Origin of the sequence: Streptomyces sp. NPDC012466, from assembly GCF_042955215.1 — a bacterium.
In the GTDB taxonomy this organism is placed as follows: domain Bacteria; phylum Actinomycetota; class Actinomycetes; order Streptomycetales; family Streptomycetaceae; genus Streptomyces.
In genome coordinates this window covers 682,675-795,507 of record NZ_JBIBEQ010000002.1, presented here as the reverse complement: position 1 = coordinate 795,507, position 112,833 = coordinate 682,675, and the positions used below count along the sequence as shown (strand labels likewise).

106 protein-coding genes and 3 pseudogenes are annotated in these 112,833 nt (G+C 71.6%); 64 read left to right on the top strand and 45 right to left on the bottom strand.

Annotated features, from left to right (window positions below):
• The first annotated feature begins 22 nt into the window (after positions 1–22).
• Positions 23–544 (top strand): hypothetical protein, encoded by a 522-nt coding sequence (locus ACFY9E_RS11120; protein ID WP_390981546.1) that lies wholly within the window; start codon positions 23–25, stop codon positions 542–544.
• A gap of 74 nt (positions 545–618) precedes the next feature.
• Here the strand turns inward: ACFY9E_RS11120 and ACFY9E_RS11115 are convergent, their stop codons facing one another.
• The 4 genes from ACFY9E_RS11115 to ACFY9E_RS11100 are packed head-to-tail and all read right to left on the bottom strand — an operon-like array spanning position 619 to position 6,279.
• Positions 619–1,779, bottom strand: a complete 1,161-nt coding sequence (locus tag ACFY9E_RS11115) for an acyl-CoA dehydrogenase family protein (RefSeq protein ID WP_390981544.1) — start codon at positions 1,777–1,779, stop codon at positions 619–621.
• Between the two features lie 5 nt (positions 1,780–1,784).
• Positions 1,785–2,735: a hydroxymethylglutaryl-CoA lyase gene (locus ACFY9E_RS11110; RefSeq protein WP_390981542.1), complete on the bottom strand. Its 951-nt coding sequence runs from the start codon at positions 2,733–2,735 to the stop codon at positions 1,785–1,787.
• Positions 2,732–4,648, bottom strand: coding sequence for a biotin carboxylase N-terminal domain-containing protein (locus ACFY9E_RS11105; RefSeq protein ID WP_390981540.1), 1,917 nt, complete (start codon positions 4,646–4,648; stop codon positions 2,732–2,734). The genes ACFY9E_RS11110 and ACFY9E_RS11105 overlap by 4 nt, the downstream gene beginning before the upstream one ends.
• 14 nt (positions 4,649–4,662) lie before the next feature.
• Positions 4,663–6,279 carry a carboxyl transferase domain-containing protein gene (locus ACFY9E_RS11100; RefSeq protein ID WP_390981538.1) on the bottom strand — a complete coding sequence of 539 codons (1,617 nt, stop codon included), beginning with the start codon at positions 6,277–6,279 and terminating at the stop codon, positions 4,663–4,665.
• 87 nt (positions 6,280–6,366) lie between these two features.
• Here ACFY9E_RS11100 and ACFY9E_RS11095 point away from each other — a divergent pair, with 87 nt between their 5' ends.
• The 3 genes from ACFY9E_RS11095 (at position 6,367) to ACFY9E_RS11085 (ending at position 9,202) form a co-directional block, all read left to right on the top strand.
• Positions 6,367–6,960, top strand: coding sequence for a TetR family transcriptional regulator (locus tag ACFY9E_RS11095; RefSeq protein WP_390981536.1), 594 nt, complete (start codon positions 6,367–6,369; stop codon positions 6,958–6,960).
• 147 nt (positions 6,961–7,107) lie between these two features.
• Positions 7,108–8,265 carry an acyl-CoA dehydrogenase family protein gene (locus tag ACFY9E_RS11090; RefSeq protein ID WP_390981534.1) on the top strand — a complete coding sequence of 386 codons (1,158 nt, stop codon included), beginning with the start codon at positions 7,108–7,110 and terminating at the stop codon, positions 8,263–8,265.
• Positions 8,266–8,311: 46 nt separating this feature from the next.
• Complete coding sequence (locus tag ACFY9E_RS11085; protein WP_390981532.1) at positions 8,312–9,202, top strand: acyl-CoA thioesterase domain-containing protein; 891 nt, start codon at positions 8,312–8,314, stop codon at positions 9,200–9,202.
• Here ACFY9E_RS11085 and ACFY9E_RS11080 read toward each other — a convergent pair.
• On the bottom strand, positions 9,195–9,983 hold the full coding sequence (locus ACFY9E_RS11080) for a phosphatase (protein WP_390981531.1): 789 nt from the start codon (positions 9,981–9,983) through the stop codon (positions 9,195–9,197). The genes ACFY9E_RS11085 and ACFY9E_RS11080 overlap by 8 nt on opposite strands.
• Before the next feature lie 93 nt (positions 9,984–10,076).
• Positions 10,077–11,657 (bottom strand): helix-turn-helix domain-containing protein, encoded by a 1,581-nt coding sequence (locus ACFY9E_RS11075; protein ID WP_390981529.1) that lies wholly within the window; start codon positions 11,655–11,657, stop codon positions 10,077–10,079.
• A 327-nt stretch (positions 11,658–11,984) separates the two neighbouring features.
• On the opposite strand from ACFY9E_RS11075, the gene speB reads away from it, so the two are divergent.
• Together speB and ACFY9E_RS11065 are read left to right on the top strand one after the other, a co-directional pair.
• A complete protein-coding gene (gene speB, locus ACFY9E_RS11070) occupies positions 11,985–12,965 on the top strand; it encodes an agmatinase (protein WP_030838119.1) in 981 nt (326 codons plus the stop codon).
• Complete coding sequence (locus ACFY9E_RS11065) at positions 12,962–14,647, top strand: thiamine pyrophosphate-dependent enzyme (protein ID WP_390981527.1); 1,686 nt, start codon at positions 12,962–12,964, stop codon at positions 14,645–14,647. The genes speB and ACFY9E_RS11065 overlap by 4 nt, the downstream gene beginning before the upstream one ends.
• A gap of 16 nt (positions 14,648–14,663) precedes the next feature.
• Here ACFY9E_RS11065 and ACFY9E_RS11060 read toward each other — a convergent pair whose 3' ends face one another.
• The 3 genes and pseudogenes from ACFY9E_RS11060 to ACFY9E_RS11050 form a co-directional block, all read right to left on the bottom strand.
• Positions 14,664–15,266, bottom strand: coding sequence for a hypothetical protein (locus tag ACFY9E_RS11060; RefSeq protein WP_390981525.1), 603 nt, complete (start codon positions 15,264–15,266; stop codon positions 14,664–14,666).
• A gap of 179 nt (positions 15,267–15,445) precedes the next feature.
• Positions 15,446–16,033 (bottom strand): hypothetical protein, encoded by a 588-nt coding sequence (locus ACFY9E_RS11055; protein ID WP_390981523.1) that lies wholly within the window; start codon positions 16,031–16,033, stop codon positions 15,446–15,448.
• Between the two features lie 145 nt (positions 16,034–16,178).
• A pseudogene (locus ACFY9E_RS11050) lies at positions 16,179–16,739 on the bottom strand (hypothetical protein); the annotation flags it as partial.
• Positions 16,740–17,029: 290 nt separating this feature from the next.
• Here ACFY9E_RS11050 and ACFY9E_RS11045 point away from each other — a divergent pair.
• The 6 genes from ACFY9E_RS11045 (at position 17,030) to ACFY9E_RS11020 (ending at position 25,228) form a co-directional block, all read left to right on the top strand.
• Positions 17,030–17,881, top strand: a complete 852-nt coding sequence (locus ACFY9E_RS11045) for a serine hydrolase (RefSeq protein ID WP_390981521.1) — start codon at positions 17,030–17,032, stop codon at positions 17,879–17,881.
• A gap of 120 nt (positions 17,882–18,001) precedes the next feature.
• On the top strand, positions 18,002–18,973 hold the full coding sequence (locus ACFY9E_RS11040; RefSeq protein WP_390981519.1) for an esterase-like activity of phytase family protein: 972 nt from the start codon (positions 18,002–18,004) through the stop codon (positions 18,971–18,973).
• A gap of 136 nt (positions 18,974–19,109) precedes the next feature.
• Complete coding sequence (locus ACFY9E_RS11035) at positions 19,110–22,829, top strand: ABC transporter transmembrane domain-containing protein (protein ID WP_390981517.1); 3,720 nt, start codon at positions 19,110–19,112, stop codon at positions 22,827–22,829.
• Positions 22,830–22,942: 113 nt separating this feature from the next.
• The gene (locus ACFY9E_RS11030; RefSeq protein ID WP_390981515.1) at positions 22,943–23,335 is read left to right on the top strand and encodes a hypothetical protein; all 393 of its coding nucleotides are present in this window, start codon (positions 22,943–22,945) and stop codon (positions 23,333–23,335) included.
• Between the two features lie 115 nt (positions 23,336–23,450).
• Entirely contained in the window at positions 23,451–24,887 is a 1,437-nt protein-coding gene (locus tag ACFY9E_RS11025; protein ID WP_390981513.1) for a S28 family serine protease, read from the top strand.
• Between the two features lie 89 nt (positions 24,888–24,976).
• Positions 24,977–25,228 (top strand): hypothetical protein, encoded by a 252-nt coding sequence (locus ACFY9E_RS11020; RefSeq protein ID WP_390981511.1) that lies wholly within the window; start codon positions 24,977–24,979, stop codon positions 25,226–25,228.
• Positions 25,229–25,251: 23 nt separating this feature from the next.
• Here ACFY9E_RS11020 and ACFY9E_RS11015 read toward each other — a convergent pair whose 3' ends face one another.
• The 3 genes from ACFY9E_RS11015 to ACFY9E_RS11005 all read right to left on the bottom strand — a co-directional run bounded on the left by ACFY9E_RS11015 (position 25,252) and on the right by ACFY9E_RS11005 (position 29,115).
• Positions 25,252–25,917 carry a hypothetical protein gene (locus ACFY9E_RS11015; protein WP_390981509.1) on the bottom strand — a complete coding sequence of 222 codons (666 nt, stop codon included), beginning with the start codon at positions 25,915–25,917 and terminating at the stop codon, positions 25,252–25,254.
• Positions 25,918–26,030: 113 nt separating this feature from the next.
• Entirely contained in the window at positions 26,031–27,863 is a 1,833-nt protein-coding gene (locus ACFY9E_RS11010) for a glycoside hydrolase family 3 N-terminal domain-containing protein (RefSeq protein ID WP_390981507.1), read from the bottom strand.
• A gap of 334 nt (positions 27,864–28,197) precedes the next feature.
• Positions 28,198–29,115, bottom strand: coding sequence for a LysR substrate-binding domain-containing protein (locus ACFY9E_RS11005; protein WP_390981505.1), 918 nt, complete (start codon positions 29,113–29,115; stop codon positions 28,198–28,200).
• Between the two features lie 90 nt (positions 29,116–29,205).
• On the opposite strand from ACFY9E_RS11005, the gene ACFY9E_RS11000 reads away from it, so the two are divergent.
• Positions 29,206–30,138 (top strand): EamA family transporter, encoded by a 933-nt coding sequence (locus ACFY9E_RS11000; RefSeq protein ID WP_390981503.1) that lies wholly within the window; start codon positions 29,206–29,208, stop codon positions 30,136–30,138.
• 339 nt (positions 30,139–30,477) lie between these two features.
• Here the strand turns inward: ACFY9E_RS11000 and ACFY9E_RS10995 are convergent, their stop codons facing one another.
• The 3 genes from ACFY9E_RS10995 to ACFY9E_RS10985 are packed head-to-tail and all read right to left on the bottom strand — an operon-like array spanning position 30,478 to position 33,604.
• Positions 30,478–31,275, bottom strand: coding sequence for a TIM barrel protein (locus ACFY9E_RS10995; protein WP_390982067.1), 798 nt, complete (start codon positions 31,273–31,275; stop codon positions 30,478–30,480).
• A gap of 29 nt (positions 31,276–31,304) precedes the next feature.
• The gene (locus ACFY9E_RS10990; protein WP_390981501.1) at positions 31,305–32,456 is read right to left on the bottom strand and encodes a DUF993 family protein; all 1,152 of its coding nucleotides are present in this window, start codon (positions 32,454–32,456) and stop codon (positions 31,305–31,307) included.
• The gene (locus ACFY9E_RS10985) at positions 32,453–33,604 is read right to left on the bottom strand and encodes a Gfo/Idh/MocA family oxidoreductase (protein ID WP_390981499.1); all 1,152 of its coding nucleotides are present in this window, start codon (positions 33,602–33,604) and stop codon (positions 32,453–32,455) included. Before ACFY9E_RS10985 ends, ACFY9E_RS10990 begins: the two co-directional genes overlap by 4 nt.
• Positions 33,605–33,937: 333 nt before the next feature.
• Between ACFY9E_RS10985 and ACFY9E_RS10980 the strand changes: the two genes are divergently transcribed.
• Positions 33,938–34,987, top strand: a complete 1,050-nt coding sequence (locus ACFY9E_RS10980; protein ID WP_390981497.1) for a substrate-binding domain-containing protein — start codon at positions 33,938–33,940, stop codon at positions 34,985–34,987.
• A 169-nt stretch (positions 34,988–35,156) separates the two neighbouring features.
• On the opposite strand, the gene ACFY9E_RS10975 is transcribed toward ACFY9E_RS10980, so the two are convergent.
• Positions 35,157–35,729, bottom strand: coding sequence for a dihydrofolate reductase family protein (locus ACFY9E_RS10975; RefSeq protein WP_390981495.1), 573 nt, complete (start codon positions 35,727–35,729; stop codon positions 35,157–35,159).
• A 228-nt stretch (positions 35,730–35,957) separates the two neighbouring features.
• Here ACFY9E_RS10975 and ACFY9E_RS10970 point away from each other — a divergent pair, with 228 nt between their 5' ends.
• Entirely contained in the window at positions 35,958–36,923 is a 966-nt protein-coding gene (locus ACFY9E_RS10970; RefSeq protein ID WP_390981493.1) for a GNAT family N-acetyltransferase, read from the top strand.
• 11 nt (positions 36,924–36,934) lie between these two features.
• Complete coding sequence (locus ACFY9E_RS10965) at positions 36,935–37,738, top strand: TIM barrel protein (protein ID WP_390981491.1); 804 nt, start codon at positions 36,935–36,937, stop codon at positions 37,736–37,738.
• Positions 37,739–37,742: 4 nt separating this feature from the next.
• On the opposite strand, the gene ACFY9E_RS10960 is transcribed toward ACFY9E_RS10965, so the two are convergent.
• From ACFY9E_RS10960 to ACFY9E_RS10950, 3 genes are all read right to left on the bottom strand, one after another.
• Entirely contained in the window at positions 37,743–38,903 is a 1,161-nt protein-coding gene (locus tag ACFY9E_RS10960) for an MFS transporter (protein WP_390981489.1), read from the bottom strand.
• Positions 38,904–39,148: 245 nt separating this feature from the next.
• Positions 39,149–39,358, bottom strand: coding sequence for a DUF397 domain-containing protein (locus ACFY9E_RS10955; RefSeq protein WP_390981487.1), 210 nt, complete (start codon positions 39,356–39,358; stop codon positions 39,149–39,151).
• The gene (locus ACFY9E_RS10950; protein ID WP_390982065.1) at positions 39,345–40,169 is read right to left on the bottom strand and encodes a Scr1 family TA system antitoxin-like transcriptional regulator; all 825 of its coding nucleotides are present in this window, start codon (positions 40,167–40,169) and stop codon (positions 39,345–39,347) included. The genes ACFY9E_RS10955 and ACFY9E_RS10950 overlap by 14 nt, the downstream gene beginning before the upstream one ends.
• A 329-nt stretch (positions 40,170–40,498) precedes the next feature.
• Between ACFY9E_RS10950 and ACFY9E_RS10945 the strand changes: the two genes are divergently transcribed.
• Entirely contained in the window at positions 40,499–40,807 is a 309-nt protein-coding gene (locus tag ACFY9E_RS10945) for a hypothetical protein (RefSeq protein ID WP_390981485.1), read from the top strand.
• Between the two features lie 11 nt (positions 40,808–40,818).
• Here ACFY9E_RS10945 and ACFY9E_RS10940 read toward each other — a convergent pair whose 3' ends face one another.
• Positions 40,819–41,412: an ABATE domain-containing protein gene (locus ACFY9E_RS10940; protein ID WP_390981484.1), complete on the bottom strand. Its 594-nt coding sequence runs from the start codon at positions 41,410–41,412 to the stop codon at positions 40,819–40,821.
• Between the two features lie 86 nt (positions 41,413–41,498).
• Here ACFY9E_RS10940 and ACFY9E_RS10935 point away from each other — a divergent pair, with 86 nt between their 5' ends.
• A complete protein-coding gene (locus ACFY9E_RS10935; RefSeq protein WP_390981482.1) occupies positions 41,499–42,299 on the top strand; it encodes an MBL fold metallo-hydrolase in 801 nt (266 codons plus the stop codon).
• 7 nt (positions 42,300–42,306) lie between these two features.
• Here the strand turns inward: ACFY9E_RS10935 and ACFY9E_RS10930 are convergent, their stop codons facing one another.
• The gene (locus ACFY9E_RS10930; protein ID WP_390981480.1) at positions 42,307–42,954 is read right to left on the bottom strand and encodes a dihydrofolate reductase family protein; all 648 of its coding nucleotides are present in this window, start codon (positions 42,952–42,954) and stop codon (positions 42,307–42,309) included.
• An 86-nt stretch (positions 42,955–43,040) separates the two neighbouring features.
• On the bottom strand, positions 43,041–43,406 hold the full coding sequence (locus ACFY9E_RS10925; RefSeq protein ID WP_390981478.1) for a hypothetical protein: 366 nt from the start codon (positions 43,404–43,406) through the stop codon (positions 43,041–43,043).
• Between the two features lie 232 nt (positions 43,407–43,638).
• On the opposite strand from ACFY9E_RS10925, the gene ACFY9E_RS10920 reads away from it, so the two are divergent.
• The 5 genes from ACFY9E_RS10920 to rbsD all read left to right on the top strand — a co-directional run bounded on the left by ACFY9E_RS10920 (position 43,639) and on the right by rbsD (position 49,491).
• The gene (locus ACFY9E_RS10920) at positions 43,639–44,658 is read left to right on the top strand and encodes a substrate-binding domain-containing protein (protein ID WP_390981476.1); all 1,020 of its coding nucleotides are present in this window, start codon (positions 43,639–43,641) and stop codon (positions 44,656–44,658) included.
• Positions 44,655–46,187 carry an ATP-binding cassette domain-containing protein gene (locus tag ACFY9E_RS10915; RefSeq protein ID WP_390981474.1) on the top strand — a complete coding sequence of 511 codons (1,533 nt, stop codon included), beginning with the start codon at positions 44,655–44,657 and terminating at the stop codon, positions 46,185–46,187. The genes ACFY9E_RS10920 and ACFY9E_RS10915 overlap by 4 nt, the downstream gene beginning before the upstream one ends.
• Complete coding sequence (locus tag ACFY9E_RS10910) at positions 46,177–48,126, top strand: substrate-binding domain-containing protein (RefSeq protein ID WP_390981472.1); 1,950 nt, start codon at positions 46,177–46,179, stop codon at positions 48,124–48,126. The genes ACFY9E_RS10915 and ACFY9E_RS10910 overlap by 11 nt, the downstream gene beginning before the upstream one ends.
• A gap of 76 nt (positions 48,127–48,202) precedes the next feature.
• Positions 48,203–49,105, top strand: a complete 903-nt coding sequence (locus ACFY9E_RS10905; protein WP_390981470.1) for a PfkB family carbohydrate kinase — start codon at positions 48,203–48,205, stop codon at positions 49,103–49,105.
• Positions 49,102–49,491 carry a D-ribose pyranase gene (gene rbsD / locus ACFY9E_RS10900; protein WP_390981468.1) on the top strand — a complete coding sequence of 130 codons (390 nt, stop codon included), beginning with the start codon at positions 49,102–49,104 and terminating at the stop codon, positions 49,489–49,491. Before ACFY9E_RS10905 ends, rbsD begins: the two co-directional genes overlap by 4 nt.
• A 301-nt stretch (positions 49,492–49,792) precedes the next feature.
• On the opposite strand, the pseudogene ACFY9E_RS10895 reads toward rbsD, so the two are convergent.
• The 4 genes and pseudogenes from ACFY9E_RS10895 to ACFY9E_RS10880 form a co-directional block, all read right to left on the bottom strand.
• A pseudogene (locus ACFY9E_RS10895) lies at positions 49,793–50,323 on the bottom strand (GNAT family N-acetyltransferase).
• Positions 50,324–50,334: 11 nt separating this feature from the next.
• A complete protein-coding gene (locus ACFY9E_RS10890; RefSeq protein ID WP_390981466.1) occupies positions 50,335–51,024 on the bottom strand; it encodes an NAD(P)H-dependent oxidoreductase in 690 nt (229 codons plus the stop codon).
• Positions 51,025–51,061: 37 nt separating this feature from the next.
• Positions 51,062–51,394, bottom strand: coding sequence for a helix-turn-helix domain-containing protein (locus tag ACFY9E_RS10885; protein ID WP_390981464.1), 333 nt, complete (start codon positions 51,392–51,394; stop codon positions 51,062–51,064).
• Positions 51,395–51,476: 82 nt separating this feature from the next.
• Positions 51,477–51,647 (bottom strand): hypothetical protein, encoded by a 171-nt coding sequence (locus ACFY9E_RS10880; RefSeq protein WP_390981462.1) that lies wholly within the window; start codon positions 51,645–51,647, stop codon positions 51,477–51,479.
• A gap of 525 nt (positions 51,648–52,172) precedes the next feature.
• On the opposite strand from ACFY9E_RS10880, the gene ACFY9E_RS10875 reads away from it, so the two are divergent.
• Complete coding sequence (locus tag ACFY9E_RS10875; protein ID WP_390981460.1) at positions 52,173–54,452, top strand: ATP-dependent RecD-like DNA helicase; 2,280 nt, start codon at positions 52,173–52,175, stop codon at positions 54,450–54,452.
• A gap of 179 nt (positions 54,453–54,631) precedes the next feature.
• Positions 54,632–55,921 carry a citrate synthase gene (locus ACFY9E_RS10870; RefSeq protein WP_390981458.1) on the top strand — a complete coding sequence of 430 codons (1,290 nt, stop codon included), beginning with the start codon at positions 54,632–54,634 and terminating at the stop codon, positions 55,919–55,921.
• Between the two features lie 746 nt (positions 55,922–56,667).
• On the opposite strand, the gene ACFY9E_RS10865 is transcribed toward ACFY9E_RS10870, so the two are convergent.
• The 3 genes from ACFY9E_RS10865 to ACFY9E_RS10855 form a co-directional block, all read right to left on the bottom strand.
• Positions 56,668–58,908 carry a heavy metal translocating P-type ATPase gene (locus ACFY9E_RS10865; RefSeq protein ID WP_390981456.1) on the bottom strand — a complete coding sequence of 747 codons (2,241 nt, stop codon included), beginning with the start codon at positions 58,906–58,908 and terminating at the stop codon, positions 56,668–56,670.
• Positions 58,909–59,051: 143 nt separating this feature from the next.
• On the bottom strand, positions 59,052–59,291 hold the full coding sequence (locus tag ACFY9E_RS10860; protein WP_352116250.1) for a heavy-metal-associated domain-containing protein: 240 nt from the start codon (positions 59,289–59,291) through the stop codon (positions 59,052–59,054).
• An 85-nt stretch (positions 59,292–59,376) separates the two neighbouring features.
• Positions 59,377–59,946 (bottom strand): TetR family transcriptional regulator, encoded by a 570-nt coding sequence (locus ACFY9E_RS10855; RefSeq protein WP_390982062.1) that lies wholly within the window; start codon positions 59,944–59,946, stop codon positions 59,377–59,379.
• A gap of 349 nt (positions 59,947–60,295) precedes the next feature.
• Between ACFY9E_RS10855 and ACFY9E_RS10850 the strand changes: the two genes are divergently transcribed.
• Positions 60,296–62,512: an MMPL family transporter gene (locus tag ACFY9E_RS10850; protein ID WP_390981454.1), complete on the top strand. Its 2,217-nt coding sequence runs from the start codon at positions 60,296–60,298 to the stop codon at positions 62,510–62,512.
• 101 nt (positions 62,513–62,613) lie between these two features.
• On the top strand, positions 62,614–63,657 hold the full coding sequence (locus ACFY9E_RS10845; protein ID WP_390981452.1) for a zinc-binding dehydrogenase: 1,044 nt from the start codon (positions 62,614–62,616) through the stop codon (positions 63,655–63,657).
• Between the two features lie 95 nt (positions 63,658–63,752).
• On the opposite strand, the gene ACFY9E_RS10840 is transcribed toward ACFY9E_RS10845, so the two are convergent.
• The gene (locus tag ACFY9E_RS10840) at positions 63,753–63,953 is read right to left on the bottom strand and encodes a MerR family transcriptional regulator (RefSeq protein WP_390981450.1); all 201 of its coding nucleotides are present in this window, start codon (positions 63,951–63,953) and stop codon (positions 63,753–63,755) included.
• Positions 63,954–64,400: 447 nt separating this feature from the next.
• On the opposite strand from ACFY9E_RS10840, the gene iolC reads away from it, so the two are divergent.
• The 10 genes from iolC to ACFY9E_RS10790 all read left to right on the top strand — a co-directional run bounded on the left by iolC (position 64,401) and on the right by ACFY9E_RS10790 (position 79,112).
• On the top strand, positions 64,401–65,351 hold the full coding sequence (gene iolC, locus ACFY9E_RS10835) for a 5-dehydro-2-deoxygluconokinase (protein WP_390981448.1): 951 nt from the start codon (positions 64,401–64,403) through the stop codon (positions 65,349–65,351).
• On the top strand, positions 65,348–66,229 hold the full coding sequence (locus ACFY9E_RS10830; RefSeq protein WP_390981446.1) for a deoxyribose-phosphate aldolase: 882 nt from the start codon (positions 65,348–65,350) through the stop codon (positions 66,227–66,229). The genes iolC and ACFY9E_RS10830 overlap by 4 nt, the downstream gene beginning before the upstream one ends.
• 10 nt (positions 66,230–66,239) lie before the next feature.
• Complete coding sequence (locus tag ACFY9E_RS10825; RefSeq protein WP_390981444.1) at positions 66,240–66,752, top strand: 5-deoxy-glucuronate isomerase; 513 nt, start codon at positions 66,240–66,242, stop codon at positions 66,750–66,752.
• Positions 66,749–68,635: a 3D-(3,5/4)-trihydroxycyclohexane-1,2-dione acylhydrolase (decyclizing) gene (gene iolD / locus ACFY9E_RS10820; protein ID WP_390981442.1), complete on the top strand. Its 1,887-nt coding sequence runs from the start codon at positions 66,749–66,751 to the stop codon at positions 68,633–68,635. Before ACFY9E_RS10825 ends, iolD begins: the two co-directional genes overlap by 4 nt.
• A gap of 14 nt (positions 68,636–68,649) precedes the next feature.
• Positions 68,650–70,152, top strand: a complete 1,503-nt coding sequence (mmsA, locus tag ACFY9E_RS10815) for a CoA-acylating methylmalonate-semialdehyde dehydrogenase (RefSeq protein WP_390981440.1) — start codon at positions 68,650–68,652, stop codon at positions 70,150–70,152.
• A gap of 192 nt (positions 70,153–70,344) precedes the next feature.
• On the top strand, positions 70,345–71,736 hold the full coding sequence (locus ACFY9E_RS10810) for an amino acid permease (protein WP_390981438.1): 1,392 nt from the start codon (positions 70,345–70,347) through the stop codon (positions 71,734–71,736).
• Between the two features lie 188 nt (positions 71,737–71,924).
• Positions 71,925–74,579 (top strand): CocE/NonD family hydrolase, encoded by a 2,655-nt coding sequence (locus ACFY9E_RS10805; RefSeq protein ID WP_390981436.1) that lies wholly within the window; start codon positions 71,925–71,927, stop codon positions 74,577–74,579.
• Positions 74,576–75,442 carry an ABC transporter permease gene (locus tag ACFY9E_RS10800; RefSeq protein WP_390981434.1) on the top strand — a complete coding sequence of 289 codons (867 nt, stop codon included), beginning with the start codon at positions 74,576–74,578 and terminating at the stop codon, positions 75,440–75,442. Before ACFY9E_RS10805 ends, ACFY9E_RS10800 begins: the two co-directional genes overlap by 4 nt.
• Positions 75,443–75,572: 130 nt before the next feature.
• Entirely contained in the window at positions 75,573–77,090 is a 1,518-nt protein-coding gene (locus ACFY9E_RS10795) for a von Willebrand factor type A domain-containing protein (protein ID WP_390981432.1), read from the top strand.
• Positions 77,091–77,186: 96 nt separating this feature from the next.
• The gene (locus ACFY9E_RS10790) at positions 77,187–79,112 is read left to right on the top strand and encodes an AMP-binding protein (RefSeq protein ID WP_390981431.1); all 1,926 of its coding nucleotides are present in this window, start codon (positions 77,187–77,189) and stop codon (positions 79,110–79,112) included.
• A gap of 74 nt (positions 79,113–79,186) precedes the next feature.
• On the opposite strand, the gene ACFY9E_RS10785 is transcribed toward ACFY9E_RS10790, so the two are convergent.
• Entirely contained in the window at positions 79,187–79,582 is a 396-nt protein-coding gene (locus ACFY9E_RS10785; protein ID WP_184910933.1) for a rodlin, read from the bottom strand.
• A gap of 244 nt (positions 79,583–79,826) precedes the next feature.
• Here ACFY9E_RS10785 and ACFY9E_RS10780 point away from each other — a divergent pair, with 244 nt between their 5' ends.
• The 3 genes from ACFY9E_RS10780 to ACFY9E_RS10770 all read left to right on the top strand — a co-directional run bounded on the left by ACFY9E_RS10780 (position 79,827) and on the right by ACFY9E_RS10770 (position 81,539).
• Positions 79,827–80,222, top strand: coding sequence for a rodlin (locus tag ACFY9E_RS10780; RefSeq protein WP_381441187.1), 396 nt, complete (start codon positions 79,827–79,829; stop codon positions 80,220–80,222).
• Positions 80,223–80,410: 188 nt separating this feature from the next.
• Positions 80,411–80,638, top strand: coding sequence for a chaplin family protein (locus ACFY9E_RS10775; RefSeq protein ID WP_390982059.1), 228 nt, complete (start codon positions 80,411–80,413; stop codon positions 80,636–80,638).
• Between the two features lie 106 nt (positions 80,639–80,744).
• Positions 80,745–81,539 carry a chaplin family protein gene (locus ACFY9E_RS10770; protein WP_390981428.1) on the top strand — a complete coding sequence of 265 codons (795 nt, stop codon included), beginning with the start codon at positions 80,745–80,747 and terminating at the stop codon, positions 81,537–81,539.
• A 49-nt stretch (positions 81,540–81,588) separates the two neighbouring features.
• Here the strand turns inward: ACFY9E_RS10770 and ACFY9E_RS10765 are convergent, their stop codons facing one another.
• Together ACFY9E_RS10765 and ACFY9E_RS10760 are read right to left on the bottom strand one after the other, a co-directional pair.
• A complete protein-coding gene (locus tag ACFY9E_RS10765) occupies positions 81,589–81,798 on the bottom strand; it encodes a hypothetical protein (RefSeq protein ID WP_390981426.1) in 210 nt (69 codons plus the stop codon).
• A gap of 40 nt (positions 81,799–81,838) precedes the next feature.
• A pseudogene (locus ACFY9E_RS10760) lies at positions 81,839–83,052 on the bottom strand (ATP-grasp domain-containing protein).
• Between the two features lie 121 nt (positions 83,053–83,173).
• Here ACFY9E_RS10760 and ACFY9E_RS10755 point away from each other — a divergent pair.
• On the top strand, positions 83,174–84,490 hold the full coding sequence (locus tag ACFY9E_RS10755) for a glycosyl hydrolase (protein WP_390981425.1): 1,317 nt from the start codon (positions 83,174–83,176) through the stop codon (positions 84,488–84,490).
• Between the two features lie 38 nt (positions 84,491–84,528).
• Here ACFY9E_RS10755 and ACFY9E_RS10750 read toward each other — a convergent pair whose 3' ends face one another.
• The 8 genes from ACFY9E_RS10750 to ACFY9E_RS10715 all read right to left on the bottom strand — a co-directional run bounded on the left by ACFY9E_RS10750 (position 84,529) and on the right by ACFY9E_RS10715 (position 94,163).
• Positions 84,529–85,629: a GNAT family N-acetyltransferase gene (locus ACFY9E_RS10750; RefSeq protein WP_390981423.1), complete on the bottom strand. Its 1,101-nt coding sequence runs from the start codon at positions 85,627–85,629 to the stop codon at positions 84,529–84,531.
• A complete protein-coding gene (locus ACFY9E_RS10745; RefSeq protein WP_390981421.1) occupies positions 85,626–86,276 on the bottom strand; it encodes a lipopolysaccharide biosynthesis protein in 651 nt (216 codons plus the stop codon). Before ACFY9E_RS10745 ends, ACFY9E_RS10750 begins: the two co-directional genes overlap by 4 nt.
• The gene (locus tag ACFY9E_RS10740) at positions 86,273–87,424 is read right to left on the bottom strand and encodes a glycosyltransferase (protein WP_390981419.1); all 1,152 of its coding nucleotides are present in this window, start codon (positions 87,422–87,424) and stop codon (positions 86,273–86,275) included. Before ACFY9E_RS10740 ends, ACFY9E_RS10745 begins: the two co-directional genes overlap by 4 nt.
• Positions 87,421–88,182, bottom strand: coding sequence for a polysaccharide deacetylase family protein (locus tag ACFY9E_RS10735; protein ID WP_390981417.1), 762 nt, complete (start codon positions 88,180–88,182; stop codon positions 87,421–87,423). The genes ACFY9E_RS10740 and ACFY9E_RS10735 overlap by 4 nt, the downstream gene beginning before the upstream one ends.
• Positions 88,166–89,818, bottom strand: coding sequence for a lipid II flippase MurJ (murJ, locus tag ACFY9E_RS10730; RefSeq protein ID WP_390982056.1), 1,653 nt, complete (start codon positions 89,816–89,818; stop codon positions 88,166–88,168). Before murJ ends, ACFY9E_RS10735 begins: the two co-directional genes overlap by 17 nt.
• Positions 89,819–90,228: 410 nt before the next feature.
• A complete protein-coding gene (locus tag ACFY9E_RS10725; protein ID WP_390981415.1) occupies positions 90,229–91,572 on the bottom strand; it encodes an O-antigen ligase family protein in 1,344 nt (447 codons plus the stop codon).
• Positions 91,573–91,578: 6 nt separating this feature from the next.
• Positions 91,579–93,003 (bottom strand): exopolysaccharide biosynthesis polyprenyl glycosylphosphotransferase, encoded by a 1,425-nt coding sequence (locus ACFY9E_RS10720; RefSeq protein WP_390981413.1) that lies wholly within the window; start codon positions 93,001–93,003, stop codon positions 91,579–91,581.
• Complete coding sequence (locus ACFY9E_RS10715) at positions 93,000–94,163, bottom strand: glycosyltransferase (RefSeq protein ID WP_390981411.1); 1,164 nt, start codon at positions 94,161–94,163, stop codon at positions 93,000–93,002. The genes ACFY9E_RS10720 and ACFY9E_RS10715 overlap by 4 nt, the downstream gene beginning before the upstream one ends.
• A gap of 402 nt (positions 94,164–94,565) precedes the next feature.
• Here ACFY9E_RS10715 and chpG point away from each other — a divergent pair, with 402 nt between their 5' ends.
• The 7 genes from chpG to ACFY9E_RS10680 all read left to right on the top strand — a co-directional run bounded on the left by chpG (position 94,566) and on the right by ACFY9E_RS10680 (position 98,834).
• Complete coding sequence (chpG, locus tag ACFY9E_RS10710; protein ID WP_030838293.1) at positions 94,566–94,805, top strand: chaplin ChpG; 240 nt, start codon at positions 94,566–94,568, stop codon at positions 94,803–94,805.
• Between the two features lie 245 nt (positions 94,806–95,050).
• A complete protein-coding gene (locus ACFY9E_RS10705; protein WP_390981409.1) occupies positions 95,051–95,689 on the top strand; it encodes a hypothetical protein in 639 nt (212 codons plus the stop codon).
• A 170-nt stretch (positions 95,690–95,859) separates the two neighbouring features.
• Entirely contained in the window at positions 95,860–96,144 is a 285-nt protein-coding gene (locus ACFY9E_RS10700) for a hypothetical protein (protein ID WP_390981407.1), read from the top strand.
• Positions 96,141–96,746, top strand: a complete 606-nt coding sequence (locus ACFY9E_RS10695; RefSeq protein ID WP_390981405.1) for a vitamin K epoxide reductase family protein — start codon at positions 96,141–96,143, stop codon at positions 96,744–96,746. Before ACFY9E_RS10700 ends, ACFY9E_RS10695 begins: the two co-directional genes overlap by 4 nt.
• Positions 96,747–96,882: 136 nt before the next feature.
• Complete coding sequence (locus ACFY9E_RS10690; RefSeq protein ID WP_390981403.1) at positions 96,883–97,398, top strand: hypothetical protein; 516 nt, start codon at positions 96,883–96,885, stop codon at positions 97,396–97,398.
• A 106-nt stretch (positions 97,399–97,504) separates the two neighbouring features.
• The gene (locus tag ACFY9E_RS10685; protein WP_390981401.1) at positions 97,505–97,984 is read left to right on the top strand and encodes a tyrosinase family oxidase copper chaperone; all 480 of its coding nucleotides are present in this window, start codon (positions 97,505–97,507) and stop codon (positions 97,982–97,984) included.
• Complete coding sequence (locus ACFY9E_RS10680; RefSeq protein ID WP_390981399.1) at positions 97,968–98,834, top strand: tyrosinase family protein; 867 nt, start codon at positions 97,968–97,970, stop codon at positions 98,832–98,834. Before ACFY9E_RS10685 ends, ACFY9E_RS10680 begins: the two co-directional genes overlap by 17 nt.
• A 76-nt stretch (positions 98,835–98,910) precedes the next feature.
• Here ACFY9E_RS10680 and ACFY9E_RS10675 read toward each other — a convergent pair whose 3' ends face one another.
• Together ACFY9E_RS10675 and ACFY9E_RS10670 are read right to left on the bottom strand one after the other, a co-directional pair.
• A complete protein-coding gene (locus ACFY9E_RS10675) occupies positions 98,911–99,192 on the bottom strand; it encodes a chaplin family protein (protein ID WP_390981397.1) in 282 nt (93 codons plus the stop codon).
• Between the two features lie 180 nt (positions 99,193–99,372).
• Entirely contained in the window at positions 99,373–100,332 is a 960-nt protein-coding gene (locus ACFY9E_RS10670) for an NAD(P)-dependent oxidoreductase (protein WP_390981395.1), read from the bottom strand.
• Positions 100,333–100,801: 469 nt separating this feature from the next.
• On the opposite strand from ACFY9E_RS10670, the gene ACFY9E_RS10665 reads away from it, so the two are divergent.
• The 5 genes from ACFY9E_RS10665 to ACFY9E_RS10645 all read left to right on the top strand — a co-directional run bounded on the left by ACFY9E_RS10665 (position 100,802) and on the right by ACFY9E_RS10645 (position 104,987).
• On the top strand, positions 100,802–101,386 hold the full coding sequence (locus ACFY9E_RS10665; protein WP_390981393.1) for a hypothetical protein: 585 nt from the start codon (positions 100,802–100,804) through the stop codon (positions 101,384–101,386).
• A 386-nt stretch (positions 101,387–101,772) separates the two neighbouring features.
• The gene (locus tag ACFY9E_RS10660; RefSeq protein WP_390981391.1) at positions 101,773–102,438 is read left to right on the top strand and encodes a hypothetical protein; all 666 of its coding nucleotides are present in this window, start codon (positions 101,773–101,775) and stop codon (positions 102,436–102,438) included.
• Positions 102,435–102,917 (top strand): hypothetical protein, encoded by a 483-nt coding sequence (locus tag ACFY9E_RS10655; protein WP_390981389.1) that lies wholly within the window; start codon positions 102,435–102,437, stop codon positions 102,915–102,917. Before ACFY9E_RS10660 ends, ACFY9E_RS10655 begins: the two co-directional genes overlap by 4 nt.
• Positions 102,918–102,919: 2 nt before the next feature.
• Positions 102,920–104,020, top strand: coding sequence for an MBL fold metallo-hydrolase (locus ACFY9E_RS10650; protein ID WP_390981387.1), 1,101 nt, complete (start codon positions 102,920–102,922; stop codon positions 104,018–104,020).
• 406 nt (positions 104,021–104,426) lie between these two features.
• On the top strand, positions 104,427–104,987 hold the full coding sequence (locus ACFY9E_RS10645; RefSeq protein WP_359628120.1) for an HD domain-containing protein: 561 nt from the start codon (positions 104,427–104,429) through the stop codon (positions 104,985–104,987).
• Here ACFY9E_RS10645 and ACFY9E_RS10640 read toward each other — a convergent pair.
• Positions 104,975–105,445: an NUDIX domain-containing protein gene (locus tag ACFY9E_RS10640; RefSeq protein ID WP_390981385.1), complete on the bottom strand. Its 471-nt coding sequence runs from the start codon at positions 105,443–105,445 to the stop codon at positions 104,975–104,977. The two genes, ACFY9E_RS10645 and ACFY9E_RS10640, sit on opposite strands and share 13 nt — an antisense overlap.
• Before the next feature lie 28 nt (positions 105,446–105,473).
• Entirely contained in the window at positions 105,474–106,205 is a 732-nt protein-coding gene (locus tag ACFY9E_RS10635; RefSeq protein WP_390981383.1) for an XRE family transcriptional regulator, read from the bottom strand.
• Between the two features lie 157 nt (positions 106,206–106,362).
• Here ACFY9E_RS10635 and ACFY9E_RS10630 point away from each other — a divergent pair, with 157 nt between their 5' ends.
• The 11 genes from ACFY9E_RS10630 (at position 106,363) to ACFY9E_RS10580 (ending at position 112,807) form a co-directional block, all read left to right on the top strand.
• Complete coding sequence (locus ACFY9E_RS10630; RefSeq protein WP_390981381.1) at positions 106,363–106,725, top strand: hypothetical protein; 363 nt, start codon at positions 106,363–106,365, stop codon at positions 106,723–106,725.
• Positions 106,722–108,077 carry an FtsK/SpoIIIE domain-containing protein gene (locus tag ACFY9E_RS10625; protein ID WP_390981379.1) on the top strand — a complete coding sequence of 452 codons (1,356 nt, stop codon included), beginning with the start codon at positions 106,722–106,724 and terminating at the stop codon, positions 108,075–108,077. Before ACFY9E_RS10630 ends, ACFY9E_RS10625 begins: the two co-directional genes overlap by 4 nt.
• Positions 108,078–108,158: 81 nt before the next feature.
• Positions 108,159–108,833, top strand: a complete 675-nt coding sequence (locus ACFY9E_RS10620) for a DUF2637 domain-containing protein (RefSeq protein WP_390981377.1) — start codon at positions 108,159–108,161, stop codon at positions 108,831–108,833.
• Positions 108,834–108,852: 19 nt separating this feature from the next.
• On the top strand, positions 108,853–109,047 hold the full coding sequence (locus ACFY9E_RS10615) for a hypothetical protein (protein WP_386496798.1): 195 nt from the start codon (positions 108,853–108,855) through the stop codon (positions 109,045–109,047).
• Between the two features lies 1 nt (position 109,048).
• Entirely contained in the window at positions 109,049–109,240 is a 192-nt protein-coding gene (locus tag ACFY9E_RS10610; RefSeq protein WP_161368208.1) for a mobile element transfer protein, read from the top strand.
• Positions 109,241–109,249: 9 nt separating this feature from the next.
• Positions 109,250–109,405, top strand: coding sequence for a hypothetical protein (locus ACFY9E_RS10605; protein WP_193505093.1), 156 nt, complete (start codon positions 109,250–109,252; stop codon positions 109,403–109,405).
• A 24-nt stretch (positions 109,406–109,429) separates the two neighbouring features.
• Entirely contained in the window at positions 109,430–109,753 is a 324-nt protein-coding gene (locus ACFY9E_RS10600) for a SpdD-like protein (protein ID WP_390981376.1), read from the top strand.
• Between the two features lie 88 nt (positions 109,754–109,841).
• Complete coding sequence (locus ACFY9E_RS10595; protein WP_386496804.1) at positions 109,842–110,027, top strand: hypothetical protein; 186 nt, start codon at positions 109,842–109,844, stop codon at positions 110,025–110,027.
• Positions 110,020–111,399: a replication initiator protein RepSA gene (gene repSA / locus ACFY9E_RS10590; protein WP_390981374.1), complete on the top strand. Its 1,380-nt coding sequence runs from the start codon at positions 110,020–110,022 to the stop codon at positions 111,397–111,399. The genes ACFY9E_RS10595 and repSA overlap by 8 nt, the downstream gene beginning before the upstream one ends.
• Positions 111,396–111,584 carry a helix-turn-helix domain-containing protein gene (locus ACFY9E_RS10585; RefSeq protein WP_390981373.1) on the top strand — a complete coding sequence of 63 codons (189 nt, stop codon included), beginning with the start codon at positions 111,396–111,398 and terminating at the stop codon, positions 111,582–111,584. Before repSA ends, ACFY9E_RS10585 begins: the two co-directional genes overlap by 4 nt.
• A complete protein-coding gene (locus ACFY9E_RS10580; RefSeq protein ID WP_390981371.1) occupies positions 111,584–112,807 on the top strand; it encodes a tyrosine-type recombinase/integrase in 1,224 nt (407 codons plus the stop codon). The genes ACFY9E_RS10585 and ACFY9E_RS10580 overlap by 1 nt, the downstream gene beginning before the upstream one ends.
• The last annotated feature ends 26 nt before the right edge of the window (positions 112,808–112,833 follow it).

Below are 112,833 nucleotides of genomic sequence, written 5' to 3'. Positions count from 1 at the left end.
CCATCCCGGAAGGGACACCAGCATGAGAAAGCACCTGTCCACCGCTGTCGCGGGCGGCGCCGCCGCTCTCGCCCTCGTCGCCCTGGCCGCGGCGCCGGCCGCGGCCGGCACGTCGGACTCGCAGTTCGACGTGGTCTTCCCCGGCGACAAGCCGCAGACCACGTACTACGTCGAGAACACCGCGACCCTGTCCGGCAGCCTGACCGGCAAGTCGGTCATGAGCTGGCAGATCATCGACGACCAGGTCGTCGACAACTCCAAGCGCTTCACCAGCTTCAAGATCACGACGCGGATCGAGGAGCGTCTGACCAAGACCGGCGAGGACCACGTCTACACGTCGAAGACGTGCGACCTGACCAAGCTCGTCAACGACAACTACTCGTGGTTCCTGGTGGAGCCCGCGAACACCTGCGTCGCGCCGTCCGCGGTGTACGACGGCGAGCTGTGGTGGTCGACCGACGCGACGATCGTCTACGACATAGAGGGCGACGGCAAGGGCGCCATCACCCAGGAACTGCTCGGTTCGCCCCTCATACACGGCTGACCACCGCACACCGCCGGGCCCTGAGTTCCTGTACTCAGGGCCCGGGCCGGTCTTCGACGGCCCCTCGGCGTGGCTCAGCCCACCAGCCCCAACTCCCGTGCGATCAGCATCCGCTGGACCTCGCTCGTGCCCTCGCCGATCTCCAGGATCTTGGAGTCGCGCCACATGCGGGCGACCGGGTACTCGTTCATGAAGCCGTAGCCGCCGTGGATCTGGGTGGCCTCACGGGCGTTGTCCACCGCCACCGTGGAGGAGTGGAGCTTCGCCAGGGCCGCTTCCTTCTTGAAGGGGGCGCCGGTCACCAGGCGGGCCGCCGCGTCGCGCCAGGCGAGGCGGGACGTGTGGGCCTTCATCTCCATGTCCGCGATCTTGAACTGGATGGCCTGGTTCGCGGCGATCGGCCTGCCGAACGCGTGGCGCTCCTTGGCGTACTTGACCGACTCGTCGACGCAGCCCTGCGCCAGACCCGTCGCCAGGGCCGCGATCGCGATGCGGCCCTCGTCGAGGATGCGCAGGAACTGGGCGTAGCCGCGGCCCTCCTCGCCCAGGAGGTTCGCCGCCGGGACGCGGACGTCCGTGAAGGACAGCTCGCGGGTGTCCGAGGCGTTCCAGCCGACCTTGGAGTAGGGGGCCGCGACGGTGAAGCCGGGGGTGCCCGACGGGACGATGATCGAGGAGATCCGCGGCCTGCCGTCGGGCTTGCGGCCCGTGACCGCCGTGACCGTCACCAGGCCCGTGATGTCCGTGCCCGAGTTGGTGATGAAGCACTTCGTGCCGTTGATGACCCACTCGTTCGTCGACTCGTCCAGGCGGGCCGTCGTGCGGGTCGCTCCCGCGTCGCTGCCGCCGTCCGGCTCCGTCAGGCCGAACGCGCCCAGCATGTCGCCCGAGCACAGGCGGGGGAGCCACTCCTGCTTCTGGGCCTCGGTGCCGTAGAGGTGGATCGGCATCGCGCCCAGCGAGACGCCGGCCTCCAGGGTGATCGCCACCGAGGAGTCCACCCGGGCCAGTTCCTCCAGGGCCACGCCCAGGGCCAGGTAGTCGCCGCCCATGCCGCCGTACTCCTCCGGGAACGGCAGGCCGAACAGGCCCATGCGGCCCATCTCCCGGACGATCTCGTACGGGAACTCGTGCCGCTCGTAGAAGTCGCCGATCTTCGGCGCCACCACCTCGTGCGCGAACTCCTCGACCGTGCGGCGGAGTTCCTCCAGTTCGGGGGAGAGACGGTAGTCCATGGTGATCAGTGCTCCTCGGTGTCCTCGTGGGACAGGGCTCGGACGGTGCGGGACGGGCTGGGTCGGCCCAGGTGGGCGGCCATCCACGCGCTCGTGGCGACGAGGCGGCCGAGGTCGATTCCGGTGTCGATGCCGAGGCCCCGCAGCATCCACACGAGGTCTTCGGTGGCGAGGTTGCCCGTCGCCGACTTCGCGTACGGGCAGCCGCCCAGGCCGCCCGCCGAGGCGTCGACCGTCGTGACGCCCTGCTGGAGCGCCGCGAGGGTGTTGGCCAGGGCCTGGCCGTAGGTGTCGTGGAAGTGGACGCCGAGGGTGGTGGGCGGGACGCCCGCCTCGTCCAGGGCCGCGAGGAGCGCGACGACGTGACCGGGTGTCGCGACGCCGATCGTGTCGCCGAGGCTCAGTTCGTCGCAGCCCATGTCCATCAGGGCCCGGCAGACCTTCACCACCTGGGGGATGGGGACCGGGCCCTCCCACGGGTCGCCGAAGCACATCGAGAGGTAGCCGCGGACGTGGACCGACTCGGTCTTCGCCCGGTTCACCACCGGCTCGAACATCGCCAGGGCCTCGTCCACCGTCCGGTTGAGGTTGGCCTTGGCGAAGGACTCCGTGGCGCTGGCGAAGACCGCCACCCGGCGGGCGCCGAGGGCCAGGGCGCGGTCCAGGCCCCGTTCATTCGGCACGAGGACCGGGAGGGCCACCGGGAGGTCGCCGACGAGAGGGAACAGCTGCTCCGCGTCCGCCAGTTGGGGGACCCACTTGGGGTGGACGAAGCTCGTCGCCTCGATCGTGGTCAGGCCCGCGTCGGCCAGGCGGCGGATGAACTCCGCCTTGATCTCCGTGGGGACCGTGGCCTTCTCGTTCTGCAGGCCGTCGCGCGCGCCGACCTCGTGGATGCGGACCCGGGTGGGGAGATCCCCGGCCGGGACGGCCATCGGGAGTCCTGGGACTGTCATTCCGCCGCCTCCTCGTGCGGTGCGATGACCGCCAGGACCTGGTCCATGGCGACCGTGCTGCCGGGCGACACGTCCAGTTCGGCGACCTTGCCGGCGTGCGGGGCGGAGATGACGTGCTCCATCTTCATCGCCTCCACCACCAGCAGGCTCTGTCCGGCGCTCACCTCGTCGCCCACCGCGACCTTGACCACCGTGACCGTGCCGGGCATGGGCGCGGTCAGGGAGTCGGCGCCGGCGTGCGCCGACCGGGTCAGGGACGCGGCCACCGGGTCGTGGTCCCGTACGTGCCAGGCGTCGCCGTCGCGGCCGAGCCAGTCGGCGGCGCGGCGGAAGGTGTGCCGGACGCCGTCCAGGGTCACCGCGACCCGGTCGTCCGTGACCGTGGCCGTGCCGCGCGGGGTGTACTCCAGCGGCTCCTGCACCTTCAGGTGGAAGACCGGTGGCTTCGGCCGGCCGCCCAGGCGCCAGCCGCTCGGGACCGAGAAGGGGTCCGTCCAGCCGTCCGGCTCGGGCTTCAGGGCCTCCAGGCGTACGGCCGCCGCCGCCTCGTACACCTCCTCCGGTACGTCCGTGGGGACCAGGTCCTCCACTGCGCGCTCGACCAGGCCCGTGTCCATGTCGCCGGAGACCACGGCCGGGTGGGCGAGCAGGCGGCGCAGGAAACCGGCGTTGGTCTGCACGCCGAGCGTGACCGTCTCCGCCAGGGCCGCGCGCAGCTTGCGCAGGGCGGTCGCGCGGTCGGGGCCGTAGGCGATGACCTTGGAGAGCATCGGGTCGTAGAGGCTGCCGACCTGCGTGCCCTCGGTGAGGCCCGAGTCGGTGCGGACGCCGTCGCCCTGCGGCTCGCGCAGCCTCAGGACCGTGCCGCCGGAGGGGAGGAAGCCGCGCGCCGGGTCCTCGGCGCAGATGCGGGCCTCCACCGCGTGGCCTGTCAGCCGTACGTCCTGCTGGGTGAAGCCGAGGGGCTCCCCGGCCGCCACCCGCAGCTGCCACTCGACCAGGTCCAGGCCGGTGATCAGCTCCGTGACCGGGTGCTCCACCTGGAGGCGGGTGTTCATCTCCATGAAGTAGTACGACGACGGGTCGGTGCCGGGGACGATGAACTCCACCGTGCCCGCGCCCCGGTAGCCGCAGGAGCGGGCCGCCTGGACCGCCGCCTCGCCCATCGCGGAGCGCGTCTCCTCGTCCAGGAGGACGCTCGGCGCCTCCTCGATGATCTTCTGGTGGCGGCGCTGGAGGGAGCACTCGCGCTCGCCCAGGTGGACCACGTTGCCGTGGCCGTCCGCCAGGACCTGGATCTCGATGTGGCGGGGGCGGTCGATCCAGCGCTCCACGAGGAGCGTGTCGTCGCCGAAAGAGGCGCGGGCCTCACGGCGGGCCGACGCGATCTCGTCCTCCAGCCGGGTCAGGTCCCGTACTAGGCGCATGCCCTTGCCGCCGCCGCCCGCGCTCGGCTTCAGCAGCACCGGCGCGCCCAGTGCGCGGGCCGCCTCGGCCAGATCCGGGTCGCGTCCGCCGGGCACGACCGGCACCCCGGCCTCCTGGACCGTCTCCTTGGCGCGGATCTTGTCGCCCATGAGCGCGATCGCGTCCGCAGGGGGGCCGATGAAGACCAGGCCGGCCCCGGCGCAGGCGCGCGCGAAGGCGGCGTTCTCCGCGAGGAAGCCGTAGCCCGGGTGGACGGCCTGCGCGCCCGTGCGGGCCGCGGCCTCCAGGAGGCGCTCCACCGACAGGTAGCTCTCGGACGCGGGGGCCGGGCCGATCCGGACCGCCGTGTCCGCCTCGCGGACGTGCCGGGCGTCGGCGTCCGCGTCGGAGAAGACGGCCACCGAGCGCACGCCCATCGACCGCAGCGTACGGATCACCCGTACGGCGATCTCGCCGCGGTTGGCCACCAGTACTGTCTCGAACATCGTCGTCCGTCCCCTCACATCCGGAAGACGCCGAACTGGGGGTCACCCAGGGGCGCGTTGGCGCAGGCGGTCAGGGCCAGGCCCAGGACCTGACGGGTGTCCAGCGGGTCGATGACACCGTCGTCCCAGAGGCGGGCCGTCGCGTAGTAGGCGTTGCCCTGGCGCTCGTACTGGGCGCGGATCGGGGCCTTGAAGGCGTCCTCGTCCTCCGCGGGCCAGGTCTCGCCGCGCCCCTCCAGCTGGTCCCGCTTGACGGTCGCGAGGACCGAGGCGGCCTGCTCACCGCCCATGACCGAGATCTTGGCGTTCGGCCACATCCACAGGAAGCGGGGGGAGTACGCCCTGCCGCACATGGAGTAGTTGCCCGCGCCGTACGAGCCGCCGACCACGACCGTGAGCTTCGGTACGCGCGTGCAGGCCACGGCCGTGACCATCTTGGCGCCGTGCTTGGCGATGCCGCCCGCCTCGTAGTCCTTGCCGACCATGAAGCCCGAGATGTTCTGCAGGAACACCAGCGGGATGCCGCGCTGGTCGCACAGCTCGATGAAGTGGGCGCCCTTCTGGGCGGACTCGGCGAACAGGATGCCGTTGTTGGCGACGATGCCCACCGGGTGGCCGTGGATCCGGGCGAAGCCGGTGACCAGGGTCTGGCCGAACTCGGACTTGAACTCGGCGAAGCGGGAGCCGTCGACGACCCGGGCGATGATCTCGCGCACGTCGTAGGGGGTGCGGGAGTCGACCGGGACCGCGCCGTAGAGGCCGTGCGGGTCGACCTTGGGTTCCGTCGCCTCCGTGACCTCCCAGGGGAGCGACCCCCGGGCGGGGAGGGTGGAGACGATGGTGCGGACGATGCGCAGGGCGTGCGCGTCGTTCTCCGCGAGGTGGTCGGTGACACCCGAGACGCGGGAGTGGACCTCGCCGCCGCCCAGTTCCTCCGCCGTGACGACCTCGCCCGTGGCCGCCTTCACCAGGGGCGGGCCGCCCAGGAAGATCGTGCCCTGGTTGCGGACGATCACCGCCTCGTCGCTCATCGCCGGGACGTACGCGCCGCCGGCCGTGCAGGAGCCCAGGACGGCGGCGATCTGGGGAATGCCGGCGCCGGACATGCGGGCCTGGTTGTAGAAGATGCGGCCGAAGTGGTCGCGGTCCGGGAAGACCTCGTCCTGCATGGGGAGGAAGGCGCCCCCGGAGTCCACCAGGTAGACACAGGGGAGGCGGTTGTCGAGGGCGACCTCCTGGGCGCGGAGGTGCTTCTTGACCGTCATCGGGTAGTACGTGCCGCCCTTGACCGTGGCGTCGTTGGCGATGACCACCGTCTCGCGGCCGCTGACCCGGCCGATGCCGGCGATGACTCCGGCCGCCGGGGCCTGGCCCTCGTACATCCCGTCGGCCGCGAGCGGGGCCAGCTCCAGGAAGGGCGAGCCCGGGTCGAGGAGCGTGTCCACGCGGTCGCGGGGGAGCAGCTTGCCGCGGGCCGTGTGGCGGGCGCGGGCCTTCTCGCCGCCGCCCTGTGCGGCCGCGGCGAGCTTGCCGCGCAGCTCCTCGACGAGGGCGTGGTGCGCCTCCTCGTTGGCCCGAAAGGCCTCCGACGCGGGGTCTGCCGCGCTCGTGAGCTCCGGTGCCTCGTGCATCCTGCGGGTCCCCTCACCTTGTTAATGAGCGTTAACGCATTTCCTTCAGGTTAACGACCGCTAACCTCCCTGTCTAGAATTGTTTTCATGGCCACCAGAACCGACGCCCCCACCCGCCGTGAGCAGATCCTCAAGGAGGCCGCGCGGCTGTTCGCCGAGCGGGGCTTCCACGGGGTCGGAGTCGATGAGATAGGCGCCGCGGTCGGGATCAGCGGACCCGGGCTGTACCGGCACTTCGCGGGCAAGGACGCGATGCTCGCGGAGCTCCTGGTGGGGATCAGCGGGCAGTTGCTGACCGGGGCGAAGCGGCGGCTGGCGGAGGCGGACGGGGGTGGGGCGGAGCAGGTGCTCGACTCGCTGATCGAGGGGCATATCGACTTCGCGCTCGACGACCGGCCCCTGATCACCCTGCACGACCGGGAGCTGGACCGCCTCCGGGACACCGACCGGAAGATGGTGCGCCAGCTCCAGCGGCAGTACGTGGAGCTGTGGGTCGGGGTGGTGCGGGAGGTGTACCCGGGGCTCGGGGAGCCCGCGGCCCGGTCGGCCGTGCACTCGGTGTTCGGACTGCTGAACTCGACGCCGCATCTGGGGAGGGCGGGATCGCTGCCCGGGCGGGGGGCCATGGCGGAGCTGCTGCACCGGATGGCGCGGGGGGCGTTCGCGGCGGCGGAGAACTGACTTCCGCGTCCCCGGCACCTCACCGGGGTGACCGGCGTGACGAGCGTTACCCCGCCCGCCCCGTCCCCACCCTGGACGCGTCTCGATACTCGCCGGTATCTTTGACTGAGCAAGCGCTTAGACATGCGAAGTCGTGGAGGTGGCGGCGTGCGCCGTACGGTGTTCAACGAGGATCACGAGGCGTTCCGGGAGACCCTTCGCGCCTTCATCGAGGCCGAGGTCGTACCGGTGTACGACGAGTGGTTCGCGGCGGGCCAGGCGCCCCGCGACTTCTACTACAAGCTCGGTGAGCTGGGCATCTTCGGGATCAACGTGCCCGAGGAGTTCGGCGGCGCGGGCCTGGACAGCCACAAGTTCGAGGCCGTCCTCTACGAGGAGACCGCTCGCGCCGGTGTCCAGTTCGGCGGCTCCGGCGTGCACGTGCTGCTCGCCCTGCCGTACATCAAGATGCTCGCCACCGACGAGCAGAAGAAGCGCTACCTGCCGAAGTTCGTCTCCGGCGAGGAGATGTGGGCCATCGCGATGACGGAGCCGGGCACCGGTTCCGACCTCGCGGGCATGAAGTCCACCGCCAAGCTGAGCGAGGACGGCACCCACTACGTCCTCAACGGCGCCAAGACCTTCATCACCGGCGGCGTGCACGCCGACCGTGTGATCGTCTGCGCCCGCACCGCCGCCCCGACGGCCGAGGACCGCCGCCACGGCATCTCCCTCTTCGCCGTGGACACCAAGTCCGAGGGCTACTCCGTCGGCCGCAAGCTCGACAAGCTCGGCCTGAAGACCTCCGACACCGCCGAGCTGGCGTTCGTCGACGTCAAGGTGCCCGTCGAGGACCTCCTCGGCGAGGAGAACAAGGGCTTCTCCTACCTCGGCCACAACCTGGCCTCCGAGCGCTGGGGCATCGCCTTCGGCGCCTACGCCCAGGCCAAGGCCGCCGTCCGGTTCGCCAAGCAGTACGTGCAGGAGCGCACCGTCTTCGGCAAGCCCGTCGCGCACTTCCAGAACACCAAGTTCGAGCTGGCCGCCTGCCAGGCCGAGGTGGACGCCGCCGAGGCCGTCGCCGACCGCGCGACCGAGGCCCTGGACGCCGGCGAGCTCACCCCCGCCGAGGCCGCCTCCGCGAAGCTGTTCTGCACCGAGGTCGCCCACCGCGTCATCGACCGCTGCCTCCAGCTGCACGGCGGCTACGGCTACATGAACGAGTACCCGATCGCCCGCCTGTACGCGGACAACCGCGTCAACCGCATCTACGGCGGCACCAGCGAGATCATGAAGTCGATCATCGCCAAGGACATGGGCCTGTAAGGCCCCCGACACCGGCACGCGATCACTGGCCGGTACAACTACCCCCATGAGCCAGGCACTACAGGACCTCCTCGATCTGCTCGACCTGGAACAGATCGAGGAGGACATCTTCCGCGGCCGGTCCCGGTCCGCCGTCGTCCCCCGGGTCTTCGGCGGACAGGTCGCGGCCCAGGCGCTCGTCGCCGCGGGGCGCACGGTCCCCGAGGACCGGCCGGCGCACTCGCTGCACGCGTACTTCCTGCGTGCCGGCGACCCCGGCGCACCCATCGTCTACACCGTCGACCGGATCCGCGACGGCCGCTCCTTCACCACCCGCCGGGTGGTCGCCGTCCAGCACGGCAAGCCGATCTTCCACCTCTCGGCGTCCTTCCAGACGCACGAGGACGGGCTGGATCACCAGGAGCCGATGCCCGACGCCCCCGATCCCGTGACGCTCCCGACCGGTGCGGAGCGGCTGCGCGGGTACGGGCACCTCGACCCCGTCGTGGTGGAGAAGTTCCTCGAGGCCCGTGCCGCCGTCGATCTGCGGTACGTCGACGAGCCGCCCTACGGGAAGTTCGGCGAGCCGCGCGAGCCGCACTCCCAGGTGTGGTTCCGCACCAACGGCAAGCTCGACAGCGATGTCGACGACCCGCTGCTGCACGTCGTCCTCGCCACGTACGTCTCCGACATGACGCTGCTCGACTCCGTGCTGCTCGCGCACGGGCGCGGCGGCTGGGCCGTCGGGGACGTCGTAGGGGCCTCGCTCGACCACGCGATGTGGTTCCACCGGCCGTTCCGCGCCGACGAGTGGCTGCTGTACGACCAGGAGTCCCCGTCCGCGTACGGCGGCCGGGGACTGGGGCAGGCGAGGATCTACACGCAGGACGGGCGCCTCGCCGTCACCGTGATCCAGGAGGGCGTGGTCCGCGTCCCGCGCGAGCCGGGTCCTAGCTGAGGCCCGCCTCCGCCAGCAGGTACGCCGTCATCGGGTCGTAGTGGCGGGGGCTGACCACGTGGTCGTCCAGGGGCACCGTCACCTGCACGGTGCCCTCGGCCTCGGCGAGGAAGAGGGCCGGGTCGTTGCAGTCGGCGTAGCCCATGGAGTCCACGCCGTGCTGTCCCGCGTAGCCCGCCCAGCCGTGGTCGGCGACGACCAGGTCGGGCAGCGGGCGGCCCTCGCGCTCCAGGCCCTTCAGGATCGCCTTCATCGGTTCGCCCGAGTGGGTGTGCCACAGGGTGGCGCCGTGCTCCAGCACCGCCACGTCCGCGAACTGCATGACGTAGCCCTCCTCGGTCGTCAGCCCGTCCGGGATGACGACGATCTCGCAGCCGGCCGCGCGCAGTGCGGACGCGGTCGCGCGGTGGACGTCGAGGAGGCCGCCGGGGTGGCCGGTGGCGAAGAGGACGCGCTGCTGCCCGTCCGCCGCCTTGCGCAGCCGCCCGGCCATCCGCTCCAGACCGGCCACGGTCAGCTCCGGGTCGATGGTGTCCTGGCCGTAGCGGTGTCCGGGGTCGTCGTTCACGCCGACGCGTTCCGCCATCACCGCCAGGACGTCCTGCTCGTCGGTCCAGCGGTCGCCGAGTTCCAGGCCGAGCCAGTAGTGGCGGTCGCCGTTCGCCAGCTTGCGGTAGTGGGAGAGGTTGTTCTCGCGGGGGGTGGCGACGTCGCCCGCGATGCGCGTCCTGACGAGGTGTTCGACGAGTTCCGCGCGGCTGGGTGTCCCGGATATCGGCATGGCATCCATTGTGAGGCAGCCACCGGTGGGCGTCCCTGGCGTATCGAACGCTGGGATGTGCGTCACGTACTCAGCGGGACCCCGCTCACGTACTCAGATCCGCCGCAGCGCGAACCAGAGTTCCATCCGTACGTCCGGGTCGTCCAGGTCCGTCTCCAGCAGGGCCGCGCAGCGGGCGATGCGCTGGCGCACGGTGTTGCGGTGCACGGACAGGGCGACGGCCGTACGGTCCCAGCTGCCGTGCAGGGACAGCCAGGTGCGCAGGGTCTCGGTGAGGGCGGGGTGCGCCGCGACGGGGGAGAGGAGGGTCCGGGCGTGGGCCGCCGCCTCCTCGGAGGGCACCAGGTCGGCCAGGGCGGGGCGGGCGCCGTGCCGGACCAGCGGGGCCCTGGTGGCGCGGGCCCGGGCCAGGGCGCGGGCGGCCTGGGTGTCGGCGGCGGGCCAGTCGTGTGGTGCGACGGCGGTGCTGACGCCGAGGGTCCAGCCGGGCAGCGGGGCCGGTGCCCGGCCGTCCGGGACCAGGACCCGTACGACGTCGCCCGCCGGGTCGACCAGGGCGGACCCGAGCGCGGCGCCCAGCGCGGAGGCCGCGACGGGGTCGGGGGTGCTGTCCCCGTCCGGCCGGGCGTGCACGACGACCCACGGTCCGTCGCCGAGCAGCGCCGCGACCTCCTCGGGCGGCGCGCCCAGCAGCAGCCGCACCAGCGCGGCGGAACGGGCGGCTCCGGTGCCGCTCCGCTGCTCGCCGGTGAGGAGGGAGAGGAGCACGGCGGCGACGGAGGCGACGGTGTGGTCCCCGGGCCCCCGCTGCGCGGTGGCGACCCCGAGCACGAACCCGTGCCCGGCACCCAGGCTGTAGGCGGCGAGAGGGAGACCGGCCACGGAGTCGGTGGCGGAGGAGGGGACGGGACGTCCGGGGTCGGCGGGCGACGCCGCGGCGGGACGCTCGGACTGTGCCGGGGGGCCGGGCTGGGCCGGCCGCGTCGCGCCGGCGCGCGAGGCGGAGCCGGTCTGCGGCGCCGCGGTCCCCGGCCGTACCACCTCCGTCAGGCGGGTCAGGGCCGCCCGGGCCTCCTCCCCGGGCTCCCGTCCCGCCGAGGCGATCTCCACCCCCTCCGGCCCGTACAACACCGCCCACCCGCCCAGCCGTTGCGCGAGTTGCCGGAGCACCGACGGGACCGGGTCGGGCCGGGACGCGGCGGCGGCGAGGCTCTGCTGGGCCTCGGTGACGCGGCGGAGCTCGGCCAGGCGGGCCCGGGCCATCAGCTGCCAGACCGCGCGGGCCACGCCGGAGAAGGTGGTCCGGGGCGGCACCTCCAGCAGCGGCAGGCCGTGTGTCTCGCAGGCCGCGACCAGCGCCCGCGGCACCGTGTCGTGCACCGGCGCCACCCCGAAGCCGAGGGCGGCGCCGCCCGCCGCGACGATCCGGGAGACGTAGCCGTCGAAGTAGGCCGTCCCCGGGCCCGCCGCTTCCGGGATGTGCACACCCGCCGTGAGCAGCAGTTCCCCGCCCAGCAGATACGGATAGGGGTCCGCCATCTCCGACGTGTGCACCCAGTGGACGACGACGCCTTCGGCGGGCGGCCCGGCGATCCGCCGCAGCGCCAGGTCCTCGCGGGCCAGCAGCGCGCTCAGCGCCACGGGCGGGGTGGGCGGAACCGCCGGGTCCGGCATGGTGTGCGTTCCCTCCATCGGGGACCGGCTCGAATGGATGAAACGTACACTTCGCAGTCGCTATCCGGCCACCTAAGGTCAGTCCTCGTCACCCGCCGGCGACACCGATCGAAGGAGGCCCATGGCCGTCGACTGCGCCGTCGTCGCCGCCTGCCTGGTCGTCTCCCTGCTCACCCCCGCCACCGGCACCGCCGTCCTCGCCGCCTGGCGCGAGCGGCTCGCCGGGTGATCGTCCGAACGCGCGTCCGAAGTGGTCCCGGCGCCCCGGTAAAGTCGTACAGCAAGCAGTACATACGCGATGAAGCGTAAGAAAGAAGGCATTACTTCATGAGCAGCAACGAGACCCCGCGCGGGCCCGTCGACTCCTCCCGCGTCCCGCGGTACGCCGGTCCCGCGACCTTCGCCCGGCTGCCCCGGCTGGACGAGGTCGGCCGGGCCGATGTCGCGGTGGTGGGCGTGCCGTTCGACTCCGGTGTCTCGTACCGGCCGGGCGCCCGCTTCGGCGGCAACGCGATCCGTGAGGCGTCCCGGCTGCTGCGCCCGTACAACCCGGCGCAGGACGCCTCGCCGTTCGCCCTCGCCCAGGTCGCGGACGGCGGCGACATCGCCGTCAACCCGTTCAACATCAACGAGGCCGTCGAGACCGTCGAGGCCGCCGCGGACGACCTGCTCGGCACCGGCGCCCGCCTGATGACCCTCGGCGGCGACCACACCATCGCCCTGCCCCTGCTGCGCTCGGTCGCGAAGAAGCACGGCCCCGTCGCCCTGCTGCACTTCGACGCCCACCTCGACACCTGGGACACCTACTTCGGCGCCGAGTACACGCACGGCACCCCGTTCCGCCGCGCGGTCGAGGAGGGCATCCTCGACACCTCCGCCCTGTCCCACGTCGGCACCCGCGGCCCGCTCTACGGCAAGCAGGACCTGACCGACGACGAGAAGATGGGCTTCGGCATCGTCACCTCCGCCGACGTCTACCGGCGCGGCGCCGACGAGGTCGCCGACCAGCTCCGCCAGCGCATCGGCGACCGGCCGCTGTACATCTCCATCGACATCGACTGCCTCGACCCGGCCCACGCCCCGGGCACCGGCACCCCCGAGGCCGGCGGCATGACCTCGCGCGAACTGCTGGAGATCCTTCGCGGCCTGGCATCCTGCAACCTGGTGTCGGCCGACGTCGTCGAGGTGGCCCCCGCGTACGACCACGCGGAGATCACGTCGGTGGCCGCGTCCCACACCGCGTACGAACTGACCACGATCATGTCGCGCCAGATCGCCGCGGCCCGGAAGGACTCGGAAGCGAAGTGACTCACGACCACGACCTGGTGCTCCGCCCCACGCCCGCCCAGACGGAGGCCGCCCTCAATCCTCCTCCAGGCCGCAAGGGCGGAGACCTGGTCGTGGAGACGCTGGCCGGGCTGGGCGCGACGACCGTCTTCGGGCTGCCCGGCCAGCACGCCCTCGGCATGTTCGACGCGCTGCGCCGCTCCGACCTGCGCTACATCGGCCTGCGGGTGGAGAACAACGCCGGGTTCGCCGCGGACGCCTACGGCCGGATCACCGGCGAGGCCGCGCCGCTGCTGCTGTCGACGGGCCCGGGCGCCCTGACCTCGCTCGCCGCGCTCCAGGAGGCGGCGGCGGCCTCCGCGCCCGTGCTGGCGATCAGCAGCCAGATCCCGACGGCGGGCCTCGGCGGCGGCCGGCACGGCTACCTCCACGAACTCCCGGACCAGGCCGCCTCGTTCCGGGGCGTGGTCAAGTCCGTCCACACGGTCCGCACCCAGTCCCAGATCCCCTCCGCGATCGAGGCGGCCTGGACGTCGGCGCTGAGCGCCCCGCACGGCCCCGTGTGGGTGGAGATCCCGCAGGACGTCCTGCTCGCCGAGACGGCGATCCCGGTGGTGACGGGCGGCGACGCGTTCCCCGAGGAACTGCCGCCGCGCCCCGAACTGACCGCCGTGGCCGCCGACCTGCTGTCCAAGGCCGCTCGTCCGGCGATCATCGCGGGCGGGGGAGTGGTCCGGGCGGACGCCTCCGGCAAACTGAGGCAGCTCGCGGAGCGGCTCCGGGCGCCGGTCGTCACGACCCCCGGCGGCAAGGGTGCCTTCCCCTGGACGCACCCGCTGTCGCTCCAGTCGTGGATCGAGGACCGGCACACCACCGACTTCCTGGAGGACGCCGACGTCCTCCTGGTCGTCGGCTCGGGCCTCGGCGAACTCTCCTCGAACTACCACACGTTCAAGCCGCGCGGCCGGGTCGTCCAGATCGAGGCCGACCTCGGCAAGCTGGAGTCCAACCACCCGGCGCTGGGCATCCACGCGGACGCGCGGCTGGCGTTGCAGGCGCTGCTGGAGACGGTGGAGGCCCGCGAGGACGCGACGGCGGCGGACCGGGTCCGGGAACTGCTCGCGAAGGTCGCCGACCGCATCGCCGCCCAGGAACTCACCCTGGAACAGGAGGTCCTGGCGTCCGTCCGCAAGGCACTCCCGGCCGACTCACCGTCCTTCTGGGACATGACGATCCTCGCCTACTGGGCCTGGTCGGCCTTCGACGCCAAGGGCCCCAACCACATGCACTCCGCGCAGGGCGCGGGCGGCCTCGGCTACGCCTTCCCGGCGGCGCTCGGCGCGGCGGCGGCCGACCCGACCCGGCCGGTCCTCGCCGTCTCCGGCGACGGCGGAGCCCTGTACTCCATCGCCGAACTGGCCACGGCCCGCCAGTACGACCTGAACGTCACCTGGCTGATCGTCGACGACGGCGGCTACGGCATCCTGCGCGCGTACATGAACGACGCGTTCGGCGAGACGACCGCGACGGAGCTGACCCGGCCCGACTACGTGGCCCTGGCCGAGTCCTTCGGCGTATCCGGGGTGCGGACGACCCCGGAGGACCTGGAGCAGGACCTCGCCAAGGCCCTTCGGACGCCCGGCCCTTCGGTGGTCCTGCTCCCGGCCGTGCTGCGGATGTTCGCGCCCACGCACCTGGGGTGAGCGAGGGCCCGGCAGACTACAGGCCGTCGCGGACCATCGCGGCGACGATGTGGACGTGGCGGTCGGCGGCCGTGGCCGACCACTCGTTGTCGTAGTTCAGGCCGTAGGGCCAGAAGTGGCCGCCGCCGGTGGAGATCTTGGCGCCGGAGCCGTCGTACTGCCGCACGAGCGCGGTGGCCTGACCACCCGTCCAGGTGCCGCCGCCGCCGAGGCGGGACCAGCCCGAGCTGGTTCCCACGCCGATGGTGTGGGCGATCTCGTGCAGGGCCGTCCGCTCGTTCATGTAGCCGCGGTTGCTGCCGAAGCGGATGGTGCCGTTGATGTTGCCGTCGGCGGTGGGGACGCCCGGCTCGTAGCGGACGGTGAGGGTCTTGCCGAGGTCGCTGAGGTTGTTGTAGCGGGTCACGGCCGCGTTCATGGCCTTGGTGATGAGGTCGTAGGCCGAGCGCTGGTCCGCCGTGGGGTTGCTCGCGCGGACGAGGGACCAGGTGATGGTGGCGGCCGCGGCGCGTTCCCGGGCCGGGGCGGGCGGGGTCTGCGCAACGGCGGCCTGGGCGACGCCGGGCCCGGCCAGTAGGGCGGCGGTCAGGGCGGCTACGAGTGCCTTGCGTGGACTCATGTGCGGATCCTCCTGTGGGGGGTGGCCGTCACGAAACTTGCGACACTTCGCACGGCGTTCGGGATCTCGGACAGACGGCGCCACCGTCCACACAAAGCCCTTGAATGACACGGCAGTTGGCGCGCTGTCGACCGCAAGTATTCCGCCGGGAAAGGCGGCGTCAAGAGGTCCGGCAGGGGTCAGTGGAACCAGAAGAGCAGCGTGTCGGGGTTCGTCCCGAGCTTCCGCGCCCTCTCCCACTCCTGCGCCTCGAACCGCATGGCGTCGGCGAACCGGCGGGCCGCGCCCCGGAACTCGGGGTCGAGGCGGTCGAGTACGCGTGTGTAGGCGTCGGCTAGGGCGGCGGCCCGCCGGGTCGGCAGCGTGCCGATCGCGGGCACCGCGTCGCCGGGGTGGGGCAGCCGCAGCGGCGGGCCGCTGAACAGGAACGTGCCGGGGAGCAGGTCGGCCGGTACGCCGTGCCGGGCCAGTTCGTCGTCCATGGCGCGGAACCAGGACGGGCGGCGCCAGGCGCCGAGGTCGGTGGGGTCGGAGAAGTGCGCCGCGACGACCTGGTAGAAGGCGTAGCTGTACGCGGGGCAGAGGTCGGTGCTCGGGGTGCCGTCGATCAACTCCTCCAGGGCCCGCCCGATGGAGACGTCGAGGTCGATGCCCTGCTCCCGGAAGCGGGCGTCGGTGCGCTCGCACTCCGTGCGCACCCGGGCGAGCGTGCGCTCCTGCTGTCCGGTCCGCTCCACCGCCGTGAGCAGCCGCACCACCGTTCTCATGTCGCCGGTGCTCATCTCCAGGCAATAGCCCACCGTTGTGCTTCCCTTCACCCGTTCGCCGGACACCGGTGTCCATGATCCGGGACGCGGGAACGGCCCCGGACCTGGAAGTCGGGGGCCGTTCGATCGTGCGGGGTTATGGGGATCAGCTGACGTCGGACGGGTCGAGACGGTAGACGGCCGACTGACTCGACTGCGTCGAGGAGCCGGAGCCGGAACCGGCATCGGAGTCGGAGCCGGAACCGGCATCGGAGTCGGAGCCCGCACTCTCGCTGTAGTCGCTCTCCTCCACCGCCGTGCCGTACTTCCGCACCCACGCCGTGACCTCGGAACTGAGGGTGGAGCCGCCGCCCGGTCCGCCGCCCATGCCCCCTCCGAGCTGGATGTAGTGCAGTTCGCCCTTCTTCACCAGTTCCTTGAGCCGGGTGAGGGTCATCGCCTTGTCGCTGCCGGACCAGCCCCACATGGAGATGACGGGCTCCCCGCTGCTCAGGATCAGCTGGGCGGCGCCTTGCGAACTCGACACCGCCAGCAGCCAGGTGGCGCCGTCCTGGTGTTTCTTCAGGTATGCGATCAGCTCACTGCTCGCGCCGCCGCCCATGCCGCCACCGCCCATGCCCCCGCCACCGGGGCCGGTGCCGCTCGGGGGCGTACCGCCGGAGCCGCCGGCCCCTTCAGGACCCTGACCGCCTGGATCACTCTGACCGCTCTCTTCCAGGAGTAGAGCATCGTCGCCAGGGCGAGGATCGCGAGCAGGACGGGCAGGGACCAACGCGGAGCGGCGGCGGTGTCCTCGGGCGGGGCCGGAGGGGGCTCGGCGGCGCGGAGCTGGGTTTCGGTGGCAGATGTCACCCGAGCATGGTGGGCGGCCCCGGTGGGAGACGGCTGTGCCGGAGCTGGCCGGCGCCTGTGAAACCGGCCGGCCTCCGATAACGACTCGTACAAACCTCCGTCGCCCCTACAACCATTCGACCGCGTTCGGGAGTCGTGTGATGCATGACTTCTGGGATATCCCGCCGCGCGAGAGTGCTGGCGGCGGCCGTGGGTACGGGCGTGCTCGTGCCGCTCGTCGCCGCCGCCACGCCCGCCGCCGCTGCCACGCCGGCCGTGACCTGCACGTCCGACAAGGCCGGGCTCGCCACCAAGCTGAAGAAGGACATCACCGCCGCGCTCGCCACCCGCAAGGGCACGGTCGCCGTCGGCCTCTACGACCGCAGTACGAACACGACCTGCACCCTGCGCGCGAGCTCCGCCTACGACTCCGCCAGCGTCGTCAAGGTCACCGTCCTCGCCACGCTGCTGTGGGACGCGAAGAAATCGAACCGGTATCTCACCGACCGCGAGAACACCCTCGCCAAGGCCATGATCACCAAGTCGGACAACGCCGCGACCTCCACCCTGTGGAAGCAGCTCGGCATGACGAAGATCAAGAACTTCCTCGCGGCCGCCGGCATGACGCAGACCAAGCCCGGCGCGGACGGCTACTGGGGCCTGACGCAGATCACCGTCACCGACGAGCAGAAGCTGCTGAAGCTCCTCACCGCCAAGAACGCGGTCCTGAGCGACAACTCGCGCGCCTACATCGTCAAGCTGATGGGCCAGGTCGTCTCGTCCCAGCGCTGGGGCACCCCCTACGGAGTGCCCTCGGGCGTCACCGTGGCCGTCAAGAACGGCTGGCTGCAACGCTCGTCGAACGGCTGGCGGGTGCACAGCGTCGGCGCGTTCAAGGGCGGCGGCCACGACTACGTGATGACGGTGCTGACCCACGGCAACAGCACGATGAACTACGGCATCGCCACCATCCAGGCCGTGGCCAAGGTCATGCACAAGGACCTGGCGGCGAGTTGACGGTCCCCGGCCTCGGAGCCGGGAACCTCCTGATGGAGGCGAGGAGGGCGGAGAGCGCGCGGGGAAGGATGTCACCCCGCCGCCCACCTGACGTCACCGGGCCGCCCTACGGTGACTCCCATGCCCCTGAGAACCCACCTCGCCCTCCTCGCGGCGGGCCTGGCGGCGGCCACGTGCCTGACCGCCGCGGGCCCCGCCCAGGCGCGGACGTCCCACGCCTGCTCCCCGTCCGTCTCCCTCGACCGCTTCTCCGACGCGCTCGACAAGACGACCTACGAGGACACCTTCGTCGGCAACCTCTCCGCGCTGGCCGTGGACCGGGACGGTTCCCTGGCTGCCCTCTCGGACCGCTCGTCGCTCTTCCGTCTCGACGCGAGGACGCTGACGCCCCGGTCGGTGCTCCCCCTCGCCGAGGAGACCGGAGCGGCCCTGGATTCCGAGGGCCTGGTCGTGGACCGGGACGGGACCTACCTCGTCACCTCCGAGACCGAGCCGTCGATCCGCCGCTACTCCCGCGACGGCCGTGTCCTCGACCGCCTCCCCGTCCCGGACGACCTGCGCGTGAGCCCCGCGGGCCGCGGCCGGCCCAACGGCACCTTCGAGGGCCTCACCCTGCTCCCCGGCGGGCGCACCCTGGTCGCGTCCATGGAGTACGCCCTCTCCGGCGACCCCGCCGACACCGTCCGCTTCCAGACCTGGACCCGCCACGGGGGTCACTTCCGGCTCGCCGGCCGGTACACCTACCGCACCGACCCCGGGCTCGGCGTCCCCGAGATCCAGGCCACGCCCGACGGCCGCCTGCTGGTCCTGGAACGCGGCTTCACGGCCGGCGTGGGCAACACCGTCCGCCTCTATCTGGCCGAGCCGCGCCACGCGATGAGGAAGACCTTGCTCACCGACCTCGTCACGTGCCCGTCACTGGGAGCGACGGCCGAGCAGCCCCAGCCGAACCCCCTCCTGGACAACATCGAGGGCATGACGATCACGGGCCGGACGCGGAACGCCTTGACGGTCCTGCTGGTCAGCGACGACAACCAGAACCCGGCACAGACGACCCGCTTCTACTCCTTGCGGGTACGGGTACGTACCTAGAGGCGCGGGGAACTGCGCGACCGGCCGGAGACGGCGCCGCACCCGAACACGAAGAGAAACCGTGACGGCGGGATGAAATCCGCCCCCGAACACGTTGGTGCCTTCCGGCAGCTCAGGACGGATGGAAGGCACCGGTGTGACACCGCAACGGGGATGGGCACGACGGCTGTGGGCCTACGCATGGCGCCACCCGAAGGACGTCGTACTCGCCCTGGGCTCCTCGCTGGCGGGTATGGCCGTCATGGCCCTCGTCCCCCTGATCACCAAGGTGATCATCGACGACGTCGTCAGCGAGCACACCCGGTCCATGACCACCTGGGCCGGGCTCCTCGTCGCCGCCGCGCTGATCGTCTACGTCCTCACCTTCGTCCGCCGCTACTACGGCGGACGCCTCGCCCTCGACGTCCAGCACGACCTGCGGACGGAGATGTACGACACGATCACCCGGCTCGACGGCCGCCGCCAGGACGAGCTGTCCACCGGCCAGGTCGTCGGCCGGGCCACCAGCGACCTCCAGCTGATCCAGGGCCTGCTCTTCATGCTCCCGATGACCATCGGGAACTTCATGCTCTTCCTGATCTCCCTGGTGATCATGACGTGGCTGTCCGTGCCGCTGACCCTGGTCGCCCTGGCGGTGGCGCCCGCCATCTGGTGGATCGCCAAGCGCAGCCGCACCCGGCTGCACCCCTCCACCTGGTACGCCCAGGCCCAGGCCGCGGCGGTCGCGGGCGTGGTCGACGGCGCCGTCAGCGGCGTACGCGTGGTGAAGGGCTTCGGGCAGGAGGATCAGGAGACCGGCAAGCTCAGGGAGGTCGGCCGCCGGCTCTTCGCGGGCCGCCTGCGCACCATCCGCCTGAACTCGGTCTACACCCCGGCCCTGCAGGCCGTCCCCGCGCTCGGCCAGGTCGCGATGCTGGCCCTCGGCGGCTGGCTGGCGGTGCGCGGGCACATCACGCTCGGCACGTTCGTCGCGTTCTCCACCTACCTCGCCCAGCTGGTCGGCCCGGTCCGCATGCTCGCGGTGGTGCTCACCGTCGGCCAGCAGGCCCGCGCCGGCACCGAACGCGTCCTGGAGCTGATCGACACCGAGCCGTCGATCGAGGACGGCCACAAGGACCTGCCGGCCGACGCCCCCGCGACGGTCGAGTTCGACGACGTCTCCTTCGGCTACGACGACGACCGCGGCGTCCTCGACGGGCTCTCCTTCGAGATCCGCCCCGGCGAGACCCTCGCCGTCGTCGGCTCCTCCGGCTCCGGCAAGTCCACGGTCTCCCTGCTGCTGCCGCGCTTCTACGACGTCACCCGCGGGGCCGTCCTGATCGGCGGCCACGATGTGCGCGAGCTGACCCTCCAGTCGCTGCGGGCGGCGATCGGGCTGGTCCCGGAGGACTCGTTCCTCTTCTCCGACACGGTCCGCGACAACATCGCCTACGGCCGTCCGGACGCCACCCAGGAGGAGATCGAGAAGGCCGCCCGCGCCGCCCAGGCGGACCGTTTCATCCGAGAGCTGCCGGACGGCTACGACACCACGGTCGGCGAGCACGGCCTGACCCTCTCCGGCGGCCAGCGCCAGCGCGTCGCCCTCGCCCGGGCCATCCTCAGCGACCCGCGCCTGCTGGTCCTGGACGACGCCACCTCCGCCGTGGACGCGCGGGTCGAGCACGAGATCCACGAGGCCCTGAAGGAAGTCATGCGGGGCCGCACGACCCTGCTGATCGCCCACCGCCGCTCCACCCTGAACCTCGCCGACCGCATCGCCGTCCTGGACGGCGGCCGCCTCGCCGACATCGGCACCCACGAGGAACTCCAGCAGCGCTCCGCCCTCTACCGGCGCCTGCTCACCGACCCGGACGAGCTGGGCGGGGTCTCCCCGGGCCACGCCCAGCCGGCCTGCCCCCCGGAGGACACCTCCGTACGGGACGAGCTGGACGCCGAGTTCGACGCCGAGCGCGGGGTCACCCCACGGTTGTGGAGCGGCGACCGCGAGCGCAAGGACACCGCCCTCGCCGAGAGCCCCGCCACCCCCGAGCTGCTCGCCCAGGTCGAGGCGCTGCCCCCGGCCACCGACGTCCCGGACATCGACGAGTCACGGGCCGTCCAGCCGGAGGACTCCTACGGCCTGCGCCGCCTGCTGCGCGGCTTCCGACTGCCCCTGCTGGTCAGCCTCGCCCTGGTGGCCACCGACGCGGGCATGGGCCTGCTGCTGCCCGTGCTGATCCGGCACGGGATCGACTCCGGCGTCACCCAGGCCGCCCTCGGCGCGGTGTGGGCGGCGGCCCTGCTGGGGCTGGGGACGGTCGCGGTGCAGTGGGCGGCCCAGGTCGGTGAGACCCGGATGACCGGGCGCACCGGCGAGCGGGTCCTGTACTCGCTCCGGCTCAAGATCTTCTCCCAGCTCCAGCGCCTCGGGCTCGACTACTACGAGCGGGAGCTGACCGGGCGCATCATGACCCGGATGACGACCGACGTCGACGCGTTGTCGACGTTCCTCCAGACGGGCCTGGTCACGGCCTTCGTCTCGGTCGTCACCTTCTTCGGCATCATGGTCGCCCTGCTGGTGATCGACGTGGAGCTGGCGCTGGTCGTCTTCGCGACGCTGCCGCCGCTGATCATCGCCACGTACTTCTTCCGCCGGGCGAGCGTGAAGGCGTACGAACTGGCCCGCGAACGCGTGTCGGTCGTCAACGCCGACCTCCAGGAGTCGGTGTCCGGGCTGCGGATCGTGCAGGCCTTCCGGCGGGAGCGGGACGGCGGGCGGCGGTTCGCGGAGCACAGCGCCGACTACCGCCGGGCGCGCATCCGGGGCCAGTGGCTGATCTCGGTGTACTTCCCGTTCGTGCAGTTCCTGTCGTCGGTGGCCGCGGCGGCCGTGCTGATCGTGGGCGGGGCCCGGGTCGACGACGGGACGCTGGCGATCGGCTCGCTGGTGGCCTACCTGCTCTACATCGACCTGTTCTTCGCGCCCGTGCAGCAGCTCTCCCAGGTCTTCGACGGCTACCAGCAGGCGTCCGTCTCGCTGGGCCGCATCCAGGAGCTGCTCCGCGAGCCGACGTCGACGAAGTCCGCCGACGAACCCCGAGAAGTCTCCTCCCTGCGCGGCGATATCGCGTTCGAGGACGTGCACTTCGCGTACGGGGACGGCGAAGAGGCCCTCGTCGGTGTCGACCTGCGCATCCCGGCCGGGCAGACCGTCGCGTTCGTCGGCGAGACCGGCGCGGGCAAGTCGACCCTCGTCAAGCTGGTGGCCCGCTTCTACGACCCCACCGGCGGCCGGGTCACCGTCGACGGCACCGACCTGCGGGACCTCGACCTCACCTCGTACCGGCACCGTCTGGGGGTCGTCCCGCAGGAGGCGTACCTCTTCCAGGGCACCGTCCGCGACGCCATCGCCTACGGCCGGCCGGACGCCACCGACGCCGAGGTCGAGGCGGCGGCCCGCGCGGTCGGCGCGCACGACATGATCGCCACCTTGGAGGGCGGTTACCTCCACGAGGTCGCCGAGCGCGGCCGCAACCTGTCCGCCGGGCAGCGCCAGCTGATCGCGCTGGCCAGGGCCGAGCTGGTCGACCCGGACGTCCTGCTGCTCGACGAGGCCACGGCCGCCCTGGACCTGGCGACGGAAGCCCAGGTCAACCAGGCTACCGACCGTCTCGCGGGACGCCGCACGACCCTGGTCGTCGCCCACCGCCTCACCACCGCCGCCCGCGCCGACCGGGTCGTCGTCATGGACCACGGCCGGGTCGCCGAGGACGGCACGCACGAGGAGCTGCTCGCCCGCGGCGGCCGGTACGCGGAGCTGTGGCGGACGTTCATCGGTGCCGCCGAGCCGGAGGAGCCGGTCGGGGCGTCCCGCTGACGGCACCCTCTTTGCCGCGCGTTCGTGACGCCCGCGCAACCGTCCGACATACGTCATGCGTCCGTACTGGCGTACGCCGATGGTCGCGGACGACGCGGTACGGGAGGACGACAGTGGACAGTGGAGCGATACGCCGGCGGCTCGCGCTCGGGCTGGCCGTGCTGACCGCCTCCGGGCTGCTCGCCGTCGCGGTGCCGGGCGAGGCGCAGGCAGCCACCACCGCGCTCTGCCCGGGGCGCAAGGTCCGCACCCTGCCCTTCTCCACCGGGACCGTGCTCGTCTACAAGCGCGGCGGCTACGTCTGCGCCGTCACCCTCCCCAAGAGGCCCGGCGCGAAGCGCAAGATGTCGGTGAGCGTGCAGGCGCGCGGCAACCGGCCGGTCGTCGACGAGGGCAGGTACGGCCATCACGCGGGCCCGGTCACCGTGCACGCCGGGCGCCGCTGCGTCTGGCTCAAGGGCAAGGTAGGCAGGAGCACGTTCAGCTCCGGCTGGATCCTGTGCTGACGTACGGCACCCGGCGACGCGCCCGGCGCGCACAGGGTTTTCCCTATGTCCCCTGGTGCTTGGGCGAGTTGGTGGGCTAGCTTCCGGCGCACATCTGTCTCACAGGGGAGTGCGCATGCGCAAGGCGCTCAGATGGCTGCTGGCGCTCACGGTGCTCATAGGCACACTGGGCACGGCGGGAGCGGCCACCGCCGCCGACGCCGCCGGCACCGACAGCACCACCGACATCAAGGAGAGACTGCTCTCCATACCGGGCATGAGCCTGGTCGAGGAGAAGCCGTACACCGGCTACTGCTTCTTCGTCCTGAACTACACGCAGCCGGTCGACCACCGAAAGCCCTCGAAGGGCACGTTCCAGCAGCGCATCACCGTGCTGCACAAGGACGTCTCGCGCCCGACGGTGTTCTTCACCAGCGGCTACAACGTCTCCACGACGCCCCGCCGCAGCGAGCCCACCCAGATCGTGGACGGCAACCAGGTCTCCCTGGAGTACCGCTTCTTCACCCCGTCCCGGCCCGCCCCGGCCGACTGGTCCAAGCTGGACATCTGGCAGGCGGCCAGCGACCAGCACCGCGTCTTCAAGGCCCTGAAGGGCATCTACAGCAAGAAGTGGATCTCCACGGGCGGTTCGAAGGGCGGCATGACCGCCACCTACTACGAGCGTTTCTACCCGCGTGACATGGACGGTGTCGTCGCCTACGTCGCCCCCAACGACGTGGTGAACAAGGAGGACTCCGCCTACGACCGCTTCTTCGCGCGCGTCGGCACCGAGGAGTGCCGTGCCCGGCTGAACGGCGTGCAGCGCGAGGCGCTGGTGCGCCGCGAGCCGCTGGAGAAGAAGTACGCCGCCTACGCGCAGGACAACGGCCTCACCTTCGACACCATCGGCAGCCTGGACAAGGCCTTCGAGGCGACCGTCCTCGACTACGTCTGGGGCTTCTGGCAGTACAGCCTGCTCAAGGACTGCGACCAGATACCGGCCGACGCGAAGAACGCCACCGACGACGAGATCTGGACCTCCGTCGACACGATCTCCGGCTTCTCCGCCTACGCCGACCAGGGCCTGACGACCTACACGCCGTACTACTACCAGGCCGGCACGCAGCTCGGCGCGCCGACCATCCGCTTCCCGCACATCGAGAAGCAGTACATCCGCTACGGCTACCAGCCGCCGCGCAACTTCGTCCCCCGGGACATCCCGATGAAGTTCCAGCCGTCGGCGATGCGGGACGTGGACACCTGGGTCCGCCACAACGCCCGGCAGATGCTGTTCGTCTACGGCCAGAACGACCCGTGGGGCGCGGAGCCCTTCCGTGTCGGCAAGGGCGCCAAGGACTCCTACGTCATGACCGCCCCGGGCATGAACCACGGCGCCAACGTCGCGGGCCTCGTGCCCGAGCAGAAGGCCCTGGCCACCGCCCGCATCCTCGACTGGGCCGGTGTCGCCACCAGCTCGGTGCAGGCGAACCCGCAGGCGGCCAAGCCGCTGGCGAAGTTCGACGCCAAGCTCGACAAGCGGGACACCCAGCGTGAGATGACGCTGCGCCCGTAACCACCCGCCGCCCGCACACGACCGCCCCTCGCCCTCCGGGCCGAGGGGCGGTTCGCATGTCCCTGCGCTCGCGGTGAATGCTCCGTACGGTGACCCTCTTCGGTCCGCTCGACCAGACCCTGCTGGTCACGGTCCTGCGCACCCGGATCGTCTCGGTCTGGAAGGCCGTCCGGCCGTTCGTGGAGCGGGAGAGGGACCTGCGGGGCGAGGGCAGCAGCGGAACGTACCTGTCGACCTTCGAGGAACTGGCCCGACTGGCGGCGGACCTGCCCCCGGAGCACGTCCGCGACCAGATGGCCGAGGCCCGGCGACGTATGTCACGCAGGGGGCTGATGCGTTGAGACGGGCGATGGCGAACGCCCGCTCACAGCGGCCGGGCGCACCCCACCGGCCGTTTCCCGCCCAGCCGGACGTACAGGGCGGTCGGGCCGGGGCAGTCGGACCGCTCGGCGACCGCCCGGGTCACTTTGAACTGGGGCCGCCGCTCGCCCGTGCCGTCGCAGGCGGTCTCGCGGACCTGCCCGGCGCCGGAGCCGTAGACGCAGTCGCCGACGATCGTGCGGGGCCCGCCCCCGCCGCCCGGGTCGCCGGGGTGCGGCGGCTGGAGGTTGCGCATACAGGCGTAGCCGCGCGGCACCGCCCCGTCGCCGTCCTCGTCGAACGCGGGCCGCTGCTCGCTGATGTGGAGTACGAAGTCGGTGGTCGACGGGCAGCGCGGCCCGTCCCGCACCGTGCCGTCGTGCCGCGCCACGACCCGGGCCGCCGCCCGCTCACCGGCGCACGGCACCTCGGTGAAGCTCGTCGTACCGAAGGAACTGCACTCGCCGACCGCGAGGAACACCGCCCCGTAGCCGGACGGCCGGGTCGGCACCGGCGACACCGTGGCGGTCCTGCCGGCCCTTCCGGTCCCGGCCTCGCTCAGCCGGCCGTCCTCGGCCACGCCTCCCGACGGGCTCTGGCAGCCGGTCAGCAGCACGCCGAGCAGTACCAGCAGCCCGACGACCACCCCCACGCCACTTCTCTCACGCATTGCCGTCCCCCCGAGTGTGCCCGCCCAGCGTGACCCGCCGTAGCGGGCGCACGCCAGGCACATGGGACGGTTTGCGCACCTTGGGGGTGGTGCGCCCGGTCCGTGGCGTACGGCTAGTACGACAGCCCGTAGCCGATGGGGTACAGCACCTGCTCCGGATCATCCGCCCGCCGCACCGCGACCGGCAGCTTTCCGCGCGGTTTCACCCGCCCCGCGATCACCCGTGCGGCGGCCCGCAGTTCGACGTCGGTCCAGGAGTAGGCGGCCAGGACGGCCGGCACGGACGGCAGCTGGGCCACGTCGTACGGGTTGCGGATCGCCACCGCCACGACCGGCCTCCCGGTCGCCACGAGTTGCTCCACCAGCGTCTTCTGGCTGCTGCTCGCCGTGACGTTGTACGTGGCCACCACCACCGCGTCCGCGTCCCGCGCCGCCGCGACCGCCTTCGTGATGGCTGCCGCGGAGGGGGCCGTGCCGGTGGACAGGGCGGTGGCGGTGAAGCCCAGTTCGCTCAGCGCGCCCGCGAGCACGCCGGTGGGCGGCCCCGTCGTGCCCGACGGCGAGGCCGGATCCGCTCCGGTCACCAGCACCTTGGGGTACCGGCGCCGCGACAAGGGCAGCGACCGCCGCTCGTTGACGAGCAGCGTGGTCGTCCGCTCGGCGATCCGGCCGGCCGCGGCCCGGTGCGCCCGGGTCCCGACGGCCCGGTCCACACCGTCCTGACCGACGTACGGCGAACGGAAGAGCCCCAGTCTCGTCTTCAGCCGCAGCACCCGCAGGATCGATTCGTCGAGCCGGGCCTCGGTGAGCTCACCCTCGCGCACGGCCGTCAGCACGGCGTTCCAGGCCAGGTCGAGGTCGGGCGGGTTGAGCAGCTGGTCCACGCCCGCCTTCAGTGCGAGCACCGGCACCCGGGCGTCGCCGTACTTGCTCCGCACGCCCTCCATGCCGAGGGAGTCGGTGACCACGACCCCGTCGTAGCCGAGGCGTTCGCGCAGGATGCCGGTGAGGATCGGGCGGGAGAGGGTGGCCGGGTCGCCGGAGTCGTCGAGGGCCGGGACCATCAGATGCGCGGTCATGATCGAGTCGATGCCCGCGGCGATCGCCGCCCGGAACGGCGGTGCGTCGAGCTTCTCCCACAGTTCCCGGCTGTGGGTGATGGTGGGGAAGCCGGTGTGGCTGTCGACGTTGGTGTCGCCGTGCCCGGGGAAGTGCTTGGCCGTCGCGGCGACACCGGACCCCTGGTACCCGGCGACCTCGGCGGCCACCAGCGCGGACACCGCCCGCGGGTCGGCGCCGAAGGACCGCACGCCGATGACCGGGTTGGCCGGGTTGACGTTCACGTCGGCCACGGGGGAGTAGTTCTGCCGGATCCCCATCGCCCGCAGCTCGGCGCCCGCGATCCTGCCGAGCGCGCGGGCGTCGGACCGCGACCCGCCCGCCCCGAGCGCCATGGCCCCCGGGAAGAGCGTCGCCGGCTCGCCCACCCGGGCGACGATCCCGTGCTCCTGGTCGGTGGAGATGAGCACGGGCAGCCCGCGCGGCAGCTCCAGTGAGGCCTTCTGGATGCCGTTGGACAGATCGGCGATCTGGTGCGGCTCACGGGTGTTGTGCGCCCAGGTGAAGTAGATGATGCCGCCGACCCGGTACTTCGCCAGCAGCTCGGCGGCCGTGCGGACCCCGATCTCCTTGAGGTTGGCGTCGATGTCGGCCTGGTCGGGGGCGGTGGCGGAGTGGCCGTAGACCCGCATCACGAAGAGCTGGCCGACCTTCTCCGGAAGCGTCATGCGGGAGATGAGGGCGCGCAGCCGGCTGTCGTCCGGGGCCGCGGCATGCGCGGCCCCGGGGGCCGCGAGGGCGGCGGTGACGCCGGCCGTGGCGGCCAGGACGGTGCGTCTGGAGGGCTGGGCGGTGTTTCCCGTGCTTCCCGTGCCGGTGTCGTGCACGTGCGCTCCTTCCGGAGGTGATCCGCTCATGGATCCGCTGAAGGAAACTTCCAAGAGGTCACCAATATCCAGGAAGTTTCTGCCAGTCAAGGGAAGGCGCACCCACCGCACGTGGGGCCGCCACCGGCGCGGTTGGAGGGGGGCGCGCCGATGGCGACGGTGCCGCCGGCCGCGGTACGGCGGAGAGGGTGGTCAGCGATCGCAGCCAGTGGCGAGGGCCGACACCGCACCGTGGTGACTCTCCGGCGGTCTGCCCTTGGACGGGGACGGTCCGCCCCGGGTTCCCGACTCGGCCCGGATTCCGGCAAGTCGGGACGCACGGTGCGGCAGGTGCTCAACGAGGCGGATGAGCCGCCACTTCGGGCCACTGCTCACCGAGCACCCGTACGGTCTCCGCGATGGCCGGACGCCGGGCTGCCCCCGTCCGCCACAGCGCGTACAGCCGCCGCACCGGCATCGGATCGAGCGGCACCTCCACCACCCCGGCGGGCAGCGGCCCACGCCCCAGCCGGGGGATGAGCGCGACACCGAGCCCGGCCGCGACGAGGGCCACGAGGGTGGGGTTCTCGTCCGCCTGGTGGACGATGTCCGGCTCGTGCCCGGCCGTGCGCAGCGTCCGCAGCAGCCAGTCGTGGCAGACCCGCCCCGGCGGTTGGCAGATCCACCGCTCGCCGCCCAGCTCCTCCCTTCGCACGGCGGCCCGTCCGGCGAAGGGGTGCCCCTCGGGGACGAGCAGATCGCACAGGTCGTCCCCGATGACCGCCTGCTCCAGGCCGGGCGGCGCGGGCAGCGGCGCGATGTCCCAGTCGTGCGCGACGGCGAGGTCGACGGCGCCCTTCGCCACCAGATCGACCGACAGATGCGGGTCGACCTCCGAGAGCCGGGCGTCCAGGGCGGGATGCCGGCGGCCCAGCTCGGCCAGCACGCCCGGCATCAGCCCGCGTGCCGCCGACGCGAACGCGGCGACCGTCAGCCGCCCCGCCGGCCGGCCCCGCCGCTCCTCCAGCTCGGTCTCCGCACGCTCCACGATGGCCAGCAACTCCTGCGCGGCCGTGACCAGTTGGCGGGCCTCGTCGGTGAGCCGCACGCCGCGCCCCTCCCGCTCCAGCAGAACGGTCCGGGTCTCGCGCTCCAGCTTGGCGATCTGCTGGGACACCGCGGAGGGCGTGTACCCGAGGGCGAGCGCGGCGGCGCCGACGGTGCCGTGCACGGAGACGGCGTGCAGGGCGCGCAGCCGCTGGAGGTCGAGCACGGGGTGCCCCTTTCTGCTGAGCGATGCTTCATCCAACCATGCAGCAATCATCGCTGGTGCTTCATGGTCGTGGGGAGCCATGCTCGCCGCATGCGCCCGTCACACCTCGCTCTCGCCGTCCTGGTCGCCGCCGTCTGGGGCGTCAACTTCACGGTCATAGAGATCGGCCTGGACCACTTCCCGCCGCTGCTCTTCTCCGCCCTGCGCTTCCTGGCGGCGGCGCTCCCGGCGGTGTTCCTCGTGGGCCGCCCGAAGGTGGCGTGGAAGTGGATCCTGGCGGTCGGTCTGGTCCTCGGCGTGGCGAAGTTCGGCCTCCTCTTCGTCGGCATGGACGCGGGCATGCCGGCGGGCCTGTCCTCCCTGGTCCTGCAGATCCAGGCGGTGTTCACGGCGGCGATCGCCGCCCTGACCCTGGGCGAACGGCCGTCCCGCGTCCGCCTGCTGGGCATGCTGGTCGCCCTGGGCGGCATCGCCGTGGCGGCCGTGGACGAGGGCACCTCGGGCCCCCTCGGCGCGTTCGCCCTCGTCGTCGGGGCGGCGGCCTGCTGGGGCGCGTCGAACGTCCTCACCCGCAAGGCGGCCCCGCCCGACGCGCTGAACTTTATGGTCTGGGTCAGCACGGTCCCGGTCCTCCCGCTGCTGGCCCTCTCCCTCCTCACCGAGGGCCCCTCGCGCGACCTGGCCGCCCTGCGCGCCCTGGACTGGCAGGGCGCGGGCACGGTCGTCTACGTCGCCTGGATCACCACGGTCTTCGGCTTCGGCGCGTGGGGCTTCCTCCTGCGTCACCACCCCGCCTCGACGGTGGCGCCGTTCTCGCTCCTCGTCCCGGTCTTCGGCATGTCCTCGGCGTTCCTGTTCCTGGGTGAGCCGGTGAGCCCGCTGCGGTGGTGCGCGGCGGCGCTGCTGGTGGGCGGAGTGGCGCTGACGTCCCTGACACCGCGCCGTGCCGCACCCGCGCCGGCCCCGGACCTGACGGCCGCCGCCGGGACGCGCCCTGCCGACCCGCTCCCTGTCGCCGAGTGAACCCCGGCCCTGTGAGCGGCCCGGACCGGGCCGGGACGCGAACAGGGCACCGAGGCAGGCCGGAGTGGTCGCCGGACTCGGCCGGGTTCACGAGGAAGGCGGCCATGGCTGCTCTCCGCGTCGGGAAGCGAGGGGAAGAGAGGGCACTGTGACCGGCCGAGTCCGTGAGAAAAGCGTGTCACGCCCGGGAGGCGGGTGCATCCGGGGCGGCACGGGTGGCCCCGACGCGCCGCTGCCCCGCCCCCGGGTACTACGCCGCTGCCCCGCCCCCGGTACGACGGCCGCCGCCCCGCCCCCCGGGTACGGGGAGCAGGGCAGCGAGCGTGGTCCGGGACGAGGTCACCCGGTGTGCTCGGTGAACCTCGCAGCCGTCTCGGCCAGGACCTCCTGGCCGTCCCGCGCCCAGAGACCGTCGTTGAACAGCTCCACCTCGATGGCACCGGTGTAGCCGGCCGCCTCCACGTGGCCCTGCCACTCCCGCATGTCGATCGACCCGTCGCCGATCTGACCGCGGCCGGTGAGGACGCCCTCCGGGAGGGGGGTCGTCCAGTCGGCGAGCTGGAAGGTGTGGATGCGGCCGCCCGCGCCCGCCCGGGCGATCTGCGCGGGGGCGGTGTCGTCCCACCAGATGTGGTACGTGTCGACGGTGACGCCGACCTGGTGCGCAGGGAAGCGTTCGGCGAGGTCCAGGGCCTGGGCCAGGGTCGACACCACGCAGCGGTCCGAGGCGTACATGGGGTGCAGCGGCTCGATGGCCAGGCGCACGCCGTGCCGCTCCGCGTAGGGGCCCAGCTCCGACAGGGCGTCCGCGATGCGCTCGCGGGCGCCGTGCAGGTCCTTGGAGCCCGCGGGAAGGCCACCCGAGACCAGGACCAGGGTGTCCGTGCCCAGCGTCGCCGCCTCGTCGATCGCGCGGCGGTTGTCGGCCAGGGCCTCCGCCCGCTCCCGTGGGTCGATCGCGGTGAAGAAGCCGCCCCGGCACAACGTCGTCACCGTGAGGCCCGCGTCGCGGACCAGCTTGGCCGTGGCCTCCAGTCCGTACGTCCGCACCGGCTCGCGCCAGAGCCCCACGTTGCGGATGCCCAGCCGGGCGCAGCCGTCCACCAGTTCCGGCATGGACAGCTGCTTCACCGTCATCTGGTTGACGGAGAAGCGCTCCAGCCCGCTCACTGGTCCACCCCGTACACGCTCAGCAGCGTCTTCATCCGTTCCTCCGCGAGCTTCGGGTCGGGGAACAGCCCGAGTCCGTCGGCCAGTTCGTACGCCGTCGCGAGGTGCGGCAGTGAGCGGGCCGACTGCAGGCCGCCGACCATCGTGAAGTGCGACTGGTGGCCCGCCAGCCAGGCCAGGAAGACCACGCCCGTCTTGTAGAAGCGGGTCGGGCTCTGGAACAGGTGGCGGGAGAGCCCGACCGTGGGGTCGAGCAGATCACGGAAGCCGCGCACGTCGCCCGTGTCCAGGACCCGGACCGCCTGAGCCGCCAGCGGACCCAGCGGGTCGAAGATGCCGAGCAGCGCGTGGCTGAAGCCCTGCTCGTCGCCCGCGATCAGCTCGGGGTAGTTGAAGTCGTCACCCGTGTAGCAGCGCACGCCCTTGGGGAGCCGGCGCCGGATGTCGATCTCGCGCCGGGCGTCCAGCAGGGAGACCTTGATGCCGTCGACCTTGTCGGGGTGGGCGGCGATGACCTCCAGGAAGGTGTCCGTCGCCGCGTCCAGGTCGGACGAGCCCCAGTAGCCCTCCAGGGCCGGGTCGAACATCGGGCCCAGCCAGTGCAGGACCACCGGCTCGGCCGACTGGCGCAGCAGGTGACCGTAGACCTCAAGGTAGTCCTCGGGTCCGGAGGCCGCCGCCGCGAGCGCCCGGGACGCCATCAGGATGGCCTGCGCGCCGGACTCCTCGACGACCGCGAGCTGCTCCTCGTAGGCCGCGCGGACCTCCGCGAGCGAACCGGCGGCGATCTGGTCGGTGCCCACGCCGCAGGCGATGCGGCCGCCGACCGACTTGGCCTCGGCCGCCGACCTGCGGATCAGTTCCGCCGCGCCCGCCCAGTCCAGGCCCATGCCGCGCTGGGCGGTGTCCATGGCCTCGGCGACGCCCAGCCCGTGGGACCACAGGTGGCGGCGGAAGGCGAGGGTGGCGTCCCAGTCGACCGCGGCGGGCGAGTCGGGGGAGACGTCGGCGAACGGATCGGCGACGACGTGCGCCGCCGAGAAGACCGTGCGGGAGGTGAACGGCGTGCCGGGGGTCACGGCCAGGGGTTCGGTGCGCGGCTCGTACGTCCGCAACGCCCCGTCGGCGTCGGGGAGTCGGATCGTCACAGCGAGATCTCCGGTACGTCGAGACGGCGGCCCTCGGCCGAGGAGCGCAGGCCCAGCTCGGCGAGCTGCACACCGCGGGCACCGGCCAGCAGGTCCCAGTGGTAGGGGGCGTCGGCGTAGACGTGCCGCAGGAACAGCTCCCACTGGGCCTTGAAGCCGTTGTCGAACTCGGTGTTGTCCGGGACCTCCTGCCACTGGTCGCGGAAGACCTCCGTGGCGGGGATGTCCGGGTTCCAGACCGGCTTGGGGGTGGCGCTACGGTGCTGGACGCGGCAGTTGCGCAGGCCCGCGACCGCGGAGCCCTCCGTGCCGTCGACCTGGAACTCCACCAGCTCGTCGCGGTTGACGCGCACGGCCCAGGAGGAGTTGATCTGGGCGATCGCGCCGCCCTCCAGCTCGAAGATGCCGTAGGCGGCGTCGTCGGCCGTCGCGTCGTACGGCTTGTCGCTCTCGTCCCAGCGCTGCGGGATGTGCGTGGCGGTGAGCGCCTGGACGGACTTCACCCGGCCGAACAGCTCGTGCAGCACGTACTCCCAGTGCGGGAACATGTCGACGACGATGCCGCCGCCGTCCTCGGCCCGGTAGTTCCAGGACGGGCGCTGGGCGGTCTGCCAGTCGCCCTCGAAGACCCAGTAGCCGAACTCGCCGCGCACGGAGAGGATCCGGCCGAAGAAGCCGCCGTCGATGAGGCGCTTCAGCTTGAGCAGGCCCGGCAGGAAGAGCTTGTCCTGGACGACGCCGTGCTTGATGCCGGCCTCGTTCGCCAGCCGGGCGAGGTCCAGGGCGCCGTCGAGGCCGGTGGCGGTCGGCTTCTCGGTGTAGAGGTGCTTGCCTGCCGCGATGGCCTTCTTCAGCGCCTCCTCGCGGGCGGAGGTGACCTGGGCGTCGAAGTAGATGTCCACCGTCTCGTCGGCGAGGACCGCGTCCACGTCCGTCGACCAGTGCTCCAGCCCGTGCTTGTCGGCCAGCGCCTTCAGCGCGTGCTCGCGGCGTCCGACCAGGATCGGCTCGGGCCACAGCACGGTGCCGTCGCCGAGGTCGAGCCCGCCCTGTTCGCGGAGGGCGAGGATGGAGCGGACCAGGTGCTGGCGGTAGCCCATGCGCCCGGTCACGCCGTTCATGGCGATACGCACCGTCTTGCGTGTCACGTCGTTCCCTTCGTACGCGGTCGTCGCGCCGCGTACGCCCCACCCTTCACGGGCGGCCCGGTGAACAGGCCGTGGACTGGTGAACGTCACAGCAAGCGCTTTCTACATACGGAGAAGCTAGCCTCTGAACCGCGGTCCGGACAAGACCGTGACCAGGACGAGTTGTTCGAGGGGGCGAACAACCCGGGGTCGGGGGCTTAAGGTCTGCTCGGAACCATGGCCATGGGTTCGTCGGAGCAGAGGCGGTCGACCTGCTGCTCCGTTCGGAACCATGGCCAGTGGTCTGGGTGTGTACGAGGGCGGAGACGAGATGCGCGACCGGAGGACGACGAGATGACGGTGACCCTGGCGGACGTGGCGGCCCGCGCGCAGGTCTCGCCCGCGACGGTGTCGCGCGTGCTGAACGGGAACTACCCCGTGGCGGCCTCCACCCGCGAACGGGTGCTGAAGGCCGTGGACGAGCTGGACTACGTGCTCAACGGACCCGCGAGCGCCCTGGCCGCCGCCACCTCCGACCTGGTCGGGATCCTGGTGAACGACATCGCCGACCCCTTCTTCGGGATCATGGCGAGCGCGATCCAGGCCGAGATCGGCGGGCCGGGCGGCCGTGCGGGCGGGGAGAGACTCGCGGTGGTCTGCAACACGGGCGGCTCCCCCGAGCGGGAGCTGACCTATCTCACGCTGCTCCAACGGCAGCGCGCCGCGGCGGTGGTGCTGACCGGCGGGGCGATCGAGGACGCCGCGCACCAGGCGGCGATGGACACGAAGGTACGGAAACTGGTCGACGCCGGGACACGGGTGGTGCTGTGCGGGCGGCCGCCCGCGCCGGAGACCGGGGCGATCGCGCTGACCTTCGACAACCGCGGCGGCGGGCAGGAACTGACCGAGCACCTCATCGGGCTCGGCCACCGGCGGCTCGGCTACATCGCCGGCCCCGAGGAGCGGACCACCACGCGGCACCGGCTCGAAGGGCACCGGGCCGCGCTGGCCGCGCACGGGATCGAGGAGGACCCCCGCTGGACGGTGCACGGGCGATACGACCGGCGGTCCGGCTACGAGGCGACGCTGGAACTGCTGCGGCGTGACCCGTCGCTGACGGCGGTCGTCGCGGCGAACGACTCCGTCGCGCTGGGGGCGTGCGCGGCCCTGCGGGACTCGGGCCTGCGGATCCCGGAGGACGTATCGGTGGCGGGCTTCGACGATCTGCCGTTCAGCATCGACGCGGTGCCGTCGCTGACGACGGTGCGGCTGCCGCTGGCGGAGGCGGGGGCCCGGGCCGGACGGATCGCCATGGGCCGGGAGGAGGCGCCGCCCGGGGGGATCGCGTCGGTGCGGGGGGAGTTGATGGTGCGGGGTTCCTCCGGGGTGCCGCGCTCTTCCTAGCCGGTGGGGCCTGTGGGCGGGGGCGGTGTGGGGGCCCGCCGTCCTCATGCCCCTGCGCCCCCGCTTCGGCCCGAACGTCTCGTCCTCAGGTGATCCGGCTCCGCCGGGCAGGCCCCTCCGGCGAGTGCCACGTCCGGGAACGCGACGGGAGGACGAGTGCGGGGCCTCGTCAGCGGACGACGTCGAAGACGTTCTTCTGCAGCCCGTTGGCGTAGGCCTCGTGTTCGACGAGCCGCAGCTTCTGGGTGTCCTTGTCCGTGGCGCTGAAGAGCCGCTTGCCGGCCCCGAGCAGGAGCGGAAAGACGAGCAGGTGGTAGCGGTCGATCAGGCCGGCGTCGGAAAGGGCCTGGTTCAGGGAGGCGCTGCCGTGGACGATGATCGGGCCGCCCTCGGTCTCCTTCAGTGCGGCGACGTCGTCGAGCGAGCGCAGGATCGTCGTCTCGCCCCAGTTCGGCACCAGGTCGTCCTCGGTGAGGGTGGTGGAGACGACGTACTTCGGCATCACCTTGTAGTCGGCGAAGTCCTCCATGTCTGGCCACACCGGACTGAACGCCTCGTAGCTGGTGCGGCCCATCATCATCGCGGTGGCCTCCTTCTGCTCCCGGCCCTTGATCTCGAAGGCCTCGGGAAGGAACTCGACGTTCTTGAAGGTCCACCCGGAGTTCCGGTAACCGGGCTCGCCGCCCGGGGCCTCCACGACGCCGTCGAGCGAGATGAAAGCGGTGCTGATCAGGGTGCGCATGTCGGGTTCCTCGGTATCTCGTGTCGGGTTCTCGGCGGATTCCGTCGGTGCACGCTTCCACATCACTCGCGGCTGCGACGCACGAACACCCTTCCTGACCGGGGAACACGGAGAAACTCATCGGCCCTCGACTGTCCGATCGATCTCGTCCTGGTCTCAGGTGCCCTGGACGTCTTAGGCTCGACCCGTAGATATCTCTGACTCAGTCAAAGATCGGGGGTCGGGACCATGACCGTCCAGGACATCCGCTCCTTCAACCGCTTCTACACGAACGTCATCGGCGCCCTCGACTACGGCCGCCGGCTTTACGCCCCCTACACCCTCACCGAGTCCCGCGTCCTCTACGAGCTGGCGCACGCACCCCGCACGGACGCCGCCGACCTGCGGGCCCAGCTGCACCTGGACGCCGGGTACCTGACCCGCATCCTGAACAGGTTCGAAGAAGACGGCCTGGTCGAGCGCGGTCCCTCCGAGACGGACCCGCGCCGCCGCCGCGTCACCCTCACCGCGTCCGGCCGGGAGGCCGCCGCGCTGCTCGACGAACGGGCCCGGGAGTCGGTCGGCGCGATGCTGGACACGGTCCGGGCCGAGGACCGGCCGCGGCTGGCCGAGGCCATGCGGACCGTCCGGACGATCCTGGGCGACGACCGCGCCCCGCGCCCCGAGGACGTCGTCCTGCGCGAGCCCGCCCCCGGCGACCTCGGCTGGATCGTCCAGCGCAACGCCGCGCTGTACGCCGCCGAGTACGGCTGGAACGCCGACTACGAAGGCCTGGTCGCACGGATCGTGGCCGACTACGCCGAGGACCACGACCCGCGTCTGGAGCGCACCTGGATCGCCGAGCTGGACGGCCGGCCGGTCGGCTGCGTGATGTGCGTACGGGACGACGCGCCCGCCACCGCCCGCCTGCGGCTGCTGCTCGTCGAGCCGGACGCGCGCGGCCTCGGCATCGGCGACCGCCTGGTCGGCACACTCGTGGACTTTGCCCGCGAGGCCGGCTACCGCGAGGTCGTCCTGTGGACCAACGACGTCCTCACCGCGGCCCGCCGCATCTACCAGCGCCACGGTTTCGTGCTGGTCGCGGAGAAACCGCACCGCTCCTTCGGCCGGGACCTGACCGGCCAGGACTGGCTACTGGATCTTCACGCAACACCCGGGGGCCGAAGGGGAGTCGTAGGCGGGGGTGCCGGGTAGGGTCCGTCCACATGAAGCTGGCGTTCTCCACCCTCGGTGTCCCCGGCCTGCCCCTGCCCGACGTCCTGCGGCTCGCGACCGCCCACGGCTATCACGGCGTGGAGCTGCGCACCCACCCCGAGGAACCGGTCCACACCGGCCTCGGCCCCGCCGAACGGGCGGACGTCGCGGCCGAGTTCAAGGGAGCGGGCGTAGAGCTCCTCGGCCTGGCGGGTTACGCACGGGTCGCCGCGCCGGGCGACGACGAGCCCGTCCTGGCCGAGATCCGCGCCCTCCTCGACCTGGCCCACGACCTGGGAGCCCCGTACGTGCGGGTCTTCCCCGGCGGCGACCTCGACGTCCAGACCCCCGAAGAGGCCGACGCGACGGCCGCCCGGCGTCTGGGCACGGCCGCTGAACACGCCAATGACCTGGGCGTGCGCATCCTCCTCGAAACCCACGACTCGCACCGCACCGCCGCCGACGCGATGCGGATCCTGGGCCTCGTCGGCCACCGACAGGTCGGCGCCCTCTGGGACGTCATGCACACCTGGCTCGGCGGCGAACAGCCCTCCGAGACCTACGCGGCACTCTCCCCCCACCTCGGCTACGTCCAGGTCAAGGACATCGCCTCCCCCGACGACACGACCCCCCTGGCCCTCGGCCAGGGCGTCCTTCCCCTGGCCGAATGCGTCGAGGTCCTCTCCCGCCACGGCTGGGACGGCTGGCTGTGCTGGGAGTACGAGAAGCGCTGGTACGAGGAGGCGGCGCCCCTGCCGGACCTTCTGGAGCCAGGGCGTGAGCACCTGAGCAGGCTGCTGAACGACTCGGCGTGAGGCGTCAGCGCGGAGCGGATCGGGCGGCCCCGGCCGCCAGGACCATCAGCAGCGCGGTGCATCCGCCGAGCAGCATGACCGCGGACGGCGACGTGCGGTCCAGGACGACGCCCCCGAGGAGCGCGCCGGTCGAGATGGTCGCCTGGAAAGAGGCGGTGAACAGGACCGACGCCGCTTCCGGGGCGCCCGGGGCCGCCCTGGAGAACCAGGTCTGCGAGGCGACCGGTACGGCGCCGTACGCGATGCCCCACAGGAGCAGCAGTGTCACCGCGCCCGCTTCCCAGCGGCCCAGAGCCGGAAGCAGCAGGGTCGCCGCGGCGATCCCGCCGCCCGCGAGGCCGATCACGGTGCGCGGCCTCCGGGCCGCCCAGATCCCGCCCAGCCAGTTGCCGAAGATCCCCGCGGCTCCGTAGAGCAGCAGGAAGGCGGTGACCGTGCCGGCGCCGGCGTGGGTGACCCGCTCCAGGAACGGCGTCACATAGGTGTAGGTGCCGAAGTGGGCCAGGACCACGAGAAACGTCAGCAGGAGCGCGAGGCGGGTGCCGTGGGTGCGCAGCAGCCCGCCGAGGACGCTCAGACGGGTGGCCCGGACCGGCGGCAGCGGCGGCACGAACCGGAGCAGCAGAAGCAGGACGCCGACGGTGAAGACACCCATGACCGTGAAGGCCGTCCGCCATCCGGCGAGGTCCCCGATGAGGGTGCCCGCCGGCACGCCGAGGACGGATCCCAGCGGAACGGCGGAGAAGATCACTGCCGTTGCCCGGCCGGCCGACTCCGGCGGCACCAGCCGGTCCGCCAGACCGGCTCCGATCGACCAGAAGCCGCCGATCGTGACGCCGACCATGATCCGGGAGACCAGCACGAGCCAGTAGCCGGGTGCCGCGGCCGCGAGGACGTTCGCCAGGGCCAGCAGGAGCGTGAGCAGGCAGAGCATCAGGCGGCGGTCGAGGCGCGCCGTGGCCGCGGTGACCAGCGGTGCGGCGACCGCCGCCAGGAAGCCGGGCATGGTCATCATCAGCCCGGCCATCCCGTCCGAGACGGTGAAGCCGGCTCCGATGGAGGTCAGCAGGCCGATCGGCAGGATCTCGGTGGTGACGATGGCGAAGATCCCGAGCGCCACGGAGACCACGGCGGCCCACCCGCCGCGCGAGGACCGTGGGGACATGGGTCGGCCGTCGACCGAAGCGGGGGTGGGTGCCGGCATGGCGATCCGTCCTGTGGGAGACAGCGCGTTCCGCCCACTCCAGCATGTGTCCCCCGTGGGGGGCTGGCAGGTCTGCGACGGCACCCGTGCCGGTCAGGGGTGATGTCGCGTTCCGGCCGGTGAGGAACCGACGCCCGGGATCGGTCGGCGGGCGCCGGGCTTGCCGAACTCCTCGATCAGCACGCCTTGGGTCTCACGCTGCCTGCCTAGCCCCTGATGCGCCCGTCCTTGACGGCGGTGACGAACGCCGTCCAGCCACTTCGCGAGAAGACCAGGGCGGGGCCGGGGGCGGTCTTGCTGTCCCGCACCGGGACGTCGGGGTGGCCGGGGGCGACCTCGAGGCACTCGCCTTGATCGCCGCCGCTGTAGCTGGACTTGTACCAACCGGTGAGGGCGATGTGCTTACTGCCGATCATGTGCGTGATCCTCCGCTGCCGCCCTGGCGAGGGCCAGTGACTCCTTCTGCGACAACGCGTCGCTCAGAGCCAGAGCGTAAGCGGTCTGACAGGCGCTCACCAGAGCCGGGTCGTCCATCAAGTTGCCGGTCTGGAAGCCCTCGACGTAGGCCACGGGCGCCGAGTCCTCGAAGGTCATGAGTGTGAGCAGACTCTGCATGAGTGCGTGCGCCCCCACGCCGTAGGGGAGGACGTGCAGGCGCAACCGTCCCGACTCGGCCATGTCAGCGACCTTGTGCAACTGCTCTGCCATGACCCGCGCTCCGCCGACGCGACGGCGGAGGACTGCCTCGTCGAGCAGCGTCCAGACGACGGGCTGAGCGGGCCCGTCGAGGATTCGGCGGCGTTGCGTTCGAATGACAACGAGCTCGTCAAGTTCCTCGGTCGTGTGGTTCGGACGGTAGGCCGCGAAGAGGGCGCGTGCGTAGTCGTCGGTCTGAAGCACTCCGGGAACCAGAGAGAGGGCGAACTGCTGGATCTGAGCCGCCAGTTGCTCCAGCTCGGCCACCGCCGCGAAATGGTCGGTGTAGTGAGACTCCAGGTCCTCCAACCACCGCGCGAAGAACCCGTCCGTCCCCAGTGCCCGGTCGATGCGCTGCGCGTCATCCGGCTTGGGGAGGCGTCTGCCCGCCTCGAAATGACTGATCAGCGTGGGCGAGCACACCACCTGGTCGCCCAGTTCCTCCTGGGTGAGGCGGGCGGCGGTCCGCCTCAGCCGCATCTCCTCCCCGTACTTCTGACGCGGTGTTCGAAGCATGCGCCGTTCGTCCATCAGCCAACTCCCCTTCTTGACAACCGCGATGTCAAGCTCCACCCCCTGGCAGCGTAGCGAGCGCCGACCCCACTCTGTGAGTGATTCAGCACAGAACGCAGTCACCGCAGGTGAGAAGGCAGGCAGACAGACATGGTGGACCTCATCGTCCGGCTCCTCGAACCGTTCCTCCGTTTCCTCTTCCCTCCCCGCGGCAGGCGCCGGCGATCGGCGGCTCCGCCCTTGCGGCCGCACATGTGCCCGGCGGCCCGCTGCCGTCCCGACGAGCGTCCGCTCCGGGGAGAGGACAACCGACTGGTGCGTCCCTGCCTGATCGCGGAGGCGAACGCATGACCGGCGGAGCGCGCGATCACGCGGCGGCCGGGCGGCTGTTGCCCTGGACCGGTACCGACGGCAGACCGTGCTACCTCGTGGGCGACGGAACCGGCTACGTGTCGCGGCTCGCCGACGACATCGAGGATGTACAGATCGACATGGCGGACCGACTGCTCGGGCACGCCGCCGAACTCCTCGCGGAGCGCCGGGTGACGAGCGCGGAGCTGCACTACCTGGCCCGGCGGCTCAGCGAGTCGCTGCGGGACGTCAAAAGGGTCGCGGAGAGCAGAGGGGGACGGCTCGCCCGTCCGCCCCGGCCCTGACCGGGGCGGAGTCAGCGCTGCTCGGTGCGGCGCGCGTACGCCCGGGCCGCGCGGGCGCGGTCGCCGCAGCGGGTGGAGCACCAGTGGCGGCGGCCGTGGCGGAGCAGGAAGCGGTTGCAGGGCGGGGAGCCGCAGGCGGTGAGGCGCTCGGCCTCGGGTGAGGTGAGCAGGTCGGCGGCGTCGGCGGCGAGCGTGGCCAGGGCGAGGTCGACGATGGCGGTGGTGGGGTGGGGGGCGGTGCGGTAGGGGCCGGTGGTGTCGTCCCACCGCAGCAGGGGGGCCGTGGGGACCCGGGTCATCGCGTCGTTGAGGGCATTCACGGCCGCGGGCAGGGCGGGCACGCCGTCGACCCGGGCGGCGAACAACGACCTGATCTGTTCGCGCAGCGACCGCAGTTGGGCCGCGCACATCTCCCGCATGCCGGCGTCGACCGGGGCGAGACCGCGCTGGGTCAGCCAGTGGTTGGCCTGCGCGGGGCTGCCCACGAGATCGAGGGTGCGCCCGCCGGGCAGCGCGATCGCCGAGTTGGCGAGGGACAGCGAGGGGTGCTCCTCCTCGCCCCGCGCAGGCGGCGGGGTGGGCTGTTCGGTCACGGGCTCCTCCATGCTTCTCATGGTACGTCTTGCCTATATCCATGAGAAGCGGCTACGGTCGTCTCACGGTTCCACCGCGTCTATCCGTGAGGTGTCGTATGTCCTCCCTTCCCGTGACGACCGACTTCCCCGTCCGCGTCCTCGGCGGCCCGACCGCCTTCTTCGAGTACGGCGGCCTGCGCTTCCTGACCGACCCGACCTTCGACGCCCCCGGCGACTACGGCCGCCCCGGAGGGCCGCTCCTGACCAAGACCGCGCCCTCCGCCGGCAGCCCCGCCGACCTCGGCCGTATCGACGTGGTGCTGCTCTCCCACGACGAGCACCCCGACAATCTCGACACCTCCGGCCGGGCCCTGCTCGCCGGCATACCCCTGACCCTGACCACGCCCGGCGGCGGCGAGCGCCTGCGCGAGAGCCTGGGCGACAAGGCCCGGGGCCTGGCCGACTGGGAGTCCGTCGAACTCGATCGCCCCGACGGCGGCACGGTCACCGTGACCGGCGTCCCCGCCCTGCACGGGCCCGGCCCCCGCGAGCAGGTCGAGCCGTTCACCGGCCAGGTCGTCGGCTTCGTCCTGACCGGCGAGGGCCTGCCCACCGTCTACGTCAGCGGCGACAACGCCTCACTCGACGCCGTCCGCGAGATCGCCGACCGCTTCGCCCCCGTCGACACCGCCGTGCTCTTCGCCGGCGCCCCCCGCTTCCCCGTCCTCTTCGACAACCGGGTCCTCGTCCTGGACAGCGCCATGGCCGCCGAGGCAGCGCGGCTCCTCGGCGCCCGCCGCGTGGTGCCCGTCCACTACGACAGCTGGGCCCACTTCACCGAGGGCCGCGACGAGCTGGCGGCCGCCTTCACCGCCGCCGGGCTCGCCGACCGCCTGGACTGGGGAAAGGGCGCCTGACCTGCCGTCACCTGCGCCAGAACAGGTGATGCACCACCCCGCTCGGGCTCGGCACGACATCGCAGTGGAAGCGGTCGAACAGTTCCTCGGGGGACTCCCACAGCCGTGAGCCGGACCCGAGCACCACGTCGGGCGAGACCGCCACGTGCAGCGTGTCCACCAGGCCGGCGTCCAGGAACTGCCGGATGGTCGTCGCCCCTCCGCCGAGCCGGACGTCCTTGCCCCCGGCCGCCTTGCGCGCCTGGGCGAGGACCTCGGCCGGATCCCCGCCGACGAAGTGGAACGTGGTGTCGGAGAGGGTGAACGAGGGGCGCTCGTGGTGGGTCATGACGAACACCGGCGTGTGGAACGGCGGCTCGTCGCCCCACCAGCCCTGCCACTCGTGGTCCTGCCACGGGCCGCGCTGCGGACCGAACTTGTTGCGGCCCATGATCTCCGCGCCGATGTTGTGGTGGAAGTCGCGCGTCAGATAGTCGTCGAGGCCGCGGCTGCCCCCGGGGTCGGTGCGGTTCGGCCAGCTCGCCGTCGCCCCGGCCCAGGCGAACATCGTGCCGGGATCGGCATGGCCGAACGGGCGCTCGAGGCTCTGGCCCTCACCGGCACCGAATCCGTCGCTCGAGACGTTGAAGTTCTGTACACGCAGCAGTTGGGACACGGCGCTCCTCCTGTGGTCGATGCGAGGAAGACCGCCCGGGCCGGCGAAACTCATCGGCGCGGGCCCGGCGCATCACAGGCCCCGGCTCACCCGGCCTGCGCCGTCACGTGGTCGATCACCTGCCGGAAGTCCTCACTCGGCGAGAACTCCACCAACTCGCTGTCCTCCAGCGCCACCGGCACATGGCCGGGGCCCCAGTAGTAGGCCTGCCCCGCCTCGTACTCCTCGTCGCCCGCGGCCGTGCGCATCCTGATCCGGCCCTTGAGCAGATATCCCCAGTGCGGGCACGGGCACGCGTCGTCGGGCAGGCCCTTGAGGGCGGGGCCCATGTCCGTGCCCCGGGGCAGGGTGATGTAGCCCACCGACAGGCCGCCGCCGATGGGCTTGATGCGCAGTTCCACTCCGTCGCCCTCCAGGGCGACGGGTACGTCGTTCCGGGTCGCCGCCGTCATGGCTCCTCCGCTCCGGCCCGCCAGGGCCTGGGACAGCCCCCTCGCGAAACCCCCGTACCTCCAGCCTCGCTCGCCGGGCCGCGCCCTGCGACATCACGATCCGGTCAAGAGGTACCGCCGGGGGCTTGATTCGCCGCCGTGTAATCGATTCCATGCTCCCGTCGATGTAATCGATTCCAGGAGCGCTCACCCGGTGCTCCCCACGACTGATCCACAAGGAGGTGGAGCGGCGGTGGCCAGCATCAAGGACGTCGCTGCCGAGGCCGGCGTCTCCGTCGCCACGGTCTCGCGCGTCCTGAACGACCATCCGTCGGTCAGCGCCGACGCACGCACACGCGTGCTGGCCGCCGTCGAGACCCTGGGCTACCGCCCGAACGCCGTCGCCCGCTCCCTGCGCACCGACCAGACCCACACCCTCGGCCTGGTCATCAGCGACGTACTGAACCCGTACTTCACCGAGCTGGCCCGCTCCGTCGAGGAGGAGGCCCGCGCGCTCGGCTACAGCGTCATCATCGGCAACGCCGACGAGCGGCCGGACCTCCAGGACCACCACGTACGGAACCTGCTGGACCGGCGCATCGACGGGCTGCTCGTCTCGCCCACGGACGGCGGCTCGCCGCTGATGCTGGACGCCGTGCGGGCCGGGACGCCCATGGTGTTCGTGGACCGGTGGATCCCGGGCGTGGACGTGCCGGTGGTGCGGGCGGACGGACGCAGCGCCGTACGGGACCTCGTGGCGCATCTGCACGGGCTGGGGCACCGGCGGCTCGCCATCATCGCGGGCCCGGCGGCGACCACGACCGGCCGCGAGCGCATCGAGGTCTTCCGGGAGGCGCTCGGCGCGTACGGGCTCGAACTGCCCGACGCCTACATAGGGCAGGGCGACTTCCAGGCCGAGAGCGGCCGCCTGGTCACCGAGGGCTTCCTCGACCTGGCCGAGCCGCCCGAGGTCGTCTTCGCCGCCGACAACCTGATGGCGCTCGGCGCGCTGGACGCCGTACGGGCGCGTGGCCTGCGCGTGCCGGACGACCTCGCGCTGGCCGCGTTCGACGACATCCGGTGGTTCGTGCACACCGATCCGCCGATCACCGCGATCGCCCAGCCCACGGGCGAGCTGGGCCGGGCCGCCGTGCGGGCCCTGGTCGACCGTATCGAGGGGCGGCCCGGCGAGTCCGTCACCCTCCCCGCCCGTCTCGTCGTACGCCGCTCGTGCGGCGAGAACCCCACCCCAGTGCAAAGGAGCACGACGTGAGCAACGCGGACGAGTTGCTGCGCATCGAGGGCATACGCAAGACCTTCCCGGGCGTGGTCGCGCTGGACGGCGTCGACTTCGATCTGCGCCGGGGCGAGGTGCACGTGCTGCTCGGTGAGAACGGTGCGGGCAAGAGCACCCTCATCAAGATGCTGTCCGGCGCCTACACCCCCGACGCCGGGCGGATCCTGGTCGGCGGTGAGGAGACCCGCATCCAGGGTGCGCAGGACTCCGAGCGGCTCGGGATCGCCACCATCTACCAGGAGTTCAACCTGGTACCCGATCTCACGGTCGCCGAGAACATCTTCCTCGGGCGCCAGCCGCGCCGGTTCGGGATGATCGACCGCAAGCGGATGGAGGCCGACGCCGAGGTCCTGCTGAAGCGGGTCGGCGTGACCGTGTCGCCCCGCGCACGGGTCCGTGAGCTGGGCATCGCCCGGCTGCAGATGGTCGAGATCGCCAAGGCGCTCAGCCTGGACGCCCGTGTGCTGATCATGGACGAGCCGACCGCCGTGCTCACCTCCGAGGAGGTCGACAAGCTCTTCGCGATCGTGCGCACACTGCGCGAGGACGGCGTCGGGATCGTCTTCATCACCCACCACCTGGAGGAGATCGCCGCGCTCGGCGACCGGGTGACGGTCATCCGGGACGGCAAGAGCGTGGGCCAGGTGCCCGCCTCCACGCCCGAGGACGAGCTCGTACGGCTCATGGTCGGTCGCTCCATCGAGCAGCAGTACCCGCGCGAGCGGCCCGACCGCGGCGCCGCCCTGCTGTCCGTCGAGGGGCTCACCCGGGACGGCGTCTTCCACGACATCGGCTTCGAGGTGCACGCCGGTGAGGTCGTCGGCATCGCCGGACTGGTCGGCGCCGGGCGCACCGAGGTCGTCCGGGCGGTCTTCGGGGCCGACGCCTACGACAAGGGCACCGTGAAGGTCTCCGGTGCCCCGGTCGCCAGGCACGACGTCAACGCGGCGATGACCGCGGGCATCGGACTCGTCCCCGAGGACCGCAAGGGCCAGGGCCTGGTGCTGGACGCCTCGGTCGAGGAGAACCTCGGCCTGGTGACCCTGCGGTCGGCCACACGTGCGGGCCTCGTCGACCTCAAGGGCCAGCGTGAGGCGGCCGGACGCATCGCCCAGCGGCTCGGCGTGCGCATGGCGGGCCTCGGCCAGCACGTGCGCACCCTCTCCGGCGGCAACCAGCAGAAGGTCGTCATCGGCAAGTGGCTGCTCGCCGACACCAAGGTGCTGATCCTCGACGAGCCGACGCGCGGCATCGACGTCGGCGCCAAGGTCGAGATCTACCAGCTCGTCAACGAACTCACCGCCGCCGGCGCGGCCGTCCTGATGATCTCCAGCGACCTTCCCGAGGTGCTCGGCATGAGCGACCGGGTGCTGGTGATGGCCCAGGGCCGGATCGCCGGTGAACTCTCCGCCGCCGAGGCGACCCAGGACGCCGTCATGGCACTCGCCGTCAGCACCCCGACGACCACGAACACGACCGGAACGGAGGCCTCCCGTGGCCACTGACACGCTCAAGAGCACGACGGGCGCGGGTGGCGCCTCGGGAGGCCTGCGCCGCCTCCTGCTCGACAACGGCGCGCTCACCGCGCTCATCGTCCTCGTCATCGCGATGTCGGCGCTGTCCGGCGACTTCCTGACGACGGACAACCTCCTCAACGTCGGCGTGCAGGCGGCCGTGACCGCCATCCTCGCCTTCGGCGTCACCTTCGTGATCGTCTCGGCGGGCATCGACCTGTCGGTCGGCTCGGTCGCCGCGCTGTCCGCCACGGTCCTCGCCTGGAGCGCCACCTCGGCGGGCGTCCCGGTCTTCCTCGCCGTCCTCCTGGCCATAGCGACGGGCATCGTCTGCGGCCTGGTCAACGGCATCCTGATCTCCTACGGCAAGCTGCCGCCGTTCATCGCGACGCTGGCCATGCTGTCCGTGGCCCGCGGTCTGTCCCTGGTGATCTCCGAAGGCTCCCCGATCGCCTTCCCCGACTCCGTCTCCCACCTCGGCGACACGCTCGGCGGCTGGCTGCCGGTGCCCGTCCTGGTGATGGTCGTGATGGGCCTGATCGCCGCCTTCGTGCTCGGCCGGACCTACATCGGCCGCTCCATGTACGCGATCGGCGGCAACGAGGAGGCCGCGCGGCTGTCCGGCCTGCGCGTGAAGAAGCAGAAGCTCGCCATCTACGCCTTCTCGGGCGTCTTCGCCGCCGTCGCCGGTGTCGTGCTCGCCGCCCGGCTCTCCTCCGCGCAGCCCCAGGCCGCCGACGGCTACGAGCTGGACGCGATCGCCGCCGTCGTCATCGGCGGTGCCTCCCTCGCGGGCGGCACCGGCAAGGCGTCCGGCACGCTCATCGGCGCGCTGATCCTTGCGGTGCTGCGCAACGGGCTGAACCTGCTGAACGTCTCGGCGTTCTGGCAGCAGGTCGTCATCGGCGTCGTCATCGCGCTGGCGGTGCTGTTCGACACGCTGCGGCGCAAGGCGGGGGCGACCCCGGTGGCCGGTGCTTCTTCGGGAGGCAAGGGCAGGCAGGCGGCGACGTACGGGCTCGCGGCCGTGGTCACCGTCGCGATCGTCGGCGCCACGTCCTTCCTGCACAACGGCTCCTCCGCCACGAGCAGCCCGAAGATGGGCCTGTCGCTGTCCACCCTCAACAACCCCTTCTTCGTGCAGATCCGGGCGGGTGCCGAGGCCGAGGCCGAGAAGCGGGGCGTGGACCTGACCGTCACGGACGCCCAGAACGACGCCTCCCAGCAGGCCAACCAGCTGCAGAACTTCACCAGTTCCGGCCTCGGCGCGATCATCGTCAACCCGGTGGACTCGGATGCCGCGAGCAACTCCGTGAAGGCCGCCGACCAGGCGAAGATCCCGGTCATCGCGGTCGACCGGGGCGTCAACAAGGCATCGGTGGACGCTCTCGTCGCCTCCGACAACGTCGCCGGCGGTGAACTCGCCGCGAAGACCATCGCCGACAAGCTGGGCGGCAAGGGCAAGATCGTGATCCTCCAGGGCCAGGCCGGCACGTCCGCGGCCCGGGAGCGTGCGCAGGGCTTCGCGAACGGCCTCAAGGCCTTCCCGGGCATCAAGGTCGTCGCCCAGCAGCCCGCCGACTTCGACCGCACCAAGGGCCTCGACGTGATGTCGAACCTGCTCCAGGCCCACCCGGACGTCCAGGGCGTCATCGCCGCCAACGACGAGATGGCCCTCGGTGCGATCAAGGCGCTGGGTTCCAAGGCCGGCACGTCGGTCTCGGTGGTCGGCTTCGACGGCACGCCTGACGGACTGAAGGCGGTCGAGGGCGGCACGCTGTACGCGTCCGTGGCGCAGCAGCCGTCCCAGCTCGGGAAGATCGCCGTGGACAACGCTCTGCGGGCCCTGAAGGGCGAGAAGGTCGAGGAGACGGTGAAGGTGCCGGTGAAGGTGGTCACGAAGGAGAACGTGGCCGGCTTCAGCGGCTGACGCCGGGGAACGGCGGGCGGTCGCGCACGGCGTGCGGTGGCCGCCCGCCCATGTCACTCACGTGGGGAGACAACGCATGTACGACTACGACCTCCTGGTCGTGGGGTCGGCCAACGCCGACCTGGTGATCGGAGTGGAGCGCCGGCCCGGTGCCGGCGAGACCGTGCTCGGCTCCGACCTGGCCGTCCACCCGGGCGGCAAGGGCGCGAACCAGGCGGTCGCGGCCGCCCGACTCGGCGCCCGTACGGTGCTGCTGGCCCGGGTCGGCGACGACGCGCACGGCCGGCTGCTGCTGGATTCGCAGCGCGAGGCGGGCGTCGACACGGTGGGTGTCCTGGTGGGCGGCGCACCGACCGGGGTCGCGCTGATCACGGTCGATCCGTCCGGCGACAACAGCATCGTCGTCTCGCCCGGCGCCAACGGCCGCCTCACCCCGCAGGACGTCGCCGCCGCCGGGTGCCTCTTCCAGAGCTCCCGGGTGGTGTCGGCGCAGCTGGAGATCCCGCTGGAGACGGTGGTGGAGGTCGTGCGGAACCTGGCGCCGGGGAGCCGTTTCGTCCTGAACCCCTCACCGCCCCGCCCCCTGCCGCCGGAGGTGCTGGCGGCCTGCGACCCGCTGATCGTGAACGAGCACGAGGCGAAGGTGATCCTGGGTGGCTCCGCCGTCGGGGACACCCCCGAGGACTGGGCGCGCATCCTCCTCGCCAAGGGCCCGAAGTCGGTGGTGGTGACGCTGGGCGCGCAGGGCGCGCTGGTGGCGTCGGCTCAGGGCGTCTCGCGCGTGCCGTCCGTGAAGGTGGACGCGGTGGACACGACGGGTGCCGGCGACTCCTTCACCGCCGCGCTGGCCTACCGGCTGGGGGCGGGTGAGTCGCTGGCCGCGGCGGCGTCGTACGCGGCGCGGGTGGGTGCCGCGACCGTGACGAAGGAGGGCGCGCAGGCGTCCTTCCCGACGGCGGCGGAGGTCGCCGGCTCATGAAGAAGACCGGAATACTGAACCGTCACCTCGCCGGTGCGCTGGCCGAACTCGGCCACGGCGACGGGGTGCTGGTGTGCGACGCGGGCATGCCCATCCCCGACGGCCCCCGGGTGGTGGACCTGGCCTTCCGGGCCGGTGTGCCGGCGTTCGCCGAGGTGCTGGACGGGCTGCTGGCCGAGCTGGTGGTCGAGGGGGCGACGGCGGCGCGGGAGCTGCGGGAGGCCAACCCGGAGGCGTCGTCGCTGCTGGAGGGGCACTTTCCCGGGCTGGACCTCGTCCCGCACGAGCGGCTCAAGGAGCTGTCGGCGGGGGTCCGGCTGATCGTCCGCACGGGCGAGGCCCGGCCGTACGCGAACGTCCTGCTGAGGTGCGGCGTCTTCTTCTGACACCCCTGAACGGCTTCCGGCAGGCCCCGAACGGTTTCGAGAGGACCCGGTCCGTCGACCGGGCCCCCTCGGCTTTTCCCCTCCCGCCAGGAGCCCCCGCGATCCCCCCGGATCCCCCTCCAGAAGCCCTGACGCCTAGTACGACCCCCAGAGGGCGGAAAGGGTTGCACGGCGGAGTAGGAATTTCTTGCCGGATTCTTGAGGGCCCCGGGCCGGGGCGGTCCCGACGGGGCCGCGCAGGGCACCGACCTGGTGACGGAGCCCGGCGCGGAACTGCGCCACCCCCTCACCGAGGCCGTTCTCACAGCGGGCCGGATGTGGCGCGCAGTGGTCTCCGGCAGGCTGTGAGCACGCGCGTGAGACCACCGTCGTCCTCCTCGATATCGCGCACGTGCTCGAACCCGATGCGCCCGAGCAGGCGCAGCGAGGCCTCGTTGCCGGCGGCGACGGTGGCGTGCACCTCGGTGAGCCCGAGCGTCTCGAAGCCGTACGCCAGGAGGGCCTCGGCGAGTTCCGTCCCGAGTCCGCTTCCTCAGGCCCCGGGGGCCAGCGCGTAGACGATCTCGTGCCCGTCCACCGCGTCGGTCCGCTTGATCTCCGCGTGCCCGACCAGCCGCCCGGCGCGCCGGACCGCCCACACGTCGAACAGGTCCCGGGCGTAGACCTTGCTGAAGATCCGCCCGAACAGGGCCCGGTCGTCCGCCTCGGGGGAGGGCCCGTCACCCATCCACCGGGAGACCCTGGTGTCCTGGAAGAGGGCGACGAAGGCGTCCTCGTCGTCCGGGGTGTAGGGGGTCAGGAGCAGGCGCGCGGTACGCAGGGTGGGAGGCATGGGAGCGGACGCTAGTCAGCCGGAAGCGGGGCGGCAATCGGCTTTCGCGTCGCCCGGACGACGGCCTGCCCGACCGCTTCCAGGGCCGCGGCCCGTTCCTCGTCGGTCATGCGGGCCGGTCCGTAGGTGATGACCGGGTCGAGCACCTCGAAGCCGACGAACTCCAGCATCCCGCGGTGGATGTGGAACAGGAAGGCGTCCATCGGCCCGAAGGCGCCACCAGGCCGGAACGACTCGCCGGCCCCGCCGGTCGTGAACAGCAGCATCGCGCGCTTGCCGGCGAGCGCGGCCTCGCCGAAGAGCCCGTGGGCACCGCCGAAGACCCCGCCCATCACGAAGACCCGGTCCACCCAGCCCTTGAGGACGGCGGGCAGCGAGAACCACCACATCGGGAACGACAGCACGAGCAGATCGGCGGCGAGCAGCCGGTCCAGGTGCTCCCGGACGGCCGCGTCGAGCGTTCCCTCCTCGACCGCGCGCAGTTGCTCGGCCTGCGGCTTGAACGGGCCGTCCACCGGCGGGAATTCGTCCCGGGCCAGCACCGGGGCCCAGCCCTCGGCGTAGAGATCCAGGATGTCGACCCGGTACCCGGCCTCGCCGAGGGACCGGGCCGCGGCGGTCATCTGGGCGGAGCTGAACGACCGGGGCTCGGGATGTGCGTGGACGATCAGGGCGCTGGGCGCAGCGTCAAAGGTCGACATGAGGAGATCATATCGACGTATCGCGATTCGTCAATGCTCAGAGAGTGGTGCCGATCGCCCGCGCCACCTGCGTCAGCCGCTCCTCGTCGCGCCGGTAGTGGGTCCATTTGCCGATCCGTGTGGGCCGTACGAGCCCCGCCCGTTCGAGCGTGCTCATGTAGCTGGAGACCGTCGACTGGGCGAGGCCCGCCTTCGCCTGGATGTGGGTGACGCACACGCCGACCGTCCGGCGGTCCGCGATCGGTTCGTACGCGCCGAAGTGCGCCTCGGGATCCTTCAGCCACCGCATGATCTGCAATCGGGCGGGATTGCCGAGGGCCTTGAACACCTCGACCAGATCGTCCGGATCGAGTTCCGCCGTCGCGCTCATGCGCCGCCCGCCCTTTCGCTCCACAGTCGGACACACCACGATATCTCGATATGAGCTGCCCGCGACGCTCCGGCCGGCGCCCTCACCGCCGCAGGCTGCAGCTCACCATCGACGCCCCCACCACCGACCCGAACGCCGGAAGCAGGAACTGCGCGAAGGCCTCCCAGCCCCACACGATCCCCGCGCACACCGCCGTGACGTTGATGGCCAGGGACATGATCCACAGGGCGACACTCTGAGCCTGGGGCGACATCGTTCCTCGTCGTCATTCGGGGCGGGGGAAAGGGGGACGGGGCGGAATCAGCCCGGCCCAGGGCCTGGGGATGGCGGGAATTCCGGCGCGGGTCCCCGGTGCGGCGGGGGAGGGCCGGGGGTGTTCCCGTGCGGTTCGGAAGACCCCGGAGCCACGATCGCGTGCTCCCCGGACAGCGCCGGAGCCGCCAGGAGCAGCGTCAACGCGCCGACGGCGCACAGGCCGACGAGGAGCGTGCCCGCCGTGTGCGCGCACCGAGGGGCGCTCTGGCCTGGGGGACGCATCGGCATCACGGTCGCTCCGGAATCTAGTCCGCCCCCCTTTATTTGATGAACTCCTGAATTCTTCCACGGCGAAGAATCGAAAAGGGGCAACGTCGATGCCTGAACTGTAAAGCTTCGCCCCCTCGTGTGAATCCACGGTGAAAAGTGAGCCCCTGCCCGCATACTGATCGGTCGCTTTATACGAGGGCAGCCGGGCGGATCGCCCCGCCGCACTGTCGTACCCGGGCGGTACCGTCGGATCATGACCGATCAGGCGGGGGCCGCCCAGGCGGGCGAGCGGCGACTGGCCACGCTGGACGGCGTACTCGAACGCATCACGTACGCCAACGAGGAGAACGGCTACACGGTCGCCCGGGTCGACACCGGCAGAGGCGCCGGCGACCTGCTCACCGTCGTCGGTGCGCTGCTCGGCGCGCAGGTCGGCGAGTCCCTGCGCATGGAGGGCCGCTGGGGCTCGCACCCGCAGTACGGAAAGCAATTCCACGTAGAGAACTACACGACCGTCCTCCCGGCCACCGTCCAGGGCATCCGCCGCTATCTCGGCTCGGGCCTGGTCAAGGGCATCGGCCCGGTCTTCGCCGACCGGATCACCCAGCACTTCGGCATGGACACCCTCCGCATCATCGAGGAGGAGCCCAAGCGGCTCGTCGAGGTCCCCGGGCTCGGCCCCAAGCGCACCAAGAAGATCGCCGACGCCTGGGAGGAGCAGAAGGCCATCAAGGAGGTCATGCTCTTCCTCCAGACGGTCGAGGTCTCCACCTCCATCGCCGTGCGCATCTACAAGAAGTACGGCGACGCCTCCATCTCGGTCGTGAAGAACCAGCCCTACCGGCTCGCCTCCGACGTCTGGGGCATCGGCTTCCTCACCGCCGACAAGATCGCCCAGTCCGTCGGCATCCCGCACGACAGCCCCGAGCGCGTCAAGGCGGGCCTGCAGTACGCGCTGTCCCAGTCCACCGACCAGGGCCACTGCTTCCTCCCCGAGGAGCAGCTGATCAAGGACGCGGTCAAGCTCCTCCAGGTCGACACGGGCCTGGTCATCGAATGCCTGGCGGAACTGGCCGAACCCCGTGAGGACGGTGAGGACCCCGGCGTCGTACGGGAGAAGGTGCCGGGCCCCGACGGCGGGGAGCCCGTCACCGCGATCTACCTCGTCCCCTTCCACCGCGCCGAACTCTCCCTCTCCGCCCAGCTGCTGCGCCTCCTGCGCACCGGCGAGGACCGCATGCCGGCTTTCCGGACCGTGGCCTGGGAGAAGGCCCTGAGCTGGCTCAAGGGGCGCACGGGTACCGATCTCGCGCCCGAGCAGGAGGCCGCCGTCAAGCTGGCGCTGACCGAGAAGGTCGCCGTCCTCACCGGCGGGCCCGGCTGCGGCAAGTCCTTCACGGTCCGCTCGATCGTGGAGCTGGCCCGCGCCAGAAAGGCGAAGGTCGTGCTGGCCGCCCCCACGGGCCGGGCCGCCAAACGCCTGTCCGAGCTCACCGGCGCCGAGGCCTCCACCGTCCACCGCCTGCTGGAGCTCAAGCCCGGCGGCGACGCGGCCTACGACCGGGAGCGCCCGCTGGACGCCGACCTGGTGGTGGTCGACGAGGCGTCCATGCTGGACCTGCTCCTCGCCAACAAGCTGGTCAAGGCGGTCCCGCCGGGAGCCCACCTGCTGTTCGTGGGGGACGTGGACCAGCTGCCCAGCGTCGGCGCGGGCGAGGTCCTCCGGGACCTCCTGGCCGACGGCGGCCCGGTCCCCGCCGTCCGCCTCACCCGGGTCTTCCGGCAGGCCCAGCAGTCGGGCGTGGTGACGAACGCCCACCGGATCAACGCCGGCCAACACCCGCTCACCGACGGAATGAAGGACTTCTTCCTCTTCGTCGAGGACGACACGGAGGCCGCCGGCCGGCTCACCGTGGACGTGGCGGCGCGTCGCATTCCGGCCAAGTTCGGTCTGGACCCCCGCCGGGACGTCCAGGTCCTCGCGCCCATGCACCGGGGCCCGGCCGGTGCGGGCACCCTCAACGGCCTGCTCCAGCAGGCCGTCACCCCCGGCCGCCCCGACCTGCCCGAGAAGAGATTCGGCGGACGGGTCTTCCGCGTCGGAGACAAGGTCACCCAGATTCGCAACAATTACGAGAAGGGTGAGAACGGTGTCTTCAACGGCACCGTCGGTGTGGTGACCTCGCTCGACCCGGTCGACCAGCGCCTGACGGTGCTCACGGACGAGGACGAGGAGGTGCCGTACGAGTTCGACGAGCTCGACGAGCTTGCCCACGCGTACGCCGTGACGATCCATCGCTCCCAGGGCAGCGAGTACCCGGCGGTCGTCATCCCGGTCACCACGGGTGCCTGGATGATGCTCCAGCGGAACCTGCTCTACACGGCGGTCACCCGGGCCAAGCAGCTGGTCGTCCTCGTCGGTTCGCGCAAGGCGATCGGCCAGGCGGTGCGCACGGTTTCGGCGGGCCGGCGGTGCACGGCACTCGACTTCCGGCTCGGTTCAACGAAAAATGATCGATCAAATGAGTCGTGAAGGTCACAAGACACTTCCGGAAGGGGAACACAGGGGGCAGGATGAGCAAGTTGACGGCACTCAGTGCCGCCAATAGGCCCGATGGTCGACCCCGAGTGCACTCTCCTGAGCCAAGTGGGGGATGGTAGAGACAGTCAGGGCAACCTCGAAGATGAGGCACAACGTCGGTGAGGGAAGACGTGAGCGACAACTCTGTAGTACTGCGGTACGGCGACGGCGAGTACACCTACCCGGTGATCGACAGCACCGTCGGTGACAAGGGCTTCGACATCGGAAAGCTCCGCGCCCAGACCGGTCTGGTGACGCTGGACAGCGGTTACGGCAACACGGCCGCGTATAAATCCGCCGTCACGTACCTGGACGGCGAAGCGGGCATCCTGCGGTACCGCGGCTACCCGATCGAGCAGCTGGCCGAGCGCTCCACCTTCCTGGAGGTCGCCTACCTGCTGATCAACGGCGAACTGCCGACGGTCGACGAGCTCTCGACGTTCAAGAACGACATCACGCAGCACACCCTGCTGCACGAGGACGTCAAGAACTTCTACAAGGGCTTCCCGCGCGACGCCCACCCGATGGCCATGCTGTCCTCGGTGGTCTCGGCGCTGTCCACGTTCTACCAGGACAGCCACAACCCGTTCGACGAGCGCCAGCGCAACCTCTCCACGATCCGCCTGCTCGCCAAGCTCCCGACGATCGCCGCGTACGCGTACAAGAAGTCGATCGGTCACCCGTTCGTCTACCCGCGCAACGACCTCGGCTACGTCGAGAACTTCCTCCGCATGACCTTCTCGGTCCCGGCGCAGGAGTACGAGCTCGACCCGACCGTGGTCTCCGCGCTCGACAAGCTGCTGATCCTGCACGCGGACCACGAGCAGAACTGCTCGACGTCCACGGTCCGCCTGGTCGGCTCCTCGCAGGCGAACATGTTCGCCTCGATCTCCGCCGGCATCAACGCCCTGTGGGGCCCGCTGCACGGCGGCGCCAACCAGTCGGTGCTGGAGATGCTGGAGGGCATCCGCGACGCCGGCGGTGACGTCGACTCCTTCATCCGCAAGGTGAAGAACAAGGAGGACGGCGTCCGGCTGATGGGCTTCGGCCACCGGGTCTACAAGAACTTCGACCCGCGCGCCAAGATCATCAAGGCCGCCGCGCACGACGTGCTGTCCGCCCTCGGCAAGTCCGACGAGCTGCTGGACATCGCGCTGAAGCTGGAGGAGCACGCGCTCTCCGACGACTACTTCGTCTCGCGCAGCCTCTACCCGAACGTCGACTTCTACACGGGCCTGATCTACCGGGCCATGGGCTTCCCGACCGAGATGTTCACGGTCCTGTTCGCCCTCGGCCGCCTGCCGGGCTGGATCGCCCAGTGGCACGAGATGATCAAGGAGCCGGGCTCCCGCATCGGTCGCCCGCGCCAGATCTACACGGGCGTGGTCGAGCGCGACTTCGTGCCCGTCGAGGAGCGCTGAGGCGCCCCACGGCTTCGAGCCCCCGTATCCGCTCGGTTGCTCCGGCGGGTGCGGGGGCTTTCGCGTGCCCGGCTCCGTGTCGGGCGCAGAGCTCACGGGGGGCTTACGGGGGCGGGTGCAGAGCTCACGGGGGCTTACGGGGGCGGGTGCAGAGCTCACGGGGCGGACGTGAAGAGGCGGGTCCTCGGTGGGGCGATAAAAGAAGGCGCCCCGGCGCCGGTCCCCCCACGGGCCGACGACCAGGGCGCCTTCCCAGTCCCGGTACGGATTCCCCCCACGGGATCCGGCCGGGCGTCTGTGAGGACAGCGCCTGAATCGCTGTTGAGCAGAACGAGCAGAACTCGTCGTACTACCGAGCAGAACTCGTCGTGCTGAGGTGGTGTGCGATCTGCCGGGACAGCGCACGCCCGGGAGGGCCGCTCAAAGCTTCCCGGTGTACGTGCCCCGGCAACGCATCTCCGGAGAAGTCCCCCAAGACATCTCCAGATGCCAGGTGGCGCCCCCCAAGACGCTCCCTGACACCGTCAACTTAGACCTTCGAACCCCTTCGATGGTTACGTTCACATCACTGTGATCTGCGTCTCTTGCTCATGTCCGTTAGATGCGCAAGAGCCCGGATATGCCGTTGGAGACCCAAGCGTAAGGATGATGCGCGAGCCTTGTGAAGAGCTTATGTGAGCCGGGCCCGGGACTCCAGAGGGGCTCAAATCGCGTTCGCCGCGAACGTGGGGCGAATTCGGGTGACTTCACCGAAATGTTCGCAGCCGCAGACTGTTCGTGACGACGAAGACCGACGAGAAGGCCATCGCGGCCCCGGCGATCATCGGATTCAGCAGGCCCGCGGCTGCCAGCGGCAGCGCGGCCACGTTGTAGCCGAAGGCCCACACGAGATTGCCCTTGATCGTGGCCAGCGTCCGGCGGGACAGCCGGATCGCGTCCGCCGCCACCCGCAGATCACCGCGCACCAGCGTCAGATCGCCCGCCTCGATCGCCGCGTCCGTGCCGGTGCCCATGGCCAGGCCCAGATCGGCGGTGGCGAGCGCGGCCGCGTCGTTGACGCCGTCGCCCACCATGGCGACGACCCGCCCCTCGGCCTGCAGCCGCCGCACCGCGTCGACCTTGTCCTCGGGCAGGACCTCGGCCATCACCTTCTCGATTCCCACGGCCGCGGCCACCGTCTCGGCCACCGCACGGTTGTCCCCGGTCAGCAGCACCGGTGTGAGCCCCAGCGCGCGCAGCTCGCGCACGGCCTCGGCGCTGGTCTCCTTGACGGTGTCCGCCACGGCCAGAACGGCCTGTGCCGTCCCGTCCCAGCCGGCCACGACGGCCGTGTGCCCGGCCCGTTCGGCCTCGTCCCGCGCGCGGGCCAGCTCCGGCGGCATGTCGTCGAAGAGCCGCCCCACGGCGACCGCACGGCCCTCCACCCGTCCGCGTACGCCCCGCCCGGGGACGTTCTCGAACCCTTCGACGTCCGGGAGGTGACCGGCCCGCTCCTCGGCGCCCAGGGCGATCGCGCGGGCGACGGGGTGCTCGGAGGCGTGCTCGACGGCGCCCGCGAGCCGCAGCACCTCCTTCTCGTCGGCGCCCTCGGCGATGTGCACCTCGTGGAGGGTCATGCGGCCGGTGGTGACGGTGCCGGTCTTGTCCAGGACGACCGTGTCGACCCGGCGGGTGGACTCCAGGACCTCGGGGCCCTTGATGAGGATGCCGAGCTGGGCGCCACGGCCCGTGCCGACCATCAGCGCGGTCGGGGTGGCCAGGCCCAGGGCGCACGGGCAGGCGATGATCAGCACCGCGACGCCCGCGGTGAACGCGGCGACGCCGTCGCCGGTCAGCCCGAGCCACGCCCCGGCCGTGGCGACGGCGATCAGCAGCACCACCGGCACGAAGATCCCGGAGATCCGGTCGGCGAGCCGCTGCACCTCGGCCTTGCCGTTCTGCGCGTCCTCCACCAGTTTCGCCATCCGTGCGAGCCGGGTGTCGGCACCGATCCGGGTGGCCTCCACGACCAGCCGCCCGCCCGCGTTGACCGTCGCGCCGGTGACCGGGTCCCCGGGCGCCACGTCCACCGGCACCGACTCGCCGGTCAGCATCGAGGCGTCCACCGCGGAGGCGCCCTCGACGACCGTGCCGTCGGTGGCGATCTTCTCGCCGGGCCGTACGACGAACCGGTCGCCGACGGCCAGGCGCTGCGCGGGGATCCGCACCTCCCGCCCGTCCCGCAGGACGGCCACGTCCTTGGCGCCCAGTTCCATCAGCGCCCTGAGCGCGGCTCCCGCGCGGCGCTTGGAGCGGGCCTCCAGGTAGCGGCCCAGCAGGATGAAGGCGGTGACCCCGGAGGCGACCTCCAGGTAGATCGAGGAGGCGCCGTCCCCGCGCGCGACCGTGAGCTCGAAGGGGTGCCGCATGCCCGGCATGCCCGCGTCGCCGAGGAACAGCGCCCACAGGGACCAGCCGAACGCGGCCAGGGTGCCGAGGGAGACCAGCGTGTCCATGGTGGCGGCGCCGTGCCGGGCGTTCGTCCAGGCCGCCCGGTGGAAGGGCAGCCCGCCCCAGACGACGACCGGGGCGGCGAGCGTGAGCGAGAGCCACTGCCAGTTGTCGAACTGCAGGGCCGGAACCATCGCCAGCAGGATCACGGGCGCGGCGAGAGCGGCGGAGACGGTGAGGCGGCTGCGCAGGGCCGCCGTCTCGGGGTCCTCCGCCTCGGCGGCGGAGGTCTCCTCGCGTGCGGGCGCGGGCTCCTCGGCGGTGTACCCGGTCTTCACCACGGTGGCGATCAGATCGGCGACCTCGGTGCCCTCGGGGTAGGTGACCCGGGCCTTCTCCGTCGCGTAGTTCACCGTGGCGCTGACGCCGTCCATGCGGTTGAGCTTCTTCTCCACGCGGGCCGCGCAGGAGGCGCAGGTCATCCCGCCGATGCGCAGCTCGACCTCGGCGAGGGCCGGCTCGCGGCCGGCCGGTGCATGGGCGGTGGTGCTGGTCATGTCCTCACTCCAGGAGATGCGGGGCGCCCGGGTAGCGGAACGGGCCGTACGGGCCGGGGACGGCGGGGCGTACGGCCCGTACACGGGTACGAGTGCCGGATCCGGCGCGTCTCAGACCTGGCCGGCTGCCGGACTCGGGTGGCTCAGGCCCGCCCGGCCAGTTCGAAGCCGGCCTCGTCGACGGCGGCGCGCACGGCCTCGTCGTCGAGCGGGGTCGCGGAGACGACGGTGACCTCGCCGGTCTTGGCGACGGCCGTCACCGAACTCACGCCGGAGATCTGGGAGATCTCACCGGAGACCGCGCCCTCGCAGTGTCCGCAGCTCATGCCGCTCACCTTGAAGACGGTGGTGACGGGGCCCGTGGTGTCGGTCTGGGCGGTCATGTCGTTACTCCTCGTCGAGGCGTGTGGGGCTGTGGGGTCCTTTGGGGGATCCGTACACCCAACTGTACCCCTAGGGGGTATCAGTTCACGACGTCCCCGTCAGGGGTCGCAGATAGCGCAGGAGGGCGTCCTTCACCTCCTGGACGTACGCCTCCCGCTCGGCGCCCTCCTGGGCCAGGATCAGCTCCAGGCCGGCCTTGTAGATGCCGACGCACATCTGGGCGGTGCGGGTGACGGCCTCGGCGGGCGCGTCGGGTGCGAACGGGGCGAGGATCGTCTCGACCCGGGCGACCAGCGTGGTGTGCAGCGCGTCGTGTTCCTCGGCGATGCGGCCCGGGATGTCCGGGCCGTGCATCAGCACGAAGAAGGCCGGGTGGCGGCAGTTGAACTCGATGAAGCGGTCGACCGTCCCGGCGATCACCTCTTCGAGCGGGGTCGCCGCGGGGTCGATCGGGGTGAGGACCTCGTCGTACGACTGCCGCATCTCGTGCATGAGCCGACTCCCCAGCTCGATCGCGATCGCTTCCTTGTTCGGGAAGAACTGGTACAGCGTCCCCGGGGAGACGCCCGCCTCACGGGCGATGGCGTTGGTGCTGGCGGCCGTGTAGCCGGTCGTGGAGAAGACCCGGGCGGCGGCGTCGAGCAGCTGGGCGATCCGGCGCTCGCCGCGGGCCTGGCGGCGGCGCGGCCGGTCCTCGGCCGCCGTCGTCGCCGTCGTCCCGGCCGTCGCCGTCTCCTCCGGCGTCGGCTCGGACGCCGCTGTGGCCTCGGCCGCCGTCGCCGTTTCGGTCGCCGTCGCCGTCGTCGCCTCGGTTCCGGCTTTCTCGGTCTTCTCGGGCACGCGCTATCCCCAGGTCTCAGAACGCGATTGACAAACGCGAGTGGCCGCTCGCATTCTGGAGTCGGCAGAAATGCGAGCGATCTCTCGTGTTTGCCAGTCTATGGCAGCCCCGTGCTGTCAGGCTGCGCCTGGACACGGGTCACGGTGAAGGGGACACCGCACGATGACCGAAGTCAACACAGCACCGCGCGTCGGAGGCTGGACCCGTTTCGTCACCGCCCGGCCCAGGCTGTCGCTGCTGGTGGCGCTGGTGCTCACCGCGCTCGCGGTGCTGGCCGGCAGCGGTGTCGCCGACCGGCTCGGCGCCGGCGGCTGGGAGGACCCGGCCGCCGAGTCCACCTACGCGACCAGGGCCCTGGAGCGCGAGTTCCCGGGCTCCCAGCCCAACCTGCTGCTCCTGGTCGACGCGGGCGACGCCTCGGTCGACACCCCGGCCGTCGCCGCCGAGGCCGAGCGGCTCACCGAGCGCCTCGCGGGTGAGCGGGGCGTCACCGGCGTCGGCTCCTACTGGCAGTCGGGCGCCCCGGCCCTGCGCGCCGAGGACGGGCACGAGGCGCTGATAGCCGCCCGCATCACCGGCGACGAGAAGACCGCCGGCGAGACCTTGGAGCGCCTCGCGTCCCACTACCGCGGCGCCCACGGCCCGGTGGACGTCTCCATCGGCGGCCCGGTCGCCGTGCGGCACGAGATGCAGACGGTCATCCAGGAGGACCTCACGCGGGCCGAGCTCATCGCCCTGCCCGTGACGCTGGTGCTGCTCGTGATGGTCTTCGGCAGCGCCGTCGCGGCCCTGCTGCCGCTCGGCATCGGCATCGTCGCCATCCTCGGGACCAACGCCGTCCTGCGCGGCCTCACCGAGCTCACCGACGTGTCCGTGTTCGCGATCAACCTCACCACGGCCCTCGGCCTGGGCCTCGCCATCGACTACGCCCTCTTCATCGTCCGCCGCTTCCGCGAGGAACTGTCCACGGGTGCCGAGCCCCTGACCGCGATCGGCACGACCCTGCGCACAGCGGGCCGGACCGTGCTGTTCTCCGCGCTCACGGTCGCGGTCTCCCTGGCGGCGATGCTCGTCTTCCCGCAGTACTTCCTGCGCTCCTTCGCCTACGCCGGGATCGCCGTGGTGCTGCTGGCCGCCGCGGCCGCGCTGATCCTGCTCCCGGCGGCGCTGATGCTGCTGGGCCACCGGGTGAACGCCCTGGACCTGCGCCGCCTCTTCCGGCGGGGGCAGCGGCCTGAGCCCTCCGAGGAGGAAGGCGGGGCCTGGGCCCGCACGGCGGCGCTCGTCATGCGCCGCGCCCCGTTCTTCGCCCTGGGCACCACAGCCGTCCTCGTCCTGCTCGGACTGCCCTTCCTGGGCGTGAGGTTCGGCACGGCGGACGACCGGCAGCTGCCGTCGACCTCCGAGTCCCACACCGTGCAGCAGCACATCCGGGAGGGCTTCCCGGGCAGCCCCGGCGGCGGCCTCGAAGTGCTCGCCGAAGGCCGCGCCACCGAGGCGCAGTACGGCGCCTACAAGCAGCGGATCGCCGCACTTCCCGACGTGCTGCGGGTCGACGGACCGCTGGTGAAGGGCGACTCGGCGTACTTCACGGTGCTGCCGGAGGGCGAGGCGGTCGACGATCCGGCCCAGCGTCTGGTCGGCGACCTGCGCGAGGTCCGGGCCCCCTTCGACACCAAGGTGACCGGCACGGCGGCCGTCCTGGTCGACTCGAAGAACGCCATAGGCGAGCGCCTGCCGCTCGCGGCCGTCCTCATCACCGTCGTCACCCTGCTCCTGGTCTTCCTCCTCACCGGCAGCGTGCTCATACCGATCCAGGCGGTCGTCCTCAACGCCCTGAGCCTGACGGCCATGTTCGGCGCGGTCGTCTGGGTCTTCCAGGACGGCCACCTGTCCGGCCTGCTCGGCTTCACCAGCCCCGGCTCCATCGAGACGACCCTCCCGGTCCTGATGTTCTGCGTGGCGTTCGGCCTGTCCATGGACTACGGGGTCTTCCTGCTCTCCCGCATCAAGGAGGAGTACGACCACACCGGCGACCACGACCAGGCCGTCCGTCACGGCCTGGCCCGCACCGGCGGGCTCATCACGGCGGCAGCGGTCATCCTCGCCGTGGTCATGGTCGCCATCGGCACCTCCCGGGTCACCAACACCAAGATGCTCGGCCTGGGCATCGCCCTGGCGGTCCTGATGGACGCGATGATCGTCCGCAGCCTCCTGGTCCCGGCCGTCATGCGCCTCACCGGCCGCTTCACGTGGTGGGCCCCCGCCCCGCTGCGCCGCTTCCACGAGCGGTTCGGCCTGAGCGAGGGCGACGCGCCTCAGCCGGCGGCGGGCGAGGCCGAACCCACCAGGGACAAGGTCGGCGCGTCGGCCGGCTGACGCGGCACCCGCTAGCGTCGGACCGTCCGGGGAGGCCGCAGGGGGGCGGGCGGCCGAATGCCGACGCCCCGGACACGAGACGAACGGAAGGCGGGTGGACCATGCGGGCCGTGGTGTTCGAGCGGTACGGGGAGGCGGCCGAGGTCCGGGAGGTCGCCGACCCGGAGCCCGCGGAGCACGGGGTGGTCGTCCGGGTCGAGGCCACCGGGCTGTGCCGCAGCGACTGGCACGGCTGGCAGGGGCACGACCCCGACATCGCACTCCCGCATGTGCCCGGACATGAACTGGCCGGTGTCGTCGAGGCGGTGGGCGCCCGGGTGGGCCGGTGGCGGCCCGGCGACCGGGTCACCGTGCCGTTCATCTGCGCCTGCGGCACGTGCCCCTCCTGCGCGGCCGGTGACCACCAGGTGTGCGAGCGCCAGACCCAGCCCGGCTTCACGCACTGGGGTTCCTTCGCCCAGTACGTGGCGCTGGACCACGCCGACATCAACCTCGTGGCGCTGCCCGAGGAGATGTCCTACGCCACGGCGGCCTCACTCGGCTGCCGCTTCGCCACGGCGTACCGGGGCGTCGTGCAGCAGGGCCGGGTCGCGGCGGGGGAGTGGGTCGCGGTGCACGGCTGCGGTGGGGTGGGGCTGTCGGCGGTGATGATCGCGGCCGCCTCGGGCGCCCGGGTCGTGGCGGTCGACGTGTCGCCCGGCGCGCTGGAGCTGGCGCGGACGTTCGGGGCGGCGCGGTGTGTCGACGCGACGAGCGTGGTGGACACCGCGGCGGCGATCCGTGAGCTGACCGGTGGTGGCGCCCACCTCTCCCTCGACGCCCTCGGCTCACCCGCCACGTGCGCCGCCTCCGTGAACGGCCTGCGCCGCCGCGGCCGTCACGTCCAGGTCGGGCTGCTGCCCTCGCCGGACGGCACGACCCCCGTGCCGATGGCCCGGGTGATCGCCCTGGAGCTCGAACTGCTCGGCAGCCACGGCATGGCCGCGCACAGTTACCCGCCGATGCTGGAACTGGTCCGCAGCGGGGTGTTGCGCCCCGACCTGCTGGTGACGTCGACGATCGCGCTGGACGAGGCCCCGTCCGCGCTGGCGGCGATGGGGAGGGCACCGGCAGCGGGCGTGACGGTCATCGAGCCGTGGAGCTGACGACGCCGCAGCGGAGGGTGCCGGCCGGAGCCGGTCGACGCCCCTGAGGTGACCGTCCCCCACGGTGGTGGGGCGCGAGGTCGGGCCGGGAGGGATCAGTCGGCTCTTCGGCCGCGGTTGCCGGGCCGGGAGGCCACCCAGGCCCGGACGGTGTCGGCGTACCAGTAGGGCTTGCCGCTCTCGACATGGTCGGGCGGGGGCAGCAGGCCGTGCTTGCGGTAGGACCGCACGGTGTCCGGCTGTACCCGGATGTGTGCCGCGATCTCCTTGTAGGACCAGAGCCTTCGGTCGGGCATGACGTGTACCTCCTCGCGCGCGCCACGGCGGCGGCCGGGGACGGCCGTCTGGGGGAGCCGGGCGCTGCGTCGGCGATCAACAAGCCTGTGTCCGGTCAACGACGTCCGGTGAGACAGGGCAGGGCCTGTGCGCCGGGTGTGACGGAAGACCCGCATACACGCGACATGTGTGACGAGGAGAGGGCGTTTGTGACACACCCGGGGCAAAGGCGTACGCCGGAGTGTCGGCGGGGTGCCTTGACACGGCGCCCGGTCCCCCTGCCGAGCCGCAGCCGTCCGGAGAGGCGGACCCGGACGCCGGGCTGAAGACTACGGAACTGTGAGGACACGGACGTGGACAACCGGAAAGCGCTGTCATGATCTGGTCCGAATGTCCGGACAAAACATTGACAGGGCTTCGCGAGGGGGCTACAAAGCCGGGGAGAGCCGAGCACCGAGGGGACACCGATGGCGTACGACCTGATCACCATGGGGCGGATCGGAGTGGATCTGTATCCGCTCCAGACGGGCGTTCCACTGCCGCAGGTCACGTCCTTCGGCAAGTTCCTCGGTGGTTCGGCGAGCAATGTCGCGGTCGCCGCGGCGCGCCTGGGGCGGCGGACGGCGGTGATCACCCGCACCGGCGACGATCCCTTCGGCGTCTACCTCCACGAGGCCCTGAAGGGCTTCGGCGTGGACGACCGCTGGGTCACCCCGGTCCCCGGCCTGCCCACCCCGGTCACCTTCTGCGAGATCTTCCCCCCGGACGACTTCCCGCTGTACTTCTACCGGCAGCCCAAGGCCCCCGACCTGGAGATCGACGCCCACGAGCTCGACCTGGACGCGATCCGCGAGGCCCGGGTCTTCTGGGTCACGGGCACGGGCCTGAGCGAGGAGCCCAGCCGGACGGCGACCCTCGCGGCCCTCGCCCACCGCGCCAAGGCCGGCGCGACGGTCTTCGACCTCGACTGGCGCCCGATGTTCTGGACGGACCCCGAGGCCGCCCGCCCCTTCTACGAGGAGGCCCTGCGCCACACCACCGTCGCCGTCGGCAACCTCGACGAGGTGGAGGTCGCCACGGGCGTGCGCGAACCCCATGCCGCCGCCCGCGCCCTCCTGGACGCCGGTGTCGAACTGGCCGTCGTCAAACAGGGCCCCAAGGGCGTCCTCGCGGTGAACAGCGCCGGCGAGAGCGCCGAGGTCCCGCCGCTGCCGGTGAACGTCCTCAACGGCCTCGGCGCCGGCGACGCCTTCGGCGGCTGTCTCGTCCACGGCCTGCTGGCCGGCTGGGACCTGGAGAAGACCATGCGGCACGCCAACGCCGCCGGAGCCATCGTCGCCTCGCGCCTGGAGTGCTCGTCCGCGATGCCCACCCCGGGCGAGATCGAGGCGGCCGTCACGGCGGGGGCCGTCCAGTGACCGTCGACGTCTCCGAACTCGTCCGCCTGCGCAGCCACCGCCCGGAGGCGATCGCCGAGGCGGCCGCCCGCCGCCCCCGCCGGCCGCTGCTGAACGACTCCGGCCGCCTGATGATCGTCGCCGCCGACCACCCGGCCCGCGGCGCCCTCGGCGTCGGCGGCCGCGCCATGGCCATGGCCAACCGCGCCGAACTGCTCGAACGCCTCTGCCTGGCGCTGTCCCGCCCCGGTGTGGACGGTGTCCTCGCCACTGCCGACATCCTCGACGACCTGCTGCTGCTCGGCGCCCTCGACGGCAAGGTCGTCCTGGGCTCGATGAACCGCGGCGGCCTCCAGGGCGCGAGCTTCGAACTCGACGACCGTTTCACCGGCCACCGCCCCGAGGACATCGAGCGCCTCGGCTTCGACGCGGGCAAGCTCCTGCTGCGCATCGACTACGACGACCCGGGCTCGCTGACCACCCTGGAGTCCACCGCCCGGGCCGTCGACGCCATGGCCGCCCGGAAACTCCCCGTCTTCGTCGAGCCGTTCCTCAGCAGCCGCGACGAGACGGGCCGGCTGCGCAACGACCTCTCGGCCGAGGCCGTCACCAAGTCGATCGCCATCGCCTCGGGCCTCGGCGGCAGTTCCGCCTACACGTGGCTGAAGGTCCCGGTCACCGACAACCCCGACGACATGGCCGAGGTCATGGCGACCTCCACACTGCCCGCCGTGCTGCTCGGCGGCGAGGTGGGCGACGACCAGGACGGGGCGTACGAGAAGTGGCGCGGCGCCCTCCAACTGCCCACCGTGTGCGGGCTGGTCGTGGGGCGTTCGCTGCTGTACCCGGCCGACGGCGACGTGGCCGCCGCCGTGGACACCGCCGTCGGACTGCTGTGAGGACCGTGGCATGACCAGTGAGCTGTTCGTCCCCGAGGGCACCACCGCCGGCGTGAACCACGTCCCGGAGATCGTGCCGCGCCTCGACGGCGTGTGCACCCTGCGCCTCGAAGACGAAGAGTTTCCCCTCCCGGGCCGGGAGAGCGTGTGCGCGTCGGTGACCGACGCCGCGTACACGCCCCGTGACGCCCGGACCCAGATCGCCTCCGGCGCGGGAGGCCGCTTTGCTTTGGCAGGAGCGAAGTGCGAGCGACAACTCCCCGCCCGCTACGGCCCCGCGCCGGAGGTCCCCGTCGAAGAACGCGGCAGCGGCGGCTGCCTGCCCGCTCACTCCCCGGCGAGCTCGGCGAGCACCGTCCCGGCGGGGCGCCGGGGCCGGAGCCGGAGGAGACCCACCACGTGGGGATCGACGGCCCGAACGGTTGCGCCCGTCGGCCCGTGTTCCCCTCGCGTGAGGGCGGAGCCGACGTCCTCACGAAGGTCCGTTCCGGCGACGCCGCTTCACACGGAGGGGTACCGATGACCCTGAAGACGACCAGGCTGACGGTGGCCCAGGCCCTCGTCCGCTTCCTCGCCGCCCAGTACACCGAACGCGACGGCGTCCGGCAGCGGCTCATCGGCGCCACCTGGGGCATCTTCGGCCACGGCAACGTCGCCGGCATCGGGCAGGCGCTCCTGGAGCACACCGAGGCGATGCCGTTCCACCAAGGCCGCAACGAGCAGGCCATGGTGCACGCGGCGGTCGGCTACGCCCGCCAGTCGGGCCGCCTGTCCACGCACGCGGTGACGACCTCCATCGGCCCGGGCGCCACCAACCTCGTCACCGGCGCCGCCCTCGCGACCATCAACCACCTGCCGGTGCTGCTCCTGCCCGGCGACATCTTCGCCACCCGCCCCGCCGACCCGGTCCTGCAACAGCTCGAAGTGCCCTACGCGGGCGATGTGTCGGTCAACGACTGCCTGCGCCCGGTGTCGCGGTACTTCGACCGGATCACCCGTCCCGAGGCCCTGATCCCCTCGGCGCTCGGCGCGATGCGCGTCCTCACCGACCCGGTCGAGACCGGCGCCGTCACCCTCGCCCTGCCCCAGGACGTGCAGGCCGAGGCGTACGACTGGCCCGAGGAGTTCTTCGCCGAGCGCGTCTGGACCGTACGGCGTCCCGGCGCCGACCCGGCGGAACTGGCCGAGGCGGTGCGGATCATCCGCTCGGCGAAGAGGCCGCTGGTCGTCGCGGGCGGCGGCGTCCACCACAGCCGCGCCGAGGAGGCCCTCGCCGAGTTCGCCGAGGCCACCGGCATCCCCGTCGCCTCCACCCAGGCCGGCAAGGGCTCCCTGCGCCACGACCACCCCCAGGACGTCGGCGGCATCGGCCACACCGGCACGGCGACGGCGGACGAACTGGCCCGCACCGCCGACCTGGTGATCGGCGTCGGCACCCGCTACACCGACTTCACCACCGCCTCCGGCACGCTCTTCTCCCACCCGGACGTGCGGTTCCTGAACCTCAACATCGCCCCCTTCGACGGCCACAAGCTGGCCGGGCGGCCCCTGATCGCGGACGCCCGCACCGGCCTGGAGGAACTGGCCGAGAGGCTGGAGATGCACGGCCACCGGGTCGCGCCGTCGTACGCCACCGAGTACACCGAGGACAAGGAGCGCTGGGAGCAGCGCGTCGACGCCTGCTACGAGGTCGACGAACCGGACACCCGCCCGACCCAGCCCCAGGTCCTCGGCGCCCTGGACGAACTCGCCGACGAGTCGGACATCCTGATCAACGCCGCCGGTTCCCTCCCCGGCGACCTGCACAAACTGTGGCGGACCCGGTCGCCCGACCAGTACCACCTGGAGTACGGCTACTCCTGCATGGGCTACGAGATCCCCGCCGCCATCGGCGTGAAGATGGCCGCCCCGGACCGGCCCGTGTGGGCGCTGGTCGGGGACGGCACCTACCTGATGATGCCGACGGAGATCGTGACGGCCGTGCAGGAAGGCATCGCGATCAAGGTCCTGATCATCCAGAACCACGGCTACGCGTCCATCGGCGGGCTGTCGGAGTCGGTGGGCGGCGAGCGGTTCGGCACCGCCTACCGCTACCCCTCCGAGGACGGCTCGTACACGGGGCCGCCGCTGCCCGTGGACCTCGCCGCCAACGCGGCCAGCCTCGGCATGCGCGCGCTGCGCGCGAAGACCGTACGCGACCTGCGGGAGGCCCTCGCCGAGGCCCGGGCGGCCGACACTCCCACATGTGTCTACGTCGAGACCCAAACGGCAGACACAGTGTCGGGCGCGCCTCCCGCGCAGGCCTGGTGGGATGTACCCGTGGCCGAGACCGCGACACGGCCGTCCGCGGTCAAGGCACGTGAGCTGTACGAACGGCACGTCTCCACCCGACGCCGCCATCTGTGAAGGAGTTCCCGGCCATGACGAAGATCGTCAACCACTGGATCGGCGGCAAGACCGTCGAAGGCGCCTCGGGCACGCACGGGCCGGTGACCAACCCGGCGACCGGCGAGGTGACGACGAAGGTCGCGTTCGCCTCGGTCGACGAGGTGGACGCGGCGGTCGCCGCCGCCAAGGAGGCCTACCTGACCTGGGGCCAGTCCTCGCTGGCCCAGCGCACCTCGATCCTGTTCGCGTTCCGGGCGCTGCTGGACGCCAACCGGGACGCGATCGCCGAGCTGATCACCGCCGAGCACGGCAAGGTCCACTCCGACGCCCTCGGTGAGGTCGCGCGCGGCCTGGAGATCGTCGACCTGGCCTGCGGCATCAGCGTCCAGCTGAAGGGCGAGCTGTCGACGCAGGTCGCCAGCCGCGTCGACGTGTCCTCGATCCGCCAGCCGCTCGGCGTCGTCGCGGGCATCACCCCGTTCAACTTCCCGGCGATGGTGCCGATGTGGATGTTCCCCCTCGCCATCGCCTGCGGCAACACCTTCGTGCTGAAGCCGTCCGAGAAGGACCCGTCGGCGTCGGTCAAGATCGCCGAACTGCTCGCCGAGGCGGGCCTTCCGGACGGCGTCTTCAACGTCGTCCACGGCGACAAGGTGGCCGTCGACCGTCTCCTGGAGCACCCGGACGTCAAGGCCGTCTCCTTCGTCGGCTCGACCCCGATCGCCCGCTACATCCACACCACCGCCTCCGCCAACGGCAAGCGCGTCCAGGCGCTCGGCGGCGCCAAGAACCACATGCTGGTCCTGCCCGACGCCGACCTCGACGCGGCCGCCGACGCCGCCGTCTCGGCCGCCTACGGCTCCGCCGGCGAGCGCTGCATGGCCATCTCCGCGGTCGTCGCCGTCGGCGCGATCGGCGACGAACTCGTGGAGAAGATCCGCGAGCGGGCCGAGAAGATCAAGATCGGCCCCGGTGACGACCCGGCCTCCGAGATGGGCCCGCTCATCACCAAGGTCCACCGCGACAAGGTGGCCTCCTACGTCGAGGGCGCGGCGGCCGAGGGCTGCGAGGTGGTCCTCGACGGCACCGGCTACACCGTCGACGGCTTCGAGGACGGTCACTGGATCGGCATCTCGCTGCTCGACAAGGTGCCCACGTCCGCCAAGGCCTACCAGGACGAGATCTTCGGCCCGGTCCTGTGCGTGCTGCGCACGGAGACCTACGAGGAGGCCCTGGACATCGTCAACGCCTCGCCGTTCGGCAACGGCACCGCGATCTTCACCCGGGACGGCGGCGCGGCCCGCCGCTTCCAGCTGGAGGTCGAGGCCGGCATGGTCGGTGTGAACGTCCCGATCCCGGTCCCCGTCGGCTACCACTCCTTCGGCGGCTGGAAGGACTCGCTCTTCGGCGACCACCACATCTACGGCAACGACGGCACGCACTTCTACACCCGAGGCAAGGTCGTCACCACCCGCTGGCCGGACCCGGCCGACGCCCCGGCGGGCGTGGACCTGGGCTTCCCGCGCAACCACTGAGGTTTTTTCTCCGGGGGCGCCTGCGGTTACCGCAGGCGCCCCCGCCCCTTTACCCGCCGACCACTTGTGCTCAAAAGGACAGTCGGAGCGCCTTCCTGCTGCGGATTTCGTAGGCAAACACCCATTGACGTGTTGCTTTTCGTCGGGGTTCGATGCTGCGCACGTTCACCGCCGAGCCGAGGGAACCGCCGCATGACCGATACGCTCCGCCCCGTCGAGACCGCCGTCGCGCAGGCGCCGGACCGTCATCCCGGGAAGCTCAAGCGCTCCATCGGAGTCGTCGGCGGCACCCTCCTCACCCTCTCCTGCGTCACCCCCGCCTCCACCCTGTTCGTGGTGGTCCCCGACCTGTTCGGCTCGCTCGGCACCGCCACCGCCCTCACCATCGCCATCGGCTCGCTGCTCTGCGTCGCGGTGGCGTTCTGCTACTCGGAGCTGGGCACCCTCATCCCCAGCGCCGGCGGCGAGTACGCCATGGTCTCGACGCTGGCCGGTCGCCTCGCGGGCTGGCTGGTGTTCGTCCTGTCCCTGCTGGTCGTGATGATCGTCCCGCCGGTCATCGCCATGGGCACGGCCGACTACCTCGCCCCCCTCGCGCACCTCGACCCGTCCTGGACGGGCGCCTCGGTCATGCTCCTCGCGACCCTGGCCGGCCTGCTCGACCTGCGCGCCAACGCCTGGATCACCGGCGTGTTCCTGGTCCTGGAGGTCATCGCGGCGGCCGTGGTGGCGGTCCTGGGCTTCACCCACGCCGAGCGCGGCGCCGGCAGCCTGGCCTCGATGCAGGTGGCGGGCCCGAGCGGAGCCCCGGACACCGTCACGGCCCTCCTCGTGGTCTCCGGCCTCGCCATCGCCCTGTTCGTCACCCAGGGCTTCTCCACCGCCGTCTACCTCTCCGAGGAACTGGAGAACCCGCGTCGCTCGGTGGCCCGTACGGTCCTGGCCACCCTCGCCATCTCCACCGTGATCATCCTGGTCCCGGTCGCCGCCATCACCCTGGGCGCCCCGGACCTGGCCGCCCTGACCGGCGGGGACATCAGCACCATGGTCACCGCCTGGTCCAACTCGGCCGTCGGCACGTTCGTCAGCCTCTGCGTGGCCCTGGCGATCATCAACGCCGGCATCGTCATGGTCATCCAGAACTCCCGCGTCCTGTTCGCCTCGGCCCGCGACAAGGCCTGGCCGGAGCCGGTCAACGCCCTCTTCTCCCGCCTCGGCCGCTTCGGCTCCCCCTGGGTCTCCACCCTCGCGGTGGGCATCCCCGGCGCGGCCCTGTGCTTCGTGAACCTGGACACCCTCTACGGCGTCACCGGCGTCTCGGTGACGGGCATGTACCTGCTGGTCGCCGTCGCCGCGCTGCTGTCCCGCCGGGGACACCACAAGCACACCCCGGCCTGGCGCATGCCCCTGTGGCCGGCGGCCCCGCTCCTGCTGATCGTGGTCCTGCTCTACATCCTGATCCAGCAGGACCCGGCGTACCTCCTGTGGACCGGCGGCATCACGGCAGCGGCCACCCTGTACTGGGCCCTGTACCTGCGCCCGCGCAGGGAGACGCGGTGGCTGGTGTCCGTGCCGGAGGCGTGACGTCCAGGGGCGCGGGGAACCGCGAACAGCCACACCGCACCCGCAGACGGCCTCAGGCAGCACGCGCCGGCCTGGACGCCGTACACCACCCGCAGTACCCGGCCAACTCCGTGTACACCCCTGGGAGGCCCCCCACTTCGGCCTCCGGTCGACACCGGTTCGACAGGTTCACCCCGTACCGTTGACGCATGGATCTTCGACTGCCCGGACTCCGCGGGCTGACCCGGCGACCCCGGCGCCTCATGGCCGCCGGGGCCGCTGTCGTCGTGCTCGCCGGGGCGGGCACGTGGACGGCCGTCGCGAACGACGACGTGTCCCCGGTCCACCGCGAGGACCGGGTGCTGCCCACAGTCGACGGGACCCGCATCGACACCTCGTTCTTCACTTCCCAAGGAGCCGGCCGCCGCCCCGCCGTCCTGCTGGGGCACGGCTTCGGCGGCAGCAAGAAGGACGTCCGGCAGCAGGCCGAGGACCTCGCCCGGGACGGCTACGCGGTCCTGACCTGGTCGGCGCGCGGCTTCGGCAGGTCCACCGGGAAGATCGGCCTGAACGACCCGAAGGGCGAGGTCGCCGACGTCTCGAAGCTCCTCGACTGGCTGGCGAAGCAGCCCCAGGTCGAGCTGGACAAGCAGGGCGACCCCCGCGTCGGCATGGCCGGCGGCTCCTACGGCGGCGCGATCGCCCTGCTCACGGCGGGCCACGACCCCCGCGTCGACGCCATCGCCCCGTCGATCACCTACTGGAACCTGGCCGACGCGCTGTTCCCCGACGGCGTGTTCAAGAAGCTCTGGGCCGGCATCTTCGTCAACTCCGGCGGCGGCTGCGAGAAGTTCGAGCCCGCGCTGTGCCGCATGTACGAGCGGGTCGCCGAGTCGGGCGAGCCGGACGCCGAGGCGCGCAAGCTGCTGGAGGAGCGTTCACCGTCGGCGGTCGGCAGGAACATCAAGGTGCCGACGCTGCTGATGCAGGGCCAGTCCGACTCCCTCTTCCCGCTCGGCCAGGCCGACCGGGCCGCGAAGGCGATCCGGTCCAACGGCGCCCCCGTCGACGTCGACTGGATCGCCGGCGGCCACGACGGCGGCGACATGGAGACCGGCCGGGTCGAAGCCCGCGTGACGTCCTGGTTCGACCGCTACCTGAAAGACGACAAGGGCGCCGGCACCGGCCCCGCCTTCCGCGTCACCCGCACCCTCGGCACGGGCTCCGGCGACGGCGAACCCCGCCTGACCGGAGTGACGTCGGACCGCTACCCCGGCCTGGAGAGCAAGCAGCGCTCCATCGCCCTGGCCGGCCGCGAGCAGAGCTTCGACAACCCGCCCGGCGCCAGCCCGCCCGGCGTCTCCGCCCTGCCCGGCCTCGGCGGCGCCGGCGGCCTCAGCCAGCTCTCCACGCTGGGCATCGGCGTCTCCCTCGACTTCCCCGGCCAGTTCGCCGCGTTCGAGTCGGCGCCCTTCCGGGACGACGTGCAGATCACCGGCTCCCCGACGGCGACCGTCCATGTGAAGTCCACCAGCGACGACGCCGTGCTCTTCGCCAAGGTCTACGACGTCGGCCCCGGCCGCACCCAGCCGGTGCTGCCCTCCCAGCTGGTGACACCCGTCAGGGTCGAAGGCGCCAAGGCGGGCAAGGACGTCACCATCACGCTCCCGGCGATCGACCACGAGGTCGACGACGGCCACCGGCTGCGCCTGGTCCTCGCCTCCACGGACCTGGGCTACGCCTCCCCGACGGCCCCGGCGACGTACACCGTCTCCCTCAAGGGCGACCTGAAGGTCCCCTCCGCGCTCGGACAGCGCGACACCGGGGCCGCACTGCCCGCCTGGGTGTGGTGGCTGCCGCTCGCCGGCTCCGCCATCGCGCTGGCGCTGATCATCACGGGACGCCGCCGCACGGCCGCCCCCGCCCCGCCGGACCCCGAACTCGCCGACGTCCCCCTCCAGATCACCGACCTGACCAAGCGCTACGCGAAGGCGTCCGACCGGTACGCCGTCAAGGACCTCTCCTTCCGCGTGGAGAAGGGCCAGGTTCTGGGCCTCCTCGGCCCCAACGGGGCGGGCAAGACGACCACCCTGCGCATGCTGATGGGCCTGATCAAGCCCGACGGCGGCGAGATCCGCGTCTTCGGCCACGCCATCGGCCCCGGCGCCCCGGTGCTCTCCCGGGTCGGCGCCTTCGTCGAGGGCGCGGGCTTCCTGCCGCATCTGTCCGGCCGGGAGAACCTGGAGCTGTACTGGCGCGCCACCGGCCGCCCCGCCGAGGACGCGCACCTGGAGGAGGCCCTGGAGATCGCGGGCCTGGGCGCCGCGCTCGCCCGCGCGGTGCGCACCTACTCGCAGGGCATGCGCCAGCGCCTGGCCATCGCCCAGGCCATGCTCGGACTGCCGGACCTGCTCATCCTCGACGAGCCGACCAACGGCCTCGACCCGCCCCAGATCCGCGAGATGCGCGAGGTGATGATCCGCTACGCGGCCGCGGGGCGCACGGTCATCGTCTCCAGCCACCTCCTCGCCGAGGTAGAGCAGACCTGCACGCATCTGGTGGTGATGGACCACGGACAGCTCGTCCAGGCGGGCCCGGTCGCGGACATCGTCGGCTCGGGCGACACCCTCCTCGTGGGCACGGCCACGCCCGTGGACGAGCCCGTCGTGGAGAAGGTCACCGCCCTGCCGGGCGTCGCCTCGGCCGTGCGCACCGACGAGGGCCTGCTGGTCCGGCTCGACGCCGACGGCACCCCGCAGCGTCTGGTCGCCGACCTCGTACGGCTGGACGTGGCGGTCGCGTCGGTCGGCCCGCACCGCCGCCTGGAGGACGCCTTCCTCACCCTGATCGGAGCCGAAGCATGAGCACGCTCGCCGAGCCGCCCGTCGAGGTCGCCGACGGCTACCGCGCGGGCCGCACCCTGCCCTTCCGCGTCGAGCTGGTCCGGCAGCTGAAGCGGCGCCGCACCATGGTCATGGGGGGCGTCCTGTTCGCCCTGCCGATCATCCTGCTCATCGCCTTCCAGGTCGGCGGAGACCCGGGCGGCAACAACAACCGCGTCAACCTCATGGACACGGCCACCGCGTCCGGGGTCAACTTCGCCGCGGTCAACCTCTTCTCCGCCGCCGGCTTCCTGCTCGTCATCCCCGTCGCCCTGTTCTGCGGCGACACGGTCGCCTCGGAGGCCAGCTGGTCCTCCCTGCGCTATCTGCTCGCGGCCCCCGTGCCCCGGGCCCGGCTGCTGTGGTCCAAGCTCGCCGTCGGACTGACCCTGAGCCTGGCCGCCATGGTCCTGCTCCCGATCGTGGCCCTCGCCGTCGGTACGGCCGCCTACGGCTGGGGACCGCTCGAACTGCCCACCGGCGGCACGCTGCCCACCGGCACGGCCGCCCAGCGGCTGCTGATCGTCGTCGCGTACATCATGGTGTCCCAACTGGTCACCGCCGCGCTGGCGTTCTGGCTGTCGACCCGGACGGACGCCCCGCTCGGCGCGGTCGGCGGCGCGGTCTTCCTCACCATCATCGGCAGCGTCCTCGACGAGGTGACGGCCCTCGGCGACTGGCGCCACTTCCTGCCCGCGCACTGGCAGTACGCCTGGCTCGACGCCGTCCGGCCCCGGTTGGAGTGGTCCGACATGATCCAGGGCACGTCGATCTCGGTAACGTACGCGCTCGTGCTGTTCGCCCTGGCCTTCCGCGGTTTCGCCCGCAAGGACGTCGTGTCCTAGGTCAACGGAGGATCACCCACCGGTCTCGAAGGGCCGCCTCCGTGGCCGCTTCGAGACGCTTCCGCAACGCCCCGTGCCGCACGTTCGGGCCCTCTGCGCCGTCACAGTCGCAAGAAGCCGACGCCAACGGATGCAGGGGGTACGGACGATGGAGCGGTTCCGGACACGAACAGCGCTGCTCGCGCTCACGGCGGCGAGCGGCCTGCTGCTCACCGCGTGCAGCGGGGGCGCCGACACCGGCGAGGGCGGCACGGCCGCCGACCGCCACGACTACAGCACGGGCCGGCCCGCACCCGCCGAGGAGCGGGACGCGGACGAACGGGACGACCGCCGGAAGGACCCCGGCCACCTCTCCACCTTCGCCCTCGACGTCGACACCGCCTCCTACGACTACGCCCGCCGCGCCCTCGCCGACGGCCGGCTGCCCGACCCGTCGACGGTCCGTCCCGAGGAGTTCGTCAACAGCTTCCGCCAGGACTACGAACGCCCCGACGGCGACGGCTTCTCGGTCACCGTCGACGGCGCCCGCACCGACGACGAGGACTGGTCCCTGGTCCGCGTCGGTCTCGCCACCCGCTCCGGCGGGCGCACCGGCGAACGCCCGCCCGCCGCCCTCACCTTCGTCGTCGACGTCTCGGGCTCGATGGCCGAACCGGGCCGGCTCGACCTCGCCCGGGAGTCTCTCGCCGTGATGACGGACCGGCTGCGCGACGACGACTCGGTCGCGCTCGTCACCTTCAGCGACGAAGCCGAGACCGTTCTGCCCATGACCCGGCTCGACGGCAACCGCGAGGAGATCCAGGACGCCATCTCCGACCTGGACACCCAGGACTCCACCAACCTCGGAGCCGGAGTCGAGACCGGCTACGAGACGGCCGTGGAGGGCCTGCGCGAGGGTGCGACCAACCGGGTCGTCCTCATCTCCGACGCCCTCGCCAACACCGGCGACACCGACGCGGAGTCGATCCTGGAGCGCATCTCCGGCGAACGCCGCGAGCACGGCATCACCCTCTTCGGCGTCGGCGTCGGCAGCGACTACGGCGACGCCCTGATGGAGAAGCTCGCCGACAAGGGCGACGGCCACACGGTCTACGTGTCCGACGCGGACGAGGCCCGCGAGGTGTTCTCCGAGCAGCTCCCGCGCAACGTCGACCTCACCGCCCGCGACGCCAAGGCCCAGGTCGCCTTCGACCCCGAGACGGTCGAGGAGTTCCGTCTCGTCGGCTACGACAACCGGCGCGTCGCCGACGAGGACTTCCGCGACGACCGCGTCGACGGCGGCGAGGTCGGCCCCGGCCACACCGTCACCGCCCTCTACGCCGTGCGCACCGAGCCCGGTGCCGAGGGCCACCTCGCCACCGCCACCGTCCGCTGGCTCGACCCCGACACCCGCGACCCCCACGAGGAGAGCGGCGACCTGGAGGCCGACGCCCTCGGCGACTCCGTCTGGAGCGCGAGCCGCGGCCTGAGGACCACCGCCACGGCCGCCTACTTCGCCGACGCCCTCGGCCACGACGGGCCCACCCTGCCCGACGCCCCGCGACTCGACGAACTCGCCGATCACGCCGACGACCTGGCGGACCACACCGAGAGCGAGGAGATCCGCGCGCTCGCCGAGGCGATCGACACCGCGAACCGCCTGAAGTGACCCCGGCCCATTGACCCACTCTTACTTATGAGTAAGTTGACTCCGGAGTAAGTAAGTGCGGCAGCACGTCAGCCTCATCCGCGACCGGGAGCCGTCATGGGCGTACGCAAGGATCTGCAACGGGCGAAGCAGCGCACCGACCTGGCGATCCGCACGAAGGCCGAGACCGTCAGGGACGAGCGGGGCGTCGTCCGCGAGGCCCGCGTGGCCCCCCTCGCGCCCCGCCCGACGACCGGCAGCATCGCCGACATCCCCTACACCAACGCGGCCGAGGCCCCCGGCGCCGTGGTCCTGCGCCGAGAACGGCACGGCACCTGGCAACCCGTCACGGCGGCGGCCTTCGCCCGCGAAGTCACCGCCGTGGCCAAGGGCCTCATCGCCGCCGGCCTCGAACCGGGCGGCCGCGTCGCGGTGATGTCCCGCACCCGCTACGAGTGGACGGTCCTGGACTTCGCGATCTGGTCCGCCGGCGGCCGGACCGTCCCGGTCTACGCCACCTCGTCCGCCGACCAGGTGGAGTGGATCGTCCGCGACTCGGGCGCCCGGTACGTCGTCACCGAGACCGCCGAGAACGCCGACACGGTCCTGGCCGGCACGGCCACCCACCCCGAACCCCCGCGGATCTGGCGGCTCGACGACGGCGCCCTCGACGCCCTCACCGCCCTCGGCGGGGACATCGCCGACGAGGAGGTCACCAAGCGCCGCACCGCCCTCACCCCCGACACGACCGCGACCCTGTGCTACACCTCCGGCACCACCGGCCGCCCCAAGGGCTGCGTCCTCACCCACGCCAACCTGCACGCCGAGGCCGCCAACACGGTCGAGCTCCTGCACCCCCTGTTCAAGGAGGTCACCGGCGAGACCGCCTCCACCCTGCTGTTCCTCCCGCTGGCCCACATCCTCGGCCGCACGCTCCAGATCGCCTGCCTGATGGCCCGCATCGAGATCGGCCACTGCCCGAGCATCAAGCCCGACGAACTCCGCCCGGCCCTCAGGGCGTTCCGCCCGACCTTCCTGGTCGGCGTGCCGTACCTCTTCGAGAAGATCCACGACACCGGCCGCGCCACCGCCGAGAAGCTGGGCCGGGGAGCCTCCTTCGACCGCGCCCACCGCATCGCCGTCCGCTTCGGCCAGGCCCACATGAACCGGTTCCTGGGCAGGGGCAAGGGCCCCGGCCCGGGCCTCCGCGCCGCATGGGCCCTCTACGACCTGCTGGTCTACCGCCGCATCCGCAAGGAACTCGGCGGCCGCATGCGCTACGCCATCAGCGGCGGCAGCCCTCTCGACCGCGAGCTGAACCTCTTCTTCTACGCGGCCGGCATCCTGATCTACGAGGGCTACGGCCTCACCGAGACGACCGCCGCAGCCACCATCGTCCCGCCCCTGGACCCCCGCCCCGGCACGGTCGGCCTGCCGGTCCCCGGCACCGCCGTCCGCATCGCCGACGACGGCGAGGTCCTCATCAAGGGCGGCATCGTCTTCACCGCCTACTGGAACAACCCGGCCGCGACCGGCGAGGTCCTGGACGACGGCTGGTTCGCCACCGGCGACCTCGGCTCCCTCGACGAGGACGGCTACCTCACCATCACCGGCCGCAAGAAGGACATCCTCGTCACCACCGGCGGCAAGAACGTCTCCCCGGCCGTCCTGGAGGACCGCCTGCGCAGCCGCCCGCCGGTCGGCCAGTGCCTCGTCGTCGGCGACAACCGCCCCTACGTCGCCGCCCTGATCACCCTCGACCCCGAGGCCCTCGCCCACTGGCTCGCGGTCCGCAAACTCCCCGCGGACACCCCGCTGTCCGACCTCGTCCACGACGAACGCCTGCGCGCCTACGTCCAGAAGGCCGTGGACCACGCCAACGAGGCCGTCTCACGCGCCGAGTCGATCCGCGCCTTCGCTCTCGTCGAGGGCGAGTTCACCGAGGAGAACGGGCTGCTGACCCCGTCCCTGAAGGTCAAACGCCGGGCGGCGACGACCGCGTACGCCGGGCAGATCGAGGCGCTGTACGCGGGCGGGCGCTGACACGGGCGCACGGGAAAAGGGGGGCGTGCCGCCGAGCAGTCGCTCGGCGGCCCGCCCCCCTCAGCGCCGGTGCGTCACTCGCCGTTCGCCGACAGGACGGACACGTCCTCCAGCAGGTGCGCCAGCGCACCGTCGCGCTTGGCGTTGGTGGAGTTCTCGGCACACTGCTGCTGCTGGTGGTCCGACAGGATCGGGATGTCCTGGATCGGGATACCGATGAGCGCGCCGACCCCGATGGGCAGGTCGTTCACGGCGATGCACGGCTTGTTGAACGAGCCCTGGATCAGCGCCATCTGCGGGCTCATGTTGCCGTACGTCGACGAGTTGCCGAAGCTCTGCATCGCCCCGTTGCCGTTCACGGCCGTCGGGCCGCTGTCGTCGCCGATGGCAAGCGCCTGCGGGGCCGCGGCAGCGGAGGCTCCCATGACGGAAGCGGCGATCGCCGCGGTGGCAATAACCTTCTTGATCACTGACCAGTCCTTTCTGAGGAAACCCCGTCCTCCGGAGCGTTCTGGTCAACTGCGCGGGCGGTGCATGGTTTCTCCTCATCACTCTGTCAGCCCATGCCAGGACAGTTTGTGTGTTCTTCGGTCCCGGTGATTATCAGGGCTTTGTGGCGCTGCGGGCCAACCGGGTGAACACCCGCAACCAATCATCCGGAGCCCGGTTGATGAGGCCGTAGGACATGCGTCGCTACGAGGAAAGGAACGCGAAGTGCTCAAGAAGGCAATGGTCGCCGCGGCGGCCGCCGCCTCAGTCATCGGAATGTCGGTGGCGGCAGCTCCCCAGGCTCTTGCCGTCGGGGACGACTCCGGACCGTCCGTCGCCAACGGCAACGGCGCCTCGTCGTCGTTCGGCAACTCGGCGACCAAGGGCGACATGAGCCCCCAGCTCTCGCTGGTCGACGGAACGCTCAACAAGCCCTGTCTCGCCGTTCAGGACCTCGACGTCGGTGTCGCCGCCCTCATCGGCGTGGTGGTCCAGGACATCCCCGTCCTGTCGGACCACGTCCAGCAGCAGTGCGCGGACAACTCCACGAACGCCAAGCGGGACGGTGCGCTCAACCACATCCTGGAGGACCTGTCGGTCCTGTCGGCGAACGGCGACTGAGCCGTACCGTACGCAGCCCGGGCGGCCCGCTGAATTCCTGGCGGGCCGCCCGGCCGTACTTGTCCACTTTTCGTGGGGCAATCGAGTGAATTCCCCCGCCTCTTACGTTGTTCGGTTTCTTCGGCTGTCAATTCCTCGTTTGCAGGCTGCAGGTCATGGTGGGCATGACCGCAGAGAAGGGAATGTTCATGAAGAAGAGCGCTGCTGCCTTCGCTGGCGCGATCATGGCTCTGGGCATGGCCGGCCCGGCCATTGCCGACGCCGGCGCCCAGGGTGCCGCTGTCGGTTCCCCGGGTGTCCTCTCCGGCAATGTGGTCCAGATTCCCGTGCACATCCCGATCAACGTGTGCGGCAACACCGTGGACATCATCGCCGCCCTGAACCCGGCGTTCGGCAACGAGTGCGAGAACGACTGACGCGGAACGCGCGCGCAGCATCGGCTGCGAGCTGGCCGGCCCTGGAACACCAGCGTTCGTTCCGGGGTCGGCTTTTCCCACATCTACCAGTAGGAAGACAACGAGATTGCGACAGACCCTGAGCAGGGGAATGGTCGCGGCAGCGGCTGCGACGGGCATCCTGTCCCTGTGCGGCGGCGCCGCCCTCGCCGACTCGTCGGCCGACGGAGTCACCAAAGGCTCGCCGGGCGCCGCGTCCGGCAACACCGTCCAGGCCCCGATCGACGTACCGCTCAACGCCTGCGGCAACACCGTCGATGTGATCGCCGGACTCAACCCGGCCTTCGGCAACTCCTGCGCCAACCGGGCGGACACGCACGGTGGTCACGGTGACGGCCGGCACGGAGGTGACCGGCACGACTCCTCCGGCGGCTTTGGACACGGCGACGGCGACCACGCGTCGCACGGAGGCGGTGAGGACTGGTCCCACGGACACGGCGCGGGCCGGCCCGACGGCGACGACGAGGACAGGTCCCGCGGTGACGACGGGAACGCGTCCCACGGCGACGACGGTTACGGCGACGACAGCGGTTACGGGGACGACGGCGGCTACGGGGACGACGGCGGCTACGGCGACACTCCTCCGACCAAGCCCCCGCACACGCCCCCGACGACACCCCCGCACACTCCTCCGACGCAACCCCCGCACACCCCTCCGCCGGGCGGTCACCAGTCGACGCCTCCGCAGACACCCCCGGGCGACCACCACACACCCCCGCCACCCCCCGGTGGTCAGGAGCAGCCGCCCAGTCTCCCCGAGACCGGCGCCGAGGCCCTGCTCGGTGCCGCGGCCACCAGTGCCGCGCTGATCGCGGGCGGCGCCGTCCTCTACCGGCGAGGCCGGGCCGCCTCCCACCGCTGACACAGCGGGTGCCGGACGCAAGCGCCCGGCACCCGTGAGGCCTGTGGGATCAGCACTGGTCCGGGAAGAAGAACCCGAGCAGCGGGATGCCCAGCAGGGTCAGTCCCAGGCTGTCGTGCTCGTTGCACTCCCGGGAGTTCGACTTGTCGTCGGCCTCGGAATAGAGGTCGGTGTCGGCGGCGGTCGCGGTGCCGCCGAGGACGGCGACACTCAGGGCCAGGCTGGAAAGCACCGTGGCGGTGCGCTTCATGTGAGTCATGGGAATAAAATAGACATTCCTTTATAAAAGACACGTACTTCTATCGGGCTGGTCGAGTGAACCGCCCCGCCACGACCGGGCGCAGACGGTCGATCACACGGCCCGCGGCGTGCCGGCTCCACAGGTGCCACATCGCCCGCCCGGGTGCCCGGTCGTCCGGGGCGTGCCAGGCCTGCTCACGGCCGTCCGGCGCGGGGCGCAGAGCGCTCAGCGGCGCGTAGTTCTCCACCACGAAAGCCCGCCCCGGCCGCGGCGCCCCTCCGGCAGCGGACGGTGCGTCAGGGCCAGGTTGCAGGGCCCGTACGACACCCAGGCCCGCCGTGCCGGTGAACAGGCGGAACTGCGCGCCGGGACGCGGGTTGAAGTCGAGCAGGTGGTAGCGGCCGGTCGTCCCGCAGCGGCGGAAGTCCAGGTCGAGGATGCCCCGTTAGCCCAGCGCCTCGGTGATCCGCTCGGCGAGCACCCGCACCTCCGGGTTGGCCGTCCAGCGGCCGACGGAGGTCAGCCCCGCCCCGCGGGGCCGGGCACGCTGCTTGCTGCCGGTGCCGCCGCCCCGCACGATCCCGGAGCGGTCGGCGTACCCGTGGAAGAACCGGTCGCGGTCCGGCCCCGGCGGCAGGAACGCCTGCAACAGCAGCCGGCTGCCCGCCTCCCCGGCGCGCGCGTACAGCTCACGCGCCTGCCGCGCGGAGCGCACCAGCACGGTGCTGCGCAGCCCGCTGTCCGCCGGCACCAGCCAGGGCCTGCTCCACTTCGCCACCGCAGGCAACCCCAGGCTCGAGACGGCCGAGGCGGCCTGGGCCGCACTGTCCGGGGCGAGCGTCCGCGGGTGCGGCACGTCCAGCGGGGCGCACACACCGGCCAGTTCCGCCTTGTCGCGACGCGCTCGGGCAGCGCCGCCGGCGTGGCGGGCAGCAGGAACGAAGGTGCCGGCTCCTCGCGCATCCGGCCCACCGCGACGGCGCCCGCGTCGTCCATGGGGATCAGCACGGCCGGACACGCGACCCGGGCGGCGACCCGGCGCAGCACCGCCGCCATCTCGTCCGGGGAGGAGCCGGGCGGCGGCGGGGCGTCCAGCGCGCGCACGAAACGGGAGCGCCGTACGGGACTTTCCGCGCAGTCGGCGACCACGTGCACCTCCACGCCCGCCCGGCCCAGCGAGCGCACGGCTCCGAGCGTTCCGTGGTGAAAGGGGTTCCGGTCGCTCCGCAGCAGAACCGCGGGGACGTGGACGTCGAGCAATGACGCGGGCATTTCCTTCGAACTGGGTCACCGGTGCGGGGGAGCGGGCCACTCGAAAGCCTCAGCGCCGGTGGCGTGAACCCTTTTCATATGACTGAGTGTCAGTAAGCGGAGACGAGCGAAAGGGGCGGCCATGGCCACACAGCAGCGGCGCGCACGGTCCCGGCGGCTGGCATGCGTCGCGGCGGCGGTCGCCGTCACGGCGGCGCTGACGTCCGGTCACACGGCCGCCGCGGGCGCGGGGACGGCACGGTCCGCCGACCCGCCCGCACCGGTACCCGCGGCCACACCCGCCGCGCCCGCCGTCCCGGCCGAGTCGCCCACACCGGCCGCCACGGCATCCGGCCAAGCTTCCGTCGCACCCTCGGCTTCCGCCGCTCCCGCCCGGCACGTCCCGGCCTTCGGGGCCTACCTCGACTACGGCCCCCGCGGCGTGGCCCGGATGGCCCAGCTCAGCACCTGGCTCGGCGGTGCCGAACTGCGCGTCGGGCACACCTACCTGCCGGGCGACCGCTGGAGCAACATCGAGGGCCTGCCCGGCTTCCTCGACGTGTGGGCGAACTGGCGGCGCGAGCGGGCCGACCGGCTGCTCGTCCTCAACGTGCCCATGATGGAGCGCAACGAGGAGGGCGTGTCGGACCGCGAGGTGCGCCGGCTGCTGCGCGAGGCGGCGTCCGGCCGGTTCGACCACCACTTCCGCAGGCTCGCCGAGCGGCTGGTCGAGCTGGGAGTGCCGGACACGGTCCTGGTGCTCGGCTGGGAGATGAACGGCATCACCTACACCCACCGCTGCGGGCCGGACCCGGAGGCCTGGAAGCAGTACTGGAACAGGATCGTCACCACCATGCGCGCGGTGCCGGGCCAGAAGTTCCGGTTCGACTTCACCCCGAGCCGCGGCCGGGACGCCGTTCCCTGGACGCAGTGCTACCCGGGGGACGACACGGTGGACATCATCGGAATGGACGCCTACGACCAGCCGCGCGGAATGTCGTTCGACGAACAGGTGAAGGAACCGTACGGGCTCCAGCAGCACGTGGATTTCGCGAAAGCCCACGGCAAGGCCATTTCCTTTCCGGAATGGGGGCTCTTCCGCAACGGTGACAACGCCGAGTACATGAAGCGCATGCTCGCCTGGATGGACGAGCACAAACCGCTGTACCAGACGCTGACGGACTACTGCCCGCACGGCGTGTGGCAGTGCGGGCACAACCCGCGCGCCTCCGAGATCTACCGGTCCTTCCTCTACGGCCGCGACGACACACCGGACCCGGCCCCCACGACCCCGGCCCAGCCTCCGGCCCCCACTCCCACTCCCACCCCGCAGCCGACCACACCCACCGCCCCGGAGCCCCCGGCGAACTGCTCGCCGCTCAAGCTCGGCGACTGGGTCGAGTACTGGATCGGCGGGAGGCTGTGCCTGCGCCTGGACTGGTGGTCGCGTACCAGGTAGCCGGGAACGGCACCTCCGGCCGCCGGCGGCGGGCCCGCTCAGGGTTCGCCGCCGCGGTCGCGTTCCCGCAGGCGCCGCAGCAGCTCCTTGCCCCGCCGCCGGGCGGCCGCGTCGCACAGCGCGGCCGTCAGCAGCGGTGCGGTGCGCCGCCGGGCCAGCAGCAGCCGCTGGTTCACCACCGCCCGCGGGCGCCAGTGGTGTTTGTACGGCTCGTTGCCGCGCAGCAGGCTCAGCGTGCCGGGCGTGCCGTCCTTGGTGTGGGTGGCGGTGGAGTCGAGCAGCATCGCCGCCACGTCCGCCTTGCGTTCGCGCAGCCGCGGATGCGCGCCGTACAGATAGCCGCCCGCGAGCCGCGGTGAGAGCAGGGTCAGGTCCACCGCCACCACCTCGTCGTCGAGACGGAACTCGGTGACCACCGCATTCCCGGAACGCACCATCGGCCCGACCGAGCGCAACAGATGCTCACGGAACCGCGCCCGCAGATGCTCCGGCGTCACCTTCCGCCCCTGCCACTGCAACCGGTGCAGCTCCAGCAGCCGCAGCAGCGCCGTCTCCACCTCCCCGGGGGAGACGACATGGCGCTGGATGCCGAGCGCGTCCAGCTTGCGCAGCTTGGCGCGCAGCCGCTGCTGGGTCTTCGACGGCAGCCGGGCGATCAGCTCGCCCATCGGTACGGCCGGCAACTCCAGGCACACCGAGTCGCTCACCCGGCTGCGGGGCCCGGACCAGCGCTCGTAGACCTGTTCGGCCGCGCCTCCCGGCCGTACCTCGCGCAGGTCGATCAGCGCGGCCCGGGCGGCGGCCGCGAGCGCGCCGGTGAGCGCGGCCAGCGCCCCCTCGCCGTGCTCGTCGTCCAGCAGCACGTCCCCGTAGTCGGAGATCGCCCCGCCGAGCGGCACCAGCACCGGGAGCGGACGCCGTACGCGCATCAGCGGCGCCGCCGCCACGAGTTCACCCTCGTACCGCACCAGCACCAGCCGCAGCCGGCCGCGCCCGCCGTACGACTGCCACCACGAGTGCAGCCAGGCGTGGCTCTGGAACGGGGTGGCGGACGCGCACCGCCGGTGCAGCCGCTGCCATTCGGCGGCCAGGCCCGCGAAGGCCCACTCGTCGGTGACCAGTTCCGCGGAGTAGGTCACAGCTGCCCGTGGCTGTCGACGGCGACGGCCGGACCGGGCACGGCGGCGGGCCGTCCGGTGCGGCCGGTGGCCCGCCGCGGCCGGACCAGCAGCGCCAGCCCGCCCAGCAGACCGCCCGCGCTCGCGCCGACCAGCCCCGTCACCTCGGCCGAGGCGGAGGACGGCTCGGTGGGCTGCACCGCCCGGGCGAACTGCTGGAGTGCGACGTGCGTGGACTGCTCGGTGTGGCCCGCGTGCCGGGTCAGCGCGCGGGCCACCGCGTTGGCCATGTCGGCGGCGAGGTCCGGGCGGGAGGAGGTGGCCGTGACCGACACCATCGGTGCGTCCGGCGAGGTCGCCGTGCGGACGCTGTCCCGCAGCGTCCGCACGGGCACGCCCGCCCACACCTGCGCGTCGCCGAGCACCGCGAGCTGGGGAGCGACCCGGCCGTAGACCTGGGCGAAACCGAGGGCGGTGGCGGTGTCGGACTTCTCCGTCGGCACGGCCACGACATAGCTGGTCGCCGTGTACGCCGGCGTCCTGACCAGGCCGTAGGTGCCGCCGAGCAGACCGCCTGCCACGGCCCCGGCCGCGAGCAGGGACCAGGGCGGCAGGACCCTGGTGAGGGCGGTGCGCTGGCGGTGCTGCCGTGCGGGGGTGTCGGTCATGAGGTGCGGGCTTCCTGGAGGGAGGGGGACAGGGGGCGGGAGAGCGCGGCGGCGTACACGTCCATGAGCCGGGCGGCGCTCCGGGTGATGCAGTAGTGGCGGGCGGCCTCCGGGGCCGTGCGCGGTGCGGGGCCCTGCCGGCGCACGTCCGTCAGAGCGCGGGCGTAGGCGTCGGGACCGCCGGTGACCCGCCGGGCGGCGGGCGCGGCGGACGGGGGCAGGTCCTCCAGGGCCGGGCAGGAGGCGTAGAGCACCGGCAGGCCGGACGCCAGGGCCTCCACGATCGCCAGGCCGAAGGCCTCCTCGGGGGACGGTGAGGCGAGCACGTCCATCGCGCAGGCCAGCGACGGCAGGTCGGGGCCGGGGGTGCCGTCCGGGACGCAGGGGCGTTCCCCGGTGAACAGCACCCGGTCGGCGACCCCGGCCGCCCGGGCGGTGCGGCGCAGCACGTCCTCCTCCGGACCGCCGCCGACCAGCAGCAGCCAGTGGTCGTCGGGGAGGTGCGCCAGCGCACGGACGAGCGTGCCGAAGCGCTTGCCGGGGGCGAGGCGGCCGACCGCGCCGATGACGTACGCGTCGTCCGGCAGGCCGAGCCGGTGGCGGGTCTCGATGCGGCGCGCCGCGTCGAAGCGGAAGCGGGCCACGTCGATGCCGTTGGGCACGACCTCGATCCGCGGCCCGGGCACGCCCCAGCGCTTCAGGCGCTCGGCGACCGTGGGGGAGACCGCGACCGTGGTCCGGCCGAGCCGCTCACCCGCCAGATACAGCGCCCGCACCCCGGCGTTCAGCGGCCGGCCCTCCATCTGCGAGTCGCCCAGGGAGTGCTCGGTGGCGACGACCGCCCGGACTCCCGCGAGGCGCGCGGCGAGCCGGCCGTAGAGGCAGGCCCGGTAGAGATGGGTGTGCACGAGCTGGTAGCCGCCCGAGCGGATGATCCGCACCAGACCGGGCAGTGCGCCCACGTCGCGGTTGCCGGCCATGCCGAGGTCGAGGACCCGCACCCCGTCGGCGGCCAGCCCCGCGGCCACCGTGCCCGCGTTCGTCAGGGTCACCACGTCGCAGTCGACGGGCAGATGCCGCAGCAGCAGCCGCAGTTGCTGCTCGGCCCCGCCCACGCCGAGGCCGGTGATGATGTGCAGGGCCTTCATCGCGGCTCCTCGACGGGCCGGCGGCGCAGCCGGTGCAGCCGGTACTTCAGGAACAGCCGCGCGGCGGTGTCGTTCTGGCCGATGTGCGCCCGGGGCAGGGCGTGCGGACCGCCGAGCGGGCCGGGGTCGATGGCGCAGGCGTACGCGTAACCGGCCTCCCGTACGGCGTCCACGGCCCGCTGGTCGACCGTGCCGTACGGGTAGCAGAAGCCGGCGGGCGCGGCGCCCGTCAGCTCCGCGAGGACGGTCCTGCTGCCCTCGGTCTCCGACGTGAGGGTGACGTCGTCCGCTTCGGTCAGGTCGACGTGCGTGAGGCCGTGCGAGCCGATCTCGATGCCCTCGGCCGCCGCCCGCCGGACGCCGTCGGCGGTCAGCAGCCGCTTGCGCGGGCCCAGCGGATCCCAGGCGTTGTCACCGCCGAGCCGGCCCGGCAGCACGAACAGGGTCGCGCCGCAGCCGTGCCGGCGCAGGACGGGCAGGGCCTCGGTGACGAAGTCGGCGTAACCGTCGTCGAAGGTCAGCCCGACCAGGTCACGGCCCCCGCCCCGGGCGCGGGCAGCGAGCAGTTCGGCCATGGACACGCCCCGCAGCCCGCGCCGCCGGAACCAGCCGAGCTGCCGGTCCAGCCGCTCGGGCGTGACCGTGATGCGGTAGGGGTCGTCCGTGGGGTCGCCGACGGAGTGGTACATCGCCACGAACAGGGCCGGACCGGGTCTGGTGCGGGTGCCGGTGTTCGGGGAGTCAACGGGAGCGGCCATGAAGGAGCCTTCGTGAGACGGAACGGAGGGAGGTCAGCGCGGTGACGCAGCCCTGGTCGCCCAGGGCCCGGCCGAGCAGGAGGAAGACGGCGGCGACGGTGAGCGCGCCGGCGGCGAGAGCGGGGACGGGAGAGCCGGGCGTGGAGAGCCGGCTCGCGGCCCAGGCACCCGCGAGGGTGGCGCCCGCCGCCGCCCCCGCCGGCCTGGCCAGTTCCGCCAGCACGCGCCGGATCCGGACGGGGATGCTGCGCGGGCCCATGCCGGCGAGCAGCAGGGCGGCCGTGACGGTGATGCCGGCGGCGTTGGCGGCGGCGATCCCCATGACGCCCCAGGGGCCCACCGCTCCCGCGCCGATCCCGGCGGTGACGGCGAGACCCACGGCCATCGCGCCGAGCGGGTACCAGGTGACGCGCCCCGCCGAGAAGTACGAGCGGATCAGGGCACCGACCAGGGTGTGCGCGAGCAGCCCGAGGGCGTACACACGCATCACCCGGACCGTCGCCGCCGTGTCCTGGCCCGTGAACGCGCCCCGCTGAAAGAGCAGTTCGACGATCTGCGGGGCGCAGGAGACCACGACGGCCGCACCGGCCAGCACCACGCACGCGGCCAGGGCCAGGTCCCGCTCCACCCGGTTGCGGGCCCGCTCGGTGTCCCCGTCGGCCAGGGCGCGTGCGACCACCGGGAAGGTGACCGTGCACAGCATCAGCGACAGGGTCATGGGGATCTGGGCGATCTTCTGCGCGTAGTTCAGGTGCGAGATGGCACCGGAGGGCAGGGTGGAACCGAGATACCGCTCGACCAGCACCTGCGACTGCCGGCACAGCGCGAACAGCAGCACGGCGGCGAGCAGGGCGACCCCCATGGGACGACCGCCGCCCGCCGCGCCGGTGGACACGCCCACCGACCGGACCCGCAGCAGGCGCCACAGCACCGGCAGTTGCGCCACGACCATCAGACAGCCGCCGATCGCCACCCCGGCCGCCGCCGCGCGCACGCCCCACCGCGCCCCCAGGACGAGGACGGCGGTGATGATGCCGGTGTTGTAGGCGACGTAGATGGCCGCCGGGGCGAGGAACCGGCGGTGTGCGCGCAGCGCCGCGCTGCAGTACCCGGCGAGGCCGAACGTCAGCACGCAGGTGGCGGTCAGCCGGGTGCAGTCCACGGCGAGCGCGGGATCGGGCAGGCCCGGGGCCAGGACGCGCACCACCTGCGGGGCGAAGACGGCGAGCAGGGCGGCGACGGCGGCGAAGGCCAGCGCCAGCCGGGGCAGCGTACCGGCGACCAGCGAGCGGACCGGGTCGCCGGGAGCACCCTGCGCCCGCCGGGCCAGGGCCATGCTGAACGCCGGGATCAGCGCGATGGCCAGCCCGTCCTCGATGAGGAGTGTGGCGGCGAACTCCGGCACGGTCCACGCCACGAGGAACGCGTCCGTCGCACTCCCGGCCCCGAACATCCGCGCCAGCGACTGGTCCCGCACGAGCCCGAGCAGCGCCCCGGCGAAGGAGAGGACAGCGGTGAGAAGAGTGGCCCGGGCCAGGAACCCACGGGTGACGGGGGCGTCCGCCGGGTGGGGCGGAGCCGATGCCTCACGGGCCGGCGGTGCTCCAGGGGTGGACGGTGCTTCACGGGGTGACAGGGCCTCAGGGGCCGACGGTGCTACACGGGCCGGTGGTGCTACACGGGCTGACGGTGCTACGCGGGTTGGCGGTGCTACGCGGGTTGGCGGTGCTACACGGGCCGATGGGGTTCCAGGGGAAGTGAGTACTTCAGGGGCCGAGGATGCTTCAGAGGCGGAGGGTGCTTCAGGGGCCGAGGATGCTTCAGAGGCGGAGGGTGCTTCAGGGGCCGACGATGCTTCAGAGGCGGATGCTGCTCCTGGGGCCGACGGTGCTTCATCGGCGGCGCGGCGGGAGGGGGCCGAGGCCTTGGGGGCGCGGCTCGCGGGCCAGGGGATGCTCGACCGCTCGACGACCGGAGGCTCCTTCGAAGTCGTGGCCCGGGGGACCGTCGTGCCCCCGCCCGTGTTCGTCTGTCCGGGTGTCACCGTCATCGCGCCGGTGCCTCCTCCGCCATGCCGCGCGCGGCCGAGCCGGACCGGCCGGGGCCGGTCGTCGCCGGGCCGGCCGTGCACGCCAGGCCCCACCACGCGACCAGCCCGAAGCACATCGCCGTCAGCACGGTCGACGGGCCGCCGATGTCGGCGTAGGCGAAGTCCGTCAGCTGCCAGACCAGCAGGCCGCAGGCGACCAGGCCGCAGTCGAGGCCCGGTGCGGAAGTCCGCCGGATCCGCCACAGCCCGCGCAGCCCGCACACCAGCAGGGCGAGCCAGCTCCCGGCGAGCGCCAGCAGCCCGATCAGCCCCTGCTCCGCCAGGATGAGCAGGTACATGTTGTGGGGGGAGAGCAGCGGCTGCTTGCGGAAGGCCGCGCCCGCGCCCTCCGTGTCGCTGCCCGCCGAGAGGGCCAGGGAGGCGTGCGAGTCGCGGTGTTCGGGGAACCCCTTCAGACCGACACCGGTCAGCGGGTGCTCGCGCCACATCCCGGTCGCCGCCGCCCACATGGTGTACCGGTCGGTCACCGACTGGTCGGGAGCGTCGGCGACCTGCGTGATGCTGCTGATCCGCTCCTGCAGCATCGCCGTACCGACCCCGAAGCCGCCGACCAGGATCACACTCGCCGCTGCCACCACGGCCCCGGCCGCGAACGCCCGGCGCACCCCGCCCAGCAGGAGCTGCACCGAACAGGTCACCGCCGTGGCGATCCACGCCCCGCGGCTGAACGACAGCGCGAGCGGCACCAGCAGCACCAGCGCACCGGCGAGGGCGACGACCCGCTGCCGCACCGGAGCGCTGCCCAGCGCCAGCCCCAGCGCGCACACCAGCCCGAGGGAGACGACCGTGGCCATCCCCATCACGTCCTGCGCCCCGAACGTGCCGACGGCCCGCACCGGCCGGCCCTGGTACGAGGCACCGGTCCCGGTCGCGTACTGGTGCACGCCGACCGCCCCCTGCCACACCGCCAGCCCCACGAACGACCAGGCCAGCAGCCGGAAGTCGCCCCGGTCCCGGACCAGCAGCAGCACGGCGGCCGGGACCAGCACGAAGACCTGGAGATAGCGGCCGAGGCCGGTGAGCCCCTCGCCCGGCGACACCGCCCCCATGGCGGCGACGGCGACGCCGAGCACCGGAAGCCCCAGCACCACGGCCGCCGTACCGGACAGCGGCCGCCGCCGCTCCCGGACGAGACGGACCGCGCAGAACAGCACGACCAGAGCGGACACGGCGTCGGCCGGTCCGGCACCGCCCTCACCGCCCGGCCCCAGCGGCAGCGCGAGCAGGAACACGACGGCCAGCAGCGCGAGGACGGGCGCGTGGGCCCCGACCCGGGTCATCCGCGCTCAGCTCCCCGTCGGACGCACGAGCGCGGCCGCCGTACGCAGCAGGATGCAGACGTCCTGCCACAGCGACCAGTCGTCGATGTAGGCGTTGTCGAACCGGGCCCGGTCCTCGATCGAGGTGTCCCCGCGCAGCCCGTGCACCTGGGCGAGGCCGGTGATGCCGGTGCGCACCCGGTGGCGGGCGGCGTAGCCCGGATAGGTCTGGCCGAACTTCGCCACGAAGTACGGGCGTTCCGGCCGCGGTCCGACCAGGCTCATGTCGCCGCGCAGGACGTTCCACAACTGGAGCAGCTCGTCCAGAGAGGTGCGGCGCAGGAAACGGCAGAACCACGGCATCTGGCGCTCGTTCGCCACGCTCCAGCGGGTCGCCGACTCGTGCGCGTCGACCGGCCGGTGGGTGCGGAACTTCAGCAGCGTGAAGGGCCGCCCGTCCCTGCCGATCCGCTCCTGCCGGAAGACGACCCCCGGCCCGTCGCTCATCCGCAGCACCACCGCGCACAGCAGCAGCAGCGGGCTGACCAGGAGGAGCAGCGCGCCCGACACCACGACGTCCAGCGCCCGCTTGGCCTTTCTGTCACACCGGTCCGTCCCGAGGTCCAGACGACGGCAGGAGAACCCGGCGAGCCGGTCACCCGTCCGGTACGCGGGCACGTCCGGGTCGACCTCCCACACCGTGCAGCCCGACTCGGCCAGGGCCCGCAGCAGCGGCCCCTGACCGGCCCGCACGGAGCGGTGCACGGCCAGTACCTCGCGCACCCCGTTCTGGATGAGCGCCCGCTGTACCTCCTCGCCCGTGGTCAGCACGGGCAGACCCCCGGTGCCGTCCGGCTCGTCGGTGACGACGCCCACCGGCCGCACCCCGTCCCGGGGGTGACGCAGCACGGCTGCGGCCACGCGCTGCGCGGTCGCGGCGGGCCCGACCACGAGCGCGGCCTGCGGCCGGTGCAGCAGCTCGGCACGCCGGCACGCGTGCACCGCACCGCGCCCGGCGCAGCTCGCCGCGCTCTGGAGCAGGAATCCCGCCAGCAGGGTCGAAGCGGAGAGCACGTGCTGCGGGGTGTAGGCCGCCACGAACGCCCCCAGGGCCAGCCAGGCCACCGCGATCCGGGCGCTCACGGCGGGCACTTCGTCCAGCACGGCCGGTACCCGCGCGGGCCGGTGCGGGCGCAGCAGCAGCGTGGCGGCCACCAGCACCGCGAGCAGCAGCGGGTGGCGCTGGGTGCCGGAGAGCGCCAGCCCGCCCAGCACGGCGGCGGTGCCGTCCGCGGCGAGCAGCGGCAGCGGGGACACGGGCCGGGCCGGGGGCCGCCGGTCGGGGAAGCGGAAGCCCGCTGCGGTGCCGCGCGGCGGCATGACCGACACGGACGGGAATCCCGGATCCCGTGGCCGACCGGTGGGAGAGGGGACGGTGCTTTCCGCGGTCACGAGGCGACAGACTCCCTGCGCTCGGTGGACACGGCGTGCGCGGCCAGGAGTTCGCGGTACACGTCCGCGACCGCCTGAGCCGTGCGGCGCACGTCGTGCGTGGACAGGACGTGCCGGCGTCCCCGGTCGCCGAGCGTGGTGCGCAGCGGCGGGTCCAGCAGCAGCTCGGCGACGGCCGCGGCCAGAGCCGCCGGGGCGAGGGCGGGGACCAGACAATGCGGCGCGAGCGCGGGCGGCAGGCTCTCGCGGGCCCCTCCGACGTCCGTCACCACCACCGGCCGCCCGCACGCCATGGCCTCCAGCGGGGCCAGGGCCATGCCTTCCCACCGCGACGGCAGGACGACCAGATCCGCGGCCTGGTACCAGGGCACGACGTCGGTGACGTCCCCCGCGAACAGCACGGAGTTGGGCGCCAGGGTCCGCAGCCGGTCGCGGTCCGGGCCGTCGCCGACCAGCACCAGCCGCGCCCCGGGCACCCGCCGCAGCACGGACTCCCACGCCGTCAGCAGGACGTCCTGCCCCTTCTGCCGGCACAGCCGACCCACGCACACCACGAGCGGCCCGCGCGCCTCGTCGTCCGGCAGCAGCTCCCCCCGTACGGCGTCCGCGTCGGCCGGGCGGAAGCGCTCGACGTCGATCCCGTTGGGCACGACGCTCCACCGCGCCCGGACCCCGGCCCGCGTCCCGAGCCGGCGCTCCGCCTCGCTCACGCACACCACCCGCGCCGCCCACCGGGCCCCCCACCGCTCCCAGCCGCGCGCCAGCGCCGCGGTGGCGCCGCCGACCGCCTCGAACGACCAGGCGTGCGGCTGGAACACCGTCGGGATCCGCCCCCGCACGGCGAGCCGCCCGGCCAGCCCGGCCTTCGCGCTGTGCGCGTGCACCAGTTCGGGCCGTACGTCCGCGACGATGCGCGCGAGCCGCCGTGTCTCGTCCGTGAGCGACGGCCCCGGCGCACGCGTCGCCGCCCAGTGCCGTACGTCCGCGCCGAGGTCCGCGAGCCGGGTCGCGAGGGGGCTGTCGGGGCAGGCGACCGTGACGTGCAGGCCCGCGGCGAGCTGTGCCCCGGCCAGGTCCGTCACGACGCGGGCGACTCCGCCGTCCACGGGTTGTGTGACGTGCAGGACCCGTGGCGGAGGGTCGGTCGGTGACAGGTGCATGCGCGGTTTTCCTCGCTCACGGATGGCGCTCGGGACGGCGGGAACGCGTCTCATTGCCGGGTGCCGACAGCGCCGAAGTGCGCGCCGGCGCACGCCGCGTCCCGCTGGGAAACGAGCCGGACGGCCACCTGGTCACCACCGCACCGGAGGGCTGCGCGGACGGTGGTGTCCTCCCTCGTCCCTGAGTGCGATGTGCTTGCCGTAGGGGTGCGTTGAGAGGTTTGCGACTCTAGTTGTCATCCGCACATTTCCCTTGAAACCGGGCCTGTGTGTCGGAACGGTGAAGGCGGCCTTTCCGGTGAGATCACTCCATTGGCGGCACAACTCGCGCGCACGCCACGCGTTGACACAGCGCCGGGCATCCGCCCGGATGTTTGTGTCAACCCCAAGGAGCACCTCTCCATGTCGCGTATCGCGAAGGGCCTGGTCCTGACCTCCGCTGCCGCTGCCGCTGTCGCGGGCAGCACCGGCATCGCCGCCGCCGACAGTGGCGCGCAGGCCGCCGCCGCCCACTCCCCGGGCGTGCTGTCCGGCAACGTCGTCCAGGTTCCGCTGCACATCCCGGTCAACGTCTGCGGCAACACGGTCGACATCATCGGCCTGCTGAACCCGGCGTTCGGCAACGAGTGCGAGAACGACTGACGTCGCCTCGAAACCTGACCGGCCGTTCTCCTGCGGGACCACGCGGGAGAACGGCCGGTTCACGTTGCCCCGAACGGGGGCGCGTGAGCGGTCCGGCGGACGGGCGACACGCACGCCGCCTCACCAGGGGGGACGCCATGGACCCGGGGAGACGGCGCTGACCTGGTGCGTTCGCTCGGTTGCGGCGCGTTGCGGCCACTCGCACGGTGGGCACAAGATCCGACGCACCACCGAAAGGAACCCCCATGCGTCTGCCCGCACGGCGAATCGCGACCCCCGCGCTCTGCGCCACGCTGCTGCTCGGGGTGACCGGGCCCGCGGCCGTGGCCGCCGACAGCGCATCGGCCCGGGAGCACACCCACGCCGCGTCCCGGGAGCCGGTCCCCGCCGCGGACGAACTGCTCGGCCAGGTCGAGAGCCTGGGCGACCTCGGCGGCGTACTCGTCCCGGTCGCCGACCTGCTGACCGCCGTGCTCAAGGCGGACGACGGCCAGCTGCCGCACTCGCAGGCGGCCAAGCTGAGCACCTCGGTGCAGGACGCCATCGACCACGCGAGCGCGGCGGCCCCGGCGACCCCGGTCCCCGGGGCCGCGCCGGGCACCACCGCCCCGGACAGCCCTTTGCCGCAGGCCAGCACGCTGCCCGCGCCCGTCGAGGACCGCGCCGAGCTGCCCGAGGGCCTCGCGGCCGAGGCCCTGGCCGCCCTGGAGAAGGCCACCGACGGGCTGGTCAAGGCCGTCACCTCCGGCGACGCCGCGCAGGTCACCCCGGCGGTCAACGCCGTCGTGACCGGGCTCGTCAACGCCGTCGCGGCCACGCTCGTCGGCAGTGAACTGCCCGCCCCCGACCTGGCCGGCCTGCCCTCCCTGCCGAAGGCCCCCTGAGGCTCCTCTCGCTCACCCCGTCGTCGTGCCGGCCCCCGGACCGGCACGACTTCTGTTTCAGCGACTCATATGAGGTTCCGGCGACGGGGTTTCCGCTCCGGACAGACATCGTTAGGCACGGCGTCCGAATTCACCGCCGGTGACATCAGTCGCCGAAGAAAGGATTCACGATGAAATCCCTGAAGGCCGCCGCCGTCGTCGCCGGTTCCCTCGTCGTCGCGGGTGCCGCCGCACCCGCACACGCCGCCTACGACCCCGCCAACGTGACCCCCACCAGCCTCAACGGCGCCGTCAACGCGCTCACCAGGGAGCCCATCGACCCGATGCCGCTCAAGCACCAGTCCAACGCGCTCGACACCGAGAACAAGGACTCCGTGCTCAACACCGTCAAGCAGGCGACCGCCCAGCTGAACTCCAACGGCGGCCTCCTCGGCGGTCTTCCGCTGCCGAAGTGACCCCACCCGCACCCGCCGGGGCACGCACGGCGGGTGCCGGCCGGGCGTTCGCCCTGCTGCTCCTCGTCACGGGAGCGGCCGGGCTGCTGGCGTCCTGGATCATCACCCTCGACAGGTTCAAGCTGCTCGAGGACCCGGACTTCACCCCCGGCTGCAGCCTGAACCCCGTGGTGTCCTGCGGCAGCGTCCTGGAGAGCGACCAGGCCGAGGTGTTCGGTTTCCCCAACCCGATGCTGGGACTGGTCGCCTACGGCGTCGTGATCTGCGTCGGCCTGAGCCTGCTGGCCGGTGCCCGCTTCCCCCGCTGGTACTGGCTGGCCTTCGACGCGGGATGCCTCTTCGGCGTGGGGTTCGTGACGTGGCTGCAGTTCGAGTCGCTGTACCGGATCAACGCGCTGTGCCTGTGGTGCTGCCTGGCCTGGGCCGCGACGATCCCCTTGTTCTGGTACGTGACGTCGTTCGCTGTGCGCCGGGGGTTCCTCCCCGCGCCCGGGCCGGTGCGCCGTTTCCTCGACGAGTTCACCTGGGTGCCGCCGGTGCTGCACCTCGGCGTCGTCGGCATGCTGGTCCTGACGCGCTGGTGGGACTTCTGGACCGGCTGACGGCACCCGGCCGCAGGCGGGGCCGGTCCGTCGTATTACTGCGGCAGTCGGGGGAATTGTGCGCTGGCGCGGTTCCCCGGCTCGTTACTCGGTACGCACGCTGAGCCCCCGACACGTGAAAGGGACCGTACCCCAGATGAAGTCGACCACCCGAGGAACCCTCGCCGCAGTGATCACGTGTGTGGCGGCCGCGACCGGCGCCGCCGCGACCCCCGCCGCCGCGGTCGTCACGGTCCCCGTCCCCCTGCCGCTGGGCGGTGCCGAGAAGGCACTCGACATGGAACTGCCCGAGGCCACCGGGCAGCTCCCCGTGCCGGTTCCGGGCTCGCCCGAGGGGCCCCGCTACGTCGAGGGCCGGCTCATCCCCGACCGCGCCGTCCCGCAGCTGCCCGTCCACGGCGGGCTGCCCGGCGCGGACCTGCGGACGCCCCTGCCGCACCTCCTCGGCGCCGGCTTCGACCACGTGGGCGTCGACGCCCCCGCCTCCGACCTGCGGACGCTGGCCCCCGGTGCCTCTGTCGACGCCCCGCTCACCTCGCCCACCGCGGACGGCTTCGGCCTGCCCCAGGCGAAGCTCCCGCAGGCGGGCGTGGTGGCTCCGCTGGTGCAGACGGTCCCGACGGCGGACCTGGGCATCGGCCCCGGCCTGTAGGGCGACGGGGCGAACCGGGTGTTCTCGTGTGGCCCTCGCGGCGGTGACCGCGGGGGCCTTCGGGCTGTTACCGCTACGACAACCCGAGCGCAACGAGGAGCACGACATGGTCGTAGGGGTCGGCGGAGTACCGGTGGGAGCAGCGGAGGACGGGGAGACGAGAGGCACCCGGCGGGGTCTGCTGCGCGGCCTGATGGCCACGGCGGCCGGCGCCGCACTCACGCCCGTCGTCATGGCCTCATGGCCACAAGCGTCCGACGGCAAGAACACCGACGTGTGGGCCGACGACGGCACGTTCGAGGAGACCTACCGGGGCCGCCGCATCCGCGGTGTCCCCGTCCCTTCCGGGGAGCGGCAGTTCGGTGACGTGGACTGGCACGTCACCGTCGACGGACGGCCGCTGCACCTGATGCGCCGCGCGGACGGCAGCTGGCTGAGCATGGTCGACCACTACCGCTCCTACCCCACCCCCCTGGCGGCGACCCGCGCGGCCGTCGACGAACTGGGCCCGGGGCAGCGCCTGCGCGACCTGCCCGGCCACGGCCCGGGCCACCTGGAGGGGGGAGAGCATGGCGTACACGCGTAAGGACGTCAGCACCCTCACCCGCGGTGAGAAGCGCCGGTTCGTGAAGGCCATGCTGGAGGTGAAACGGCGCGGCGAGTACGACGAGTTCGTACGGACGCACATCGAGTACTACACCTCCGACGGCGAGGACGGCCTGCGCACGGCCCACATGGCGCCCTCCTTCCTGCCCTGGCACCGGCAGTTCCTGCTGGACCTGGAGAAGGCGCTGCGCCGGGTCGATTCGTCGGTGTCGGTGCCGTACTGGGACTGGACGCGCGACCGCACGACCACCTCCACGCCGTGGACCGCCGACCTCCTCGGCGGCACCGGGCGGCGCTCCGACCGCCGGGTGATGACCGGGCCGTTCGCCTACGCGGAGGGCAACTGGACCATCAAGGAGGGCGTGACCGACGAGGAGTTCCTCACCCGGGACCTCGGCCGCCCCCGCGACCCCATCGAGCTGCCCACCAGGGCCGAGCTGGAACGGGCCCTGAAGGACCCGGTCTACGACGCCTCCCCCTGGGACTCGACGGTGGCCAAGGGCTTCCGCAACAAGCTGGAGGGGTGGGGGAGAGGGCGGGGCAGCGTCTCCTGGCAGAACCACAACCGGGTGCACCGCTGGGTCGGCGGGGCCATGGTCGGCGGCGCCTCCGTCAACGACCCGGTCTTCTGGATGCACCACGCCTTCGTCGACCTGGTGTGGTCCCGCTGGCAGCGGCGGCACCGCGAGCACCGCTACCTCCCGGCGAAGCCGCCCGGGCCGTCCAGCGCCCAGTACCGCCGGGTCGTGGCGCGGCACGAGAGGCTGCCGCCCTGGGACGTGACGCCGGATCAGCTGGAGGACCACGAGCGGTTCTACCGGTACGCGTGAGGCATCGTCGCTACGGCATGCGAAGAGCCCCGGCACGCTGGGTGCCGGGGCTCTACGTGTGTGCCAGGTGTACGGATCAGTGGCCGTACCCGTGGCCACCCGGGTGGCCCTTGGTGTCGTCCTTGTTTTCGCACTCGTTGCCGAACGCCGGGTTGAGCAGACCGACCACGTTCACGGTGTTGCCGCACACGTTGATCGGGATGTGGACCGGAACCTGGACGACGTTGCCCGAGAGGACGCCCGGCGACCCCACGGCCGCGCCCTGGGCACCCGCGTCGGCCAGGGCCAGACCGGCCCCGCTGAGCACCACGGCACCCGTGCTGAGCGCGACACCGGCCGCCTTCGCGATGCGAGACATCACGTTCTCCTTCTGAATCGGAAAACACGGCGGCAGGTGGCGCCGTCGTGCTTCCCGTTCAACGCGCCCGTACACGGGGAGTCACGGCGAGCATGGCCGGATCACCCATCTTGGACAGGCACGCACGCCAGACGGGTCATCGCGGTTGCGTCAGGAGTCGTCAGTGGCTTTCAGCGCTCGTCAGGGAAGCCGGCGCACGGGCGCGCCGTCGAGATACGCGCGGATGTCCTCGACGGCCTGGCCGTAATAGGTCGCGTAGTTGGCGCGGGAGACGTAGCCCAGATGCGGGGTGGCGAGCAGGCGAGAGGCCGAGCGCATCGGGTGGCCGGCGGGCAGCGGCTCGACGTCGAAGACGTCCACGGCGGCTCCGGCGATCCGGCCCGCGCGCAGCGCGTCGAGGAGAGCGTCCTGGTCGACGATCGCCGCCCGGGAGGTGTTGATCAGGTAGGCGGTCGGCTTGAGGAGGGCGAGTTCGGCGGGGCCGAGCAGGCCGCGGGTGCGGTCGCCGAGCGCGAGGTGGACGGACACGAAGTCACTGTTCGCGAGCAGCTCCTCCTTGGAGCCCGCGAGGCCGACACCGACCTCGTCGGCGCGCTCACGGGTGAGGTTCTGACTCCAGGCGCTCACGTGCATGCCGAAGGCGAGCCCGACCTGGGCGACACGACCGCCGATCTTCCCCAGGCCGAGCAACCCGAGACGCCGACCGTGCAGATCCGCGCCGACGGTGCTCTGCCAGGGGCCGCCGGAGCGCAGGGCGTTGCTCTCCTCGACGACGCCGCGCGCGAGGCCGAGCAGCAGCGCCCAGGTCAGTTCGACGGGCGGGGTGGAGGAACTGGCCGTGCCGCACACCGTGACGCCGTGCGCCTCGGCGGCCGCGTAGTCGATCACGGAGTTCCGCATGCCGGAGGCGACGATCAGTTTCAGCCGGGGGAGCCGGGCGATCAGCGATGCGGGGAACGGCACGCGTTCGCGCAGGGTCACCACGATGTCGAAGTCGGCAAGGGCGGCGACGAGATCGTCCTCGTCGTCGATGTGCCGGTCGAACGCCACGACCTCCACGTCGTCCGCGACCACCGACCAGTCGGCGACCTCGGTCGCCACCTGCTGAAAGTCGTCCAGCACAGCACAGCGCAGCCGCACGTCGTGCCCCTTTCACGGCCGTGGTCCGGTCAGGGGACCATGATCGCCCGCGGGGACGCCGAACGGAAAGCCCTCGTCCGGAGCCGACCAGCAAAAAGCCCTCCCCTAGGGGAGGGCGGAGACTTGCGCCCCCGGCAGGACTCGAACCTGCGGCCAAGCGCTTAGAAGATGCGGGCAAGCCTCAGTAGGTCGACTCGGCCGGCCTACATCGACACCATGCTGGGCTGTTGAAAGTCGCTGCCGTCCGCCGCCGTTGCCGTCAGGATTGCCGTCACCGCGAGGATCCGAGCTGGGCGGATCTCTACTGCGGTTGACCCTCGAGCGGAACGTGCCAGAGGACCCCGGCCGGGCGGTGTGTGCGCTCCCTTCATGCGCTGGTTGCGACCTTGTGTGACTTGCCTGGCCGCAGCACGGTTCTAGGTAAACGCTGCTCGGTGCCTGCAAGACCACCAAGGAAGGGCGGTACGTAATGGGTTCAGCCAGTCAGTGGGCACGTGAGACCTTCGGAGACATAGCCAGCGAACTGGCCGACATCATCCCAGCTTGCCTCTCCCGGGCTCATGATCGAGCACGCACAGGGCAGGAGGGCGTCCATACCCAGACGCTCGAAGCCTACGGGCATGGCCTATACGCGGTGCAATACGAGGAACTGGCCGCCGGCATCTCCGAGCTTGGCGAACCAGTGCGCCTCCAAGGACGGACGATGATGCTTGTCCGCGGGAACCTCATCTACCCCCTCCGCTACGCGAAGAAGGACGTGCCCGTCACGGCTGCACGTCTCCGTCGAGCCACAGGCTTCCGGGCAGACCTGATCCGACGCCACGGCCCGCCGGCCATGCAGCAAGCATTCGACTTGGACCTAGGGGAGCTCGAGGACGTCGAGGTCCACCCGGACCTGGAGCTACTTCCCGAAGACGTGCGGCTTGTCCTGGTCGCCTACGCCTGCTCAATGGAGAAGGGAGTCATGCGCATTGAGTGGGGCTCTGCGGAGCTACGTAGGGAGGACCGGTACCTGATCTGGCACTGTCACGAGCCGCTGCCCATCACAGGTTGACCCGGAGCGGTGAGCCAGCGTCAACGGCTCCCGACCCTAGCTCTCCGGGTGCACGCACAACCCTCACAGGAGCGAAGCTCATTCGAGGGCCCCAGGCCAGAGCAGGGTGGGGGCTGTCACCCTTGAGTCTTGCCTCACCGCTGGTCGGCCCCGGACTGTCCTTCTCACACGCTTGGTGGAGCCTAGATGAGCGAATCATGTTGGCGGTGTCGTCCGTCATGCAGCGTGCTCCAGTGTCGAAGACACCAACGCTGACGTAGCAAGGGGCACTGACACACTGACCCTGGTCTGGGCTGACAACCAGCCAGTAGTCAGCCCCTCGTGCAGACAGACAGCACCGACAGCCGGTAGCTTGGAGACCTGACGTCGGCCAGGAAGGACCCATCATGCGGGAGTCGCGCTCACCTGAGCATGATTCTGTCAGCATCGTCTTTATTGGAGCCTTCAATCCTCGGATTTTTCAGCCAGCTTGGTTTGTCTCCCAAGGGCTCATTCCAGCTGACGAGTCGAGTGAAGCTAACGTTCAAATCATCAATAATGACTTCTGCGCTTTCGAAACCGACTGGGTGCGCATCGAGGTCGTTGATACACGCTGGATGATCTCAAGCAAGGAACTCCCTGTCTTCGAACCAATGAGGGATCTAGCGCTTGGGACATTTTCAGCCCTAAGTAGCACCCCGATCACGAAGATTGGCCTCAACGCGCATGCGCATTACACGTCTCCGTCGCGCGAGGCGCTAGACAGCTTTGGGCATCAAGTAGCACCAAAGGAACAATTGTGGAATCCAATTCTAGAGGACCCTCGGACGGTCACTGTACGCGTACAGGGGGATCGGCCGGACAAGTATGAGGGAAGCGTTCGCGTAAAGGTTGAACCTTCATCCATCATCCCTGATGGCCTCTTTGTTGATGTAAATGATGAGTTTCTCAATCATGATTCCACAACACCAAGTTGGGCGATCGACGTTCTCAATGAAGAGTGGGAATCGCATAGGGAAAGAGTAAGTCGTTGTAGGCGGCACATCGTTTCTAGCCTGTGGGGGGAGCTATGACGATTGCTATGAACGGCAATATTGCACCGACAGCCCGGGAGGACGTTCGAGCATCTTCTTCAATCCTGCCTAGTGCAGCTCCGGTAGGTACTATGGGCGACAAGGTGGTGATTGAGGAAAGGATCGAGCTTAACAGTGCGGCCCCTGTGCGACGTCGCGTGAATGGAATTCGCGTTCCAAATCGCACCCAGAACCTTGACCCACTGCAAGCTGGACGCTTTATTCCGCTCGCGCGTTGGGAGGGAGTTGTGACCGAGCGTTTCGATTCCTACTTTGCTGCAGATGTCATCGACCTGGACTCCGGTGAAGAGGCGACCGCGGAGTTCGAGATGGATCAAGTACTTCCCGGTGATATTCCGCTGTGCGAGCCCGGTTCTCTGTTCTATTGGAGTGTGGGCTACCGCGTGTCAGCTAAGGGGCAGCGAAAGCGTTCAAATTACCTGCGCTTTCGTAGGGTTGGAAACGCAGCGAGAGGCTAACTTTGCTCCAAAGCGCGCGCCTCCCTGCCGTACTCGAGCAGCCGCCGCAGCCACACGAGATTGAGGTCAGCATCTTCGGCCCTGGCCTAGGTGAGTGCGTCCTGGTACATCTGGGGGATAACGAGTGGGTCGTTGTCGACTCGTGCATTGATCCGGTGACGAAGAATCCAGTGGCCCTGGATTATTTTTCAAGAATCGGCGTTAATCCTGCGACCTCTATCGCCGTAATCGTCGCCTCCCATTGGCATGATGATCACGTTCGTGGAATTTCCAAAGTGCTGAACGCTGCGAAGCAAGCAAAGTTCATCGCGGCCAGCGCCACGACACGTGAAGAATTCCACGCGCTCACTCTCTTGCCTCCTCCGTCTCCTAGGTTCTCCTCTGGTGTATCAGAACTCGCCGAAACTCGCAGAATCGTAGAGGAACGTCGTACTGCCGGCGGCTTTCAGTTGGGCCTAGCTGTGGGAGGTAGGTTGCTGCTACGCCGGCCCGGATTGCCCATCAATGAAGTCTGGTCGCTCAGTCCGTCTGATGAAGACACCATTCGTGGGTTGCAACATCTAGCCAACCTGGTCGCTCCTCCGGGCGCCGTTTACCGCGTGCCAAGCATGGAGCCAAACGATTTGAGTGTCGTTCTTCAGTTGCAGAGTGTGGCCGGGTCTATCCTCCTTGGGGGAGACCTAGAGCATTACAAAAGAGGGCGCTCCAGAGGATGGCACGCTGTGATCGATCAGGGTGAGAGACCTCCAGGCAAGTCGGCCATCTTTAAGATCTCGCATCACGGCTCCTACAATGGCGACTGCCCTGAAATCTGGGAACATATGCTGGAAAAGGAGGTAATCTCGATACTCTCGCCGTTCCAGCGTGGCAGTGTTTCCCTGCCTCGCCAGTCCGACGTGGAAAGAATCCGTAAGAGTTGCGATCGAGCCTACCTGACCAGTAACAGGCGGGCTCGCTCAACGAGATCCCCTGACGTCCAGAAGATGATCAGGCAATCCACTAAATCTTTCACGCCGCGCAGCACAAACATGGGGCATGTGCAAGTTCGATTCACAGGAACCGAATGGTTGGTCCGTGGTACCGAATGCGCAGCACGCCTTTAGCTCTCCACTAGGTCGGCGGAGCGGCTTTGGGCTGGAGCTGCTTTGGGGCGAGTGATCATGGCCCCGTAAGCTTCCGGCGCGTCGGGCAGTCTGTGGACCTGCCCGTTAAAGCACGACGTTGGGGCCATGATCTTCGAGGCTCGCCCCAAAGTGGCTGCCTAAAGCCGTGGAGCCGACCGCCCCAGCCACAGAGGGTGTCTCCTACCCTCTGCCCGCAGCCGCCGAGCGCGCCGCCGGGCGCGGCCAGCCGGGGCGCAGACAGGAGGCAGGCCGCGCCGCAGAGGCGGCGCGCGCCCGCGCCGTGCGCGGGCACTTGATGATGTAGGGAAAGTTGTACCGCGCCCATGATCGAGTCGCTCGATCGTGGCCTGTCGGCTCACCGCTGATCTCGGCTACCGTTCCATGCATGCCTTCTGCACTGGACACGCCTCAGGGAGCGGCTGAACTCGCCGAGTCTCTGCTTCCCCAGCTCGGGAATCGCTGGCTGCACACTCAGGCTGTGGCCGCTCGGGCGCGTGAGGCTTCCGCGGCTGTGTCCGAGGCTGACCGGGATCTCCTCGTCGCCGCAGCGTGGCTGCATGACATCGGTTACGCCCCCGAGCTGCGCGAGACCGGATTCCATCCCCTCGACGGTGCCCGTCACCTCGAAGCGCTGGGTGCGCCGGCGCGTCTCGTGCGGCTGGTCGCTCACCACTCCGGGGCCGTGTACGAAGCAGAGCAGCGCGGTCTGTCGGCAGAGCTGGCCGTCTACGAGCGGGAAGATTCCCCCGTCCTCGATGCGCTGATCTTCGCCGACATGACGACCGGCCCCGCTGGACAGTCCTTCCCCTTCGACACGCGCATTGACGAGATCCTCGTCCGTTACGAGCCGGGCAGTGAGGTGCACAACGCGATCAGCAAGGCGCGTCCTTACCTCCAGGCCGCCGTCGAGCGAACCCTCGACCGCATGGCCGCTCAGCCGAGGTAGGGCTCGGTCCGGTCGGCCAATCCGTGGTCGATCCGCATGCGCATCGACGGGTGGATGGTCAGCTCGTCCAGCCTGCTCGGATCGACGAATGCCACTTCCTTGCTCTCGCTGCTGGTTCGCAGCTGGCCGCCGACGATGCGGGCGTGGAAGCAGATGGAGAACTGCTGGCGGACCTCGCCGTCGTCGTACGCCATGACGTGTCCGGGGTTCGTGTAGATCCCGACCAGGCCGGTGACCTCGACGTCGAACCCGGTCTCTTCCTTGGTCTCGCGTACGGCCGCGTCGGGTGCTGACTCGCCCAGGTCGATGCCGCCGCCGGGCAGGGCCCACAGATCGTTGTCGGTCTTGTGGATCAGCAGGACCTCCCCGGCCTCGTTGCGGGCCACGGCGGTCACGGAGGGAACGAGGCTGTTCGCCTTCGGGGCGTTCGGATCTTTGAAGTAGTCGACGCGTGCCATGTGCTCAGCGTTGCACGCCTGGAGTCGGTTATCCCTTCCGGCCCTGCTCCCATGCGTAGTCGAAACTCCGCATGTAGTGCCGGAACGTCCGCGCTCCCGGCAGGTACTTGAAGTGCATCACAGGGTTCTGTCCGGCGGGCGCTCCGAGCACGTGGGGATTCACCAACACGTCGTCGTCGAACCGGTAGATCGAGTTGTAGAGGATCGTGTCGTGCAGCCGGATCTCAACGCCGGGCGTCGACATGGCGGGCTGCAAGTACCGGCGGGTGATCCGCGCTCGCGCCGCCAGGTCGTCGCCGATGCCCTCCTCCTCGCCACGCTGCCGCACAGCCGCGGATTCGGGATCGCCCAGCAGGATGCGAACCTGGGCGCCGGCCTTCGCCTTCTCTGCCAACTGGTCCGGCAGGTCCGGGTGACTGTCGAAGAGGAACAGTCCCGCGTACACCAAGATGTCGACCTGGTCCGTCGCCTTCTCGATCAGAGACGACCACAGCGGGGCAGGGACCGCGCCTCGGTGCGGGTAGTACGTGATCAGCTCCGACGCGCTCGCCTTCTCGGCCTGCTTCTCGACTGAGGGCCAGACGTAGACCTCGTCGACCCCGAGGAAGCTCGCGGCCTTCCAGCGGTGCCCCCGGTGCGGAGTCCGGTTCGTGGTGATCCAGCGCTCGACGCTCTTGGGGTCCACTCCGACGTGCTCGGCAACGGACTGGATCGTCTCGCCCTTCGCTGAAATCGCTGCGCGCAGACGCTCGTTCGCCATGACGTTCCCTCCCTGGGGACCCGTAGGGACGTTTTGACGATAGCTCAGACGTCCCTAAACGTCCATGCGGGCCGTGATGCGTCCACCCCCTTTCGCGGTCTCCTGGTCTCACCGACGGGACGTCGGCCAAGAACCCACCACAGCAGGAGACAAGACGATGCGTCAGATTCCCGTGGACACCTCCGCCGCGACCGTGATGGTCGCCAAGACCCCGCAGCCGAAGGTGAAGGACCGCCGTACCGGCGAGATCGCCATGGACGTCGAGTCCGGCGCGAAGCTGATGACGGTCGACGTGATGTTCGCGGCCAACGACGAAGTGGAAATCCTGTCCGTCACCGTCCCCGAGCCGGGCATCTCCGGTGAGCTGACCATGGGCACGCCGGTCGCGCTCACGGGCCTGATTGCCCGGCCGTGGGAGAACGACTTCAACGGTCAGAAGCGGCACGGCATCGCCTTCCGCGCGGTCGCCGTCACCTCCCTGGCCGCCGCTGCCACGAACTCGAAGGCGGCCCGACAGTGACCGCCTTCACGGTCGCTCTGGTGCTGGTCGTCGCCGCTGCGGGTCTCCTGCGGTGGCGGCGCCCCGCCTGGTACTGGCTGACCTTCGGGGTCCTCGTCGCCAGCGTGCGGGTCCTGGTCCGCTACGCCTCGGTCATGGACGCCTGCGGCCTGACGGTCCCGCCCTCGCGCTGGCGCCTGGCTCTGGCCCGGGTGGCCAACCGGCCGGTGCCGGAGTCCCGTGTCCCGCGCATCCTGCGGTTACGGCCCACCCGCACCGGCCTGGTCCTGCGGCTCAAGCTCCGACCGGGACAGGACGCCTTTGACGTGGCGGCCGCGACGGACCGGCTGCGCCACTCCTTCGGGATGTACGGCGTGACCTCCCGCGAAGTCCGCTCGGGCGTCGTTGAGGTGCGGATGACCGGCTACGACGTGCTCAAGCAGGTCCAGATGCCCGCCAAGACCGATACGCGTCCGATGCGGGTCCCGGTCGCGCTGCGGGAGGACGGCTCGGTGCACTACCGCGACTACCGCGCCGTCCCCCATGGCCTGACCCTTGGGGCGACGGAGTCCGGCAAGTCCGTCTACCAGCGCAACCTGGTCGCCGGGCTCGCCCCGCAGCACGTCGCCCTCGTGGGCATCGATTGCAAGCAAGGCGTCGAACTGTTCCCGCTCGCTCGCCGCTTCTCCGCACTGGCCGACAACCCGGACACCGCCCTTGAACTGCTCGAAGCGCTGGTTGAGCACATGGGGGAGGTCTACCAACTGATCCGGGCCGAGCAGCGCATCAGTGTCGCGGTGCCGGATGCGGAGATCGCCGCCGACATCTGGGACCTGCCCGACGACATCCGCCCTGTCCCGGTCGTGGTCCTGGTCGACGAGGTCGCCGAACTCGCCCTGTTCGCCAGCAAGGAGGAGGAGAAGCGTCGGGACCGGATCATCACCGCGCTGGTGCGTCTCGCCCAGCTCGGCCGTGCGGCCGGCATCTACTTGGAGATCTGCGGGCAGCGCTTCGGCTCCGAACTCGGCAAGGGCATCACCATGCTCCGTGCTCAGCTCACCGGCCGCACCGCTCACCGCGTCAACGACGAAACCTCCGCGAACATGGCCTTCGGTGACATCTCCCCGGACGCCGTCCTGGCTGCCATCCAGATCCCCGCTGAGACACGCGGCATCGCGATCGCCGGTGACTCCACCGGTGGCTGGCACCGCATCCGCGCCCCGCACACCTCGCTGCGCCAGGCCGTGAACACCTGCAACAAGCACGCCGACCGCACCCCCGACTTGCCTGCCCTGGCCGCCTACCGGCCCGCGGTCGCCGCGCTGCCCTCGGCCCGGGTGCCGCTGTCCAAGACAGCCCCCGCCGCCGCCTGACCCTCCCGCTTCACCGGTCGGCGTGACCGCTTCGCGCCAGGTCCCTACCCCTCCCATGCCTCACGACAGGAAGGAGCCGTGATGACTCGCCCCGCTCTCCGCGTCGACGCCGTCCTGGTCCAGGCCGTCATCGCCGGGGCGCTGTCCTTCGCCCACCTCCACGACTTGGCCGCCGCTGCCGGACAGGCCGGTTGGAAAGCCTGGGCCTACCCGATCAGTGTCGATCTGCTCCTGGTCGCTGCCTGGCGGCGGCTGCGCTCCGATGGTCCGTCCCGGCTGGCCTGGTGCTGGTTCGTGATCGCCCTGGTCGCCTCGCTGGGTGCCAACGTCGCCACCGCCGGACTCCTCGACCTGACCGACGTTCCGGCCTGGCTGCGCATCCTCGTGGCCGCCTGGCCTGCCCTGGCCTTCATGGGCGGCACCCTCCTTGCCCACTCCGCCACAGAGCAGGTGCCGGAACCGCCGGCACCGGCAACCCCAGTCCCCGAACCGGACCCCGATCCCATCACCGAAGCCGAACCAGAGCCCGAGCTGGCCTCGGCGGTCGACGACACCCCGGCCCTCCCGGCCGCCGAGCCTGCCCCGGTCACCGCTGCCCCGGCTGTGCCGGTCCCGGCCGCGCTGGTCGACCACGCCCGCAAGGTGGCCGACGACCACCACACCCGCACCGGCTCGCCGATCGACACCGACACCCTGCGCGCCCGCCTCGGCGTCCCGCCCCAGCTCGCCGACGCCATCGCCGCCCAACTCGCCTGATCTCGACGGGAGACACGCCATGACCAGTGACCCGGCCGACCTCACCGCCGCCGACCACCTCGACGCCGCCCGCGAGATGGCCGCCGCGAACCGGCCCCTCCTCGCGCACCTGCTCGCCGAGGAAGCCGCCCGCCGCACCACCGACCCGGCCACCGCCGCCGGTATCCGTGCCGCCTACCCCGACCCGGCCCTGACCCGAGAGGAGACCGACTGACATGCCCGCCCGCGACCACTTCCACTCCGTGATGCGCATCGGCCCGGTGCAGATCGGCACCCATCGCGACCGCCACGGCCAGACCAAGTACGCCGCCGTGTGCACCGCCGACCGCTGCGGCTGGTCCGCCGACTACTCCAGCCAGTCCGCCGCCCAGCTCGCCGCCCGCACCCACCGCTGCCGCGTCCGCTAGGAGGCCGCCATGCAGGTTCCGCTCTGGCTCGCGCTGCTCGTCGTCGGCTACCTCGGCGTCAAGCTCATCCGCCCGCCCGCCTGGCTCATCGCCGTCCTGCTGCTCGGCGGCTTCCTCCTCGCCGACAGCGTCCTCGCCCCCGCCATCGACACCTTCATCAAGTAACCACCCCGGAAGGGAGAACCGCCGATGTTCCGTCCGAAGATCCCGACCATGCCCACGCCGACCGGCCACGTCACGCCGCCTGCCGTGGTCGAGCCGACCACCGTTGTCCCGGCCGCTCAGACCCTGCCGCCCGCCCCAGTGGCCCCGGCCCCCGCTCCGTCCCGGCCGATGGTGCAGCTCACTCCCGGGACCGCGCTCGCCCTTGTCGGCGGCGGCACTGCCGTGGTCCTGGTCGTCGGCGCCGTCCTGGTCTCCATGCTCCTGGCGGTGGCCATCACCGGCGTCTCGGTCGCCGTCTGCGCCGTCGTCCTGCGCTCCCTGCTCGCCTCGGAGACGAAGCGGCGCTGACCGGCCCCCGGAGCGGCGTCAACCGCCAAGTCTCGTCCGCTCCGGGCGCCGTCCCTGTCCGATCTCGCAACCGGAAGGAACCTCCAGCATGACGCACCCCAGCACCCCGGCAGCCCGCATCTGTCCGAACTGCGACGGCTTCGCCACGGTCGCCATCACCACCGGCAGCCGTGACCGGCACGGCCACCTGCCCACGCTCACCATCGCCTGCCGGGCCTGCAACGGCACCGGCACCGTCCCCGCCCGGCGCGTCCGGGAGGGTGCGCGTGCCTGACACCCTGCTCGACCCGACCATCCTCGGCGACCTGCTGAGGGTGGCTTCGGCGTCCGACTTCGACCGCTGGTACGAGCAGATCCGGCGCACCGGCGGCTGCGCCGACCCCATCCACCTCACGGGCTGGACCCTCCACAAGGACAAGACCACCGGCGAAACCCTTCACCACTACACCACCGCCAACGAGCCGGGCGGACGCCTCCGCGTCGCCTGCGGCAACCGCCGCGCGTCCCGCTGCCCCTCCTGCGCCTGGACGTACGCGGGGGACACCTACCACCTCATCCGCGCGGGCCTGGCCGGAGACGACCGACGCGACATCCCCGCCACCGTCCGCGACCACCCGCGCGTCTTTGCCACCCTCACCGCCCCCTCGTTCGGCCCGGTCCACAACCGTCCTGACCGAGGCGTCTGCCGGTGCGGCATCCGCCATACCCAGGACGCGCCTGAGCTGGGCACCGCTCTGGAACCGGCCACTTACGACTACGCGGGCGCTGTGCTGTTCAACAACCACGCCGGGCAGCTCTGGCGGCGCTTCACCAACCGCCTCCGCCGCGAGATAGCCGCCCGCGCCGGCATCACTCAGCGGGAGCTGAAGGAGTGTGCCCGGCTGTCCTATGGCAAGGTCGCCGAGTTCCAGAAGCGTGGTGCCCTGCACTTCCACGCCGTGATCCGCATCGACGGCCCCGACGGACCCGAGACCGCCCCGCCCGCCTGGGCCACGACCGATCTCCTGGCCGACTCCATCCGAGCAGCTGCCGCGCACTCCTACACCTCGGTCTCCGTCCCGGCCACGGAAGACCAGCCCGCCCGCACCTTCCGCTGGGGCACCCAGCTCGACGTCCGGCCAGTGAAGGCCTTCGGCGACGGCTCCCAGATCACCGAACAGGCCGTCGCCTCCTACGTCGCCAAGTACGCCACCAAAGCCGCCGAGACCACCGGCACCCTCGACCGGCGCATCGGCGAACTCGCCGAACTCGACCGCCACCAGGTCCCCGACCACACCCGCCGCCTCATCCAGGCCTGCAAGGAACTCGACCCCCTGTACCCGGACCGGCGCCTGTGGGCCTGGGCACACATGCTCGGCTTCCGCGGCCACTTCTCCTCGAAGTCCCGCCGCTACTCCACCACCCTCGGCGCCCTCCGCCAGGCCCGCGCCGACTACCGCGCCGCCCAGGAACACGCCGCCCTCGGCCTCGAGGACCGCGAGCCGGACACCGTCCTGGTCCTGGCCGACTGGCAATACGCCGGACACGGCCACACCCCCGGCGAATCCGCCCTCGCCGCCACCATCGCCCGCGACCTCCAGCTCAACCGCGAAACCGCCCGCGAAGCCCTACGCGACCAACTCGCCGTGGAAGGAGCCGCAGCATGATCGCCGCCACTCCCGAGCTGCTGACCGTGCCCGAAGTCATGGCGCGGCTCCGGCTCGGCCGTTCCACCGTCTACGACCTGATCCGCTCCCGCCGTCTGGTCTCCATCACGGTCGGCCGTTGCCGCCGCATTCCCGCCGATGCCCTGAGCGACTTCATAACCCGCGAACTCGAGGAGGCTGCCTGATGGCTAAGCGCAATCCCAATGGCGAAGGCACCATCTACCGTCGCAAGGACGGCCGGTACGAGGGAGCGGGCTATGTCCTGATGCCGGACGGCACGTACAAGCGCCGACGGGTCTACGGCCACACCTGGGAGGAGGCTCGGAAGAAGCTCACCGAGCTGCTCTCCAAGAGCGACCAGGGCATTCCCGCGGCGGACACGACCGAGAGTCTCGGTACCTATCTCCCGTACTGGCTCGAGCACGTCGTGAACCACAAGGTGCGGCCTTCGACGGTCTACAGCTACAGCAAGTGCGTGAACGCGTACATCGTGCCCCGACTTGGAAAGAAGAAGCTCGCCCGGCTCTCAGCCAAAGACGTACGCCTCTTCCTCGACTGGGCCCGGCAGGCCTGCCAGTGCTGCGCTCAGGGACGTGATGCCGCTCGTCCGACCGGTGCGCGTCGCTGCTGTGCCGCCACCCCCAAGCGGTGCTGCGAGCGTCGGCTGTCGCCGCGCATGGTCCAGTACCTGCACGCGGTGCTGCGTAACGCCCTCCAGCACGCGGTCCGTGAGGAGCTGGTGCAGCGCAACGTCGCCAAGCTCGTGCAGGTCCAGACTCCTCGATACCGGGTTGGTCGCGGCCTGTCCGTCGCGGAGGGGAAGAAGCTCCTGGACGACGTGCGTGACGACCGGTTGAGTGCGGCGTACGTGCTCGCGCTGTACCTGGGGCTTCGGCGTGGCGAACTGCTTGGGCTCCACTGGTCGGACGTTGACCTGGATGGGGGATCGCTGGAGATCCGTACGGCCCTGCAGCGAGTTAACGGAGAGCTGACGCTCACCGCGCCCAAGACGCGTCGCTCAGAGCGCCCCGTACCGCTCCCGGCCGTGTGTGTCGACGCGCTCCGCCGGCACTTTGAGCGCCAGGCGGAAGAGCGCGAAGCCGCGGGGGAGCAGTGGCAGGAAACCGGCCTGGTCTTCACCACCCGGCGGGGGACCCCGATCGAGCCCCGGAACCTGAACCGGCACTTCTACCCGATCCGCGAGCGGCTCGGCCTGGACGTCCGCTTCCATGACCTCCGCCACACCTGCGTGACCCTGCTGCTCGGCCTCGGGATCCCGCCGCACATCGTCCGGGACATCGTCGGGCACAGCGCCCTGGACGTGACGATGAACATCTACGCGCACGCCGACATGACGGAGAAGCGGGCCGCTCTGGACAAGCTGGGAGACCTGCTGTCCGACGAGTGACGGGGTCGTTGCCGTCAGCGTTGCCG

Coding starts and splice junctions, on each gene's coding strand:
- ACFY9E_RS11120 (WP_390981546.1), top strand. CDS start 23: ATGAGAAAGCACCTGTCCACCGCTGTCGCGGGCGGCGCCGCCGCTCTC.
- ACFY9E_RS11115 (WP_390981544.1), bottom strand. CDS start 1,779: ATGGACTACCGTCTCTCCCCCGAACTGGAGGAACTCCGCCGCACGGTC.
- ACFY9E_RS11110 (WP_390981542.1), bottom strand. CDS start 2,735: ATGACAGTCCCAGGACTCCCGATGGCCGTCCCGGCCGGGGATCTCCCC.
- ACFY9E_RS11105 (WP_390981540.1), bottom strand. CDS start 4,648: ATGTTCGAGACAGTACTGGTGGCCAACCGCGGCGAGATCGCCGTACGG.
- ACFY9E_RS11100 (WP_390981538.1), bottom strand. CDS start 6,279: ATGCACGAGGCACCGGAGCTCACGAGCGCGGCAGACCCCGCGTCGGAG.
- ACFY9E_RS11095 (WP_390981536.1), top strand. CDS start 6,367: ATGGCCACCAGAACCGACGCCCCCACCCGCCGTGAGCAGATCCTCAAG.
- ACFY9E_RS11085 (WP_390981532.1), top strand. CDS start 8,312: ATGAGCCAGGCACTACAGGACCTCCTCGATCTGCTCGACCTGGAACAG.
- ACFY9E_RS11080 (WP_390981531.1), bottom strand. CDS start 9,983: ATGCCGATATCCGGGACACCCAGCCGCGCGGAACTCGTCGAACACCTC.
- ACFY9E_RS11075 (WP_390981529.1), bottom strand. CDS start 11,657: ATGCCGGACCCGGCGGTTCCGCCCACCCCGCCCGTGGCGCTGAGCGCG.
- speB (WP_030838119.1), top strand. CDS start 11,985: ATGAGCAGCAACGAGACCCCGCGCGGGCCCGTCGACTCCTCCCGCGTC.
- ACFY9E_RS11060 (WP_390981525.1), bottom strand. CDS start 15,266: ATGAGTCCACGCAAGGCACTCGTAGCCGCCCTGACCGCCGCCCTACTG.
- ACFY9E_RS11055 (WP_390981523.1), bottom strand. CDS start 16,033: ATGAGAACGGTGGTGCGGCTGCTCACGGCGGTGGAGCGGACCGGACAG.
- ACFY9E_RS11045 (WP_390981521.1), top strand. CDS start 17,030: ATGACTTCTGGGATATCCCGCCGCGCGAGAGTGCTGGCGGCGGCCGTG.
- ACFY9E_RS11040 (WP_390981519.1), top strand. CDS start 18,002: ATGCCCCTGAGAACCCACCTCGCCCTCCTCGCGGCGGGCCTGGCGGCG.
- ACFY9E_RS11025 (WP_390981513.1), top strand. CDS start 23,451: ATGCGCAAGGCGCTCAGATGGCTGCTGGCGCTCACGGTGCTCATAGGC.
- ACFY9E_RS11015 (WP_390981509.1), bottom strand. CDS start 25,917: ATGCGTGAGAGAAGTGGCGTGGGGGTGGTCGTCGGGCTGCTGGTACTG.
- ACFY9E_RS11000 (WP_390981503.1), top strand. CDS start 29,206: ATGCGCCCGTCACACCTCGCTCTCGCCGTCCTGGTCGCCGCCGTCTGG.
- ACFY9E_RS10995 (WP_390982067.1), bottom strand. CDS start 31,275: ATGACGGTGAAGCAGCTGTCCATGCCGGAACTGGTGGACGGCTGCGCC.
- ACFY9E_RS10980 (WP_390981497.1), top strand. CDS start 33,938: ATGACGGTGACCCTGGCGGACGTGGCGGCCCGCGCGCAGGTCTCGCCC.
- ACFY9E_RS10975 (WP_390981495.1), bottom strand. CDS start 35,729: ATGCGCACCCTGATCAGCACCGCTTTCATCTCGCTCGACGGCGTCGTG.
- ACFY9E_RS10970 (WP_390981493.1), top strand. CDS start 35,958: ATGACCGTCCAGGACATCCGCTCCTTCAACCGCTTCTACACGAACGTC.
- ACFY9E_RS10965 (WP_390981491.1), top strand. CDS start 36,935: ATGAAGCTGGCGTTCTCCACCCTCGGTGTCCCCGGCCTGCCCCTGCCC.
- ACFY9E_RS10960 (WP_390981489.1), bottom strand. CDS start 38,903: ATGTCCCCACGGTCCTCGCGCGGCGGGTGGGCCGCCGTGGTCTCCGTG.
- ACFY9E_RS10955 (WP_390981487.1), bottom strand. CDS start 39,358: ATGATCGGCAGTAAGCACATCGCCCTCACCGGTTGGTACAAGTCCAGC.
- ACFY9E_RS10950 (WP_390982065.1), bottom strand. CDS start 40,169: ATGGACGAACGGCGCATGCTTCGAACACCGCGTCAGAAGTACGGGGAG.
- ACFY9E_RS10945 (WP_390981485.1), top strand. CDS start 40,499: ATGACCGGCGGAGCGCGCGATCACGCGGCGGCCGGGCGGCTGTTGCCC.
- ACFY9E_RS10940 (WP_390981484.1), bottom strand. CDS start 41,412: ATGGAGGAGCCCGTGACCGAACAGCCCACCCCGCCGCCTGCGCGGGGC.
- ACFY9E_RS10935 (WP_390981482.1), top strand. CDS start 41,499: ATGTCCTCCCTTCCCGTGACGACCGACTTCCCCGTCCGCGTCCTCGGC.
- ACFY9E_RS10925 (WP_390981478.1), bottom strand. CDS start 43,406: ATGACGGCGGCGACCCGGAACGACGTACCCGTCGCCCTGGAGGGCGAC.
- ACFY9E_RS10905 (WP_390981470.1), top strand. CDS start 48,203: ATGTACGACTACGACCTCCTGGTCGTGGGGTCGGCCAACGCCGACCTG.
- rbsD (WP_390981468.1), top strand. CDS start 49,102: ATGAAGAAGACCGGAATACTGAACCGTCACCTCGCCGGTGCGCTGGCC.
- ACFY9E_RS10890 (WP_390981466.1), bottom strand. CDS start 51,024: ATGTCGACCTTTGACGCTGCGCCCAGCGCCCTGATCGTCCACGCACAT.
- ACFY9E_RS10885 (WP_390981464.1), bottom strand. CDS start 51,394: ATGAGCGCGACGGCGGAACTCGATCCGGACGATCTGGTCGAGGTGTTC.
- ACFY9E_RS10880 (WP_390981462.1), bottom strand. CDS start 51,647: ATGTCGCCCCAGGCTCAGAGTGTCGCCCTGTGGATCATGTCCCTGGCC.
- ACFY9E_RS10875 (WP_390981460.1), top strand. CDS start 52,173: ATGACCGATCAGGCGGGGGCCGCCCAGGCGGGCGAGCGGCGACTGGCC.
- ACFY9E_RS10865 (WP_390981456.1), bottom strand. CDS start 58,908: ATGACCAGCACCACCGCCCATGCACCGGCCGGCCGCGAGCCGGCCCTC.
- ACFY9E_RS10860 (WP_352116250.1), bottom strand. CDS start 59,291: ATGACCGCCCAGACCGACACCACGGGCCCCGTCACCACCGTCTTCAAG.
- ACFY9E_RS10850 (WP_390981454.1), top strand. CDS start 60,296: ATGACCGAAGTCAACACAGCACCGCGCGTCGGAGGCTGGACCCGTTTC.
- ACFY9E_RS10845 (WP_390981452.1), top strand. CDS start 62,614: ATGCGGGCCGTGGTGTTCGAGCGGTACGGGGAGGCGGCCGAGGTCCGG.
- ACFY9E_RS10840 (WP_390981450.1), bottom strand. CDS start 63,953: ATGCCCGACCGAAGGCTCTGGTCCTACAAGGAGATCGCGGCACACATC.
- iolC (WP_390981448.1), top strand. CDS start 64,401: ATGGCGTACGACCTGATCACCATGGGGCGGATCGGAGTGGATCTGTAT.
- ACFY9E_RS10825 (WP_390981444.1), top strand. CDS start 66,240: ATGACCAGTGAGCTGTTCGTCCCCGAGGGCACCACCGCCGGCGTGAAC.
- iolD (WP_390981442.1), top strand. CDS start 66,749: ATGACCCTGAAGACGACCAGGCTGACGGTGGCCCAGGCCCTCGTCCGC.
- mmsA (WP_390981440.1), top strand. CDS start 68,650: ATGACGAAGATCGTCAACCACTGGATCGGCGGCAAGACCGTCGAAGGC.
- ACFY9E_RS10810 (WP_390981438.1), top strand. CDS start 70,345: ATGACCGATACGCTCCGCCCCGTCGAGACCGCCGTCGCGCAGGCGCCG.
- ACFY9E_RS10805 (WP_390981436.1), top strand. CDS start 71,925: ATGGATCTTCGACTGCCCGGACTCCGCGGGCTGACCCGGCGACCCCGG.
- ACFY9E_RS10800 (WP_390981434.1), top strand. CDS start 74,576: ATGAGCACGCTCGCCGAGCCGCCCGTCGAGGTCGCCGACGGCTACCGC.
- ACFY9E_RS10795 (WP_390981432.1), top strand. CDS start 75,573: ATGCAGGGGGTACGGACGATGGAGCGGTTCCGGACACGAACAGCGCTG.
- ACFY9E_RS10790 (WP_390981431.1), top strand. CDS start 77,187: ATGGGCGTACGCAAGGATCTGCAACGGGCGAAGCAGCGCACCGACCTG.
- ACFY9E_RS10775 (WP_390982059.1), top strand. CDS start 80,411: ATGAAGAAGAGCGCTGCTGCCTTCGCTGGCGCGATCATGGCTCTGGGC.
- ACFY9E_RS10765 (WP_390981426.1), bottom strand. CDS start 81,798: ATGACTCACATGAAGCGCACCGCCACGGTGCTTTCCAGCCTGGCCCTG.
- ACFY9E_RS10755 (WP_390981425.1), top strand. CDS start 83,174: ATGGCCACACAGCAGCGGCGCGCACGGTCCCGGCGGCTGGCATGCGTC.
- ACFY9E_RS10745 (WP_390981421.1), bottom strand. CDS start 86,276: ATGACCGACACCCCCGCACGGCAGCACCGCCAGCGCACCGCCCTCACC.
- ACFY9E_RS10740 (WP_390981419.1), bottom strand. CDS start 87,424: ATGAAGGCCCTGCACATCATCACCGGCCTCGGCGTGGGCGGGGCCGAG.
- ACFY9E_RS10735 (WP_390981417.1), bottom strand. CDS start 88,182: ATGGCCGCTCCCGTTGACTCCCCGAACACCGGCACCCGCACCAGACCC.
- ACFY9E_RS10725 (WP_390981415.1), bottom strand. CDS start 91,572: ATGACCCGGGTCGGGGCCCACGCGCCCGTCCTCGCGCTGCTGGCCGTC.
- ACFY9E_RS10715 (WP_390981411.1), bottom strand. CDS start 94,163: ATGCACCTGTCACCGACCGACCCTCCGCCACGGGTCCTGCACGTCACA.
- chpG (WP_030838293.1), top strand. CDS start 94,566: ATGTCGCGTATCGCGAAGGGCCTGGTCCTGACCTCCGCTGCCGCTGCC.
- ACFY9E_RS10705 (WP_390981409.1), top strand. CDS start 95,051: ATGCGTCTGCCCGCACGGCGAATCGCGACCCCCGCGCTCTGCGCCACG.
- ACFY9E_RS10700 (WP_390981407.1), top strand. CDS start 95,860: ATGAAATCCCTGAAGGCCGCCGCCGTCGTCGCCGGTTCCCTCGTCGTC.
- ACFY9E_RS10690 (WP_390981403.1), top strand. CDS start 96,883: ATGAAGTCGACCACCCGAGGAACCCTCGCCGCAGTGATCACGTGTGTG.
- ACFY9E_RS10685 (WP_390981401.1), top strand. CDS start 97,505: ATGGTCGTAGGGGTCGGCGGAGTACCGGTGGGAGCAGCGGAGGACGGG.
- ACFY9E_RS10680 (WP_390981399.1), top strand. CDS start 97,968: ATGGCGTACACGCGTAAGGACGTCAGCACCCTCACCCGCGGTGAGAAG.
- ACFY9E_RS10675 (WP_390981397.1), bottom strand. CDS start 99,192: ATGTCTCGCATCGCGAAGGCGGCCGGTGTCGCGCTCAGCACGGGTGCC.
- ACFY9E_RS10665 (WP_390981393.1), top strand. CDS start 100,802: ATGGGTTCAGCCAGTCAGTGGGCACGTGAGACCTTCGGAGACATAGCC.
- ACFY9E_RS10660 (WP_390981391.1), top strand. CDS start 101,773: ATGCGGGAGTCGCGCTCACCTGAGCATGATTCTGTCAGCATCGTCTTT.
- ACFY9E_RS10655 (WP_390981389.1), top strand. CDS start 102,435: ATGACGATTGCTATGAACGGCAATATTGCACCGACAGCCCGGGAGGAC.
- ACFY9E_RS10645 (WP_359628120.1), top strand. CDS start 104,427: ATGCCTTCTGCACTGGACACGCCTCAGGGAGCGGCTGAACTCGCCGAG.
- ACFY9E_RS10640 (WP_390981385.1), bottom strand. CDS start 105,445: ATGGCACGCGTCGACTACTTCAAAGATCCGAACGCCCCGAAGGCGAAC.
- ACFY9E_RS10635 (WP_390981383.1), bottom strand. CDS start 106,205: ATGGCGAACGAGCGTCTGCGCGCAGCGATTTCAGCGAAGGGCGAGACG.
- ACFY9E_RS10630 (WP_390981381.1), top strand. CDS start 106,363: ATGCGTCAGATTCCCGTGGACACCTCCGCCGCGACCGTGATGGTCGCC.
- ACFY9E_RS10620 (WP_390981377.1), top strand. CDS start 108,159: ATGACTCGCCCCGCTCTCCGCGTCGACGCCGTCCTGGTCCAGGCCGTC.
- ACFY9E_RS10615 (WP_386496798.1), top strand. CDS start 108,853: ATGACCAGTGACCCGGCCGACCTCACCGCCGCCGACCACCTCGACGCC.
- ACFY9E_RS10610 (WP_161368208.1), top strand. CDS start 109,049: ATGCCCGCCCGCGACCACTTCCACTCCGTGATGCGCATCGGCCCGGTG.
- ACFY9E_RS10605 (WP_193505093.1), top strand. CDS start 109,250: ATGCAGGTTCCGCTCTGGCTCGCGCTGCTCGTCGTCGGCTACCTCGGC.
- ACFY9E_RS10600 (WP_390981376.1), top strand. CDS start 109,430: ATGTTCCGTCCGAAGATCCCGACCATGCCCACGCCGACCGGCCACGTC.
- ACFY9E_RS10595 (WP_386496804.1), top strand. CDS start 109,842: ATGACGCACCCCAGCACCCCGGCAGCCCGCATCTGTCCGAACTGCGAC.
- ACFY9E_RS10585 (WP_390981373.1), top strand. CDS start 111,396: ATGATCGCCGCCACTCCCGAGCTGCTGACCGTGCCCGAAGTCATGGCG.
- ACFY9E_RS10580 (WP_390981371.1), top strand. CDS start 111,584: ATGGCTAAGCGCAATCCCAATGGCGAAGGCACCATCTACCGTCGCAAG.